General features: G+C 50.2%; 109 protein-coding genes, 2 tRNA genes, 1 other RNA gene, 1 pseudogene and 1 other annotated feature (1 of these 114 running past the window's edge). Of the genes and pseudogenes, 55 read left to right on the top strand and 58 right to left on the bottom strand.

Features of this window, described 5'->3' with window-relative positions; genetic code table 11:
* On the bottom strand, positions 1–3 hold the start of the coding sequence (gene malI, locus ACJHXB_RS05810) for a mal regulon transcriptional regulator MalI (RefSeq protein ID WP_000179509.1). The gene continues 1,026 nt to the left of window position 1, outside the view; only the first 3 of its 1,029 coding nucleotides appear in the window; it begins with the start codon at positions 1–3; the stop codon falls past the left edge of the window.
* 174 nt (positions 4–177) lie between these two features.
* Between malI and malX the strand changes: the two genes are divergently transcribed.
* From malX to add, 3 genes are all read left to right on the top strand, one after another.
* Entirely contained in the window at positions 178–1,770 is a 1,593-nt protein-coding gene (gene malX / locus ACJHXB_RS05805; protein ID WP_000125609.1) for a PTS maltose transporter subunit IICB, read from the top strand.
* A gap of 9 nt (positions 1,771–1,779) precedes the next feature.
* A complete protein-coding gene (gene malY, locus ACJHXB_RS05800) occupies positions 1,780–2,952 on the top strand; it encodes a bifunctional maltose regulon transcriptional repressor/cystathionine beta-lyase MalY (RefSeq protein WP_000459388.1) in 1,173 nt (390 codons plus the stop codon).
* 103 nt (positions 2,953–3,055) lie between these two features.
* Positions 3,056–4,057, top strand: a complete 1,002-nt coding sequence (add, locus tag ACJHXB_RS05795; RefSeq protein ID WP_000567521.1) for an adenosine deaminase — start codon at positions 3,056–3,058, stop codon at positions 4,055–4,057.
* 35 nt (positions 4,058–4,092) lie between these two features.
* On the opposite strand, the gene ACJHXB_RS05790 is transcribed toward add, so the two are convergent.
* A complete protein-coding gene (locus ACJHXB_RS05790; RefSeq protein ID WP_001282546.1) occupies positions 4,093–5,133 on the bottom strand; it encodes an oxidoreductase in 1,041 nt (346 codons plus the stop codon).
* A 242-nt stretch (positions 5,134–5,375) separates the two neighbouring features.
* Between ACJHXB_RS05790 and blr the strand changes: the two genes are divergently transcribed.
* From blr to gstA, 12 genes are all read left to right on the top strand, one after another.
* Positions 5,376–5,501, top strand: coding sequence for a division septum protein Blr (gene blr / locus ACJHXB_RS05785; protein WP_001296096.1), 126 nt, complete (start codon positions 5,376–5,378; stop codon positions 5,499–5,501).
* A gap of 272 nt (positions 5,502–5,773) precedes the next feature.
* The gene (gene ydgT / locus ACJHXB_RS05780) at positions 5,774–5,989 is read left to right on the top strand and encodes a transcription modulator YdgT (RefSeq protein WP_000217950.1); all 216 of its coding nucleotides are present in this window, start codon (positions 5,774–5,776) and stop codon (positions 5,987–5,989) included.
* 85 nt (positions 5,990–6,074) lie between these two features.
* Positions 6,075–6,515, top strand: coding sequence for a DUF2569 domain-containing protein (locus tag ACJHXB_RS05775; protein WP_001306099.1), 441 nt, complete (start codon positions 6,075–6,077; stop codon positions 6,513–6,515).
* Between the two features lie 76 nt (positions 6,516–6,591).
* Entirely contained in the window at positions 6,592–7,173 is a 582-nt protein-coding gene (rsxA, locus tag ACJHXB_RS05770) for an electron transport complex subunit RsxA (protein WP_000133193.1), read from the top strand.
* The gene (gene rsxB, locus ACJHXB_RS05765; protein ID WP_000991809.1) at positions 7,173–7,751 is read left to right on the top strand and encodes an electron transport complex subunit RsxB; all 579 of its coding nucleotides are present in this window, start codon (positions 7,173–7,175) and stop codon (positions 7,749–7,751) included. The genes rsxA and rsxB overlap by 1 nt, the downstream gene beginning before the upstream one ends.
* Complete coding sequence (gene rsxC / locus ACJHXB_RS05760) at positions 7,744–9,870, top strand: electron transport complex subunit RsxC (RefSeq protein WP_000915840.1); 2,127 nt, start codon at positions 7,744–7,746, stop codon at positions 9,868–9,870. The genes rsxB and rsxC overlap by 8 nt, the downstream gene beginning before the upstream one ends.
* Positions 9,871–10,929, top strand: coding sequence for an electron transport complex subunit RsxD (rsxD, locus tag ACJHXB_RS05755; protein ID WP_000231952.1), 1,059 nt, complete (start codon positions 9,871–9,873; stop codon positions 10,927–10,929).
* A 3-nt stretch (positions 10,930–10,932) separates the two neighbouring features.
* Positions 10,933–11,553, top strand: coding sequence for an electron transport complex subunit RsxG (gene rsxG, locus ACJHXB_RS05750; RefSeq protein WP_000920788.1), 621 nt, complete (start codon positions 10,933–10,935; stop codon positions 11,551–11,553).
* Positions 11,554–11,556: 3 nt separating this feature from the next.
* A complete protein-coding gene (rsxE, locus tag ACJHXB_RS05745; RefSeq protein ID WP_001289657.1) occupies positions 11,557–12,252 on the top strand; it encodes an electron transport complex subunit RsxE in 696 nt (231 codons plus the stop codon).
* Entirely contained in the window at positions 12,252–12,887 is a 636-nt protein-coding gene (nth, locus tag ACJHXB_RS05740) for an endonuclease III (protein WP_001030339.1), read from the top strand. Before rsxE ends, nth begins: the two co-directional genes overlap by 1 nt.
* A gap of 610 nt (positions 12,888–13,497) precedes the next feature.
* Entirely contained in the window at positions 13,498–15,000 is a 1,503-nt protein-coding gene (gene dtpA / locus ACJHXB_RS05735) for a dipeptide/tripeptide permease DtpA (RefSeq protein ID WP_000100942.1), read from the top strand.
* A gap of 105 nt (positions 15,001–15,105) precedes the next feature.
* Positions 15,106–15,711, top strand: coding sequence for a glutathione transferase GstA (gene gstA, locus ACJHXB_RS05730; RefSeq protein WP_000765749.1), 606 nt, complete (start codon positions 15,106–15,108; stop codon positions 15,709–15,711).
* 43 nt (positions 15,712–15,754) lie between these two features.
* Here the strand turns inward: gstA and pdxY are convergent, their stop codons facing one another.
* From pdxY to anmK, 5 genes are all read right to left on the bottom strand, one after another.
* Positions 15,755–16,615 (bottom strand): pyridoxal kinase PdxY, encoded by an 861-nt coding sequence (pdxY, locus tag ACJHXB_RS05725; RefSeq protein WP_001302086.1) that lies wholly within the window; start codon positions 16,613–16,615, stop codon positions 15,755–15,757.
* Between the two features lie 61 nt (positions 16,616–16,676).
* Positions 16,677–17,951, bottom strand: coding sequence for a tyrosine--tRNA ligase (tyrS, locus tag ACJHXB_RS05720; protein ID WP_001295400.1), 1,275 nt, complete (start codon positions 17,949–17,951; stop codon positions 16,677–16,679).
* A 128-nt stretch (positions 17,952–18,079) separates the two neighbouring features.
* Positions 18,080–18,736 carry a pyridoxamine 5'-phosphate oxidase gene (gene pdxH / locus ACJHXB_RS05715; protein ID WP_001282319.1) on the bottom strand — a complete coding sequence of 219 codons (657 nt, stop codon included), beginning with the start codon at positions 18,734–18,736 and terminating at the stop codon, positions 18,080–18,082.
* Positions 18,737–18,794: 58 nt separating this feature from the next.
* Complete coding sequence (mliC, locus tag ACJHXB_RS05710) at positions 18,795–19,124, bottom strand: C-type lysozyme inhibitor (protein WP_000061974.1); 330 nt, start codon at positions 19,122–19,124, stop codon at positions 18,795–18,797.
* A 97-nt stretch (positions 19,125–19,221) separates the two neighbouring features.
* Positions 19,222–20,331 carry an anhydro-N-acetylmuramic acid kinase gene (anmK, locus tag ACJHXB_RS05705; RefSeq protein WP_000835077.1) on the bottom strand — a complete coding sequence of 370 codons (1,110 nt, stop codon included), beginning with the start codon at positions 20,329–20,331 and terminating at the stop codon, positions 19,222–19,224.
* 273 nt (positions 20,332–20,604) lie between these two features.
* Here anmK and slyB point away from each other — a divergent pair, with 273 nt between their 5' ends.
* On the top strand, positions 20,605–21,072 hold the full coding sequence (slyB, locus tag ACJHXB_RS05700) for an outer membrane lipoprotein SlyB (RefSeq protein WP_000597196.1): 468 nt from the start codon (positions 20,605–20,607) through the stop codon (positions 21,070–21,072).
* 46 nt (positions 21,073–21,118) lie between these two features.
* On the opposite strand, the gene slyA is transcribed toward slyB, so the two are convergent.
* A complete protein-coding gene (gene slyA / locus ACJHXB_RS05695) occupies positions 21,119–21,553 on the bottom strand; it encodes a transcriptional regulator SlyA (protein ID WP_001559180.1) in 435 nt (144 codons plus the stop codon).
* 200 nt (positions 21,554–21,753) lie between these two features.
* Between slyA and ACJHXB_RS05690 the strand changes: the two genes are divergently transcribed.
* From ACJHXB_RS05690 to ACJHXB_RS05680, 3 genes are read left to right on the top strand one after another with little or no spacing between them, the layout of a single operon-like run.
* Positions 21,754–21,990 (top strand): DUF1656 domain-containing protein, encoded by a 237-nt coding sequence (locus ACJHXB_RS05690; RefSeq protein WP_000670998.1) that lies wholly within the window; start codon positions 21,754–21,756, stop codon positions 21,988–21,990.
* 2 nt (positions 21,991–21,992) lie between these two features.
* Entirely contained in the window at positions 21,993–22,850 is an 858-nt protein-coding gene (locus ACJHXB_RS05685) for an HlyD family secretion protein (protein WP_001300356.1), read from the top strand.
* Positions 22,850–24,862 carry an FUSC family protein gene (locus tag ACJHXB_RS05680; RefSeq protein WP_000994303.1) on the top strand — a complete coding sequence of 671 codons (2,013 nt, stop codon included), beginning with the start codon at positions 22,850–22,852 and terminating at the stop codon, positions 24,860–24,862. Before ACJHXB_RS05685 ends, ACJHXB_RS05680 begins: the two co-directional genes overlap by 1 nt.
* Here ACJHXB_RS05680 and sodC read toward each other — a convergent pair whose 3' ends face one another.
* From sodC to ACJHXB_RS05665, 3 genes are all read right to left on the bottom strand, one after another.
* Positions 24,863–25,384 (bottom strand): superoxide dismutase [Cu-Zn] SodC, encoded by a 522-nt coding sequence (sodC, locus tag ACJHXB_RS05675; RefSeq protein ID WP_001296937.1) that lies wholly within the window; start codon positions 25,382–25,384, stop codon positions 24,863–24,865. It lies immediately after the preceding gene.
* An 80-nt stretch (positions 25,385–25,464) separates the two neighbouring features.
* On the bottom strand, positions 25,465–26,361 hold the full coding sequence (locus ACJHXB_RS05670; RefSeq protein ID WP_000250656.1) for an aldo/keto reductase family oxidoreductase: 897 nt from the start codon (positions 26,359–26,361) through the stop codon (positions 25,465–25,467).
* A gap of 48 nt (positions 26,362–26,409) precedes the next feature.
* Positions 26,410–26,649 carry a DUF1289 domain-containing protein gene (locus ACJHXB_RS05665; protein ID WP_000840481.1) on the bottom strand — a complete coding sequence of 80 codons (240 nt, stop codon included), beginning with the start codon at positions 26,647–26,649 and terminating at the stop codon, positions 26,410–26,412.
* A 102-nt stretch (positions 26,650–26,751) separates the two neighbouring features.
* Here ACJHXB_RS05665 and nemR point away from each other — a divergent pair, with 102 nt between their 5' ends.
* The 5 genes from nemR to ACJHXB_RS05640 all read left to right on the top strand — a co-directional run bounded on the left by nemR (position 26,752) and on the right by ACJHXB_RS05640 (position 34,432).
* Positions 26,752–27,351 (top strand): DNA-binding transcriptional regulator NemR, encoded by a 600-nt coding sequence (gene nemR, locus ACJHXB_RS05660; protein ID WP_001032946.1) that lies wholly within the window; start codon positions 26,752–26,754, stop codon positions 27,349–27,351.
* 36 nt (positions 27,352–27,387) lie between these two features.
* A complete protein-coding gene (gene nemA, locus ACJHXB_RS05655; protein WP_000093589.1) occupies positions 27,388–28,485 on the top strand; it encodes an N-ethylmaleimide reductase in 1,098 nt (365 codons plus the stop codon).
* Positions 28,486–28,565: 80 nt separating this feature from the next.
* The gene (gene gloA / locus ACJHXB_RS05650) at positions 28,566–28,973 is read left to right on the top strand and encodes a lactoylglutathione lyase (protein ID WP_001237796.1); all 408 of its coding nucleotides are present in this window, start codon (positions 28,566–28,568) and stop codon (positions 28,971–28,973) included.
* Positions 28,974–29,075: 102 nt separating this feature from the next.
* Positions 29,076–29,723, top strand: coding sequence for a ribonuclease T (rnt, locus tag ACJHXB_RS05645; RefSeq protein WP_001282281.1), 648 nt, complete (start codon positions 29,076–29,078; stop codon positions 29,721–29,723).
* A gap of 92 nt (positions 29,724–29,815) precedes the next feature.
* Positions 29,816–34,432 (top strand): ATP-dependent helicase, encoded by a 4,617-nt coding sequence (locus ACJHXB_RS05640; RefSeq protein WP_410233469.1) that lies wholly within the window; start codon positions 29,816–29,818, stop codon positions 34,430–34,432.
* A gap of 50 nt (positions 34,433–34,482) precedes the next feature.
* On the opposite strand, the gene grxD is transcribed toward ACJHXB_RS05640, so the two are convergent.
* Positions 34,483–34,830, bottom strand: coding sequence for a monothiol glutaredoxin 4 (grxD, locus tag ACJHXB_RS05635; RefSeq protein WP_000108172.1), 348 nt, complete (start codon positions 34,828–34,830; stop codon positions 34,483–34,485).
* 334 nt (positions 34,831–35,164) lie between these two features.
* Here grxD and mepH point away from each other — a divergent pair, with 334 nt between their 5' ends.
* Together mepH and sodB are read left to right on the top strand one after the other, a co-directional pair.
* Positions 35,165–35,992 (top strand): peptidoglycan DD-endopeptidase MepH, encoded by an 828-nt coding sequence (gene mepH / locus ACJHXB_RS05630; RefSeq protein WP_000101172.1) that lies wholly within the window; start codon positions 35,165–35,167, stop codon positions 35,990–35,992.
* Positions 35,993–36,119: 127 nt separating this feature from the next.
* Positions 36,120–36,701 carry a superoxide dismutase [Fe] gene (gene sodB, locus ACJHXB_RS05625; RefSeq protein WP_000007283.1) on the top strand — a complete coding sequence of 194 codons (582 nt, stop codon included), beginning with the start codon at positions 36,120–36,122 and terminating at the stop codon, positions 36,699–36,701.
* A 145-nt stretch (positions 36,702–36,846) separates the two neighbouring features.
* Here the strand turns inward: sodB and ACJHXB_RS05620 are convergent.
* Positions 36,847–38,015 (bottom strand): annotated as a pseudogene (locus tag ACJHXB_RS05620) (MFS transporter).
* Between the two features lie 165 nt (positions 38,016–38,180).
* Positions 38,181–38,270 (bottom strand): cytochrome bd-I accessory subunit CydH, encoded by a 90-nt coding sequence (cydH, locus tag ACJHXB_RS05615; protein WP_000102278.1) that lies wholly within the window; start codon positions 38,268–38,270, stop codon positions 38,181–38,183.
* Between the two features lie 298 nt (positions 38,271–38,568).
* Between cydH and purR the strand changes: the two genes are divergently transcribed.
* Entirely contained in the window at positions 38,569–39,594 is a 1,026-nt protein-coding gene (gene purR, locus ACJHXB_RS05610; RefSeq protein ID WP_000190982.1) for an HTH-type transcriptional repressor PurR, read from the top strand.
* Here the strand turns inward: purR and punR are convergent.
* Positions 39,591–40,523 (bottom strand): DNA-binding transcriptional activator PunR, encoded by a 933-nt coding sequence (punR, locus tag ACJHXB_RS05605; protein WP_000269493.1) that lies wholly within the window; start codon positions 40,521–40,523, stop codon positions 39,591–39,593. The two genes, purR and punR, sit on opposite strands and share 4 nt — an antisense overlap.
* Before the next feature lie 112 nt (positions 40,524–40,635).
* On the opposite strand from punR, the gene punC reads away from it, so the two are divergent.
* On the top strand, positions 40,636–41,847 hold the full coding sequence (gene punC, locus ACJHXB_RS05600) for a purine nucleoside transporter PunC (RefSeq protein WP_001182352.1): 1,212 nt from the start codon (positions 40,636–40,638) through the stop codon (positions 41,845–41,847).
* A 290-nt stretch (positions 41,848–42,137) separates the two neighbouring features.
* The gene (gene cfa / locus ACJHXB_RS05595) at positions 42,138–43,286 is read left to right on the top strand and encodes a cyclopropane fatty acyl phospholipid synthase (RefSeq protein ID WP_000098896.1); all 1,149 of its coding nucleotides are present in this window, start codon (positions 42,138–42,140) and stop codon (positions 43,284–43,286) included.
* A 39-nt stretch (positions 43,287–43,325) separates the two neighbouring features.
* On the opposite strand, the gene ribE is transcribed toward cfa, so the two are convergent.
* Positions 43,326–43,967 (bottom strand): riboflavin synthase, encoded by a 642-nt coding sequence (gene ribE / locus ACJHXB_RS05590; protein WP_000493947.1) that lies wholly within the window; start codon positions 43,965–43,967, stop codon positions 43,326–43,328.
* Between the two features lie 214 nt (positions 43,968–44,181).
* On the opposite strand from ribE, the gene mdtK reads away from it, so the two are divergent.
* Entirely contained in the window at positions 44,182–45,555 is a 1,374-nt protein-coding gene (gene mdtK, locus ACJHXB_RS05585; protein WP_001174939.1) for a multidrug efflux MATE transporter MdtK, read from the top strand.
* 40 nt (positions 45,556–45,595) lie between these two features.
* Here mdtK and ACJHXB_RS05580 read toward each other — a convergent pair whose 3' ends face one another.
* Positions 45,596–46,852 carry an AIDA repeat-containing protein gene (locus tag ACJHXB_RS05580; RefSeq protein WP_000534309.1) on the bottom strand — a complete coding sequence of 419 codons (1,257 nt, stop codon included), beginning with the start codon at positions 46,850–46,852 and terminating at the stop codon, positions 45,596–45,598.
* A 308-nt stretch (positions 46,853–47,160) separates the two neighbouring features.
* On the opposite strand from ACJHXB_RS05580, the gene ACJHXB_RS05575 reads away from it, so the two are divergent.
* The 4 genes from ACJHXB_RS05575 to ACJHXB_RS05560 all read left to right on the top strand — a co-directional run bounded on the left by ACJHXB_RS05575 (position 47,161) and on the right by ACJHXB_RS05560 (position 49,467).
* A tRNA-Val gene (locus ACJHXB_RS05575) sits at positions 47,161–47,237 on the top strand.
* A gap of 4 nt (positions 47,238–47,241) precedes the next feature.
* Positions 47,242–47,318, top strand: a tRNA-Val gene (locus ACJHXB_RS05570).
* A gap of 107 nt (positions 47,319–47,425) precedes the next feature.
* Positions 47,426–47,731 carry a monooxygenase gene (locus ACJHXB_RS05565; RefSeq protein WP_000212668.1) on the top strand — a complete coding sequence of 102 codons (306 nt, stop codon included), beginning with the start codon at positions 47,426–47,428 and terminating at the stop codon, positions 47,729–47,731.
* Positions 47,732–47,856: 125 nt separating this feature from the next.
* Positions 47,857–49,467 (top strand): FAD-NAD(P)-binding protein, encoded by a 1,611-nt coding sequence (locus tag ACJHXB_RS05560; protein WP_000716944.1) that lies wholly within the window; start codon positions 47,857–47,859, stop codon positions 49,465–49,467.
* Positions 49,468–49,472: 5 nt separating this feature from the next.
* Here the strand turns inward: ACJHXB_RS05560 and ydhT are convergent, their stop codons facing one another.
* From ydhT to fumD, 7 genes are all read right to left on the bottom strand, one after another.
* Positions 49,473–50,285, bottom strand: a complete 813-nt coding sequence (ydhT, locus tag ACJHXB_RS05555; protein WP_000587586.1) for a protein YdhT — start codon at positions 50,283–50,285, stop codon at positions 49,473–49,475.
* Between the two features lie 3 nt (positions 50,286–50,288).
* Positions 50,289–51,074: a thiosulfate reductase cytochrome B subunit gene (phsC, locus tag ACJHXB_RS05550; RefSeq protein WP_001069968.1), complete on the bottom strand. Its 786-nt coding sequence runs from the start codon at positions 51,072–51,074 to the stop codon at positions 50,289–50,291.
* Positions 51,071–51,739, bottom strand: coding sequence for a 4Fe-4S dicluster domain-containing protein (locus tag ACJHXB_RS05545; RefSeq protein WP_001602609.1), 669 nt, complete (start codon positions 51,737–51,739; stop codon positions 51,071–51,073). The genes phsC and ACJHXB_RS05545 overlap by 4 nt, the downstream gene beginning before the upstream one ends.
* A 63-nt stretch (positions 51,740–51,802) precedes the next feature.
* A complete protein-coding gene (locus tag ACJHXB_RS05540) occupies positions 51,803–52,453 on the bottom strand; it encodes a YdhW family putative oxidoreductase system protein (protein WP_001469170.1) in 651 nt (216 codons plus the stop codon).
* A 12-nt stretch (positions 52,454–52,465) separates the two neighbouring features.
* A complete protein-coding gene (locus ACJHXB_RS05535; RefSeq protein ID WP_001273485.1) occupies positions 52,466–54,568 on the bottom strand; it encodes an aldehyde ferredoxin oxidoreductase in 2,103 nt (700 codons plus the stop codon).
* A 20-nt stretch (positions 54,569–54,588) separates the two neighbouring features.
* On the bottom strand, positions 54,589–55,215 hold the full coding sequence (locus tag ACJHXB_RS05530; RefSeq protein WP_001070227.1) for a ferredoxin-like protein: 627 nt from the start codon (positions 55,213–55,215) through the stop codon (positions 54,589–54,591).
* Positions 55,216–55,670: 455 nt separating this feature from the next.
* Positions 55,671–55,880 (bottom strand): fumarate hydratase FumD, encoded by a 210-nt coding sequence (gene fumD / locus ACJHXB_RS05525; RefSeq protein WP_000528342.1) that lies wholly within the window; start codon positions 55,878–55,880, stop codon positions 55,671–55,673.
* Between the two features lie 354 nt (positions 55,881–56,234).
* Here fumD and ACJHXB_RS05520 point away from each other — a divergent pair, with 354 nt between their 5' ends.
* From ACJHXB_RS05520 to lpp, 3 genes are all read left to right on the top strand, one after another.
* Positions 56,235–56,429 carry a protein YnhH gene (locus ACJHXB_RS05520; protein WP_240806354.1) on the top strand — a complete coding sequence of 65 codons (195 nt, stop codon included), beginning with the start codon at positions 56,235–56,237 and terminating at the stop codon, positions 56,427–56,429.
* Between the two features lie 7 nt (positions 56,430–56,436).
* Complete coding sequence (pykF, locus tag ACJHXB_RS05515; RefSeq protein WP_001295403.1) at positions 56,437–57,849, top strand: pyruvate kinase PykF; 1,413 nt, start codon at positions 56,437–56,439, stop codon at positions 57,847–57,849.
* A gap of 310 nt (positions 57,850–58,159) precedes the next feature.
* On the top strand, positions 58,160–58,396 hold the full coding sequence (gene lpp, locus ACJHXB_RS05510; protein WP_000648420.1) for a murein lipoprotein Lpp: 237 nt from the start codon (positions 58,160–58,162) through the stop codon (positions 58,394–58,396).
* Between the two features lie 63 nt (positions 58,397–58,459).
* Here lpp and ldtE read toward each other — a convergent pair whose 3' ends face one another.
* From ldtE to ACJHXB_RS05460, 10 genes are all read right to left on the bottom strand, one after another.
* Positions 58,460–59,464, bottom strand: a complete 1,005-nt coding sequence (gene ldtE / locus ACJHXB_RS05505; RefSeq protein ID WP_000817111.1) for a L,D-transpeptidase LdtE — start codon at positions 59,462–59,464, stop codon at positions 58,460–58,462.
* Positions 59,465–59,612: 148 nt separating this feature from the next.
* A complete protein-coding gene (gene sufE / locus ACJHXB_RS05500) occupies positions 59,613–60,029 on the bottom strand; it encodes a cysteine desulfuration protein SufE (RefSeq protein ID WP_001196520.1) in 417 nt (138 codons plus the stop codon).
* Between the two features lie 12 nt (positions 60,030–60,041).
* Complete coding sequence (gene sufS, locus ACJHXB_RS05495) at positions 60,042–61,262, bottom strand: cysteine desulfurase SufS (protein WP_000144556.1); 1,221 nt, start codon at positions 61,260–61,262, stop codon at positions 60,042–60,044.
* The gene (gene sufD, locus ACJHXB_RS05490) at positions 61,259–62,530 is read right to left on the bottom strand and encodes a Fe-S cluster assembly protein SufD (RefSeq protein WP_000907983.1); all 1,272 of its coding nucleotides are present in this window, start codon (positions 62,528–62,530) and stop codon (positions 61,259–61,261) included. Before sufD ends, sufS begins: the two co-directional genes overlap by 4 nt.
* On the bottom strand, positions 62,505–63,251 hold the full coding sequence (sufC, locus tag ACJHXB_RS05485) for a Fe-S cluster assembly ATPase SufC (RefSeq protein ID WP_000948872.1): 747 nt from the start codon (positions 63,249–63,251) through the stop codon (positions 62,505–62,507). The genes sufD and sufC overlap by 26 nt, the downstream gene beginning before the upstream one ends.
* 9 nt (positions 63,252–63,260) lie before the next feature.
* Entirely contained in the window at positions 63,261–64,748 is a 1,488-nt protein-coding gene (gene sufB / locus ACJHXB_RS05480; RefSeq protein ID WP_001469171.1) for a Fe-S cluster assembly protein SufB, read from the bottom strand.
* An 8-nt stretch (positions 64,749–64,756) separates the two neighbouring features.
* The gene (gene sufA / locus ACJHXB_RS05475; protein WP_000367171.1) at positions 64,757–65,125 is read right to left on the bottom strand and encodes a Fe-S cluster assembly scaffold SufA; all 369 of its coding nucleotides are present in this window, start codon (positions 65,123–65,125) and stop codon (positions 64,757–64,759) included.
* 534 nt (positions 65,126–65,659) lie between these two features.
* The gene (locus ACJHXB_RS05470) at positions 65,660–65,848 is read right to left on the bottom strand and encodes a YdiH family protein (RefSeq protein ID WP_001296104.1); all 189 of its coding nucleotides are present in this window, start codon (positions 65,846–65,848) and stop codon (positions 65,660–65,662) included.
* 99 nt (positions 65,849–65,947) lie between these two features.
* Positions 65,948–66,358 carry a 1,4-dihydroxy-2-naphthoyl-CoA hydrolase gene (gene menI / locus ACJHXB_RS05465; RefSeq protein WP_000637986.1) on the bottom strand — a complete coding sequence of 137 codons (411 nt, stop codon included), beginning with the start codon at positions 66,356–66,358 and terminating at the stop codon, positions 65,948–65,950.
* Entirely contained in the window at positions 66,355–69,411 is a 3,057-nt protein-coding gene (locus ACJHXB_RS05460; RefSeq protein ID WP_000612974.1) for an FAD-binding and (Fe-S)-binding domain-containing protein, read from the bottom strand. The genes menI and ACJHXB_RS05460 overlap by 4 nt, the downstream gene beginning before the upstream one ends.
* Positions 69,412–69,799: 388 nt before the next feature.
* Here ACJHXB_RS05460 and ydiK point away from each other — a divergent pair, with 388 nt between their 5' ends.
* From ydiK to ACJHXB_RS05415, 9 genes are all read left to right on the top strand, one after another.
* Positions 69,800–70,912 (top strand): AI-2E family transporter YdiK, encoded by a 1,113-nt coding sequence (ydiK, locus tag ACJHXB_RS05455; RefSeq protein WP_000248640.1) that lies wholly within the window; start codon positions 69,800–69,802, stop codon positions 70,910–70,912.
* A gap of 185 nt (positions 70,913–71,097) precedes the next feature.
* Positions 71,098–71,205: antisense sRNA RprA (gene rprA, locus ACJHXB_RS05450), an RNA gene on the top strand.
* A gap of 135 nt (positions 71,206–71,340) precedes the next feature.
* Entirely contained in the window at positions 71,341–71,697 is a 357-nt protein-coding gene (locus ACJHXB_RS05445) for a YdiL family protein (RefSeq protein ID WP_001469172.1), read from the top strand.
* Between the two features lie 98 nt (positions 71,698–71,795).
* Positions 71,796–73,010: an MFS transporter gene (locus tag ACJHXB_RS05440; protein WP_000795587.1), complete on the top strand. Its 1,215-nt coding sequence runs from the start codon at positions 71,796–71,798 to the stop codon at positions 73,008–73,010.
* Positions 73,011–73,236: 226 nt separating this feature from the next.
* Positions 73,237–74,502: an MFS transporter gene (locus tag ACJHXB_RS05435; RefSeq protein WP_001469173.1), complete on the top strand. Its 1,266-nt coding sequence runs from the start codon at positions 73,237–73,239 to the stop codon at positions 74,500–74,502.
* Positions 74,503–74,513: 11 nt separating this feature from the next.
* A complete protein-coding gene (ydiB, locus tag ACJHXB_RS05430; RefSeq protein WP_000383471.1) occupies positions 74,514–75,380 on the top strand; it encodes a quinate/shikimate dehydrogenase in 867 nt (288 codons plus the stop codon).
* A gap of 30 nt (positions 75,381–75,410) precedes the next feature.
* Positions 75,411–76,169 carry a type I 3-dehydroquinate dehydratase gene (aroD, locus tag ACJHXB_RS05425; protein WP_000860201.1) on the top strand — a complete coding sequence of 253 codons (759 nt, stop codon included), beginning with the start codon at positions 75,411–75,413 and terminating at the stop codon, positions 76,167–76,169.
* 142 nt (positions 76,170–76,311) lie between these two features.
* A complete protein-coding gene (locus tag ACJHXB_RS05420) occupies positions 76,312–77,907 on the top strand; it encodes an acyl CoA:acetate/3-ketoacid CoA transferase (RefSeq protein ID WP_000805656.1) in 1,596 nt (531 codons plus the stop codon).
* A gap of 13 nt (positions 77,908–77,920) precedes the next feature.
* Positions 77,921–79,072, top strand: coding sequence for an acyl-CoA dehydrogenase (locus tag ACJHXB_RS05415; protein WP_000347836.1), 1,152 nt, complete (start codon positions 77,921–77,923; stop codon positions 79,070–79,072).
* A gap of 42 nt (positions 79,073–79,114) precedes the next feature.
* Here the strand turns inward: ACJHXB_RS05415 and ACJHXB_RS05410 are convergent, their stop codons facing one another.
* On the bottom strand, positions 79,115–80,026 hold the full coding sequence (locus ACJHXB_RS05410; protein WP_000284798.1) for an AraC family transcriptional regulator: 912 nt from the start codon (positions 80,024–80,026) through the stop codon (positions 79,115–79,117).
* A 315-nt stretch (positions 80,027–80,341) separates the two neighbouring features.
* Between ACJHXB_RS05410 and ACJHXB_RS05405 the strand changes: the two genes are divergently transcribed.
* Genes ACJHXB_RS05405 through fadK form a run of 5 tightly spaced genes read left to right on the top strand, consistent with a single transcriptional unit; the run spans position 80,342 to position 85,402 of the window.
* Entirely contained in the window at positions 80,342–81,106 is a 765-nt protein-coding gene (locus ACJHXB_RS05405; RefSeq protein WP_000692117.1) for an electron transfer flavoprotein, read from the top strand.
* 19 nt (positions 81,107–81,125) lie between these two features.
* Complete coding sequence (locus ACJHXB_RS05400; protein WP_000080716.1) at positions 81,126–82,064, top strand: electron transfer flavoprotein subunit alpha; 939 nt, start codon at positions 81,126–81,128, stop codon at positions 82,062–82,064.
* Positions 82,065–82,119: 55 nt separating this feature from the next.
* A complete protein-coding gene (locus tag ACJHXB_RS05395; RefSeq protein WP_001278512.1) occupies positions 82,120–83,409 on the top strand; it encodes an FAD-dependent oxidoreductase in 1,290 nt (429 codons plus the stop codon).
* Positions 83,406–83,699 (top strand): ferredoxin family protein, encoded by a 294-nt coding sequence (locus tag ACJHXB_RS05390; RefSeq protein ID WP_000081071.1) that lies wholly within the window; start codon positions 83,406–83,408, stop codon positions 83,697–83,699. Before ACJHXB_RS05395 ends, ACJHXB_RS05390 begins: the two co-directional genes overlap by 4 nt.
* A 56-nt stretch (positions 83,700–83,755) precedes the next feature.
* Positions 83,756–85,402, top strand: coding sequence for a medium-chain fatty-acid--CoA ligase (gene fadK, locus ACJHXB_RS05385; RefSeq protein ID WP_001469174.1), 1,647 nt, complete (start codon positions 83,756–83,758; stop codon positions 85,400–85,402).
* Positions 85,403–85,458: 56 nt separating this feature from the next.
* Here fadK and ppsA read toward each other — a convergent pair whose 3' ends face one another.
* Positions 85,459–87,837, bottom strand: coding sequence for a phosphoenolpyruvate synthase (gene ppsA / locus ACJHXB_RS05380; protein ID WP_000069370.1), 2,379 nt, complete (start codon positions 87,835–87,837; stop codon positions 85,459–85,461).
* A 332-nt stretch (positions 87,838–88,169) separates the two neighbouring features.
* On the opposite strand from ppsA, the gene ppsR reads away from it, so the two are divergent.
* The 3 genes from ppsR (at position 88,170) to hemP (ending at position 90,528) form a co-directional block, all read left to right on the top strand.
* On the top strand, positions 88,170–89,003 hold the full coding sequence (gene ppsR, locus ACJHXB_RS05375; protein ID WP_000368046.1) for a posphoenolpyruvate synthetase regulatory kinase/phosphorylase PpsR: 834 nt from the start codon (positions 88,170–88,172) through the stop codon (positions 89,001–89,003).
* A gap of 156 nt (positions 89,004–89,159) precedes the next feature.
* Positions 89,160–90,206, top strand: coding sequence for a 3-deoxy-7-phosphoheptulonate synthase AroH (gene aroH / locus ACJHXB_RS05370; protein ID WP_001082226.1), 1,047 nt, complete (start codon positions 89,160–89,162; stop codon positions 90,204–90,206).
* 130 nt (positions 90,207–90,336) lie between these two features.
* A complete protein-coding gene (gene hemP / locus ACJHXB_RS05365) occupies positions 90,337–90,528 on the top strand; it encodes a hemin uptake protein HemP (RefSeq protein WP_001270810.1) in 192 nt (63 codons plus the stop codon).
* Positions 90,529–90,531: 3 nt separating this feature from the next.
* On the opposite strand, the gene selO is transcribed toward hemP, so the two are convergent.
* From selO to thrS, 14 genes are all read right to left on the bottom strand, one after another.
* Positions 90,532–91,968: a protein adenylyltransferase SelO gene (selO, locus tag ACJHXB_RS05360; RefSeq protein ID WP_000175607.1), complete on the bottom strand. Its 1,437-nt coding sequence runs from the start codon at positions 91,966–91,968 to the stop codon at positions 90,532–90,534.
* 62 nt (positions 91,969–92,030) lie between these two features.
* Complete coding sequence (gene ydiV / locus ACJHXB_RS05355) at positions 92,031–92,744, bottom strand: anti-FlhDC factor (RefSeq protein WP_001563444.1); 714 nt, start codon at positions 92,742–92,744, stop codon at positions 92,031–92,033.
* Between the two features lie 246 nt (positions 92,745–92,990).
* Complete coding sequence (locus ACJHXB_RS05350) at positions 92,991–93,455, bottom strand: C40 family peptidase (protein WP_001209785.1); 465 nt, start codon at positions 93,453–93,455, stop codon at positions 92,991–92,993.
* A 77-nt stretch (positions 93,456–93,532) separates the two neighbouring features.
* Complete coding sequence (gene btuD / locus ACJHXB_RS05345; RefSeq protein WP_000029454.1) at positions 93,533–94,282, bottom strand: vitamin B12 ABC transporter ATP-binding protein BtuD; 750 nt, start codon at positions 94,280–94,282, stop codon at positions 93,533–93,535.
* Positions 94,282–94,833: a bifunctional thioredoxin/glutathione peroxidase gene (gene btuE, locus ACJHXB_RS05340; RefSeq protein ID WP_001154187.1), complete on the bottom strand. Its 552-nt coding sequence runs from the start codon at positions 94,831–94,833 to the stop codon at positions 94,282–94,284. The genes btuD and btuE overlap by 1 nt, the downstream gene beginning before the upstream one ends.
* A 62-nt stretch (positions 94,834–94,895) precedes the next feature.
* A complete protein-coding gene (gene btuC, locus ACJHXB_RS05335; RefSeq protein ID WP_000956534.1) occupies positions 94,896–95,876 on the bottom strand; it encodes a vitamin B12 ABC transporter permease BtuC in 981 nt (326 codons plus the stop codon).
* Between the two features lie 100 nt (positions 95,877–95,976).
* Positions 95,977–96,276, bottom strand: coding sequence for an integration host factor subunit alpha (gene ihfA, locus ACJHXB_RS05330; RefSeq protein ID WP_001229265.1), 300 nt, complete (start codon positions 96,274–96,276; stop codon positions 95,977–95,979).
* 4 nt (positions 96,277–96,280) lie between these two features.
* Positions 96,281–98,668, bottom strand: coding sequence for a phenylalanine--tRNA ligase subunit beta (pheT, locus tag ACJHXB_RS05325; RefSeq protein ID WP_000672374.1), 2,388 nt, complete (start codon positions 98,666–98,668; stop codon positions 96,281–96,283).
* 14 nt (positions 98,669–98,682) lie between these two features.
* A complete protein-coding gene (gene pheS, locus ACJHXB_RS05320; protein WP_000018588.1) occupies positions 98,683–99,666 on the bottom strand; it encodes a phenylalanine--tRNA ligase subunit alpha in 984 nt (327 codons plus the stop codon).
* 64 nt (positions 99,667–99,730) lie between these two features.
* Positions 99,731–99,855, bottom strand: a sequence feature (Phe leader region).
* Positions 99,805–99,849, bottom strand: a complete 45-nt coding sequence (gene pheM / locus ACJHXB_RS05315; protein WP_001386830.1) for a pheST operon leader peptide PheM — start codon at positions 99,847–99,849, stop codon at positions 99,805–99,807. It overlaps the preceding feature by 45 nt.
* A 116-nt stretch (positions 99,856–99,971) precedes the next feature.
* Positions 99,972–100,328: a 50S ribosomal protein L20 gene (rplT, locus tag ACJHXB_RS05310; RefSeq protein WP_000124850.1), complete on the bottom strand. Its 357-nt coding sequence runs from the start codon at positions 100,326–100,328 to the stop codon at positions 99,972–99,974.
* A 53-nt stretch (positions 100,329–100,381) separates the two neighbouring features.
* Positions 100,382–100,579, bottom strand: a complete 198-nt coding sequence (gene rpmI, locus ACJHXB_RS05305; protein WP_001124225.1) for a 50S ribosomal protein L35 — start codon at positions 100,577–100,579, stop codon at positions 100,382–100,384.
* A 92-nt stretch (positions 100,580–100,671) separates the two neighbouring features.
* Positions 100,672–101,214 carry a translation initiation factor IF-3 gene (gene infC / locus ACJHXB_RS05300; RefSeq protein ID WP_001700733.1) on the bottom strand — a complete coding sequence of 181 codons (543 nt, stop codon included), beginning with the start codon at positions 101,212–101,214 and terminating at the stop codon, positions 100,672–100,674.
* Positions 101,215–101,217: 3 nt separating this feature from the next.
* Positions 101,218–103,146, bottom strand: coding sequence for a threonine--tRNA ligase (thrS, locus tag ACJHXB_RS05295; RefSeq protein ID WP_001144202.1), 1,929 nt, complete (start codon positions 103,144–103,146; stop codon positions 101,218–101,220).
* 738 nt (positions 103,147–103,884) lie between these two features.
* Between thrS and ACJHXB_RS05290 the strand changes: the two genes are divergently transcribed.
* On the top strand, positions 103,885–105,627 hold the full coding sequence (locus ACJHXB_RS05290) for a P-loop NTPase fold protein (RefSeq protein WP_000877736.1): 1,743 nt from the start codon (positions 103,885–103,887) through the stop codon (positions 105,625–105,627).
* A 481-nt stretch (positions 105,628–106,108) separates the two neighbouring features.
* On the opposite strand, the gene ACJHXB_RS05285 is transcribed toward ACJHXB_RS05290, so the two are convergent.
* From ACJHXB_RS05285 to ACJHXB_RS05250, 8 genes are all read right to left on the bottom strand, one after another.
* Complete coding sequence (locus ACJHXB_RS05285; protein WP_001551179.1) at positions 106,109–106,402, bottom strand: hypothetical protein; 294 nt, start codon at positions 106,400–106,402, stop codon at positions 106,109–106,111.
* A 42-nt stretch (positions 106,403–106,444) separates the two neighbouring features.
* On the bottom strand, positions 106,445–107,485 hold the full coding sequence (locus ACJHXB_RS05280; protein WP_021548987.1) for a tail fiber domain-containing protein: 1,041 nt from the start codon (positions 107,483–107,485) through the stop codon (positions 106,445–106,447).
* Between the two features lie 9 nt (positions 107,486–107,494).
* The gene (locus ACJHXB_RS05275; RefSeq protein ID WP_000654159.1) at positions 107,495–107,776 is read right to left on the bottom strand and encodes a hypothetical protein; all 282 of its coding nucleotides are present in this window, start codon (positions 107,774–107,776) and stop codon (positions 107,495–107,497) included.
* A complete protein-coding gene (locus ACJHXB_RS05270) occupies positions 107,776–110,151 on the bottom strand; it encodes a prophage tail fiber N-terminal domain-containing protein (protein WP_252330857.1) in 2,376 nt (791 codons plus the stop codon). The genes ACJHXB_RS05275 and ACJHXB_RS05270 overlap by 1 nt, the downstream gene beginning before the upstream one ends.
* 64 nt (positions 110,152–110,215) lie before the next feature.
* A complete protein-coding gene (locus ACJHXB_RS05265; protein ID WP_001551182.1) occupies positions 110,216–110,815 on the bottom strand; it encodes an Ail/Lom family outer membrane beta-barrel protein in 600 nt (199 codons plus the stop codon).
* A 67-nt stretch (positions 110,816–110,882) separates the two neighbouring features.
* Positions 110,883–114,281 (bottom strand): host specificity protein J, encoded by a 3,399-nt coding sequence (locus tag ACJHXB_RS05260; RefSeq protein WP_112793805.1) that lies wholly within the window; start codon positions 114,279–114,281, stop codon positions 110,883–110,885.
* A 60-nt stretch (positions 114,282–114,341) separates the two neighbouring features.
* A complete protein-coding gene (locus ACJHXB_RS05255; protein ID WP_001390133.1) occupies positions 114,342–114,914 on the bottom strand; it encodes a tail assembly protein in 573 nt (190 codons plus the stop codon).
* Positions 114,911–115,343 (bottom strand): NlpC/P60 family protein (locus tag ACJHXB_RS05250; protein ID WP_410233468.1); only part of this gene is annotated, 433 nt, incomplete at its 5' end. The genes ACJHXB_RS05255 and ACJHXB_RS05250, both read right to left, overlap by 4 nt.

Raw genomic sequence — 115,343 nt, 5'->3', positions numbered from 1 at the left:
CATGCAGATGACCTACTCCCTGATTATGTGACAGATAAAACGTTTTACCTTTTATTTATCTTATACCCGCTATTATCGTTGCGTAATGTGATTTATGCCTCACTAAAATTTGATAAAACGTTTTATCTTCTCGCGCAATTTACTGAATCCAGATTGTTCTCTACGAGGAGTCGTTTTATGACGGCGAAAACAGCACCGAAAGTCACGCTGTGGGAGTTCTTCCAGCAGCTAGGCAAAACCTTCATGTTACCCGTGGCATTATTGTCGTTCTGCGGCATTATGCTCGGCATTGGTAGTTCTCTTAGCAGCCATGATGTCATCACCCTAATCCCGGTCCTGGGCAACCCCGTGTTGCAGGCTATCTTTACCTGGATGAGTAAGATTGGTTCGTTTGCTTTTAGTTTCCTGCCAGTCATGTTCTGCATCGCCATCCCGCTGGGCCTGGCACGCGAAAACAAAGGCGTAGCGGCATTCGCTGGCTTCGTCGGTTATGCGGTAATGAACCTCGCGGTAAACTTCTGGTTGACCAATAAAGGCATTCTGCCAACCACGGACGCCGCGGTTCTGAAAGCCAATAACATTCAGAGCATTCTTGGGATCCAGTCGATCGACACCGGGATCCTCGGTGCAGTGATCGCCGGTATTATCGTCTGGATGCTGCATGAACGTTTCCATAATATCCGCCTGCCGGATGCGCTGGCATTCTTCGGCGGTACGCGCTTCGTACCAATCATCTCCTCGCTGGTGATGGGCCTTGTCGGCCTGGTGATTCCATTAGTCTGGCCGATTTTCGCCATGGGTATTAGCGGCCTGGGCCATATGATCAACAGCGCGGGTGATTTCGGACCGATGCTGTTTGGTACCGGTGAACGTCTGCTATTGCCGTTTGGTCTGCATCACATTCTGGTGGCATTAATTCGCTTTACCGACGCAGGCGGCACGCAGGAAGTCTGCGGTCAAACCGTCAGCGGCGCACTGACCATCTTCCAGGCGCAATTGAGTTGCCCGACCACTCACGGTTTTTCTGAAAGCGCCACGCGTTTCCTTTCGCAAGGTAAAATGCCTGCGTTTCTCGGCGGTCTGCCAGGTGCAGCGTTAGCTATGTATCACTGCGCGCGCCCGGAAAATCGCCATAAAATTAAAGGTCTGCTGATTTCTGGCCTGATCGCCTGCGTCGTTGGCGGCACGACCGAACCGCTGGAATTCCTGTTCCTGTTCGTAGCGCCAGTTCTGTATGTCATTCACGCGCTGTTAACCGGCCTCGGCTTCACCGTCATGTCTGTGCTCGGCGTCACCATCGGTAATACCGACGGCAATATCATCGACTTCGTGGTGTTCGGTATTTTGCATGGTCTGTCAACCAAGTGGTACATGGTGCCAGTGGTGGCGGCAATCTGGTTTGTCGTTTACTACGTCATCTTCCGTTTCGCTATCACCCGCTTCAATCTGAAAACCCCGGGGCGCGATAGCGAAGTTGCCAGCTCAATCGAAAAAGCCGTTGCCGGTGCGCCGGGTAAATCAGGTTACAACGTTCCGGCAATCCTCGAAGCCTTAGGCGGTGCCGACAATATTGTCAGCCTCGATAACTGCATTACCCGTCTGCGTTTGTCTGTGAAAGATATGTCGCTTGTTAATGTGCAGGCACTGAAGGACAATCGGGCAATTGGCGTAGTACAACTTAATCAACATAACCTGCAGGTTGTTATCGGGCCACAAGTTCAGTCAGTAAAAGATGAAATGGCCGGTCTGATGCATACTGTCCAGGCATAAGGATAAGATATGTTCGATTTTTCAAAGGTCGTGGATCGTCATGGCACATGGTGTACGCAGTGGGATTATGTCGCTGACCGTTTCGGCACTGCTGACCTGTTACCGTTCACGATTTCAGACATGGATTTTGCCACTGCCCCCTGCATTATCGAGGCGCTGAATCAGCGCCTGATGCACGGCGTGTTTGGCTACAGCCGCTGGAAAAACGATGAGTTTCTCGCGGCTATTGCCCACTGGTTTTCCACCCAGCATTACACCGCAATTGATACGCAGTCGGTAGTGTATGGCCCTTCTGTTATCTACATGGTCTCGGAACTGATTCGTCAGTGGTCTGAAAAAGGTGAAGGCGTGGTGATCCACACACCCGCCTATGACGCATTTTACAAGGCCATTGAAGGTAACCAGCGCACAGTAATGCCCGTCGCTTTAGAGAAGCGGGCTGACGGCTGGTTTTGCGATATGGGCAAGCTGGAAGCCGTGTTGGCGAAACCAGAATGTAAAATTATGCTCCTGTGTAGCCCACAGAATCCTACCGGGAAAGTGTGGACGTGCGATGAACTGGAGATCATGGCTGACCTGTGCGAGCGTCATGGTGTGCGGGTTATTTCCGATGAAATCCATATGGATATGGTTTGGGGCGAGCAGCCGCATATTCCCTGGAGTAATGTGGCGCGCGGAGACTGGGCATTGCTAACGTCGGGATCGAAAAGTTTCAATATTCCCGCCCTGACCGGTGCTTACGGGATTATAGAAAATTGCAGCAGCCGTGATGCCTATTTATCGGCACTGAAAGGACGTGATGGCCTTTCTTCCCCTTCAGTACTGGCGTTAACTGCCCATATCGCCGCCTATCAGCAAGGCGCGCCGTGGCTGGATGCCTTACGCGTCTATCTGAAAGATAACCTGACGTATATCGCAGATAAAATGAACGCCGCGTTCCCTGAACTCAACTGGCAGATCCCGCAATCCACTTATCTGGCCTGGCTTGATCTACGTCCGTTGAATATTGACGACAACGCGTTGCAAAAAGCGCTTATCGAGCAAGAGAAGGTCGCGATCATGCCGGGGTATACCTACGGTGAAGAAGGTCGTGGTTTTGTCCGTCTCAATGCCGGCTGCCCACGTTCGAAACTGGAAAAGGGTGTTGCTGGATTAATTAACGCCATCCGCGCTGTTCGTTAACCCCAATTGCGCAACGTAAAAAATCGTTGCGCAATCGTGGATTTTTACCCTGCTTTGTTTTTATAATGGTGCGCACTTTTATATCCAGAAAAAGAGTGCGACCATGATTGATACCACCCTGCCATTAACTGATATCCATCGCCACCTTGATGGCAACATTCGTCCCCAGACCATTCTTGAACTTGGCCGCCAGTATAATATCTCGCTTCCTGCACAATCCCTGGAAACACTGATTCCCCACGTTCAGGTCATTGCCAACGAACCCGATCTGGTGAGCTTTCTGACCAAACTTGACTGGGGCGTTAAAGTTCTCGCCTCTCTTGATGCCTGTCGCCGCGTGGCATTTGAAAACATTGAAGATGCATCCCGTAACGGCCTGCACTATGTCGAGCTGCGTTTTTCACCGGGCTACATGGCAATGGCTCATCAGCTGCCTGTAGCGGGTGTTGTCGAAGCGGTGATCGATGGCGTATGTGAAGGTTGCCGTACCTTTGGTGTGCAGGCGAAGCTTATCGGCATTATGAGCCGGACCTTCGGTGAAGCCGCCTGTCAGCAAGAGCTGGAGGCCTTTTTAGCCCATCGTGACCAGATTACCGCACTTGATTTAGCCGGTGATGAACTTGGTTTCCCGGGAAGTCTGTTCCTTTCTCACTTCAACCGCGCGCGTGATGCGGGCTGGCATATTACCGTCCATGCAGGCGAAGCTGCCGGGCCGGAAAGCATCTGGCAGGCGATTCGTGAACTGGGGGCGGAACGTATTGGACATGGCGTAAAAGCCATTGAAGATCGGGCGCTGATGGATTTTCTCGCCGAGCAGCAAATTGGTATTGAATCCTGTCTGACCTCCAATATTCAGACCAGCACCGTGGCAGAGCTGGCGGCACATCCGCTGAAAACGTTCCTTGAGCATGGCATTCGTGCCAGCATTAACACTGACGATCCCGGCGTACAGGGAGTGGATATCATTCACGAATATACCGTTGCCGCGCCGGCTGCTGGGTTATCCCGCGAGCAAATCCGCCAGGCGCAGATTAATGGTCTGGAAATGGCTTTCCTCAGCGCAGAGGAAAAACGCGCACTGCGAGAAAAAGTCGCTGCGAAGTAACAAAAATGGATGGTGCTAATTGCACCATCCTCTTTTCACGCAAGGCACAGCGTCGCGCGATGTTTGGCGGATTCGATGCCCAGCTCAATCAACTCCATTACCTGGATTGCCTGACTTGCCGGAACCGGATTTTCACCATCGCCATTTAACGCATCACGAATAGCCGCATAGTAAGCCGGATAATTCCCTGGTACTGTCAACAGCGTTTCTTCGACACGTTCCTCACCTTCCACGCGGGTAAGTACGCCATCACGCATATCGTAGCCCCAGTCTTCCTGCGGCAGACGCTCGCCATTTTTCAGACGTTCTTCCTGTGGATCGAGGCCATATTTCACATAACTGCCTCGGGATCCATGCACGATATAACGTGCTGACTCAGCGGCTGCCAGCATGGTGCCGTGTAAAATGACTCGCCGCTGCGGATAGGACAAGATGGCGTGGAAATAATCAGTCGACTGCGCTCCGGGCCGTAACTGTGCCAAATCTACCGTCATGCTAACCGGTAAACCAAATAGCGTAATGGCCTGATCAAGAAGATGCGGTGCTAAATCGTACCAGATACCGCTGCCAGGGCCGCCCTGTTCACGCCAACGATCGCGCACCTGCGGACGGAAGCGGTCAAAATGAGACTCAAAGTAAGCAACTTCACCCAGTACGCCTTCCGCGAGCAAACCTTTTAGCGTCAGGAAATCGCTATCCCAGCGACGGTTATGGAATACAGACAGCACACGCCCCAGGCTTTTTGCCAGCGCTTCCAGCTCTCGCGCTTGTGACAGTGTCACGGTAAAGGGTTTATCAACGACCACATGTTTACCCGCCTCAAGCGCCGCTTTGGCTAACGGGAAATGGGTATCGTTGGGTGTAGGAATGACAATCAGGTCTATGTTGGGATCGTTAAACAGATGCTTCGGCTCAGAGACAACCGTAACCGTTGGCCAGTCGGCTTTTACTTTTGTTTCATTGCTGCTGGAGATTACCGCCAGTTCCAGCCCGGGCGTGCCCGCAATCAGGGGCGCATGGAAGGTTTTGCTCGCATAACCATACCCAATCAACCCAACACGGATGTTGTCGCTCATGTCATTGCCTCTCATTGAAGTATGATGGCTATTTGACACTATCCTTTACCCTCGCTCAACAGTTTAATAACCTGCCAGCAATAAGGGATGTTGTTTAACTTAAGTCAAAAAAATAGCGAATTTTCCAACGACAAAAGCTAAATATCGCAAAAACCTCAGTAAAAATCTTGCTGGAGCTATTATTGCTAAGTAACATTTACCCCCTGAAGTTAATGGATCAATCAACAGAGATGTGGGCTGTAATGAATCGTCTTATTGAATTAACAGGTTGGATCGTTCTTGTCGTTTCAGTCATTCTTCTTGGCGTGGCAAGTCACATTGACAACTATCAGCCACCTGAACAGAGTACTACGGTACAACACAAGTAAGCTCTGCGCTTGTAGAGCGACATGCTGCCCGTCCGGGTGCATGTTTTCACTTGTCGGATATTAAACCAGGAATTTATTATCTTGTTCGATGTTGTTGGTGATTGTCAGAGATAGTAAAGCGCGTTACTCTTTTCAGAGCAGTTTTTCATCCCTGAATATTTGCCATCAGCGCATTCTTATTATTGTAATAACACAAGCGTTCACTTTTGGTGAAATTTTATCATCACTAATAATACCTACCCCTTTGGTATTAATTATTTTATGGACCTTTTATGACTGTTCAGGACTACTTATTAAAATTTCGCAAAATCAGTTCACTCGAAAGTCTGGAAAAACTCTACGACCATCTTAATTACACCCTGACGGACGATCAGGAACTGATCAATATGTATCGTGCTGCCGATCACCGTCGCGCAGAGCTGGTTTCTGGCGGGCGTTTGTTTGACCTCGGCCAGGTACCGAAGTCCGTCTGGCACTATGTCCAATAAAGAAAGTAGCGATCGGTTATAAAAGCCTTATAATAACGCCCCTAAAATTAGATTTGCCTGTTTGCGCCGCTATTCTGGAGAACCTATGACCACCACAACGCCACAACGTATTGGAGGCTGGTTGCTTGGCCCATTGGCCTGGCTTTTAGTCGCTCTGTTAAGTACGACGCTGGCGTTGTTGCTGTATACCGCTGCGTTATCTTCTCCGCAAACATTTCAAACGCTCGGCGAACAAGCACTGACGACACAAATCTTATGGGGCGTTTCTTTTATTACCGCTATCGCCATGTGGTATTACACACTGTGGTTGACCATCGCTTTCTTTAAACGTCGGCGTTGTGTTCCTAAACACTATATTATCTGGCTGCTTATTTCCGTATTGCTGGCAGTAAAAGCGTTCGCTTTTTCACCCGTGGAAGATGGCATAGCCGTTCGCCAGTTACTGTTTACTTTGTTGGCAACCGCATTGATCGTCCCCTATTTTAAACGCTCGTCGCGGGTGAAAGCGACGTTTGTGAATCCGTAATAACCTTACAGTTAACCTGTTGTCGCCTGCTCTGGATTAACGGATAATAGGCGGCTTTTTTATTTCAGGCCGAAAAATGACTGACTACCTGTTACTGTTTGTCGGAACTGTACTGGTCAATAACTTTGTACTGGTCAAGTTTCTCGGTCTCTGTCCGTTTATGGGGGTTTCCAAAAAGCTGGAAACCGCGATGGGCATGGGGCTGGCTACAACGTTTGTGATGACGCTGGCGTCTATTTGCGCCTGGCTTATCGATACGTGGATTTTGATCCCGCTTAATCTGATTTACCTGCGCACCCTGGCGTTTATTCTGGTGATTGCTGTGGTTGTGCAGTTCACCGAGATGGTAGTGCGCAAAACCAGCCCGGTGCTTTACCGTCTGCTGGGGATTTTTTTGCCGCTTATCACCACCAACTGTGCAGTGCTCGGCGTGGCATTGCTGAATATCAATCTCGGGCACAATTTCTTGCAGTCGGCGCTGTACGGTTTTTCCGCCGCTGTCGGTTTCTCGCTGGTGATGGTGCTCTTCGCCGCCATCCGCGAACGCCTTGCTGTGGCTGATGTCCCGGCACCTTTTCGCGGTAATGCCATTGCGTTAATTACCGCAGGTCTTATGTCTCTGGCCTTTATGGGCTTTAGTGGTTTGGTGAAGTTGTAATGAATGCTATCTGGATTGCCGTTGCCGCCGTGAGCCTGCTGGGCCTGGCGTTTGGCGCCATTCTGGGTTATGCCTCCCGCCGTTTTGCGGTGGAAGACGATCCGGTCGTTGAGAAAATTGACGAAATCTTACCGCAGAGCCAGTGTGGTCAGTGCGGTTATCCCGGCTGTCGCCCCTACGCGGAAGCCATCAGCTGTAACGGTGAAAAAATTAACCGCTGCGCCCCAGGGGGCGAAGCTGTGATGCTAAAAATTGCTGAGTTGCTTAATGTCGAGCCACAGCCGCTGGATGGCGAAGCGCAAGAGCTAACGCCTGCGCGGATGGTGGCGGTTATTGATGAAAATAACTGTATTGGCTGCACTAAATGTATTCAGGCGTGTCCGGTAGACGCCATCGTTGGCGCTACCCGCGCCATGCATACGGTAATGAGTGATCTCTGTACGGGCTGCAATTTATGTGTTGACCCGTGCCCGACGCACTGCATCTCGTTGCAACCGGTCGCAGAAACACCTGACTCCTGGAAATGGGATCTGAACACCATTCCCGTGCGTATCATTCCCGTGGAACACCATGCTTAAGTTATTCTCTGCATTCAGAAAAAATAAAATCTGGGATTTCAACGGCGGCATCCATCCACCGGAGATGAAAACCCAGTCCAACGGTACGCCCCTGCGCCAGGTACCACTGGCGCAGCGTTTTGTCATACCACTGAAACAACATATTGGCTCTGAAGGTGAGTTGTGCGTTAGCGTCGGCGATAAAGTACTGCGCGGCCAGCCGCTTACCCGTGGTCGCGGCAAAATGCTGCCAGTTCACGCGCCCACCTCGGGTACCGTTACGGCTATTGCGCCCCACTCTACGGCTCATCCTTCAGCTTTAGCTGAATTAAGCGTGATTATTGATGCCGATGGCGAAGACTGCTGGATCCCGCGCAACGGCTGGGACGATTATCGCTCTCGCAGTCGCGAAGAGTTAATCGAGCGCATTCATCAGTTTGGTGTTGCCGGGCTGGGTGGTGCGGGATTCCCGACAGGCGTTAAATTGCAGGGCGGCGGAGATAAGATTGAAACGTTGATTATCAACGCTGCTGAGTGCGAGCCGTACATTACCGCCGATGACCGTTTGATGCAGGATTGCGCGGCTCAGGTTGTAGAGGGTATTCGCATTCTTGCGCATATTCTGCAGCCACGTGAAATTCTTATTGGCATTGAAGATAACAAACCGCAGGCGATTTCCATGCTGCGCGCGGTGCTGGCGGACTCTCACGATATTTCTCTGCGGGTGATTCCAACCAAATATCCTTCTGGCGGTGCTAAACAATTAACCTACATTCTGACCGGGAAGCAGGTTCCACATGGCGGGCGTTCATCCGATATCGGCGTATTAATGCAAAACGTCGGCACTGCTTATGCAGTGAAACGTGCCGTTATTGATGGCGAACCGATTACCGAGCGTGTCGTGACCCTGACTGGCGAAGCAATCGCACGCCCGGGCAACGTCTGGGCACGGCTGGGGACGCCAGTGCGTCATTTATTGAATGATGCCGGATTCTGCCCCTCTGCCGATCAAATGGTGATTATGGGCGGCCCGCTAATGGGCTTTACCTTGCCATGGCTGGATGTCCCGGTCGTAAAGATTACCAACTGTCTGTTGGCTCCCTCTGCCAATGAGCTTGGCGAACCACAGGAAGAACAAAATTGCATCCGTTGTAGTGCCTGTGCTGACGCCTGCCCTGCGGATCTTTTGCCGCAACAGTTGTACTGGTTCAGCAAAGGCCAACAACACGATAAAGCCACCACGCATAATATTGCCGATTGCATTGAATGTGGGGCTTGCGCGTGGGTTTGCCCGAGCAATATTCCCCTGGTGCAATATTTCCGTCAGGAAAAAGCTGAAATTGCGGCTATTCGTCAGGAAGAAAAGCGCGCCGCAGAAGCCAAAGCGCGTTTCGAAGCGCGCCAGGCTCGTCTGGAGCGTGAAAAAGCGGCTCGCCTTGAACGACATAAGAGCGCAGCCGTTCAACCTGCAGCCAAAGATAAAGATGCGATTGCTGCCGCTCTGGCGCGGGTGAAAGAGAAACAGGCCCAGGCTACACAGCCTATTGTGATTAAAGCGGGCGAACGCCCGGATAACAGCGCAATTATTGCAGCACGGGAAGCCCGTAAAGCGCAAGCCAGAGCGAAACAGGCAGAACTGCAGCAAACTAACGACGCAGCAACCGTTGCTGATCCACGTAAAACCGCAGTCGAAGCCGCTATCGCCCGCGCCAAAGCGCGCAAGCTGGAGCAGCAACAGGCTAATGCGGAGCCAGAAGAACAGGTTGACCCGCGCAAAGCCGCCGTCGAAGCCGCTATTGCCCGAGCCAAAGCACGCAAGCTGGAACAGCAACAGGCTAATGCGGAACCAGAAGAACAAGTCGATCCGCGCAAAGCCGCCGTCGAAGCCGCGATTGCCCGCGCCAAAGCACGCAAGCTGGAACAGCAACAGGCTAATGCGGAACCAGAAGAACAGGTTGACCCGCGCAAAGCCGCCGTCGAAGCCGCGATTGCCCGAGCCAAAGCACGCAAGCTGGAACAGCAACAGGCTAATGCGGAGGCAGAAGAACCTGTCGATCCGCGCAAAGCGGCAGTTGCCGCGGCTATTGCCCGCGTTCAGGCCAAAAAAGCCGCCCAGCAAAAGGTTGTAAACGAGGACTAAATGGTATTCAGAATAGCTAGCTCCCCTTATACCCATAACCAGCGCCAAACATCGCGCATTATGCTGTTGGTGTTGCTCGCAGCCGTGCCAGGAATCGCAGCGCAACTGTGGTTTTTTGGTTGGGGTACTCTCGTTCAGATCCTGTTGGCGTCGGTCAGTGCTCTGTTAGCCGAAGCTCTCGTACTCAAACTACGCAAGCAGTCGGTAGCCGCAACGTTGAGAGATAACTCAGCATTGCTGACAGGCTTATTGCTGGCGGTAAGTATTCCCCCCCTCGCGCCATGGTGGATGGTCGTACTGGGTACGGTGTTTGCGGTGATCATCGCTAAACAGTTGTATGGCGGTCTGGGGCAAAACCCGTTTAATCCGGCAATGATTGGTTATGTGGTCTTACTGATCTCCTTCCCGGTGCAGATGACCAGCTGGTTACCGCCGCATGACATTGCGGTCAACATCCCTGGTTTTATCGACGCCATACAGGTTATTTTCAGCGGTCATACCACCAGTGGTGGTGATATGAACACGCTACGCTTAGGTATTGATGGCATTAGTCAGGCGACACCGCTGGATACATTTAAAACCTCTGTCCGCGCAGGTCATTCGGTTGAACAGATTATGCAATATCCGATCTACAGCGGTATTCTGGCGGGCGCTGGTTGGCAATGGGTAAATCTCGCCTGGCTGGCTGGCGGCGTGTGGTTGCTATGGCAGAAAGCGATTCGCTGGCATATTCCCCTCAGCTTCTTAGTAACGCTGGCGTTATGCGCAACGTTGGGCTGGTTGTTCTCACCAGAAACACTGGCATCACCGCAAATTCATCTGCTGTCTGGTGCGACTATGCTCTGCGCATTCTTTATTTTGACTGACCCGGTTACTGCTTCTACGACCAATCGTGGTCGTCTGATGTTCGGCGCGCTGGCGGGCTTATTAGTCTGGTTGATCCGCAGTTTCGGCGGCTATCCTGACGGCGTGGCTTTTGCCGTCCTGCTGGCGAACATCACGGTTCCTCTGATCGATTACTACACGCGTCCGCGCGTCTACGGACATCGCAAAGGGTAAACCATGCTGAAAACTATCCGAAAACACGGCATTACACTGGCACTATTTGCAGCGGGTTCTACAGGGTTAACTGCGGCCATCAACCAGATGACCAAAACGACAATTGCTGAACAGGCCAGTCTGCAACAAAAGGCGTTATTTGATCAGGTGCTGCCAGCCGAACGCTATAACAATGCGCTGGCACAGAGTTGCTATCTGGTAACTGCGCCAGAGTTAGGTAAAGGTGAGCATCGGGTTTACATCGCCAAACAGGATGACAAACCGGTAGCCGCCGTTCTGGAAGCAACCGCGCCAGATGGCTATTCTGGTGCGATTCAGCTGCTGGTGGGAGCCGATTTTAACGGCACGGTACTAGGCACGCGCGTGACAGAGCACCACGAAACGCCAGGGCTTGGCGATAAAATCGAACTGCGCCTTTCTGACTGGATCACCCATTTTGCGGGTAAAAAAATCAGTGGTGCGGATGATGCGCACTGGGCGGTGAAGAAAGATGGTGGTAATTTCGACCAGTTCACCGGCGCGACGATTACTCCGCGCGCGGTGGTAAATGCGGTAAAACGCGCCGGATTGTACGCTCAGACGTTACCGGCACAACTTTCTCAACTTCCTGCCTGTGGAGAATAAAGCGTGAGCGAAATTAAAGACGTTATTGTTCAGGGGTTGTGGAAAAACAACTCTGCGCTGGTCCAGTTGCTCGGCCTTTGTCCGCTGCTGGCGGTCACGTCCACTGCCACCAACGCCCTGGGTTTAGGACTTGCGACTACGCTGGTACTGACGCTGACCAACCTGACCATTTCGACGCTGCGTCACTGGACGCCAGCCGAGATCCGCATTCCCATTTACGTGATGATCATCGCCTCGGTGGTCAGCGCTGTACAGATGCTGATCAACGCCTACGCCTTTGGCCTGTATCAATCATTAGGGATTTTTATTCCGCTGATTGTCACTAACTGTATCGTTGTGGGCCGCGCTGAAGCCTTCGCCGCCAAAAAAGGTCCGGCGCTTTCGGCACTGGACGGCTTTTCAATTGGTATGGGCGCAACCTGCGCCATGTTCGTGCTGGGTTCACTACGCGAAATAATCGGCAATGGCACGTTGTTTGACGGTGCAGATGCGCTGTTAGGTAGCTGGGCAAAAGTATTACGCGTGGAAATTTTCCACACCGACTCCCCTTTCCTGCTGGCGATGCTGCCACCAGGTGCATTTATTGGCCTGGGACTGATGCTGGCAGGAAAATACCTGATTGATGAAAGAATGAAAAAGCGCCGTACTGAAGCAGCTGCCGAACGTGCATTGCCAAACGGTGAAACAGGGAATGTCTGATGAACAAAGCAAAACGCCTGGAGATCCTCACTCGCCTGCGTGAGAACAATCCTCATCCCACCACCGAGCTTAATTTCAGTTCGCCTTTTGAATTGCTGATTGCCGTACTGCTTTCCGCTCAGGCGACCGATGTCAGTGTTAATAAGGCGACGGCGAAACTCTACCCGGTGGCTAATACACCTGCAGCGATGCTTGAACTGGGCGTCGAAGGGGTGAAAACCTATATCAAAACCATTGGTCTTTATAACAGCAAAGCAGAAAATATCATCAAAACCTGCCGTATCTTACTGGAACAGCATAATGGCGAGGTTCCGGAAGATCGTGCTGCGCTTGAAGCCCTGCCTGGTGTAGGTCGTAAAACAGCCAACGTCGTATTAAACACTGCATTCGGCTGGCCGACTATTGCTGTCGACACGCACATTTTCCGCGTTTGTAATCGTACTCAATTTGCGCCGGGGAAAAACGTCGAACAGGTAGAAGAAAAGCTACTGAAAGTGGTTCCGGCAGAGTTTAAAGTCGACTGCCACCATTGGTTGATCCTGCACGGGCGTTATACCTGTATTGCCCGCAAGCCTCGCTGTGGCTCTTGTATTATTGAAGATCTTTGTGAATACAAAGAGAAAGTTGACATCTGAAGAAAAGGGGTAACACCGATTACCCCATTCATAACCTTTCTTTATCCTCTTTTAAAACATCTTTTTAACGTCAATGATGCCATTGCTTAGCGTTATCATCAGGTAATCCGTTTGCGGATAACCAAAAATGCAGGTTAATTGTTTTTTTAATAGCGAAATTTTCTATTCATTCGTGATCAAGATCACGATGCTGTGGCAATGTAAAAACATTGCAAGAACTAGGTTAAAATCATTTAAATTTACACACGCAACAAATATTGACCTACAAAACATTACACTGGCTATTTTTCAGAAACTGGACTATCTCACTAGGAAAAACGCTAAATAGCAGAACATATCGCCGTTAAGCCATCATCCCCCTCTCAGGGTAGTGAAAAAATCTGCCGTTACGTTTTTTGAAAAATTTAACGCTGGATAACATTTCCCGGAATGGTTGAATTCCCCGCCTCAGTTATATGTAACAGATTATTACAAAGGACTTGTCTGAAAGTGCAAGATAGTGAACATTACCTGCCGTTTCCCCTCCCACTATAACAATTGCGCGTATGTTTTTTAGGCATAACGCGAGAAAGCACCCCCGTTAATATGGGATGTAAAAAAAGAGGTAAAAGTGTCCACTGCAAACCAAAAACCAACTGAAAGCGTCAGTTTGAACGCTTTCAAACAACCGAAGGCGTTCTATCTCATCTTCTCGATTGAGTTATGGGAACGTTTTGGTTATTACGGCCTACAAGGAATTATGGCTGTTTACCTGGTTAAACAACTGGGTATGTCTGAAGCGGATTCAATCACCCTTTTCTCTTCCTTTAGTGCCCTGGTTTATGGTCTGGTCGCTATCGGCGGCTGGTTAGGTGACAAGGTACTGGGTACTAAACGCGTAATTATGCTTGGCGCTATTGTGCTGGCGATTGGTTATGCTCTGGTTGCCTGGTCTGGTCACGACGCCGGTATCGTTTATATGGGTATGGCGGCTATTGCGGTCGGTAACGGCCTGTTTAAAGCTAACCCGTCTTCTCTGCTTTCTACATGCTATGAGAAAAACGACCCGCGTCTGGACGGTGCATTCACCATGTACTACATGTCCGTCAACATCGGCTCTTTCTTCTCTATGATCGCCACCCCGTGGCTGGCCGCGAAATACGGCTGGAGTGTTGCGTTTGCGTTGAGCGTTGTAGGCCTGCTGATCACTATCGTTAACTTCGCCTTCTGCCAACGCTGGGTTAAGCAGTACGGTTCAAAACCAGACTTCGAGCCTATCAACTACCGTAACCTGCTGCTGACCATTATTGGTGTTGTGGCACTGATCGCTATCGCCACCTGGCTGCTGCACAATCAGGAAGTTGCGCGTATGGCGCTGGGCGTTGTTGCCTTTGGTATCGTGGTTATCTTCGGTAAAGAAGCCTTCGCGATGAAAGGTGCTGCGCGTCGTAAAATGATCGTTGCCTTCATCCTGATGCTCGAAGCCATTATCTTCTTCGTGCTGTACAGCCAGATGCCAACGTCACTGAACTTCTTTGCGATTCGTAACGTTGAACACACCATTCTGGGCCTGGCCGTAGAACCTGAGCAGTATCAGGCACTGAACCCGTTCTGGATCATCATTGGTAGCCCGATTCTGGCCGCTATCTATAACAAGATGGGCGATACCCTGCCGATGCCAACTAAGTTTGCAATCGGTATGGTGATGTGTTCTGGTGCGTTCCTGATTCTGCCGCTGGGTGCAAAATTCGCGTCTGACGCAGGTATCGTGTCTGTAAGCTGGCTGGTCGCAAGCTATGGCCTGCAGAGTATCGGGGAACTTATGATCTCTGGTCTGGGTCTGGCAATGGTTGCTCAACTCGTTCCGCAGCGTCTGATGGGCTTCATTATGGGTAGCTGGTTCCTGACCACTGCCGGTGCAAACCTGATTGGTGGTTATGTTGCGGGTATGATGGCTGTGCCGGATAACGTTACCGATCCACTGATGTCACTGGAAGTCTATGGTCGCGTATTCTTGCAGATTGGTGTCGCTACTGCCGTTATTGCAGTACTGATGCTGCTGACCGCGCCGAAACTGCACCGCATGACGCAGGATGACGCTGCAGACAAAGCGGCGAAAGCTGCTGTAGCGTAAAATTCAGGGAAACTCTTTTACAAGCCGCTAACTTTTCGTTAGCGGCTTTTTTTTTGTTCAGCAACGCACTACCATACTTTAAACCACAGACAAAAGGAGTTACCGATGAAATTGTTCTACAAACCGGGCGCCTGCTCTCTCGCTTCCCATATCACCCTGCGTGAGAGCGGAAAGGATTTTACGCTCGTCAGTGTGGATTTAATGAAAAAACGTCTCGAAAACGGTGACGATTACTTTGCCGTTAACCCTAAGGGACAGGTACCTGCATTGCTGCTGGACGATGGTACTTTGCTGACGGAAGGCGTAGCGATTATGCAGTATCTTGCCGACAGCGTCCCCGACCGCCAGTTGCTGGCACCGGTAAACAGTATTTCCCGCTATAAAACCATCGAATGGCTGAATTATATCGCCACCGAGCTGCATAAAGGTTTCACACCTCTGTTTCGCCCTGATACACCGGAAGAGTACAAACCGACAGTTCGCGCGCAGCTGGAGAAGAAGCTGCAATATGTGAACGAGGCACTGAAGGATGAGCACTGGATCTGCGGGCAACGATTCACAATTGCTGATGCCTATCTGTTTACGGTTCTGCGCTGGGCATACGCGGTGAAACTGAATCTGGAAGGGTTAGAGCACATTGCGGCATTTATGCAACGTATGGCTGAACGTCCGGAAGTACAAGACGCGCTGTCAGCGGAAGGCTTAAAGTAATAGCCATCGGCCCACAGGTCGTTGTGGGCCGAAATGAGATATTTCAGAGCTTTGTTGCGCTGAAATAATGTTCTGGTTTGGCAATACGATCCTGAGCAGCAACCACTTGCAGCTCATATTCCTGCATTGCTTTGGTGGTCACCATGATTTCGTATACTGCAGCGGTCACATGTTCCAGGGCCTCCTGCAGCGTTGCCCCCTGAAGCAGTTTCACCAGCAGTAAACCGCTCGTCACATCACCAACACCTACCGGCTGGCGCATACCAAAATCCACCAGCGGACGGCTGATATGCCAGGCTTCATCGGCGGTAACCAGCAGCATTTCAAAACGGTCACGGCTGTAGCCAGCTCGCGCCAGGTGTTTAACCAACACAATTTGTGGCCCTTGCGCAATGAGTTCACGCGCTGCCAGAACCGCTTCTTCGACGTTATTTACCGGATGCTCACAGAGTATTTCCAGCTCAACCAGATTCGGCGCAATGATATCGCTGGCAGGCAAACCGTGCCGCACATGAAACTCTGCGACACCCGGTGCAACGATACAGCCTTTTTCCGGATGACCCATTACCGGATCGCAAAAATATTTCGCCTGCGGATTCGCTGCTTTCACCTGACGAACGATACCGAGGATATGTTCCCCCTGCTCCGCCGAACCCAGATAGCCACTTAATACGGCATCACAGGTGTGTAATTTATCAATGGCGGCAATGCCTTGCACAATTTCGGTTAAATGGCTGGGCGGCATCACGCAGCCAGTCCATTTGCCGTATTGAGTGTGATTAGAAAATTGAACGGTGTTCAGCGGCCAGACGTTCGCGCCCAGGCGGCGCATCGGAAACTCTGCCGCACTGTTACCCGCATGACCATAAACAACGTGAGACTGGATAGCGAGAATATTTTTCATCATGTTCCCTGTATAAAAACCAGGGGGAGTGATTTCTCACTCCCCCTTTCCACTTAATGCATTATTTCCAGCAAATCAGACAGTAATTCTTTTTGCCGCGACGCAGTAAGGTAAAACGACCAAACAGACGATCTTCTTCTTTAAAGAAGTATTCAGGATCGGACTGTTTTTCACCGTTAATGGTGATGGCATTGGAAGCGATAGTTTTACGCGCCTGACCACGAGAAGGTTGCAGTTCAGAATCGACCAGCGCCTGCATCAGGTCTGCGCCCTTTTCCATCTCAACCATCGGTACGCCGTCCTGCGCCAGCTGTTCGAAGTCCGCTTCACTCAGCGCACTCAAGGAACCGCTGAACAGGCATTCGGTAATACGTTTTGCCGCCTGTAAACCTTCTTCACCGTGAACCAGACGAGTCACCTGCTCCGCCAGTACATACTGGGCGCGCGGTGCTTTACCGCTGTTTTTATCTTCTTCTTCCAGGGCGTTGATCTCTTCAATGCTCATAAAGGTGAAGAACTTCAGGAAGCGGTAAACGTCGGCATCCGCAGTGTTGATCCAGAACTGGTAGAATTTGTACGGGCTGGTTTTCTTCGGATCCAACCAGACTGCGCCGCCTTCAGTTTTACCAAATTTGGTGCCGTCTGCTTTGGTGATCAGCGGAACGGTCAGGCCAAACACCTGATTCTGATGCAGACGACGGGTCAGGTCGATACCAGAAGTGATGTTACCCCACTGGTCAGAACCACCAATTTGCAGCACCACACCGTACTGTTTGTTCAGACAGGCGAAGTCATAACCCTGCAACAGGTTGTAGGAAAACTCAGTGAACGAAATCCCCTGATCTTCACGGTTGAGACGCTGCTTAACCGCTTCTTTGTTGATCATCTGGTTAACGGAGAAGTGTTTGCCAATATCGCGCAGGAAGGTCAGCACATTCATATTGCCGAACCAGTCATAGTTGTTCGCCGCGATAGCAGAGTTTTCTCCACAGTCGAAATCGAGGAACGGGGCAACCTGCTTGCGGATTTTGTCCACCCACTCCTGAACAGTTTCTTCGGTGTTCAGCTTACGCTCAGCAGCTTTGAAGCTCGGGTCGCCAATCAGACCCGTCGCGCCGCCTACCAGCGCAACCGGCTTGTGGCCCGCCTGCTGGAAGCGTTTCAGGCATAACAATGGAACAAGATGCCCCAAATGCAAGCTGTCAGCGGTAGGATCGAAGCCGCAATAGAGCGCGATCGGGCCTTGCGCCAGTCGCTCTGCTAACGCTTCCTCGTCCGTCACCTGGGCTACCAGCCCCCGCTCTTGCAATTGTTTAATCAAGTTACTGCTTGCCATCAAAATCTCCATGTATATAACGACTGCACCTTTGCCGGTACACGACTTTTCGCCAGATGCGAAAGAGACATAGAATAAAGTGCCAGAATCAGGAGTACCAGCGATTAAAGCAAGATTTTTGCATCTTTTCAGGGGGCAAGACGATCAATCTTCCACGCATCATTTTCACGCTGGTACAAAAAGCGGTCATGCAGGCGATGCTCACCGCCCTGCCAGAACTCAATCTGTTCAAGGCTGACGCGAAAACCGCCCCAAAAACTCGGCAATGGCACTTCGCCCTGTTGAAACTTCTGCTTCAGCTCCAGGAATTTACTTTCAAGGATACCGCGGGCAGAAATGCGACTGGACTGCTTCGAAACCCATGCACCAATCTGGCTATCACGGGGGCGACTATGAAAATATTTCATCACTTCGAGAGTCGAAAGTCGTTCAGCTTTACCGATCACCATCACCTGGCGCTCAAGGGTATGCCACGGGAACAGCAGGCTAACGCGCGGATTATTTTCGATTTGATGTGCTTTACGGCTGCCGAGGTTGGTGTAAAACACCATGCCTTTTTCGTCGTAATGTTTGAGCAAAACGATGCGCTGATAAGGCTGACCATGTTCATCCACGGTAGCGACCACCATCGCGGTAGGGTCCGCCAGTTTGGCTTCACACGCCTGAGAGAGCCAGCGTTCAAAAAGGGTTAATGGATCGGCGGGAAGATCGCGGCGGCGTAATCCGCCTTTGGTGTATTCACGGCGCAGATGCGCGATTTGCTGCAATTCGTCGTTATCAGACATGGTTTTCTTTACGGATTGTCAGTGGGTGACGCTATTGTGCGCCGCCCCTGGAAAAATCTCAACGCTGTGGATTTTGTAACTGACAGTTATTCAAGACGATGCGGTCGCGTTTATAGACAGTCGCTTCCTCGCCTTTCGACCAGAAAACATAGATCCCGTCGGTGTAACGTGCACCAGACGCAGAAATGCCCTGTTTGAGATGCAGTAGTTGATTATCGTAAACAAAACTGACTTCCTGGCGCGGATTATTCAGTTTGACCGTCAACGGTTTTTCATCACACTGGTATTCCAGCGTATCGGTTTGCATGCGCTCAACCAGTTGATTGAACGCGCTACAGCCGGTGAGAAGCACCGGCAAACAGATCAGTAACAGTTTTTTCATAGACATTTCCCGAAGACTTTCCTGGTCTGGAGGGCAATACGCCCTCCCTAACGTTCCAAGTGTAACGGCAGACGCGGTAAGAAAAATTCAGTTAACTCTGATATCACGGGTTAGCAGGGAAAATAGCCCCCAGTACCGTCTCCTGGCTTGCGCCAGTGACGGAAGGCAGATTTCCTGGTAATCCCGCCAGCGTACGCCAGGCAAGCCAGGCGAAAGCCAATGCTTCCATGTCATCGCCACTAATGCCAACGGCATCGGTGGTGGTGACTTCTGTGCCTGGCAGTAATGCCGCCAGACGCGCCATGAGTAGCGGATTACGACTTCCTCCACCACATACCATCAATCGTTCGCAGCCACCGCTCAACAAAACTTGTTCAGAAATGGTCACGGCGGTGAGTTCTGCCAGTGTCGCCTGTACATCTCGGGGATCAACACCCGGAAAATGGCGCAAATGGCGCTCCAGCCAACCGTAGTTAAAGTATTCGCGTCCGGTGCTTTTCGGTGCAGGTTGCGAGAAATACGGGTCGCTAAGCATATTTTGCAGCAGTGGGAGAATGACTTTACCCGCCCGTGCCCACTCGGCATCTTTATCGTAAGGTTTACCTGCCTGACGCCAGATCCAGGCATCCATCAGCATGTTACCTGGGCCGGTATCGTAGCCCCCTACCGGCTGCCCAGGAATGAGCAGTGACAGATTGGCGATGCCGCCAATATTGAGCACCATTCGTCGCTCGGTTGGGTGAGCCAGCAGCGCATGATGGAACGCAGGTACCAGCGGTGCGCCTTGTCCTCCCAAGGCAATATCGCGACGACGAAAATCACCGACAACCGTAATTCCGGTGCGTGCCACAATTTGATTGTTATCGCCAATCTGTAAAGTGTGTGGTGCCACGCCCGTCGGTTCATGCCAGACGGTTTGACCGTGACAGCCGATCGCAACGATATCTCTCGCCTGCAGGTTTTGTTCCTTAAGCAAGGCATTGACCGCATCAGCAAAAAGTCGCCCGAGTTGAGTATCAAGCTGTCCAAACTGAGAAAGTGTAAGCTGCTGGCCCTGGCAAATATCCAGTACAGCCTGTTTCAGAGACACCGGGATCGGCCAGCTCAAACTTGCCAGCTGTGCGACCCGGTGTTCATCAATTGTCGCCAACACAACATCAACACCATCAAGGCTGGTGCCTGACATAACGCCAATAAAGCGGCCCGATTTCATAGTTCATCCTTTTTCAATCTGACGTTTGCGCACCACTCAAACATAAACTTTTCGTGAATACCATGCGGAATGACCGATTTTTACCGTTGGTAGTAAAACATTATCTTCAAATCAATAATCATCATGAATGTTTTGTTTATAATTGGTTGATCCTACTTTCATTATGATTTGCTCATATTTGGTAGAACATGTAACCATGGATTCACATATGCCATATACTTTGACCATGAGGGATGCTTGCGTGGCGTTTCATGGTGAACAGGAGATTTTTCAATGATTAAACGCGTATTGGTTGTTTCAATGGTAGGTCTGTCTCTTGTCGGTTGTGTTAATAACGACACCCTGTCAGGGGATGTTTATACCGCTTCTGAAGCGAAACAAGTACAGAATGTCAGCTATGGCACCATCGTTAACGTACGTCCGGTACAGATTCAGGGCGGTGATGATTCCAACGTTATCGGCGCAATTGGCGGTGCTGTTCTTGGTGGTTTCCTGGGGAATACTGTTGGTGGCGGAACCGGGCGTTCTCTGGCTACTGCAGCAGGCGCTGTTGCAGGTGGCGTAGCCGGTCAGGGCGTACAGAGTGCAATGAACAAAACGCAGGGTGTCGAGCTGGAAATTCGTAAAGACGATGGTAATACCATCATGGTGGTACAGAAACAAGGCAACACTCGTTTCTCTCCGGGCCAACGTGTCGTACTGGCCAGCAATGGCAGTCAGGTGACCGTTTCCCCGCGCTAAATAAGTTTGCGTGTGGTCAGGTTACTGACCACACGTCCCCTTCATTTCACCCTTTGGCCTGTAACTCAATGATATTATGCTCAAGTTTTGCGATGAGCTTAATCAGTTGTTCCAGTTCCTCTGCGGAGATGCCATATAAAATTTCCGCGCGGGTTTTGTTAATAACAGCTTCCATTTCGCTGATCAGCGGCTCTGCCTTTTCCGTCAGTTTAATACGTTTAGCCCGACGATCGCTGGCACAAGTTTGACGCGAAATTAACCCTTTTTCTTCCAGTTGGTCCAGAGTACGGACCAGTGATGGCTGCTCGATGCCAATCGCTTTTGCCAGTTGAATTTGCGACTGGTCTGGAGGTAACTGATGGATATTGTGTAACGTAACCCAATGGGTTTGTGTTAACTCCAGCGGTTTCAGGCGATGGTCTATCAGAGCACGCCATATGCGCACCAACCGTGCCAGATCAGAACCTAGTGGCGATTCCAATTTCATCTCCTTATAATTAGCTTGCTAAGATATAATGCGGCTTTTAGAATAGTGTGCAGCAATTGTATTGCTAAAACAAATGTATTGCTGCATTTGGTTACCGTCAGACATATTTTTCAGAAATTGCGCGTAAATTTTTCGCACTTAAAGAATATTTATTAATCTAACGCAATATATTCGGTCGTAAAGGAATCTACTTTGTGAAGTTTATGCTCAATGCAACAGGATTGCCCTTACAAGATCTGGTGTTCGGTGCGTCCGTCTACTTTCCTCCGTTTTTCAAAGCCTTCGCGTTTGGATTCGTCATCTGGCTTGTCGTACACCGCCTGCTTCGTGGCTGGATCTACGCCGGTGACATCTGGCATCCCTTGTTAATGGATTTATCGCTGTTTGCGATTTGCGTTTGCCTTGCCCTGGCAATACTGATTGCGTGGTAACTATGTCAATTAAAACAATTAAGTATTTCTCAACAATCATTGTAGCGGTAGTTGCGGTTCTTGCCGGATGGTGGCTGTGGAATTATTACATGCAATCTCCGTGGACACGCGACGGGAAAATACGCGCAGAACAGGTTTCTATCACCCCTCAGGTGTCGGGACGTATTGTTGAGCTGAATATAAAAGACAACCAACTGGTTAACGCGGGGGATCTTCTGCTCACGATCGATAAAACGCCCTTTCAGATCGCCGAGCTGAACGCACAGGCTCAGCTGGCGAAAGCGCAATCTGACCTCGCAAAAGCCAATAACGAAGCGAATCGTCGTCGTCATCTCTCACAAAATTTTATTTCTGCCGAAGAACTCGATACCGCTAACCTCAATGTTAAAGCGATGCAGGCCAGTGTTGATGCCGCACAGGCGACGCTGAAACAGGCACAATGGCAACTGGCGCAAACGGAAATTCGCGCCCCGGTGAGTGGATGGGTGACTAACCTCACTACCCGCATCGGCGATTACGCTGACACCGGGAAACCGCTGTTTGCCCTTGTCGACAGCCACTCGTTTTACGTCATTGGTTATTTTGAAGAAACCAAGTTGCGCCATATCCGCGAAGGTGCACCAGCACAAATTACCCTCTATAGTGATAACAAAACGTTACAGGGTCACGTTTCCAGTATCGGTCGGGCGATTTATGATCAGAGCGTTGAAAGTGACTCAAGCCTTATTCCGGATGTGAAACCTAACGTCCCCTGGGTTCGCCTCGCCCAACGCGTTCCCGTCCGCTTTGCGCTGGATAAAGTCCCAGGCGATGTCACGCTGGTATCGGGCACCACCTGTAGCATTGCCGTAGGTCAATAATGAACGCATCGTCATGGTCCTTGCGCAATTTGCCCTGGTTCAGGGCCACGCTGGCGCAATGGCGTTATGCGTTACGCAATACCATTGCCATGTGTCTGGCGCTGACGGTTGCCTATTATTTAAATCTGGATGAGCCCTATTGGGCGATGACCTCGGCTGCAGTGGTTAGCTTTCCCACCGTTGGCGGTGTCATCAGCAAAAGCCTCGGACGCATCGCTGGCAGTTTGCTGGGAGCCATTGCAGCACTGATTCTTGCCGGACATACGCTCAACGAACCGTGGTTTTTTCTTTTGAGCATGTCGGCGTGGCTTGGCTTTTGTACCTGGGCCTGCGCGCACTTCACGAATAACGTCGCGTATGCATTTCAACTGGCGGGCTACACGGCTGCCATCATCGCCTTTCCGATGGTTAATATTACTGAGGCCAGCCAGCTATGGGATATCGCTCAGGCACGCGTTTGCGAGGTGATAGTCGGTATTTTGTGCGGCGGCATGATGATGATGATCCTGCCGAGCAGTTCCGATGCTACTGCCCTTTTAACCGCATTGAAAAACATGCACGCCCGATTACTGGAACATGCCAGTTTACTCTGGCAGCCTGAAACAACCGATGCCATTCGTGCAGCACATGAGGGGGTGATTGGACAGATACTGACCATGAATTTGCTCCGTATCCAGGCTTTCTGGAGCCACTATCGTTTTCGCCAGCAAAACGCACGCCTTAATGCGCTGCTCCACCAGCAATTACGTATGACCAGTGTCATCTCCAGCCTGCGACGTATGTTGCTCAACTGGCCCTCACCGCCAGGTGCCACACGAGAAATTCTCGAACAGTTGCTGACGGCGCTCGCCAGTTCGCAAACAGATGTTTACACCGTCGCACGTATTATCTCCCCGCTACGCCCGACCAACGTCGCCGACTACCGGCACGTCGCCTTCTGGCAGCGACTACGTTATTTTTGCCGCCTATATCTGCAAAGTAGTCAGGAATTACATCGTCTGCAAAGCGGTGTAGATGATCATGCCAGACTCCCATGGACATCCGGCCTGGCTCGTCATACTGATAACGCCGAAGCTATGTGGAGCGGACTGCGTACATTTTGTACGTTGATGATGATTGGCGTATGGAGTATTGCTTCGCAATGGGATGCCGGTTCCAATGCATTAACGCTGGCAGCAATTAGCTGCGTACTCTACTCCGCCGTCGCAGCACCGTTTAAGTCGTTGTCACTGCTGATGCGCACGCTGGTGTTACTTTCGCTATTCAGCTTTGTGGTCAAATTTGGCCTGATGGTCCAGATTAGCGATCTGTGGCAATTTTTACTGTTTCTCTTTCCACTGCTGGCGACGATGCAGCTTCTTAAATTGCAGATGCCCAAATTTGCCGCACTGTGGGGGCAACTGATTGTTTTTATGGGTTCGTTTATCGCTGTCACTAATCCCCCGGTGTATGATTTTGCTGATTTTCTTAACGATAATTTGGCAAAAATCGTTGGCGTCGCGTTGGCGTGGTTAGCGTTCGCCATTTTGCGTCCAGGGTCGGATGCTCGTAAAAGCCGTCGTCATATTCGCGCGCTGCGCCGGGATTTTGTCGATCAACTAAGCCGCCATCCAACACTGAGTGAAAGCGAATTTGAATCGCTCACTTATCATCACGTCAGTCAGTTGAGTAACAGCCAGGATGCGCTGGCTCGCCGTTGGTTATTACGCTGGGGTGTAGTGCTGCTGAACTGTTCTCATGTTGTCTGGCAATTACGCGACTGGGAATCGCGTTCCGATCCGTTATCACGAGTACGGGATAACTGTATTTCACTGTTGCGCGGAGTGATGAGTGAGCGTGGCGTTCAGCAAAAATCACTGGCGGCCACACTTGAAGAATTACAGCGGATTTGCGACAGCCTTGCCCGCCATCATCAACCTGCCGCCCGTGAGCTGGCGGCAATTGTCTGGCGGCTGTACTGCTCGCTTTCGCAACTTGAGCAAGCACCACCGCAAGGTACGCTGGCCTCTTAATTACTTAATTACACCACAGGCATAGCGTTCACCGCCACCGCCCAGCGGTTTAGGTTGATCGGACATATTATCGCCGCCAACGTGGACCATCAACGCCTTGTCTTTGATTTCATCCAGTGATTTCAGACGAGGCGCGATGACGGCATCGGTGGCTTTGCCGTCATTATTGACGACCAGTGCAGGCAGATCGCCTAAATGCCCGGCACCTTCTGGGCCTTCATGTTTACCGGTATTTTGTGGATCAAGATGCCCGCCTGCGGATTCCGCGGCGCTGGCTTTGCCATCTTTGGTGGCTGGCTGGCAGCTTCCTTTGGCATGAATATGGAAGCCATGTTCACCGGGGGGTAATGCTTTCAGGTCGGGCGAAAACTCCAGACCTTTATCGGTTTCAGTAATGGTGACGCTACCAATTGACTGCCCAACCCCTTGCGACGTGACGAGGTTCATCTCGACTTTTTCACTGGCAGCTTGTGCGCCGGTCGCAACAACCAGCGCCAGAATGGCCAGACTAAAACGTTTCATAGGACCTCCGTTCATTGTGCATTCCTGAATAAGTGTAAACCAGTGACACATTTTTGAACGACGGCTATTCCTAAAAGTGCTTACGGTACGTCGTAACCCAATGCCGCTTTACGGATACGGAACCATTGTTGACGGGTCATTTTCAGTGTTTCAGCTTCGACAGCTGCCCGTACGCGCTCAATTTTACCTGAGCCGATAATTGGCAGCGGCTGCGACGGTAAACGTAATACCCAGGCGTAAACCACCTGTTCAATCGAGCCCGCGTTTAACTCCTCCGCCACCACAGCCAGTTCATCACGCAGCGGCTGGAAATAATCATCATTAAACAGACGACCACCACCAAGGCAGGACCACGCCATCGGACGAACACGCAGTTGTTGCAGTTGGTCGAGCGTACCATCCAGCAGTAACGGCTGATGTACCGGGGATATTTCCACCTGATTAGTGGCAAGGGTAAACGGCAGGCGTGATTGCAAAAGCGCAAATTGCGCAGGCGTAAAGTTGGATACGCCAAAATGGCGCACTTTGCCGCTCTGATGCAGATGTTTAAACGCGTCCGCCACTTCATCGGCATCCATTAACGGGTCTGGTCGGTGGATTAACAGCAGATCCAGATGATCGGTCGCGAGATTAATTAGCGACTGTTCGGCGCTCTTAATGATGTGATCGCGGTCAGTAATGTAATGCCCAATGACGTTTTCTTCACGCGCGGTCGTCGCGATACCGCATTTACTGACGATTTCCATCCGTTCACGCAGGTGAGGAGCCAGTTTCAGCGCCTCGCCAAACGCCGCTTCGCACTGATAGCCACCATAAATATCAGCATGGTCCACGGTGGTCACGCCGAGATCCAGATGCTCTTCAATAAAACTGACCAGCTGGCGGGCGGACATATTCCAGTCCATCAATCGCCAGTAGCCCATCACAAAACGGGAAAACTCCGGGCCTTGCGGCGCAATAGTAATACGCTGAACCATAATCGCTTCCTCTTATCAGATATGAGAGGAGTATACGCAAGATTAGGCTCAAAAGAGTGATGGTTGCTCCGGTTCGTCTGATGACGCTGGCTTATTTGCGCGTAATTTGCGCATTAATCGCTGCCGACAAAGGCGCAGCACCTCTTGTTTTTCGCCATCGCTCATTTTATTCCAGTTAAAACGCTCATCCCGACTACGAAAACAGCCGCGACAAAACCCGCGTTCGTCAGACTGGCAAATTCCCCGGCACGGGCTCTGGACGGGAAAGAACTCTAATTGCTCCGCCACTTCGCCCTCCTCAGATAAGATTATTACCATTATTGAAGCTGTTAATGCCCAAAGTAGCAACTTTGCTTGCACTAGACCGACTGGTCTACTACACTCCAACGCATGAACAAACACACCGAACATGATACTCGCGAACATCTCCTGGCGACGGGCGAGCAACTTTGCCTGCAACGTGGATTCACCGGGATGGGGCTAAGCGAATTACTAAAAACCGCTGAAGTGCCGAAAGGGTCCTTCTATCACTACTTTCGCTCTAAAGAAGCGTTTGGCGTTGCCATGCTTGAGCGCCATTACGCCACATATCACCAACGACTGACTGAGTTGCTGCAATCCGGCGAAGGTAACTACCGCGACCGCATACTGGCTTATTATCAGCAAACACTGAACCAGTTTTGCCAACATGGAACCATCAGCGGTTGCCTGACAGTAAAACTCTCTGCCGAAGTGTGCGATCTGTCAGAAGATATGCGCAGCGCGATGGATAAAGGTGCTCGCGGCGTGATCGCCCTGCTCTCGCAGGCGCTGGAAAATGGCCGTGATAGCCATTGTTTAGCCTTTTGTGGCGAACCGCTGCAACAGGCACAAGTGCTTTACGCACTATGGCTGGGTGCGAATCTGCAGGCCAAAATTTCGCGCAATTCCGAGCCACTGGAAAACGCGCTGGCACATGTAAAAACCATTATTGCGACGCCTGCCGTTTAGCAGGCATTTTTTATCACCAGACCACCGGGAGCCTTTATGTCATCTGAAAAACTGTATTCCCCACTGAAAGTGGGCGCAATAACTGCGGCAAACCGTATTTTTATGGCACCGCTGACGCGTCTGCGCAGTATTGAACCGGGTGACATCCCTACCCCGTTGATGGCGGAATACTATCGCCAACGTGCCAGTGCCGGTTTGATTATTAGCGAAGCCACGCAAATTTCTGCCCAGGCAAAAGGGTATGCTGGTGCACCTGGCATCCATAGTCCGGAACAAATTGCCGCATGGAAAAAAATTACCGCTGGCGTTCATGCTGAAAATGGTCATATGGCCGTACAGCTGTGGCACACCGGACGCATTTCTCACGCCAGCCTGCAACCTGGCGGTCAGGCACCGGTAGCGCCTTCAGCACTTAGCGCGGGAACTCGTACTTCTCTGCGCGATGAAAATGGTCAGGCGATCCGTGTTGAAACATCCATGCCGCGTGCGCTTGAACTGGAAGAGATTCCGGGTATCGTCAATGATTTCCGTCAGGCCATTGCTAACGCGCGTGAAGCTGGATTTGATCTGGTAGAGCTTCACTCTGCTCATGGTTATTTGCTGCATCAGTTCCTTTCTCCTTCTTCAAACCATCGTACCGATCAGTACGGCGGCAGCGTGGAAAATCGCGCACGTCTGGTGCTGGAAGTGGTCGATGCAGGGATTGAAGAATGGGGTGCCGATCGCATTGGCATTCGCGTTTCGCCAATCGGTACTTTCCAGAACACAGATAACGGCCCGAATGAAGAAGCCGATGCACTGTATCTGATTGAACAACTGGGTAAACGCGGCATTGCTTATCTGCATATGTCAGAACCGGATTGGGCGGGAGGTGAACCGTATACTGATGCGTTCCGCGAAAAAGTACGCGCCCGTTTCCACGGTCCGATTATCGGCGCAGGTGCATACACAGTAGAAAAAGCTGAAACGCTGATCGGCAAAGGGTTAATTGATGCGGTGGCATTTGGTCGTGACTGGATTGCGAACCCGGATCTGGTCGCCCGCTTGCAGCGCAAAGCTGAGCTTAACCCACAGCGTGCCGAAAGTTTTTACGGAGGCGGCGCGGAAGGCTACACTGATTACCCGACGCTATAATCCAACATTGCGAGCGGCGCAAAGCCGCCGCTATACTAAAACAACATTTTGAATCTGTTAGCCATTTTGAGGATATAAAGATGCGTCTTCTTCATACCATGCTGCGCGTTGGCGATCTGCAACGCTCCATCGATTTTTATACCAAAGTACTGGGCATGAAACTGCTGCGTACCAGCGAAAACCCGGAATACAAATACTCACTGGCGTTTGTTGGCTACGGCCCGGAAACCGAAGAAGCGGTGATTGAACTGACCTACAACTGGGGCGTGGATAAATACGAACTCGGCACTGCTTATGGTCACATCGCGCTTAGCGTTGATAACGCCGCTGAAGCGTGCGAAAAAATCCGTCAAAACGGGGGTAACGTCACCCGTGAAGCGGGTCCGGTAAAAGGCGGTACTACGGTTATCGCGTTTGTGGAAGATCCGGACGGTTACAAAATTGAATTAATCGAAGAGAAAGACGCCGGTCGCGGTCTGGGCAACTAATCTCCTGCCGGGCGTGAACTCATCGCGCCCGCATCTTTACTGCATCGACAAGTAATATTTGTCATAATGCGCGCTGCAATTTATCCGTATTAAGAGAATCAGATGTCCGATAACGCTCAACTTACCGGTCTGTGCGACCGTTTTCGTGGTTTTTATCCTGTTGTGATCGATGTTGAAACAGCCGGATTTAACGCCAAAACCGATGCGCTGCTTGAGATTGCCGCCATCACCCTGAAAATGGATGAACAAGGCTGGCTGATGCCGGACACCACATTACATTTCCACGTCGAACCATTTGTCGGCGCAAATTTGCAGCCAGAGGCCCTCGCCTTCAACGGCATTGACCCGAACGATCCCGATCGCGGCGCGGTCAGCGAATACGAGGCGCTGCACGAAATTTTTAAAGTTGTGCGTAAAGGTATTAAAGCGAGCGGTTGTAACCGCGCCATTATGGTGGCGCACAACGCCAATTTCGATCACAGCTTTATGATGGCCGCCGCAGAACGCGCCTCACTGAAACGTAACCCGTTCCACCCTTTCGCCACTTTTGACACTGCTGCACTGGCCGGGCTGGCACTCGGACAAACCGTATTGTCAAAGGCTTGCCAGACCGCTGGCATGGACTTCGACAGCACCCAGGCGCACTCCGCGCTGTACGACACCGAACGCACTGCTGTGCTGTTTTGTGAAATCGTCAACCGCTGGAAACGTCTGGGAGGTTGGCCGCTACCTGCCGCCGAAGAGGTGTAATCGAGTCGATGCCTGATGACATGCAATGATTCAGGCATCTATAGTGAGGCTATTCCACGCATCATGCATGATATTCACGGGGAATAGCGTTAATGGCAGATAATCCAAACCTTTCATCGCCCCTGCCGGACGTGTTTTCACCGGCAACCCGCGACTGGTTTCTTCGCGCCTTTAAACAGCCGACCGCTGTCCAGTCGCAAACCTGGCATGTGGCGGCGCGAGGCGAACATGCGCTGGTGATTGCACCGACTGGCTCCGGGAAAACGCTGGCAGCATTTCTCTACGCCCTCGATCAGCTCTTCCGCGAAGGCGGCGAAGATACCCGCGAGGCGCATAAGCGTAAAACCTCACGCATTCTCTATATTTCACCGATAAAAGCTCTGGGCACCGACGTTCAGCGCAACTTGCAGATCCCGTTACAGGGTATTGCCGATGAACGGCGGCGGCGCGGCGAAACGGAAGTCAATCTTCGCGTGGGGATCCGTACTGGCGATACGCCTGCACAGGAACGCAGCAAACTCACCCGTAATCCGCCGGATATTCTGATCACCACACCCGAATCACTCTATCTGATGCTGACCTCCCGCGCGCGCGAAACGCTACGCGGCGTCGAAACGGTAATTATTGATGAAGTCCACGCGGTAGCGGGCAGTAAACGTGGTGCGCATCTGGCGTTAAGTCTGGAGCGGCTCGATGCGCTGCTCCACGCCTCAGCACAGCGAATTGGCCTTTCTGCCACTGTACGCTCAGCCAGCGATGTGGCAGCATTTCTTGGTGGCGATCGCCCGGTTACGGTAGTCAACCCGCCCGCAATGCGCCATCCGCAGATACGGATTGTCGTACCGGTCGCCAATATGGATGATGTCTCATCGGTCGCCAGCGGCACCGGCGAAGACAGCCATGCCGGCCGGGAAGGCTCCATCTGGCCATATATTGAAACGGGTATCCTTGATGAAGTTTTGCGCCATCGCTCGACCATTGTCTTTACTAATTCACGCGGGCTGGCGGAAAAACTGACGGCACGATTGAATGAGCTTTACGCCGCACGCTTACAGCGTTCCCCGTCTATCGCCGTTGATGCGGCCCATTTCGAGTCGACCTCTGGCGCAACCTCTAACCGTGTACAAAGTAGCGACGTTTTTATTGCTCGATCACACCACGGCTCCGTGTCTAAAGAACAACGAGCAATCACCGAACAGGCGCTGAAATCGGGTGAATTACGCTGCGTGGTCGCAACCTCCAGTCTCGAACTGGGGATTGATATGGGCGCGGTGGATCTGGTGATTCAGGTGGCAACGCCGCTTTCTGTTGCCAGTGGGTTACAACGCATTGGACGTGCCGGACACCAGGTAGGTGGTATCTCCAAAGGGCTTTTTTTCCCCCGAACCAGGCGTGACTTAGTCGATTCCGCAGTCATTGTTGAGTGTATGTTCGCAGGCAGGCTGGAAAACCTGACACCACCGCATAATCCACTCGACGTCCTTGCGCAGCAAACCGTTGCCGCCGCGGCGATGGATGCATTACAGGCAGACGAATGGTACTCCCGCGTACGCCGTGCCGCACCGTGGAAAGATCTGCCAAGACGTGTTTTTGACGCCACGCTGGATATGCTTTCCGGGCGCTATCCCTCTGGCGATTTTTCTGCTTTTCGACCAAAACTGGTCTGGAACAGGGAGACCGGGATATTGACCGCCCGACCTGGCGCTCAGCTGTTGGCGGTTACCAGTGGTGGCACCATTCCGGATCGTGGCATGTATAGCGTGTTATTACCCGAAGGTGAAGAACAGGCCGGTTCGCGGCGGGTGGGTGAACTGGATGAGGAGATGGTATATGAGTCGCGGGTGAACGACATTATCACTCTCGGCGCTACCTCATGGCGGATCCAGCAAATCACCCGCGATCAGGTGATTGTGACTCCTGCTCCGGGTCGTTCTGCCCGGCTCCCCTTCTGGCGTGGTGAAGGTAACGGACGTCCGGCAGAATTAGGCGAGATGATCGGCGATTTTCTCCATTTACTGGCGGATGGCGCGTTCTTTTCCGGGACTATTCCCCCGTGGTTGGCAGAAGAAAATACGATCGCCAATATTCAGGGGTTGATTGACGAGCAGCGCAACGCGACGGGCATCGTTCCGGGGAGTCGTCATCTGGTCCTCGAACGGTGCCGTGATGAAATTGGCGACTGGCGTATTATTTTGCACTCTCCCTATGGAAGACGGGTGCATGAACCCTGGGCGCTGGCGATTGCCGGGCGAATACATGCACTATGGGGCGCTGACGCGTCTGTGGTCGCCAGTGATGACGGCATTGTTGCGCGCATTCCTGACACTGATGGTAAATTGCCCGACGCCGCGATTTTTTTGTTTGAACCAGAAAAGTTGCTACAAATTGTCCGCGAGGCGGTAGGCAGTTCGGCACTTTTCGCCGCCCGTTTTCGCGAATGCGCCGCGCGGGCATTATTAATGCCGGGCCGCACGCCGGGCCATCGCACCCCGCTCTGGCAACAACGGCTGCGCGCCAGTCAGTTGCTGGAAATCGCTCAGGGATATCCGGATTTTCCGGTCATTCTCGAAACCCTACGCGAATGTCTGCAAGATGTTTATGATCTTCCCGCGCTGGAACGTTTGATGCGTCGCCTGAACGGTGGCGAAATTCAAATATCCGATGTAACGACCACAACGCCCTCGCCTTTCGCCGCCAGTTTATTGTTCGGCTATGTCGCGGAATTTATGTACCAGAGCGACGCCCCGCTGGCAGAGCGCCGGGCATCCGTACTGTCGCTGGACAGCGAGTTACTGCGCAATCTACTCGGACAGGTCGATCCGGGGGAATTACTCGACCCGCAGGTCATTCGCCAGGTGGAAGAAGAGTTGCAACGACTGGCTCCTGGCAGAAGAGCGAAAGGTGAAGAAGGATTGTTCGACCTGCTGCGCGAACTGGGGCCAATGACCGTTGAAGACCTGGCGCAACGGCATACAGGCAGCAGTGAAGAGATTGCGTCGTATCTGGAAAATCTTCTTGCAGTAAAACGAATCTTCCCGACCATGATTAGCGGGCAGGAGCGTCTTGCCTGTATGGATGATGCCGCCAGGCTGCGCGATGCTCTCGGCGTACGACTACCAGAGTCACTGCCAGAGATTTATTTGCACCGAGTCAGTTACCCGCTTCGCGACCTCTTTCTGCGCTATCTCCGGGCTCATGCTCTGGTCACGTCTGAACAACTGGCTCATGAGTTTAGTCTCGGTATTGCCATTGTCGAAGAGCAACTTCAGCAACTGCGCGAACAGGGGCTGGTGATGAATCTGCAACAAGACATCTGGGTGAGCGATGAAGTATTTCGTCGTCTGCGTTTGCGCTCGCTGCAAGCCGCCAGAGAAGCGACGCGTCCCGTTGCGGCCACGACCTATGCGCGATTGATGCTGGAACGTCAGGGCGTATTACCCGCCACCGATGGTAGCCCGGCACTCTTTGCCTCAACACCGCCAGGCGTTTATGAGGGCGTGGATGGCGTCATGCGGGTGATCGAACAGCTTGCCGGAGTCGGTTTACCCGCCTCACTCTGGGAAAGCCAGATCCTGCCTGCCCGCGTACGCGACTATTCGCCAGAAATGCTCGATGAATTACTGGCAACCGGTGCGGTTATCTGGTCGGGGCAAAAAAAGCTGGGTGAAGATGACGGTCTGGTGGCACTGCATCTACAGGAATATGCCGCAGAATCGTTCACTTCCGCCGAAGCGAATCAGGCGAATCGTTCGGCACTGCAGCAAGCGATAGTCACGGTTCTGGCTGACGGAGGAGCCTGGTTTGCACAACAAATCAGCCAACGGATACGCGATAAAATCGGCGAATCGGTTGATCCCTCAGCCATGCAAGAGGCGTTATGGGCGCTGGTCTGGCAAGGCGTCATCACCAGCGACATTTGGGCACCGTTACGCGCCCTCACCCGCAGCAGTACCAACACACGCACCTCAACTCGCCGCAGTCACCGGGCTCGTCGTGGACGTCCTGTCTATGCGCAACCCGTCTCGCCGCTGCTATCTTACAACACACCAAAGCTTGCTGGACGCTGGTCGTTATTGCAGGTGGAGCCACTAAACGATACCGAAAGGATGCTGGCGCTGGCGGAAAATATGCTCGACCGCTACGGCATCATCAGTCGTCAGGCGGTGATAGCCGAAAATATCCCTGGCGGGTTTCCATCGATGCAAACGCTTTGTCGAAGTATGGAAGACTCCGGGCGAATTATGCGAGGTCGTTTTGTAGAAGGTCTGGGTGGCGCGCAATTCGCTGAACGTCTGACTATTGACCGATTGCGCGATCTGGCGACACAAACCACGCAAACGCGCCACTATACACCAGTGGCGCTCTCTGCCAACGATCCGGCTAATGTGTGGGGAAATCTTCTGCCCTGGCCTGCACATCCGGCAACGCTGATACCAACGCGTCGGGCGGGTGCGCTGGTGGTCGTTTCTGGCGGAAAATTGTTACTCTATCTGGCGCAAGGTGGCAAAAAAATGCTGGTCTGGCAGGAAAAAGAGGAATTACTCGCCCCAGAGGTTTTCCACGCGCTGACTACCGCACTGCGTCGCGAACCACGGCTGCGCTTTACGCTAACAGAAGTGAATGACCTACCGGTCCGGCAAACGCCGATGTTTACGCTGCTGCGTGAGGCGGGATTTTCAAGTTCGCCACAAGGACTGGATTGGGGATAGAGAAAGGACTGACGGATGCCCGTTCGCATCCGTCAGTATTGCTGGACGGATTATTCCGCGTCCGGCTCTTCAGACTTGTATTTAGCGGCAGTTTCTTTGATCAGCTGCTGCAGTTCGCCACGCTGATACATTTCGATCACGATATCACAACCGCCGACCAGCTCGCCGTCAACCCACAGTTGCGGGAAGGTCGGCCAGTTAGCATATTTCGGCAGTTCCGCACGAATGTCCGGATTCTGCAAGATATCAACATAGGCAAAACGTTCGCCACATGCGGCAAGCGCCTGGACTGCCTGGGCAGAGAAACCGCAGCTCGGCAGTTTCGGTGAACCTTTCATGTACAGCAGGATCGGGTTTTCAGCAATCTGGCGTTGGATTTTTTCGATAGTGGTGCTCATTGTCTTGCTTCCTCAAACTTCTTTACGGCAGTAATCTGACATTGTAGCGGGTCAGTGCGGCATCGGAAAATAACATTTTCATCACGCTTTTGCTATTTTATCCCTTTGCTCTATTTGTTGCATTTCAAATATTCGTTTCTTCCCTGACGCACGGCAAACTGGCGTATTTATAACCATTTTTAGCTTTCACTGCTGCATTTTTTTGCGCTCGCCAACGAAACGTATTTTTTAACAATAAAAGCTATTAACTTTCTCTTCTTCTATGCATTAGAATCATCAAGTTTTGTAAATCAGACGCAGGCATGATAGACCTGCCTTAACAGAGGGACGCTCAGTGGCGCGGATAAACCGTATTTCGATCACGCTCTGTGCTTTACTTTTTACCACCCTGCCTTTAACGCCTATGGCCCATGCTTCAAAGCAAGCCAGGGAGAGTTCTGCTACCACTCATATCACCAAAAAAGCAGATAAAAAGAAAAGCACGGCAACCACCAAAAAGCCCCAGAAAGTCAGCCAGAAAACAGCGAAAAAAGCCGCCAGTAAAAGTACGACCAAAAGCAAAACCGCTTCTTCCGTTAAAAAATCTTCCATTACCGCTTCTAAAAACGCCAAAACTCGCAGCAAACACGCCGTCAATAAAACGGCCTCAGCCAGCTTTACCGAAAAGTGTACCAAACGTAAGGGCTATAAATCGCATTGTGTGAAAGTCAAAAATGCCGCTTCAGGAACTCTTGCCGACGCGCACAAAGCGAAGGTGCAAAAAGCTACGAAAGTGGCAATGAATAAACTGATGCAGCAAATTGGTAAGCCATATCGTTGGGGCGGCAGCTCACCGCGTACCGGTTTTGATTGCAGCGGCCTGGTTTATTACGCTTATAAAGATTTGGTGAAAATTCGTATTCCGCGTACGGCGAATGAAATGTATCACCTGCGAGATGCAGCGCCAATCGAACGTAGTGAACTGAAAAACGGCGACCTGGTCTTTTTCCGTACTCAGGGACGCGGTACAGCCGATCATGTCGGCGTATATGTCGGCAACGGCAAATTTATTCAGTCACCGCGTACGGGTCAGGAAATTCAAATCACTTCTCTCAGTGAAGACTACTGGCAGCGCCACTATGTTGGCGCTCGCCGGGTAATGACCCCAAAAACACTTCGCTAAAACTTTACCCTGTTGTTACGGCAACAGGGTAAGTTCATCTTTTGTCTCACCTTTTAATTTGCTACCCTATCCATACGCACAATAAGGCTATTGTACGTATGCAAATTAATAATAAAGGAGAGTAGCAATGTCATTCGAATTACCTGCACTACCATATGCTAAAGATGCTCTGGCACCGCACATTTCTGCGGAAACCATCGAGTATCACTACGGCAAGCATCATCAGACTTATGTGACTAACCTGAACAACCTGATTAAAGGTACCGCGTTTGAAGGTAAATCACTGGAAGAGATTATTCGCAGCTCTGAAGGTGGCGTATTCAACAACGCAGCTCAGGTCTGGAACCATACTTTCTACTGGAACTGCCTGGCACCGAACGCGGGTGGCGAACCGACTGGAAAAGTCGCTGAAGCTATCGCCGCATCTTTTGGCAGCTTTGCCGATTTCAAAGCTCAGTTTACTGATGCAGCGATCAAAAACTTTGGTTCTGGCTGGACCTGGCTGGTGAAAAACAGCGATGGCAAGCTGGCTATCGTTTCAACCTCTAACGCGGGTACTCCACTGACCACCGATGCAACTCCGCTGCTGACCGTTGATGTCTGGGAACACGCTTATTACATCGACTATCGCAATGCACGTCCTGGCTATCTGGAGCACTTCTGGGCGCTGGTGAACTGGGAATTCGTAGCGAAAAATCTCGCTGCATAATAACTGATGGCAAATGCAACATTGCCTGATGCGCTTCGCTTACCATGCCAACTCGGATGAAGCGTTAACACCGCATCCGGCAAGATAAATCGCACGTTGCCAGCAACTGTAACGCAGAAGGTTATCCTTCTGCGTTTTTGTTTAATTAGCTGTTGGCAACGCAAACTGCCTCAGGTTGTTTTCTGGCTGACATAAACACCAGCAATAATGCCAGTCCTGCGACAATCGCCCCCATCACCGGCACAAAGCTGTATCCCAGCCCAGCGGAAATTACCGCACCACCAGCAGCTGCTCCCAGCGCATTTCCAAGATTAAAGGCACCAATATTGACTGATGAAGACAGACCTGGCGCTTCACTGGCGACACGCATCACGCGCATCTGTAACGGCGGTACGACCGCAAAGGTTGCAGCGCCCCACACCACCATGCTAATAGCTGCGCCGAACTCATTGCGGGCCAGGAACGGGATTGCCAGCATAATCACCATCAGCAGCAACAAAAAGCCTTTCAACGTGCCGTTAACTGAACGATCTGCCAGTTTGCCGCCGAGATAGTTACCAATAGAGAATCCGACACCAATCAGCACCAGCATTGCCGTAACGAACACCGGCGTTGCGTGGGTAATACTTTGCAGTACCGGAGAGATATAGGTGTAGAGGGTAAACATTGCACCAGCTCCCAGTACCGTCGTCAGCAATGCAGACAGCACCTGCGGACGCATTAATACCGCCAGCTCTTTTTTCACTTCAGGTCGCGCCCCTGCGCCACCTTTAGGTAATGAGAAGAACAGACTTACCATTGAAATCACGCCCAGCCCCGCAGTTGCCAGAAATGACATCCGCCAGCCGATGGTTTCGCCCAACCAGGTCGCTGCCGGAACGCCACCGATATTTGCCAGGGTTAACCCCATAAACATAGTGGCAACTGCGCTGGCCTGTTTATGTTTTGGCACCACGCTTGCGGCCACGACTGAACCCAAACCAAAAAATGCTCCGTGATTCAGGCTGGTCAAAATGCGTGAAAGCATCAGGGTCATATAATCCGGCGCGATGGCGGAAAGTACGTTGCCGAGCGTGAAAATCGCCATCAGGAAAATCAACGCACTGCGGCGGGCACGATGAGAAAGTAGAAGCGTCATCAGCGGCGCGCCCACCATTACGCCAACTGCATAGGCACTGATTAACATTCCGGCAGCGGGAATCGAGACATCCACACCGCGCGCAATGACGGCAACAAGCCCATTGGCGAGAACTCCGTTGTCCCGATACCAAACGCGCCAATCGCCAGCGCCAGCAACGGATAGTTAATTTTCATGCCTTATCTCCACCTCTTCGCGTCATTACGCGATATTCATTAAAGTGGCGAAAGCATGACAGCAATCACAAAAAAATGAAAATAACAAAAAGAGAAAACACTTTTGCCATTTTGCTAACAAAAAGGAAGGAGATGCGAGGGAGAACGCGCTCCCTCGAGAGGAAATCAGTGCAGCGCGGCTGTCAAACCCACGGCCACGATCAAACCGAGGACGATAATCGTTGTTACCAGTGAAAATTTAAGGTCGGTGCTCATCAAGTTTTCTCCTTTTTTATTACCACACAAAAAGTGATATTACGCATTTTTACACACTGTGATGAAAAAATCTCCCGTCATTTATAATGATAAGTGTTTTTACCACTTCCCCTTTTCGTCAAGATCGGCCAAAATTCCACGCTTACACTATTTGCGTACTGGCCATTGACCCCTTCCTGACGCTCCGTGTCGTTTTTCCGGCGTACCGCAACACTTTTGTTGTGCGTAAGGTGTGTAAAGGCAAACGTTTACCTTGCGATTTTGCAGGAGCTGAAGTTAGGGTCTGGAGTGAAATGGAATGGCAACAATAAAAGATGTAGCGAAACGAGCAAACGTTTCCACTACAACTGTGTCACACGTGATCAACAAAACACGTTTCGTCGCTGAAGAAACGCGCAACGCCGTGTGGGCAGCGATCAAAGAATTACACTACTCCCCTAGCGCGGTGGCGCGTAGCCTGAAGGTTAACCACACCAAGTCTATCGGTTTGCTGGCGACCAGCAGCGAAGCGGCCTATTTTGCCGAGATCATTGAAGCGGTTGAAAAAAATTGCTTCCAGAAAGGTTACACCCTGATTCTGGGCAATGCGTGGAACAATCTTGAGAAACAGCGGGCTTATCTGTCGATGATGGCGCAAAAACGCGTCGATGGTCTGCTGGTGATGTGTTCTGAGTACCCAGAGCCGTTGCTGGCGATGCTGGAAGAGTATCGCCATATCCCAATGGTGGTGATGGACTGGGGTGAAGCAAAAGCTGACTTCACCGATGCGGTCATTGATAACGCGTTCGAAGGCGGTTACATGGCCGGGCGTTATCTGATAGAACGCGGTCACCGCGAAATCGGCGTTATCCCCGGCCCGCTGGAACGTAACACTGGCGCAGGCCGCCTTGCCGGTTTTATGAAGGCGATGGAAGAAGCGATGATCAAGGTGCCGGAAAGCTGGATTGTACAGGGTGATTTTGAACCTGAATCCGGTTATCGCGCCATGCAGCAAATCCTGTCGCAGCCGCATCGCCCTACTGCCGTCTTCTGTGGTGGCGATATCATGGCAATGGGCGCACTTTGTGCTGCTGATGAAATGGGTCTGCGCGTGCCCCAGGATGTTTCGCTGATCGGTTATGATAACGTGCGCAACGCCCGCTATTTTACGCCGGCGCTGACCACGATCCATCAGCCAAAAGATTCGCTGGGCGAAACGGCGTTTAACATGCTGTTGGATCGTATCGTCAATAAACGCGAAGAACCGCAATCCATTGAAGTGCATCCGCGGTTGATTGAACGCCGCTCCGTGGCTGACGGCCCGTTCCGCGACTATCGCCGTTAATCACCTGTTGCGGGAGTCTCTTCCGGCTCCCGCAGCCACTCCTTATTCAGCGTCTCACTATCGCCGAGATACTCAAGCAACCAGGTTAACGCAGGCGACATATCATTTTGCTGCCATGTCAGACAACATGCCGAATCCGGAAAGGGGTTTTCCAGTTCTAATGCTACCCACTTCCCCTCATTAAGCCACGGTTTGGCGAAATGTGTTGGCACCATCCCTATGCATAATCCTGCAGAGATACAGGTTGCCGATGATTCCCAGTCAGGCACGACAAGTCTTTTTTGGTTATCCAGCAACCAGGTAATACGTTTAGGTAGCGTTCGCGAGGTGTCTTCGCGCACCAATGACGGCCAGTTGCGCAACGTATCATCGCTGAACGGGCCATCCATCAACGCCAGCGGGTGATGGCTGGCAACAACGCAACTCCAGCTTAGCATCCCCATATCCCGGAAGGCATAACGACCGCCTACCGGAATCGCGCGTGTTGCGCCAATCGCCAGTTCCACGCGCCCGTCGGAAAGCGCATCCCAGACACCGTTGAACACTTCCTGAAAGACAAGAAGTTCGACATCATCAAAATGGCGATAAAAATCAACGATCATCTGCCGTGTACGTTCTGGCCTGACAATATTATCCACTGCGATAGCTAACTGACCGCGCCAGCCGTTCGCTATCTGCTGACATTGCTGCCGGGTGATCTGCATTTTTTTGACAACAGAGCGCCCTTCTTTGAGAAACCACGCCCCGGCAGCGGTCAGTTCCACATCACGGTGACGTCGTTCAAACAGCGGCACCGCCAGCCACTCTTCCAGCTGACGCACGGTATAGCTGACCGCAGAAGGAACGCGATGCAACTCCTGTGCCGCAGCGCTAAAACTACCATTACGCGCTACCGCATCAACAACTTCGAGTGAATATTCTGACCACATAGTCTGCCTGCAAAATTTTTGAAACCAGTCATCAAATATTACCGTTTCACAACACTAATTTCACTCCCTACACTTTGCGGCGGTGTTTAATTGAGAGATTTAGAGAATATACATGCAACCTGGGAAAAGATTTTTAGTCTGGCTGGCGGGTTTGAGCGTACTCGGTTTTCTGGCAACCGATATGTATCTGCCTGCTTTCGCCGCCATACAGGCCGACCTGCAAACGCCTGCGTCTGCTGTCAGTGCCAGCCTTAGTCTGTTCCTTGCCGGTTTTGCCGCAGCCCAGCTTCTGTGGGGGCCGCTCTCCGACCGTTATGGTCGTAAACCGGTGTTATTAATCGGCCTGACAATTTTTGCGTTAGGTAGTCTGGGGATGCTGTGGGTTGAAAACGCCGCCACGCTGCTGGTATTGCGTTTTGTACAGGCTGTGGGTGTCTGCGCCGCGGCGGTTATCTGGCAAGCGTTAGTGACGGATTATTATCCTTCGCAGAAAGTTAACCGTATTTTTGCGACCATCATGCCGCTGGTGGGTCTATCTCCGGCACTGGCTCCTCTGTTAGGAAGCTGGCTGCTGGTCCATTTTTCCTGGCAGGCGATTTTCGCCACCCTGTTTGCCATTACCGTGGTGCTGATTCTGCCTATTTTCTGGCTCAAACCCACGACGAAGGCCCGTAACAATAGTCAGGATGGTCTGACCTTTACCGACCTGCTACGTTCTAAGATCTATCGCGGCAACGTGCTGATATATGCGGCCTGTTCAGCCAGTTTTTTTGCATGGCTGACCGGCTCACCGTTCATCCTTAGTGAAATGGGCTACAGCCCGGCAGTTATTGGTTTAAGTTATGTCCCGCAAACTATCGCGTTTCTGATTGGTGGTTATGGCTGTCGCGCCGCACTGCAGAAATGGCAAGGCAAGCAGTTATTACCGTGGTTGCTGGTACTGTTTGCTGTCAGCGTCATTGCGACCTGGGCTGTGGGCTTCATTAGCCATGTGTCGCTAGTCGAAATCCTGATCCCATTCTGTGTGATGGCGATTGCCAATGGCGCGATCTACCCGATTGTTGTCGCCCAGGCGCTGCGTCCCTTCCCACATGCAACTGGTCGCGCCGCAGCGTTGCAGAACACTCTACAACTGGGTCTGTGCTTCCTCGCAAGTCTGGTAGTTTCCTGGCTGATCAGTATCAGCACGCCATTGCTCACCACCACCAGCGTGATGTTATCAACAGTAGTGCTGGTCGCTCTGGGTTACATGATGCAACGTTGTGAAGAAGTAGACTGTCAGAATCATGGCAATGCCGAAGTCGCTCATAGCGAATCACACTGATCTATATCGATATACTTATACTTAGGCTGCTAACAAAATTTTGTTGTATGATTGAAATTAGCGGCCTATACTAATTTCGAGTTGTTAAAGCTACGATAAATATTATGTTTTTACGGGGACAGGATCGTTCCCGACTCACTATGGATGGTCATTTCGGCAAGGGTTCCTCCTTTCCCTCTGTTCTACGTCGGATTATAGACTCGCGGTTTTTTCTGCGAGATTTCTCACAAAGCCCAAAAAGCGTCTACGCTGTTTTAAGGTTCTGATCACCGACCAGTGATGGAGAAACTATGAGTTCATCGTGTATAGAAGAAGTCAGTGTACCGGATGACAACTGGTACCGTATCGCCAACGAATTACTTAGCCGTGCCGGTATAGCCATTAACGGTTCTGCCCCGGCGGATATTCGTGTGAAAAACCCCGATTTTTTTAAACGCGTTCTGCAGGAAGGCTCTTTGGGGTTAGGCGAAAGTTATATGGATGGCTGGTGGGAATGTGACCGACTGGATATGTTTTTTAGCAAAGTCTTACGCGCAGGTCTCGAGAACCAACTCCCCCATCATTTCAAAGACACGCTGCGTATTGCCGGCGCTCGTCTCTTCAATCTGCAGAGTAAAAAACGTGCCTGGATAGTCGGCAAAGAGCATTACGATTTGGGTAATGACTTGTTCAGCCGCATGCTTGATCCCTTCATGCAATATTCCTGCGCTTACTGGAAAGATGCCGATAATCTGGAATCTGCCCAGCAGGCGAAGCTCAAAATGATTTGTGAAAAATTGCAGTTAAAACCAGGGATGCGCGTACTGGATATTGGCTGCGGCTGGGGCGGACTGGCGCACTACATGGCATCTAATTATGACGTAAGCGTGGTTGGCGTCACCATTTCTGCCGAACAGCAAAAAATGGCTCAGGAACGCTGTGAAGGCCTGGATGTCACCATTTTGCTGCAAGATTATCGTGACCTGAACGACCAGTTTGATCGTATTGTTTCTGTGGGGATGTTCGAGCACGTCGGACCGAAAAATTACGATACCTATTTTGCGGTGGTGGATCGTAATTTGAAACCGGAAGGCATATTCCTGCTCCATACTATCGGTTCGAAAAAAACCGATCTGAATGTTGATCCCTGGATTAATAAATATATTTTTCCGAACGGTTGCCTGCCCTCTGTACGCCAGATTGCTCAGTCCAGCGAACCCCACTTTGTGATGGAAGACTGGCATAACTTCGGTGCTGATTACGATACTACGTTGATGGCGTGGTATGAACGATTCCTCGCCGCATGGCCAGAAATTGCGGATAACTACAGTGAACGCTTTAAACGGATGTTTACCTATTATCTGAATGCCTGTGCAGGTGCTTTCCGCGCCCGTGATATTCAGCTCTGGCAGGTGGTGTTCTCACGCGGTGTTGAAAACGGCCTTCGAGTGGCTCGCTAAAGGCTATTCTATCGCCCCCTCTCCGGGGGCGATTTCAGATCAGGCTTCTGTACCTGGTTGATTCATGGCATTTTCTCGTGCCGCCAGCACTCGTTCTACCGTATCTACCACTGCCTGAGTTTGTGGATCGATTTCAATGTTGACGCGTGCGCCGAGTTTTTTCTTCCCAAGAGTCGTGCGTTCCAGTGTTTCCGGAATTAAATGGACGCAAAAACGCGTTGGCGTGACTTCGCCGACGGTCAGGCTAATACCGTCGATGCCAATAAATCCTTTGTACAGGATATATTTCATCAACTGACTATCCTGGACTTTAAACCAGATCTGGCGATTATTTTCCGAGGTTAATATTTTCGCGACTTCAGCGGTGGTCATAATATGACCTGACATTAAGTGTCCGCCAATTTCATCGCTGAATTTCGCCGCACGCTCAACGTTTACCCAATCCCCCACTTTTAAATCGCCAAGATTGGTAATGCGTAACGTTTCTTTCATGAGGTCAAAACTGACATGGTTGCCGTTAATTTCCGTTACGGTCAGGCAGCAACCGTTATGTGCCACGGACGCACCGGTTTCCAGGCCGTCCAGCATGTGGTCGGGTAACTCCACCACATGCGTGCGAAAATTTGGTTTCTCGTCAATCGACACCAGTTTTGCGGTGCCCTGTACAATCCCCGTAAACATACTTACAACTCCTGAAATCAGTTAAGACATTCTGTTCAGCACAATAGCAGGTGGAAAACGCCCTTACCAGTGAAGGGGCAAGAATGGCTATTTTTTCACTGGAGAATTAATAAATCCTCGCTACAATAGACTGAATTTCCCCTGCTTCTTCTTTTTGCTGCCCATTCAGGCGGCTTTTTAGTCTCTCATATAACTACAAATAAAAGGTGTTCACGTGCAGAAGTATATCAGTGAAGCGCGTCTGTTATTAGCATTAGCAATCCCGGTGATTCTCGCGCAAATCGCCCAAACTGCGATGGGTTTTGTCGATACCGTGATGGCGGGCGGCTATAGTGCCACCGACATGGCGGCGGTCGCTATCGGTACTTCTATCTGGCTTCCGGCGATCCTCTTTGGTCACGGACTGCTGCTGGCATTAACGCCGGTTATCGCGCAATTAAATGGTTCCGGTCGACGTGAGCGCATTGCGCATCAGGTGCGACAGGGTTTCTGGCTGGCGGGTTTTGTTTCCGTTCTCATTATGCTGGTGCTGTGGAATGCAGGTTACATTATCCGCTCCATGGAAAACATCGATCCGGCTCTGGCGGACAAAGCCGTGGGTTATCTGCGTGCGTTGCTATGGGGCGCGCCGGGCTATCTGTTCTTCCAGGTTGCCCGTAACCAATGTGAAGGTCTGGCAAAAACCAAGCCGGGTATGGTAATGGGCTTTATCGGCCTGCTGGTGAACATTCCGGTGAACTATATCTTTATTTATGGTCATTTCGGTATGCCTGAGCTCGGTGGCGTTGGTTGTGGCGTGGCTACTGCGGCGGTGTATTGGGTCATGTTCCTTGCCATGGTTTCTTACATTAAACGCGCCCGCTCGATGCGCGATATTCGTAACGAAAAAGGCACTGCGAAGCCCGATCCTGCGGTTATGAAACGACTGATTCAACTCGGTTTGCCAATTGCGCTGGCGCTGTTCTTTGAAGTAACGCTGTTTGCCGTCGTGGCTCTGTTAGTGTCTCCGCTCGGTATTGTTGATGTCGCAGGACACCAGATTGCCCTGAACTTTAGTTCACTGATGTTTGTGCTTCCAATGTCGCTGGCGGCAGCGGTAACTATCCGCGTAGGTTATCGTCTGGGTCAGGGCTCAACGCTGGATGCGCAAACCGCTGCGCGGACCGGGCTTATGGTGGGTGTCTGTATGGCAACCCTGACGGCCATTTTCACGGTTTCACTGCGGGAGCAAATCGCCCTGTTGTACAACGACAATCCCGAGGTTGTAACGCTGGCTGCGCATTTGATGTTGCTGGCGGCGGTATATCAGATTTCTGACTCTATCCAGGTGATTGGCAGTGGGATTTTGCGTGGTTATAAAGATACGCGTTCCATTTTCTATATCACCTTTACGGCTTACTGGGTGCTGGGCTTGCCAAGCGGCTATATTCTGGCACTGACCGATCTGGTCGTTGAACCTATGGGGCCAGCAGGCTTCTGGATAGGCTTTATTATTGGCCTGACGTCGGCAGCCATTATGATGATGCTGCGTATGCGGTTCCTGCAACGTCTGCCGTCAGCCATCATTCTGCAACGAGCAGCTCGCTAGTAAAGACAAGGCGCAACCTTCACGGGTTGCGCCTGTGTTTTTACGCAGGCTGGAGCGTTGCGCCAATCCCGTCTTCGTCTGGCTGTAGTTTCAGTGCGTTACACAGAGTTTGCCGACTGGCATCTGTTATCTCAACGTGTATATCACCAGTAACTTCCCCTTTCACATTGATGAAGTCAGGTGAAATTTCTTTCGCACTGGTTTGCAGGCAAATCGCTCCCTCTCCGCGCAGGCGTTTCACTTTCAGTTGCACATGCGTTGCCGCACCAGTGATTAGCCACAGTTTTCCGCCATTTAGATTGATGTTACCAACACTGAAAGTGACACTGTCACCTTTTACCGTACTGCCGTCGAGAATCAATACACCGCCCTGCTGTACAGTAATCGTTGATTGTTGCAGATCTGCGCCATAGCCAATAATCATTGAAGCGCCGTCCAGTAATGCAACACTCCCGGTCAGTTCAACCGGTGCGCGATCTTCCTCTACGACAAAATTTTCGTCCGCGCTGGTGGGTGACAACAAGATCACTGTCCCACCTTGTATTACCGCGTTTTCCAGCGTACCAGCATGCACTTCAGCCCGACCACCTACATTAACGGACAAGTTTTGCGTCTTACCGGAACTGTAGAGCTGAAGACCATCCGTCCCCAGACGATAAGTGGATCCATTCTCAACAATAGTGTCAGAGTCTTCACCACCAAGATTATTCATGGTGCCACCAGCAAGCAACGTATCATTGGCTTTCCCCGCCAGCATAAAAACGCCGCCCTGATTAATCTCACAATTGCTGGCTTCCCCACCTGGATACACCAACAATTCACCACCTTCATCTACCACGACCGCTGAGGTTGTCCCATTGACCAACAGGCCGCCCTCTTGATCGAGAATGATTTTTTCCGCGCGATGGCCTTCCAGTACACGCAGGTTACCGCCATTTTCCAGCAACAAACCGCAGGCATAACCTTTATCAACGCTGAATTCACCTTCGGGATGGCGGCCATTAACCGTAGCGAGCGTAGAGAGACTAATTGCGCCTCCCTCGGACTGAACAATATCTGTGGCAATGGCACCGTCGCTGACCGATAGCGTGCCATTGTTGCCGTACTGTGTGCATTTGGCGATCCCACCGGTTGCCACTTTCAACCAGCCAGCCCCCGTGACCACGGTATTTTCGGCTTTTCCGCCAGCTTCAACAATTAACTCACCTTCAGTAAGTTGCGTCACGCCAATGACCTCGCCGGTCTTAACAATTTGCACGTTCCCGTCGCTCATCAAGTTTTTCGCATCAGATCCCATGATTTATTCCTTTGCTGCATCTGTGTGCCTTTATTGCTACCTAAGTGTAAAGGCTACGGAGGATTTATCCACGACAGATTTTGAGATGGTGGCAAACAACTCTGTTTAAACTCTGATACACAGATTATTGGGTTGTGTCAGATGTAAATGCGATCCTGAATAAAAATCGCCCTTGCAAATCAACAAAATATAGCCAATTTGCTTAAAAGCTCTGCAAACGGTCGAAATAGCGCAGAAAATTACGTTTTGCCTCTTGCCACCTTCCCACTCTGCCGCTAATATTCGTCCCCGTTGTCACCTACAACGTTGCGTTCATAGCTCAGTTGGTTAGAGCACCACCTTGACATGGTGGGGGTCGTTGGTTCGAGTCCAATTGAACGCACCATCCTGCGTCCGTAGCTCAGTTGGTTAGAGCACCACCTTGACATGGTGGGGGTCGGTGGTTCGAGTCCACTCGGACGCACCAGATTTTCTTAATCTGGTCTTCTCCTTTTTCCCTCTGTTTCTTCTCTGTATCCAATACGTTAAAAGATTTACACTGTCTTCGTATGCGTTATCAGAAGGAGAATCGCTATGGCAACTTTGTTACAACTTCATTTTGCTTTTAATGGCCCATTTGGCGACGCAATGGTTGAGCAGCTTGAACCGCTTGCTGAGTCGATTAATCAGGAACCTGGTTTTCTGTGGAAGGTATGGACAGAAAGTGAAAAGAACCACGAAGCCGGTGGGATCTACCTTTTTACTGATGAAAAAAGCGCCCTTGCCTATCTGGAAAAACATACTGCCCGACTGAAAAATCTCGGCGTTGAGGAAGTTGTCGCCAAAGTTTTCGATGTCAATGAGCCACTTAGTCAAATCAATCAGGCAAAACTCGCCTGACAGAATTTAATCAAGGGCGGTTAGCGCCCTTTTCATCCCTGTCTGAAATTTCTCAAATTCTAAAAATCTCAACCAAACTTATCTGATAACACTAAATTCGAAAGAATGCGTACAGGTAAGTAACAATGAAAAAAATTGCTATTGTGGGTGCCGGGCCTACGGGGATCTACACCTTATTCTCGCTTCTACAGCAACAAACTCCACTTTCTATTTCTATCTTCGAGCAGGCTGATGAAGCCGGTGTCGGGATGCCATACAGTGATGAGGAAAACTCAAAAATGATGCTGGCAAATATTGCCAGTATTGAAATACCGCCGATTTATTGTACGTATCTCGAATGGCTACAAAAGCAAGAAGCCAGCCATCTCCAGCGTTATGGCGTTAAAAAAGAAACCTTGCACGATCGTCAGTTTTTACCGCGAATTCTGCTGGGCGAATATTTCCGCGATCAATTTTTACGATTAGTAGACCAGGCACGACAGCAAAAATTTGCAGTGGCTGTTTATGAATCATGCCAGGTTACCGATCTGCAAATTACAAATGCTGGCGTCATGCTCGCTACAAATCAGGATTTACCCAGCGAGACGTTTGATTTAGCGGTGATTGCCACGGGTCACGTCTGGCCTGATGAAGAAGAAGCAACCAGAACGTATTTTCCCAGCCCGTGGTCAGGCCTGATGGAAGCAAAGGTCGATGCGTGTAACGTGGGTATTATGGGAACATCCTTGAGCGGACTGGATGCGGCAATGGCAGTGGCTATTCAGCATGGTTCGTTCATTGAAGATGATAAACAACACGTCATTTTTCACCGCGATAACGCAAGTGAAAAGCTAAATATTACGTTAATGTCGCGCACAGGTATTTTACCCGAAGCCGATTTCTATTGCCCTATTCCCTACGAGCCCTTACACATCGTCACTGATCAAGCATTAAATGCTGAGATTCAAAAAGGCGAAGAGGGCCTTTTGGATCGGGTATTTAGATTGATAGTAGAGGAAATCAAGTTTGCTGATCCAGACTGGAGCCAACGCATAGCCTTAGAAAGCCTGAATGTCGATTCCTTTGCTCAAGCCTGGTTTGCCGAGCGCAAACAACGCGACCCATTTGACTGGGCAGAAAAAAATCTCCAGGAAGTCGAACGCAATAAACGAGAAAAACATACTGTTCCCTGGCGTTATGTCATTCTGCGCCTGCATGAAGCAGTACAGGAAATTGTTCCTCATCTGAATGAACACGACCATAAACGGTTCAGTAAAGGCTTTGCCCGGGTTTTCATCGATAATTATGCGGCAATCCCTTCAGAGTCTATTCGTCGACTACTGGCCTTACGTGAAGCGGGAATCATTCATATTCTCGCCCTCGGTGAAGACTACGAAATGGAAATTAATGAGTCGCGCACCGTCCTGAAAACGGAAGACAATAGCTACTCGTTTGACGTTTTTATTGATGCCCGCGGGCAGCGTCCGCTTAAAGTGAAAGATATTCCTTTCCCTGGACTACGCGAACAATTACAGAAAACAGGGGATGAAATCCCTGATGTTGGCGAAGATTATACGCTACAGCAACCCGAAGAAATTCGTGGGCGCGTAGCGTTCGGCGCGTTGCCCTGGTTGATGCACGACCAGCCATTCGTACAGGGACTTACGGCATGTGCAGAAATTGGTGAGGCGATGGCTCAGGCGGTCGTAAAGCCTGCATCCCGTGCTCGTCGGCGTCTTTCGTTTGATCAAATGTAAAGCTATCAGCACTCAACAAACTGATGCTGTTCATTAAGGCGATAGCGGACTCCGGCTCGAATATTGTTTTCACCTTCAATGGCGACGGCGAAGCGAACTCTTTCGCCGTCATGATATGCCAGTGCGGCGCTTCCCCCTGGCCCGAGAATAATTGAGTCGACCACGCCCGTGCTCACTATTGTCGAATCTTCACCGCTGGCAATGATGTGTACATTGTCGCCGCTATTGGCAATTCTGGCGTTTGCGCCAAAGCTGGCGATTTGCACCAGGTCACCATTACTGGCGACATGACACCGTTCACCCAATGTACAAACGCGTACTCGCATTCCGGTATTTGCAATCCGACTACTATCTCCAGCGCTGCTTATCCGCGAAGAATTACCGGTTACAGCAACCCGTGCGCGTTCACCGGAGCTGCCAATGTGACTGTTAAAGCCGACACTTCCAATCCGCACGCTATAACCCATACTGGCAATTTGCGCGGCATACCCAGCGGTTGCGATTCTGGCATTATCCTCACAACAGCCGATGCGAGCATGATCGTCGCTGCGGGCAAACTGACTGCAAAATGGTCTCTCTCCGGGATCTGTGGCCAGTTTTTGCATAGAGGAAACTTCCTGATGCGCGAAGTTTTCATCCGCCAGCCATTTTTTCCACGCATACTCAACCAGACTCTCCGCCCAGTCCGTATATCCTTCCTCAATCAGTGCATGATGAATATCGGCATAACTACCGCCGCGTGGGAAATGGCGCAGGAACCAGCGATACATCACCGCTCCGATACGCCATTCTCGCAGGTCTGCTCGTGTAATGATCATTCGTTAGTGCCGGTGATAGCCATCGACCATGCTTTTAAAGGTTTCGTGTGGCGTACGCCCCGTGGTGCAAAGATAAAGATGACCGAAGATAAAAAAGAGGCTTATAAATGCCAGAGCAAAATGCGCCTGCAATAACCAGTATCTTACGCCAGGAAACACATCTCCCACGACTTGCGGATAGAGACACAGCAGCCCCGTCAATAGTAACAACGGCAGCAATCCATACATGACACCAACATAGGCGACCTGCTGTAAGGGATTAAATTTAGACTGTGTTGTTGCCGGGAAAGGATGTTCTTCCCCCTGCATAATGCCAAACAAATAAAATCGCGTTTGTTTTGCCGCTCGCTCCAGCCAACCCTGACGACGAATGCGATAGTGGTGACCATTACCCCCAACGGCATTGATCAGAACAAAGCCGAGCCAGCATGCCAGTAACAAAAATCCGCAAACTTCATGCAACGCAACCAGACTTTTAACCGCAGTTGCGCCCACCAGCGCAAAGTGATTTATCAGCCCACTTGCCAGCAACAATACAAAGAGTAACGCATTCGACCAGTGCCATAATCTGACCGCTTTGCTGTAAAGATAAATCTTCTCACCATGATCGGTGGCTGATTTCTTCACGCCACGAGCACGAAACAAGGCATGCAGCCCCAGCACCAACCACATCCCAACCAGCAATAGTCCGGCAATGATCAACCACACCGGCCAAAATTCGGGAGTGAACTGTGGCACATAGTTCGCCAACTGGCTCTGAAACTGTTCAGCATGTTGCGACGGGTTCATACATTTTCCTTTTTAATCAAATGTTGACCGAATCGGCGATACAGATGCGGTTTCCCGGCACCAGGTAGCTGATATTGATAGTATTTATTTTCCTGCAACCACGCCTGAATTTCTGGGCTATCTTCGCGACCAAAGATCAAGGCGTGTTCCGGGCAGGCGCTGACGCAAATGGGCGGAAAGCCTTTTGCCAGTCGGGACTCAGCGCAGAAATCACATTTATCTGCCACTTTAGTGACAGGGTTAAGGTAGCGAACCTGATACGGGCAAGCGCCAATGCAATAACTGCAGCCGATGCACTGCGATTTTTCTACCCGCACGATCCCCTGCTCATCACGCCACGACGCCCCTGTCGGGCAAACGTCGATGCAAGGAGCATCTTCACAGTGCTGGCATGACTGGCGAAAAAAGTGATACTGCGTTTCGTTGTCGTTATCGGTGACTGGAATGTGTGCTATCGATAAACGGCTTCCCTGAGCGGGGACGTGGTTAGTTTTACGGCATGCGCGGGCGCAAATATTACAGCCATTGCACCGTGACTCGTCATGAATCATGGCATACCGAACTTCCTTTTCTTGCCTCGTGTTCGCTAACAGAGAAGACGCAGAACCAGTAAAAAAGATTACTGTTCCCATCCCCAGAACAAATTTGCGTCGAGTGAAGGACATCTGATTATCCCCTAATGCAGTGGCTGCTACTGTCCACCCTATCCATGACATCTCCCTGAAATTTCAGGGGTTCTGAAACTGCTCTACCTCGAACCATTCGCATAAGCCATACGCCTTGCCATAGGTCATAAATCGCTCGCTAAACAAGTACAACACCGCCGTCGATGACTCCACCTGCCGTATATCGGCATATTCAGGTGCAACATCCATCGCGGCGATCGCGGCTTCAATCTGCGCTTCCTGGAAGTAATATGGCGCTTGCATCAGCATGGCGACTTTGTAAGGACGAGGATACGTCTGGCACTCAAAACGAACGGCGTGTGCAATAGCGCGACAAATGTCCTGCTCCACAACTTGCAAAGACATCGCCGCGTAGTTTTCACTCATGGCCTGCGTTGAGTAATAGTAATCATCCTGGCTTCCCGTCATACACGCGATATCCGCGTAGTCTCCGTTCTGCTTAATGTTTTCCAGCAAAACTGACAGTTCCTCTTCGGCAACCGAATAGGGTGGCGAGAGAAACACGGCGCGCGCCACCAGCTGCCCAGCCGCAGAATGCTGGCGAATGAACTCTGCCAGGATTTCAGCAGGTTCTGGTTCTGTGATGTCTTCACTTACCGTATCAACGGGGTGGCGCATCCCCTGCAACCATTGCCGCTTCGCCTCGTCAATTTCGCTGACTTCCGCTAACGGCAATTCATCCTGATGGTTCATCTCACCCATTCCTTACGCAGGCAGTAGATTGTGTGCTGCCAGATCGGCGGCAATATCTTCCAGCCCCAGACGCTGCAATGTTTCGCGGGTCGGACAACCAAGCTGTGGGTCCCAGCCCATTTCTTTGTAGAACATCGTGAGCGAAGCATGCATATCGTCACGATCCATTTTGTCAGTACCTTCAGTAAAGACCGGGATCTGCGGATCCTTGTCGAATACCCAGGAACAGATAAGATCGTGTTCATTACGCATATCTTTGGTTTGCATCAGTTTTATCGTGTAGGCGCGATGCAACGTAAAGATACGCTCTGCAGCTAAATCTAATTTTTCCTGAGTCATATCTTCGCCAGTGATCGCTTTGAAGAATTTGGCTTCAAGCGCCAGATCGCCCCGGTAATTACGGCTTTTCAGCGGCGAAACGGTCATTGGCCAGACCCAGTTGCACAGGGTGACGGCGTTATGCAAACAGACCCGCAACAGCGACCACTTAGCATATTTAATTTTTGCGTCATTGATTGGCGTGTAGTTTTTGGTTTCATCGTAAGCATCTTCAGAACCAAAAAGTTCTTTCGCCACTTCACGTTGCAGTTTCAATGGCAAACCGGAACCAATAAAGTTGATATGGGTATGCGTCATGCAGTCACGGTTGAACATACAGTTAACAATGGAACCGACCTGCGCTGACGCTTCATTGGCATGGTGAACCGGATAGCCAAACGGCGACCAGAGTTTATTTTTCGCGTAGCCCCAGTACTCTTCACCCAAATTCCAGCGTTCTGCGATGGCATATGAACCATCAGCCAGGTGACTCAGCTCACCCACACGATGCGCCAGACGGTAGTAAAAATCTTTAATGAAGTTAACGTCACCCGCTTCCAGTTGATCCCAGCGAATTTCCGCATACTCTTCAGCTGGTAGAACACGCTTGAACACCCCTTTGCTGTAACAATAAGTAAAGTCGCGATGCAGCTGCCCATAGTTACACCATAGGCCGTAGTCATCGAACAGATTCAGACCAACCAGGTTACCAATCACACGACCATCGTCTTTATCTTCAAAATCTTTCGGCCCGTTTGGGAAGATAGTGGTATGGACAAAGTTTGCTACACAAGTGTTACCACCTGTGCTGGGCACGCCAAACTCTTTCACCCGAGGAATATTCATTTGGGTCATACAACGGATCGGGCAAGAGTGGCAGCCGCTCATTTTTACTGTGTATTTCTCTGCCGCCGGACCTAAGTCAAAAACGGATTTATAGGTACGAAAGCCGACCGTGTTCTGATTGCCTGGCGGAATTTCCCCCGTTTCAATCGGACCACCTTCAGCCGCGCCCCAAAATAGCCCTTTACGTGCTGTCCAACGTGACTTGGGATCTGAATACTCTGCCCACGATTGCGGCGTACTTGGCACGACATGGTTGTTATTCGCACCGATAAGTTCAGTCATCATGTAATCGTTGAGACGCTTCATCTCCTGACGATCGGCAATGTTGACCCCTTTCGTCCCCTCAACCGCAATCGCTTTAAGGTTTTTCGAACCCATTATTGCGCCAGTTCCCGCACCACCGCTGTGGTTACGGCTATTCAACATGCCAGAGAGAGGAACAAGGTTTTCCCCAGCCTGACCAATAGCCGCCACACAGGTTTCCGGACTGGTCAAGCGACAAATTTCTTCCGTCGTTGCGCGCGTCCCTTTTCCCCATAAGAAATCGGCTTTTTCCAGGCTAACTTTGTCATCTTTAATATTCAGCCATACCGGTGATTTCGCTTTCCCTTCGATAATAATGACGTCGTATCCAGCGAATTTCATTTGCGCTGCAAAAAAGCCCCCCATATGGGCATCGACGACTAAATTTCCTTTGGTAAAAGTAGAAAGTGAGGTGATATTTACGCGAGAACTACAGGGGGCACCAGATCCAGTTAATGGGCCGGTAGCAAAGACTAATTTATTCGCTTCATCGAAAGGTTTCGTGCCTGGCGGTACTTCGTCATACATAATTTTGTAGCCGAAGCCCATACCACCGACAAAACTTTTAAACTTACTGGAATCTTCGAGGATAATATTTCCTGTCGTGAGATTGACTCTTAATATATTACCTGTCCAACCGTTAGCCATGATTTTTTCCTTTGCAAGATTCACACAGTAATATCTTTCCACTCGATAATTTTTAACGCCCCTGTTGGGCAGGCGTTTGCGCATTCACCGCATAACACACATTTCGAGGATTTTTTACTTTCGGTATTTACGGTCGCCATCATCCACGGGCATGCCGTCGTACAGGCGCTACAGCCAATACAACGTTTATGATCGACGGTAATACAGCCTTCTTCCTGTTGCCAGGTAATCGCACCAATCGGGCAGACATTCATGCATTGCGGTTCTTTGCATTGACGGCAGGTGTCCGCGGTATAGTTGAGATCGCCATACAGGCCGCCACCAGAGCCAACCCCGTTATCGCCAAAGAAATAATTGCGATGGATTTTGATACGGGAGAAGAATGTCCCTACTGAGCCATCGTTGAAGTTGGTACAAGAGATTTCACAGCGGTGGCAACCCGTGCATCGCGCACGTTGGGTCACCAGCACCCCTTTGGGTGTATTTATCAACCCTACTGTGCCGCTATCAATATCTTCCTGTTTGCAACCCAAAAGTGACAGTAACGCAGGGGCAATTGTTAGACCAGCGAGGCCTTTTCCTGATATACGCAAGAATTCTAATCGCGTTAAGCCAATATCTAATAGTGGACGATCAACCGGGTTCATTTATTTCGCATCCTCTTCGCAAACACAGTGCTGACAATTCAGCAGCCTGATATTAAGCATTCAACTAATACGCTGCTGACTCTGTCCCCAACACCAGATATTTTCCCTAACCCGATAGTGTATGAGAAAAGATTTAACGCTGATAAACTAATCCTTTATGGTTAGGAGAAAAAATAATGTGATTATTCTGAGCTCTTAACATTGATCGTTATCAATTAAAATCACAAAGCAAGAAATTATAAGTGAACTGATATTTATTATCATTTGAAATAAATTTAACTTAAACGACAATTATTTGTGACGTTCATTGCAGAAAATAAAAATAACATTATCGTTATAAATTAAAATACATACCGAAATTCGTATAATTTCAGCAGTTGTTATTTAGAATGATTAACTGGACCACAACTAAACTAACAATATCAGGATGAAGCTTACCGCCTCATCCTGAATGGTCATTTTACCAGTGCGTTAATGACGGTTTCCATCGCCTGCTTTTCCAGCTCACTGCGCTGAATGCGTTTATTGGCTAATGCTGTACGTAACACGCCTGCGATAACAATATGCTTTGGTTCCTGCCCCAGATCGCGCATTTCCAACACAACTTTACCGACAACTCTGCACATTTCTCGGTACAGTTCATCCTCTTTTGTCCGATTTCCCATTCTTTATACCTATTTATCATGCCAACTATCAGCATATATCAATCTAACCAATTAGACAAAAATCAAACAAAATCAGACAAATAACGCGATAAATTATTTTAACTGTAGCAATTGAGCGATGATGTATTTATACACCGGATGAACTTTCACTTATCTTCACAGTGACAACCCCGGCACCAGACGTTGCGCAAACAGCGAAGTTTTTGCGTAACCTTTTCCCTGGAACGTTAAATCTTTGATAACAATTTATTGTCTAACAAGTTGTATATTTTTTGAAACGCTGTTTTTGTTTTCCTTTTGGATTAATTTCAGCGTATAATGCGCGCCAATTGACTCTTGAATGGTTTCAGCACTTTGGACTGTAGAACTCAACGACTCAAAAACAGGCACTCACGTTGGGCTGAGACACAAGCACACATTCCTCTGCACGCTTTTTCGATGTCACCTATCCTTAGAGCGAGGCACCACCACTTTCGTAATACCGGATTCGCTTTCCGGCAGTGCGCCCAGAAAGCAAGTTTCTCCCATCCTTCTCAACTTAAAGACTAAGACTGTCATGAAAAAGACCAAAATTGTTTGCACCATCGGACCGAAAACCGAATCTGAAGAGATGTTAGCTAAAATGCTGGACGCTGGCATGAACGTTATGCGTCTGAACTTCTCTCATGGTGACTATGCAGAACACGGTCAGCGCATTCAGAATCTGCGCAACGTGATGAGCAAAACTGGTAAAACCGCCGCTATCCTGCTTGATACCAAAGGTCCGGAAATCCGCACCATGAAACTGGAAGGCGGTAACGACGTTTCTCTGAAAGCGGGTCAGACCTTTACTTTCACCACTGATAAATCTGTTATCGGCAACAGCGAAATGGTTGCGGTAACGTATGAAGGTTTCACTACTGACCTGTCTGTTGGCAACACCGTACTGGTTGACGATGGTCTCATCGGTATGGAAGTTACCGCCATTGAAGGTAACAAAGTTATCTGTAAAGTACTGAACAACGGCGACCTGGGTGAAAACAAAGGTGTGAACCTGCCTGGCGTTTCCATTGCCCTGCCAGCACTGGCTGAAAAAGACAAACAGGACCTGATCTTTGGTTGCGAACAAGGCGTAGACTTTGTTGCTGCTTCCTTTATTCGTAAGCGTTCTGACGTTATCGAAATCCGTGAGCACCTGAAAGCGCACGGCGGCGAAAACATCCACATCATCTCCAAAATCGAAAACCAGGAAGGCCTCAACAACTTCGACGAAATCCTCGAAGCCTCTGACGGCATCATGGTTGCGCGTGGCGACCTGGGTGTAGAAATCCCAGTAGAAGAAGTTATCTTCGCCCAGAAGATGATGATCGAAAAATGTATCCGTGCACGTAAAGTCGTTATCACTGCGACCCAGATGCTGGATTCCATGATCAAAAACCCACGCCCGACTCGCGCAGAAGCCGGTGACGTTGCAAACGCCATTCTCGACGGTACTGACGCAGTGATGCTGTCTGGTGAATCCGCAAAAGGTAAATACCCGCTGGAAGCGGTTTCTATCATGGCGACCATCTGCGAACGTACCGACCGCGTGATGAACAGCCGTCTCGAGTTCAACAATGACAACCGTAAACTGCGCATTACCGAAGCGGTATGCCGTGGTGCCGTTGAAACTGCTGAAAAACTGGATGCTCCGCTGATCGTGGTTGCTACCCAGGGCGGTAAATCTGCTCGCGCAGTACGTAAATACTTCCCGGATGCCACCATCCTGGCACTGACCACCAACGAAAAAACGGCTCATCAGTTGGTACTGAGCAAAGGCGTTGTGCCGCAGCTGGTTAAAGAGATCACTTCTACTGATGATTTCTACCGTCTGGGTAAAGAACTGGCTCTGCAGAGCGGTCTGGCACACAAAGGTGACGTCGTAGTTATGGTTTCTGGTGCACTGGTACCGAGCGGCACTACTAACACCGCATCTGTTCACGTCCTGTAATATTGCTTTTGTGAATTAATTTGTATATCGAAGCGCCCTGATGGGCGCTTTTTTTATTTAATCGATAACCAGAAGCAATAAAAAATCAAATCGGATTTCACTATATAATCTCACTTTATCTAAGATGAATCCGATGGAAGCATCCTGTTTTCTCTCAATTTTTTTATCTAAAACCCAGCGTTCGATGCTTCTTTGAGCGAACGATCAAAAATAAGTGCCTTCCCATCAAAAAAATATTCTCAACATAAAAAACTTTGTGTAATACTTGTAACGCTACATGGAGATTAACTCAATCTAGAGGGTATTAATAATGAAAGCTACTAAACTGGTACTGGGCGCGGTAATCCTGGGTTCTACTCTGCTGGCAGGTTGCTCCAGCAACGCTAAAATCGATCAGCTGTCTTCTGACGTTCAGACTCTGAACGCTAAAGTTGACCAGCTGAGCAACGACGTGAACGCAATGCGTTCCGACGTTCAGGCTGCTAAAGATGACGCAGCTCGTGCTAACCAGCGTCTGGACAACATGGCTACTAAATACCGCAAGTAATAGTACCTGTGAAGTGAAAAATGGCGCACATTGTGCGCCATTTTTTTTGCCTGCCATTTACCGCTACTGAGTCGCGCGTAACATATTCCCTTGCTCTGGTTCACCATTCTGCGCTGACTCTACTGAAGGCGCATTGCTGGCTGCGGGAGTTGCTCCACTGCTCACCGAAACCGGATACCCTGCCCGACGATACAACGCTTTATCGACTAATTTCTGATCTACACCCTTATTGTCTTTAAATTGCGTAAAGCCTGCTGGCAGTGTGTATGGCATTGTCTGAACGTTCTGCTGTTCTTCTGCCGATAGTGGTCGATGTACTTCAACATAACGCATCCCGTTCGGTTCCACGGAATATTTCACCGGTTCGTTGATCACTTTCACCGGCGTTCCCGTCCGCACGCTGGAGAACAAGGCTTTAATATCCGGCGCATTCATGCGAATACAGCCCGAACTGACGCGCAAACCGACGCTGTCCGGCGCACTGGTGCCATGAATGAGGTATTCGCCATTACCATGCGCGAGGCGCAGTGCGTAACGTCCTAGTGGGTTATTTGGCCCGGCAGGAACGACTGGCGGTAATTTAATGCCACGCTCCAGCGAACGCTGACGAATGCCCGCCGTAGGCGTCCAGGTTGGGTTAGGGATTTTCTGCCCCACACGCGTTTCCATCACTGGCGTTTCCAGCCCCTGCAAACCAATACCTATCGGATAGACCTGCACGATATTTTCTCCCGGCGGATAATAATAAAGGCGCAGCTCTGCAAGGTTAACGATAATCCCCTGACGCGGCGCATCAGGTAATAACAGTTGCGAAGGAATAGTTATCGTCGTACCAGGTTTTGGCACCGGGGCGATAGTGTTATTGGCTTCAAGGATCAACATTGCCGCAGTATCAAAACGACGGGCAATAGCCTGAAGGTTTTTATCCCCTTCTTGCACCGTATACGTTTGATTTTGCCCAACCAGTCGGCTTCCGGTTGGAGGTAGCGGATAATCAACCGCCCAGGCAGCCTGGATGGCGCTAAAAGCGCCGATAAGCGTGAGTGTAAGCAAAGACGCGCGTTTCATTGTAAACCTCCTGTATTTGCCGGAGACTCACGCTGAAACGTCGGATGGTACTTATGTTCACCTGAAACCAAAACACTCCTGTGCAGGTCAGTGTAAACATTGACCATCCGGCAATGTGAGCCAACCGGATGAAAGCTGTCCCTTTAGTTTAGCTAAGTGCAGCGGCTTTGGCGCGAATTGCGCGAATCATCGCTTCCAGACCTTGTGAACGAGATGGGGTGAGATGTTGGGTCAGCGCCATTTTTTCAAACCACGGACGCACATCGAAATTGACAATATCCTGCGGCGTCATCTGATCGTAGAGAATAAAGACGACCGCAATAAGCCCTTTCACAATCGCCGCATCGCTGTCGCCCTGCAATTCAATAATTCCCTGCGCATTCTGGCGCATGACAATCCACACCTGACTCTGGCAGCCCTGAATGCTATTTTGTGAGCTTCTGTCTTCGGCGCGTAATTCTGGCAGACGCTGGCCCAGCTCAATAATGTAGAGATATTTCTCTTCCCAGTTGGCGCAGCGTAAAAAATTACGCAGCAATTTTTCTTTATCCGGCAATAAAGCCATAGTGCCTCCCTGTTATCCCAGCAGACGGTGAATACGTTGCAGGCCGGTCACCAGACGATCCACTTCTTCATGGGTGTTATACATGGCCAGCGACGCCCGACACATCGCAGGAACGTTGTAATAGGCCATTAATGGCATAGCGCAGTGATGTCCGGTACGCACAGCAATGCCGTAATTATCGAGAAAACTGCCAACATCATAGGCGTGGTGTTTACCAAGATTAAAAGCAATAACGCCAAGTCTGTTCTGGGGACCATAGAGTGTGAGATCCGGTACAGATTCCAGCTGTGATAGCGCGTAGTGCATCAGATTTTGTTCATACTCGGCTATATTATTAAGCCCCAGCGCCGACACATACTCCAGCGCCGCGCCAAGACCAATGATGCCCCCGGTATTGGGTGTACCGGCTTCAAACCGCCACGGTGCTTTGGTCCAGGTAGTGCCTTCACTCAGGCTGACGGTGGCGATCATAGAACCGCCCCCTTCCCACGGCGGCATCTCCTGCAACAAGGCTTCTTTGACATAAAGAATGCCAATCCCAGTGGGGCCATACAGTTTATGCCCGGAGAACACGTAAAAATCGCAATCCAGCGCCTGAACGTCCACCGGATGATGCATCACCGCCTGAGCGCCATCCACCAGTACTTTTGCGCCATGCTGGTGCGCAAGCGTGATCATTTCCGCCAGCGGATTTTCCGTTCCCAGCACGTTGGAGACATGAGTAATTGCCAGCAGGCGAGTTTTCTCATCGAACAGATTAGGTAGCATCTCCAGTTGCAGCGTACCGTCGGGGTTGAGCGGGATCACACGCAGCTCTGCGCCAACGCGTGCGCAAAGCATCTGCCAGGGGACAATGTTAGCGTGGTGCTCCATCTGACTGATGATGATGTTATCGCCCGCCCGCACATTGCTGTTACCCCAGCTATTGGCGACCAGATTGATCCCTTCCGTCGTGCCGCGGACGAACACCAGCTCTTCCGCCGAACGGGCATTAATAAACAGCGATGCCCGCTTGCGCACGTTCTCCATTTTCTCGGTCGCCTGGGCGCTTAAGGTATGAATACCGCGATGCACCGCGGCGTAGCCGTGACGATAAAACTCGGCCTCGGCGTCAATTACCTGGCTCGGTTTCTGCGCACTGGCGGCGCTGTCGAGATAAGCCAGCGGCAAACCGTTTACCTCACGAGAAAGCACCGGAAAGTCGGCCCGCACTTTGTCGACGGAAAAAGTCATCTTGCACCTCCTGGCAGTCGTTGACCGATTCGGGCCAGCACCTGCTGTTTAAGACCCTCATCACGCAGTGCTTCCGTCAGTTCGGCAGCGAAGGCGTAAATGATCATCTGCTGGGCATCCTGCTGATTGATCCCGCGCGAGCGCAGATAGAACATCTGTTCATCATCAATACGCCCCACCGTCGCGCCGTGGCTGCATTTCACATCATCTGCATAGATCTCCAGCTGCGGTTTCGTATCCACCTCCGCCAGTTTGCCCATCAGCAGATTATTGTTGGTCATCTGACCATCCGTTTTGATGGCGTGCTGCGCGACGTTGATCAGACCGTTAAACACCGCACGGCCTTTGTCGCTGACGATAGTTTTGTGCAACTGTCGGCTGTTACAAAAACCTTTATTGTGTTCCAGCCATGTACGGGTATCACACACCTCGTTTTTCACCGGCATCGCCAGGCTATTGATCCGCAGCGTGCTGTTTTCGCCATTGAGTTGCGTACTGGTGTTGTGTCGTAACACTGCGCCACCCAGCAGGAAACTGTGGCTAAATGCGGTGGCATCGTCAGCCAGCAACAAATCGTTATGGGCAAAGTGGTGACTGAGCGGGTTTTCAAACGCCAGCTTGATATGCTGCAAGTGGGCGTTCGCTGCGATATTGATAGTGAACCGTGCCCCGGTAAAATGACGAGCATCATTAAGGCTGACAAAATGTTCGATCACCGTTGCTTCGGCACCTTCCGCCAGATCCAGATGATGTCGGTAATGGGCAGTGTTGACCTCTTCACCTGCCACGCCCTGGGTAATATGCATTAACAGCAATGGCTTTGCCGGCCGTTGACCGCGCTTCACGGCGATATGCGTCACGCTTTGCGCCAGGCTTTCCGTCAAATGCAGAAACACTTCCGCCTGAATAGCGTCGGGTAACCCCTGGCGGTCATCGTTAATGCTCACTTCATACCCGCTGCCTTCAGTCGCATCGCTCAGTGCTGACACGTAACGTCCATCGACAAATACCAGCCGCACAGCGTCTAACGTTAACGCTAAGGCATCTCGCTGCTGTGGGGATATCTCTCCCGCAATGCAGACAAACTGGCTATTGGTCAGCCCTTCCAGCGGCGTATATTTCCAGTTTTCATGTTTACGTGTCGGCAGTCCGGTACGCAGCAATTGTTGTAAATGCTGCTGTGCTTGCGGTGAGCGTTTTGTCCCTTCAGCTTCAAACAAGTGATGCCACTGTTGCAGCGCGTTACTGCTGTTCGGTAAGCCAGCCATAACCCTGCTCCTCCAGTTGTTTGACCAACGTGAAATCGCCGGATTTCACAATTCGTCCCTGATATAGTACATGGACGTAATCAGGCTTGATGTAGTCGAGAATGCGTTGGTAGTGCGTAACAATGATGAATGAGCGCTTGCCGTCACGCAGCGAGTTCACGCCATCGGCAACCACTTTTAATGCGTCAATATCCAGCCCGGAGTCCGACTCATCAAGAATGCATAACTCCGGTTCCAGCACCGCCATTTGCAAAATATCGTTGCGCTTTTTCTCGCCGCCGGAAAAACCAACGTTTACCGAACGGGTTAATAAATCCTCCGGCATCTTCAGGAGAGCGATTTTCTCTTCCATCAAATCCTGAAAATCAAAGCGGTCGAGCGTTTCCTGGCCGCGATAGCTGCGCACCGCATTAAGTGCCGTTTGCAGGAAAAACTGGTTACTGACGCCGGGAATTTCCACCGGATACTGGAAGGCCATAAAGATGCCTTCACCTGCACGATCTTCCGGCGACAGCGCAAGCAAATCTTTGCCTTTGAACTCAACCGTGCCGCCCGTCACCTCATAATCTTCTCGCCCGGCAAGCGTTGCCGATAAGGTACTTTTGCCAGAACCGTTTGGCCCCATAATGGCGTGAACTTCGCCGGGACGAACGTCGAGGCTTAATCCACGCAGGATAGCTTTATCTTCCACGCTGACGTGTAAATCTTTAATACTTAACATGTTTATTCCTTATCCGACGCTGTGTTCAAGACTGATGGCGAGGAGTTTTTGTGCTTCAACGGCAAATTCCAGCGGCAGTTCTGAGAACACGTCTTTGCAGAAACCGTTAACAATCATCGAGATGGCGTCTTCTTCGCTGATCCCGCGTTGCAGGCAGTAAAACAGTTGATCTTCACCAATACGTGATGTCGTTGCCTCGTGCTCCAGTTGTGCGCTGTTATTGCGACATTCGACATACGGGAAGGTATGCGCCCCACAATTAGCGCCAATCAGCATTGAGTCGCACTGAGTGAAATTGCGCGCATTGGTTGCCGTCGGCATGATTTTCACTAAGCCGCGATAACTGTTCTGACTATGTCCGGCAGAGATCCCTTTCGAGATAATGGTCGATTTGGTGTTTTTACCGATGTGGATCATCTTGGTGCCGGTATCCGCTTGCTGATGACCGCTGGTCAGTGCCACTGAGTAAAACTCACCAATGGAGTTATCGCCGCGCAAAATGCAGCTGGGATATTTCCACGTAATCGCTGACCCGGTTTCTGATTGCGTCCATGACATTTTGCTGTTTTCGCCTTCGCACAAAGCACGCTTGGTGACGAAGTTGAGAATACCGCCGATGTTGTTATCGCCAGGGAACCAGTTTTGTACCGTGGAATATTTCACCTCGGCGTTTTTATGGATGATGACTTCCACCACCGCCGCGTGTAACTGATAGCTGTCACGCACCGGAGCGGAACAGCCTTCAATGTAGCTAACGTAGCTGTCTTCGTCGGCCACCAGAATGGTGCGCTCAAACTGCCCGGTTTTTTCCGCGTTAATACGAAAATAGGTGGAAAGTTCCATCGGGCAGCGCACGCCTTTAGGCACATAAATAAACGTACCGTCAGAGGCTACCGCCGCATTAAGTGCGGCAAAGAAGTTGTCATTCCCCGGCACCACGGTGCCGAGATATTTACGCACCAGTTCCGGGTGATCGTGGATCGCCTCGCCAAAGGAACAGAAAATAATTCCCTGCTCCGCCAGTTTTTCGCGATAAGTGGTGGCAACCGAAACAGAGTCGAAAATGGCATCCACCGCCACCTCTTTGCCTTCCCGCACGGGAACGCCCAACTGCTCAAACGCCGCCTCCACCTCTTTACTTAAAAAGGCGTTCGCGCCAGTTTGCTGCACCGCGCCGGGTTCAGAGGCGCAGCTGTCGTCACAATTACCGCACGATGGTGCCGAATAGTAGCTGTAATCCTGATAATTCAGCTTGTCGTAGTGCGCTTTCAACCAGTGCGGTTCTTCCATCTCCAGCCATGCGCGATAGGCGTTGAGACGAAACTCCAGCATCCACTCCGGCTCATTACGCTTCGCCGAAATTGCGCGCACCACCTCTTCGTTTATCCCCTTTGCCAGCTCATCGGTGGCTAACTGGGTGAAGAATCCTTCTTTATAATTCAGCGGGCCGCCGGTCCAGGTTTTGACATCGTCAGTTGCTTCAGTATTACGAGACATAGTACCGCCTATACCCCAAAGCTTTCGCCACAGCCACATTCATTCTGGGCTTTAGGGTTGTGAAATTTGAATATCTGATTAAGTCCTTCACGAACGAAATCGACTTCCGTGCCATCAATAAACGGCATCGCTTGCAGCGGGACAAACAGCTTCGCGCCATCGTGTTCAAACAGCAGATCGTCTTTGTCCGGCTCGCTAACACTGTCGAGCACATAGCCAAAGCCCGCGCAGCCCGTTTGCTTCACGCCTAAGCGCACGCCGACCATACCCGGCTGCTTTGCCACCAGCTCGCGGATGTGGACAGCGGCTGCGGGTGTCAGCGTTAAGCCCTGCCAGGCGAAATCCTGTGGATTAAAGGTTCCTGAATGCATGTCCATCGATTTACCTCACTTTATCGCTTTCAGCGTATAACAGCATGTTAGTGATAATGATTATCAGTTCAACCCAGCAAACGCAGGGGCTTTACCGTAAAACATGCTTTTTTCCTGCTTTTAATAAGCATAGACCCTGATGTGTGGGTTAACAGGCACGCTAAGAATTAGGTATCTCATTGTTAGATAATGATTATTATCTAAGGAGCATTAAGGCTGTGATGAAAAAGAAAAAGTTGTATTGAAAATGACTATTTAAGAGATAGGTAAAAAAGTGCAGCGTTCAGAAATAAGAAAACCCTAAGTCTGTGCGACACAGGCTTAAGGGTTTCTACCCCATCCGGCGCTTATCTCCGGCACTCTCAGTGGCTTAGCTCTTGAAGGGGCGATAAGAATAATCTCATAAAGCTAACCCGCCGTTTTAACACAAACTGCGATTAGTATTATTTTTGAACAATATCAGGCGGGTAGATAAGCACATCGAACCTGGACGGAGGTTAATCCAGGTCGATTTGGCGAAATTACGGCATTAAGTCAGGATCAATGCACGCCCAGACGCCAGGCAAAGTAGATTTCTTCTTTTAATTCAGCAGAAGAGAGAGTAAGCAGGTCAGCAAATTCAAGTTCTAGTTGTTTCAGACGTTTGAGATATTGGGCAGGTGAAAGATTGCTCTGGTCACGGCGTAAAAATTCAATGGCCAGCTGGGTGGGATCAAGTTGAGTAGACATAGCATCCTCGCTTTTAGACAAGACCTGCACAGTATACCACCGTTTACTGTGCAGATAATGACCAAAAGCAATATGCGTCACACTTTTCTGGTGACAACGTCACAAAATGGCGGTCGTTAATCGTGACGAACAGCACAAACGCCCTTTCTCATCGAAGATTTCAATCTGCCAGACCTGGTGACGCGAACCGAGATGCAACGGTTTGCATACGCCGCGCACCCGCCCTTCTCGTGCCGAGCGGACGTGGTTAGCATTGATTTCCAGACCAACCACCTTTTGCTCACCTTCGGTACATAAATAACCGGCAACGGAACCGATACTTTCGGCCAGTACCACGGATGCCCCTCCATGCAGCAACCCGAAAGGCTGCTTTGTCCGCGAGTCTACTGGCATTGTCGCTTCAAGGGTGTCATCACCAATATGTTCAAAGCGAATATCCAGCAACCCCACCATGTTTCCTTCACCCATGGCATTCAGTGCTTCCAGGGTGATTTTTCGTTTCCATATCATTTAATAATCTCCAGTAAAGCCTGCACAGGATGGCGTACCCCCGTGCCTTCGACCCGTTTTACCTGGCTACGGCAGGAATATCCGGTCGCCAGACAGCGATTACGCGGCAGTCGCTGCATCGCCTGATGCCAGGATAACTCATAGATCCCGAGCGAATTTTTATGGTTTTTCGCTTCATGTCCGTAAGTCCCTGCCATGCCGCAGCAACCCACGCTGACATTTTCCAGTTTCGCGCCAAAACGGGCAAATATCGCGGCCCATTGTGCTGGCGCGCCCGGCAAAGCGGTAACTTCGGTACAGTGACCAAAGAAATACCATGGTTCACCGCTGACTGTAGCCACTGGCTGTGACTCAAGTGCGCTTGCCAGCCATTCATTCGCCAGTAAGACGTTAAACTCGCCGCGTTCCTCGCCCAGCGCCAGTTTATATTCATCGCGATAACAAAGTACCAGCGCCGGATCGACGCCCACCATTGGCATCCCCAGCTTCGCCATACGGTTGAGGAAATCCGCCGTCTTTTTCGCCGTCTTCGCAAAACGATTAAGAAAGCCTTTGATATGCTGGGCTTTGCCATTTGGCGAAAATGGCAGTAACACAGGCTGGAAACCTAATCTTTCGACCAGACGGACAAAATCCGCCACCACTTGCGCATCGTAATAGCTGGTAAAGGGGTCCTGCACCACCAACACCGTGCGCGCTTTCTGCTCTGCATTGAGAGCTTCAAGCTGTTCCAGCGTCATGTTTGCCGAGCGATGCCCCACCATTTGTTGTTGCAGCGAGGGGACCGACAGCAGTGGCAAATCAACCATGCCGATATGTTTTTCCGAGAGTTTGCGCACCAGCGGCTGGTTAATGAAGAAGTTAAAGGTTTTCGGCGCGCGTGCCATCAGCGGCGCGTAGCTCTCGACCGTAGCGACGAGGTGGTCGCGCAGCGGGCGTAAATAACGGGTGTGATAGAGCTGCAGAAAACGAGAGCGAAACTCCGGCACATCAATTTTGATGGGGCACTGGGTCGAACACGCTTTACAGGCCAGACAGCCCGACATTGCCTCTTTGACTTCGTGTGAGAAGTCGTATTCGCCTTTATTCGCATGCCAGCTATTGCGCGTGCGAGCAATTAACGTCCGTAAACTGACGCCGGATTCAGGCAGTTCTTGTTCCAGTTTGAGTGGGTCAACGCCGCGATCCGCCAACAAGCGCAGCCATTCACGCACCAGCGTTGCGCGCCCTTTCGGTGAATGAATCCGGTTCTGGGTAATCTTCATCGACGGACACATCGGACTACGGGCATCAAAGTTGAAGCATAAACCGTTGCCGTTACATTCCATCGCACCGCGCCACTGCTGGCGTACCGCAATGGGGATCTGCCGATCGAATGTACCGCGCTTCACCGCGTCCACTTTCATCATCGGCGCATCGAGACCTTCTGGCGGGCAAATCTTCCCTGGGTTGAGTCGGTTATGCGGGTCAAATGCCGCTTTCACTTTGCGCAGTTCTGCAAAAAGTTCCTCACCGAAAAACGCCGGGCTGTATTCAGCGCGAAAACCTTTGCCGTGCTCGCCCCACAACAAACCACCGTATTTCGCAGTCAGCGCCACCACGTCATCAGAGATTTGCTTCATCAAAATCTCTTGTTGCGGATCGCACATATCCAGCGCAGGACGGACGTGCAAGACACCTGCGTCGACGTGACCGAACATACCGTAGCTTAAGCCGTGGCTGTCGAGCAGCGCGCGAAATTCAGCAATATAATCCGCCAGGTGTTCCGGCGGTACGCAGGTATCCTCAGCAAACGGAATTGGCTTAGCGGCACCTTTGGCATTACCGAGCAGACCAACAGCTTTTTTGCGCATCGCATAAATACGCTCAACACCTGCCAGCTCACTGCATACCTGCCAGCCGATCACACCTGCTTGCTGACTGGCGATAAGTTCATCCAGCCGCGCACAGAGTGCATTTACTCGCTCATCAATCAGCGTCTCATCATCACCAGCAAATTCCACAATGTTCAGCCCGAGCATCTCTTTGTCTGGCACATCGGTAATCAACTCGCTGACGGAATGCCAGACAATATCTTCCCGCGCCAGATTCAGCACTTTTGAGTCAACCGTCTCTACCGAAAGCGCTCGCGCCTCAACCATAAACGGCGCGTTACGCAGCGCAGAGTCAAAAGAGTCATATTTGACGTTCACCAGACGGCGCACTTTAGGCAAGGGCGTAATATCCAGCCGCGCTTCGGTAATAAAGGCCAGCGTCCCTTCTGAACCCGTCAGAATGCGCGTCAGGTCGAACTCGGTCATCTCATCGTTAAAGACATGACGCAGATCGTAACCGGTAAGAAAGCGGTTAAGTTTGGGGAAGTTGTCGATGATTAACTGGCGTTGCTGACGGCAACGTTGATAAACCGTGTTATAAATTCGCCCGATTGTGGTATTGGATTTACCCAGCGTTTCCGCCAGCTCGACGGGTAAAGGTTGCGTATCGAGAATATCGCCCCCCAACAACACCGCGCGTACGCCAAGTACGTGATCTGACGTTTTGCCATAGACCAGCGATCCCTGACCGGATGCATCGGTATTGATCATCCCACCGAGCGTTGCCCGGTTGCTGGTCGAAAGTTCCGGCGCAAAAAAGTAGCCGAACGGTTTCAGGTACTGATTGAGTTGGTCTTTTATCACCCCGGCCTCAACGCGCACCCAGCCCTCTTCAGGGTTAATTTCGATGATGCGGTTCATATGGCGGGACATATCAACAATAATTCCCTGGTTGAGCGCCTGACCGTTAGTGCCGGTGCCGCCGCCGCGGGGGGTAAAGATCAGCGATGAATAGCGTTCCTGCGCGGCAAGACGGGCGATCAGCGCCACATCTGCGGTTGAACGCGGAAATACCACCGCATCGGGGAGAAGTTGGTAAATACTGTTGTCGGTCGACATTGTCAGACGATCGGCATAACTTGTCGCCGTATCGCCGGTAAAACCTTGTTGCTCCAGCTCTTGCAAAAAATTAAGCACCAGTTGAACGACGCCGGGTGCCTGGGAAATCTGTGGAATCATTATATTGACCCTTTCCTGCGGTCTGTGATGTAGGTCGATACACTATTCTTTCAGGCGGCTGCAATAGCGCACTGAAAGGTGATGTTTATTTACTCTATGGATTTCGTGTTGCAGGAAGGCGGCAAGCGAGTGAACTCCAGGAGCTTACAATAGTAAGTGACTGGGGTGAACGAACGTAGCCGCAGCACATGCAACTTGAAATACGACGAGTAAATCGTTTGCGTGTTGCCTGAGTTGTTGTACCACATTTTTTTCTAACACGCCCATCAGAATTAAGGGCAGAATCGGCCTGTTAAAAACCGCTGAAATTGCTCATCATTATGCAGGTGAGTTTCGCGTGTTCACGTCGCGTCGACGATTTGACGCACAAAAAAGGTGAAAAGTAGTTATGGTAAATGTTCGTCAGCCCAGGGATGTCGCACAAATTCTGCTTTCGGTGCTCTTTTTAGCCATCATGATTGTGGCATGTCTGTGGATTGTACAACCCTTTATTCTCGGCTTTGCATGGGCTGGTACGGTGGTTATCGCCACCTGGCCGGTATTGTTACGTTTGCAAAAGATCATGTTTGGTCGCCGCTCTCTCGCCGTTCTGGTGATGACGCTGTTATTAGTGATGGTGTTTATCATCCCTATTGCTTTGCTGGTTAACAGTATCGTCGACGGCAGCGGCCCGCTAATTAAAGCCATTTCCAGCGGTGACATGACGTTACCCGATCTGGCGTGGCTTAATACCATTCCGGTGATTGGCGCGAAGCTATATGCAGGCTGGCACAACTTGCTGGATATGGGGGGGACGGCGATCATGGCGAAAGTCCGCCCTTATATTGGCACCACCACCACCTGGTTCGTTGGGCAAGCGGCGCATATCGGGCGCTTTATGGTGCATTGTGCGCTGATGCTTCTCTTCAGTGCCCTGCTGTACTGGCGCGGTGAACAGGTGGCACAAGGCATTCGCCATTTTGCAACCCGTCTGGCAGGCGTTCGCGGTGATGCCGCCGTGCTGCTGGCGGCACAGGCTATCCGCGCGGTGGCGCTGGGTGTGGTGGTGACGGCGTTAGTACAGGCAGTGCTTGGCGGTATCGGCCTCGCCGTATCCGGCGTACCTTATGCAACGTTGCTAACGGTGTTAATGATCCTCTCCTGCCTTGTCCAGCTTGGACCGTTGCCGGTACTGATTCCGGCGATTATCTGGCTCTACTGGACCGGCGATACCACCTGGGGAACGGTATTATTAGTGTGGAGCGGTGTGGTTGGCACGCTGGATAACGTCATCCGCCCAATGTTAATTCGCATGGGTGCCGATTTACCGCTGATCCTGATCCTCTCTGGCGTTATTGGTGGTTTGATTGCTTTCGGGATGATCGGTCTGTTTATTGGTCCGGTTCTGTTAGCCGTTTCCTGGCGTCTTTTTGCCGCGTGGGTGGAAGAGGTCCCACCGCCGACTGACCAACCGGAAGAAGTTCTCGAAGAACTTGGCGAAATCGAGAAACCGAATAAGTAATTTCTCTTCAGGCGGCTCTGCCGCCTGATTGTTAACCCCTGCTAATTGATATTTGCTTGCTCTTCCCCATATTTTCCTGCTTACCGCCATTCAGCTGGTAGTACCTGTCGCAAATTCTTTACAGTTTTTAAACTAATGAGACGAATCTGATCGACGCAAAAAGTCCGTATGCCTACTATTAGCTCACGGTTATAAATCAACATATTGATTTATAAGCATGGAAATCCCCTGAGTGAAACAACGAATTGCTGTGTGTAGTCTTTGCCCATCTCCCACGATGGGCTTTTTTTTAACATTTTTCCGCTTCGCTACCTCGCCCCTCACGCTTTCCAATAATGTTGCACAAGATACTGTGACTCTCTTCAAGCCGTCAGCAGGCTGATAATGTTATTTATATTTTATTGTTTATTTCATGCAGCCATTACACGATGAACGCTTATGAACTCCAGGCTCTTCGCCATATTTTTGCCATGACTATTGATGAATGCGCGACCTGGATTGCCCAGACCGATGACAGTGAAAGCTGGCGTCAATGGGAAAATGGCAAATGCGCCATTCCTGATTATGTAGTCGAGCAACTGTTGGCTATGCGTCAGCAACGAAAAAAACATCTTCATGCCATCATAGAGAAAATAAATAACCGCATCGGCAACAACACCATGCGTTTTTTCCCCGACTTAACCGCGTTTCAACAAGTCTACCCTGATGGCAATTTTATTGACTGGAAGATCTATCAATCGGTAGCCGCTGAATTATATGCACACGATCTGGAGCGCCTTTGTTAATTTTCCAAAGAAAGGAATTGTCGTTGTTACAACAATAATGAACGGATGCTGACACAACATCGCTTCACTTTTTAAAGCACCTTTGCTAAGTAGAACCTATGAAAAATCCCTATTACCCTACCGCACTGGGGTTGTATTTTAATTACCTGGTGCATGGTATGGGCGTCATTTTGATGAGCCTGAATATGGCCTCGCTGGAGACGCTTTGGCAGACTAATGCCGCGGGCGTCTCGATAGTTATCTCATCACTGGGCATTGGTCGATTAAGTGTCTTGCTTTTTGCAGGATTATTATCCGATCGCTTTGGTCGCCGCCCTTTTATCATGCTCGGGATGTGCTGCTATATGGCCTTCTTTTTTGGCATCCTGCACACCAATAACATCATTATCGCTTATGTTTTTGGCTTTCTGGCGGGAATGGCAAACAGTTTTCTCGATGCAGGCACCTATCCCAGTTTGATGGAAGCTTTTCCACGCTCACCGGGTACAGCCAATATTTTAATTAAAGCATTTGTTTCCAGCGGGCAATTTTTATTACCGCTAATCATTAGCCTGTTAGTGTGGGCTGAACTGTGGTTCGGTTGGTCCTTTATGATTGCCGCAGGCATTATGTTTATTAACGCTCTGTTTTTATACCGTTGTACGTTCCCACCCCATCCGGGTCGTCGCTTACCTGTCATAAAGAAAACCACCAGCTCTACGGAACATCGCTGTTCAATTATCGATTTAGCCAGTTATACCTTATATGGCTATATCTCAATGGCAACGTTTTATCTGGTTAGCCAGTGGCTGGCACAGTACGGACAATTTGTTGCAGGCATGTCATACACTATGTCGATCAAACTACTTAGTATCTACACCGTGGGTTCGCTGCTTTGTGTATTTATTACCGCTCCACTCATTCGTAATACCGTTCGCCCAACAACATTACTGATGCTGTACACCTTTATCTCATTTATTGCTCTGTTTACCGTCTGCCTGCATCCCACATTTTATGTGGTGATAATATTTGCTTTTGTCATTGGTTTTACCTCTGCTGGAGGTGTTGTGCAAATTGGCCTGACGTTAATGGCTGAACGTTTCCCCTATGCTAAAGGTAAAGCTACAGGGATCTATTACAGTGCGGGCAGTATTGCAACATTTACCATTCCGTTGATTACGGCTCATCTGTCCCAAAGAAGTATTGCCGATATTATGTGGTTCGATACCGCCATCGCTGCCATCGGCTTTTTACTGGCACTGTTTATCGGCTTACGCAGCCGCAAAGAAACGCAGCATCACTCGCTAAAGGAAAATGTCGCTCCGGGTGGGTAATGCAATATTATTTTCAGGTCATGCAAGATCTTACGGATAAATAACTCTTTCTGCGCTAACTAAGGAAAATCGCGATCAAAAACAAACTATGACATGCAATATTCCTGGAAACATAAACTTTATGCCATGTACCCAGGGAAAATCATCTTCAGTATAGTAATTATGTAAACCGTCGGAGAACAATACGTACGGTAACGAAATTATCTTTCAGCAAGGAGCTGTGAAAATGTCTCAAAATAAGGCTTTCAGCACGCCATTTATCCTGGCTGTTCTTTGTATTTACTTCAGCTATTTCCTGCACGGCATTAGTGTTATTACGCTTGCCCAAAATATGTCATCTCTGGCAGAAAAGTTTTCCACTGACAACGCGGGCATTGCCTATTTAATTTCCGGTATCGGTTTGGGGCGATTGATCAGTATTTTATTCTTCGGTGTGATCTCCGATAAGTTTGGTCGTCGGGCGGTAATATTAATGGCAGTAATAATGTATCTGCTATTCTTCTTTGGTATCCCTGCTTGCCCGAATTTAACTCTCGCCTACTGTCTGGCAGTGTGCGTAGGTATCGCTAACTCAGCGCTGGATACGGGTGGCTACCCCGCGCTCATGGAATGCTTTCCGAAAGCCTCTGGTTCGGCGGTCATACTGGTTAAAGCGATGGTGTCATTCGGGCAAATGTTCTACCCAATGCTGGTGAGCTATATGTTGCTCAATAACATCTGGTACGGCTATGGGCTGATTATTCCGGGTATTCTGTTTGTACTGATCACACTGATGCTGTTGAAAAGCAAATTCCCCAGCCAGTTGGTGGACGCCAGCGTAGCTCATGAATTACCACAAATGAACAGCAAACCATTAGTCTGGCTGGAGGGTGTTTCATCGGTAATGTTCGGTGTAGCTGCATTCTCGACCTTTTATGTGATTGTGGTGTGGATGCCCAAATATGCGATGGCTTTTGCTGGTATGTCAGAAGCGGAGGCATTAAAAACCATCTCTTATTACAGTATGGGCTCATTAGTCTGTGTCTTTATTTTTGCCGCACTACTGAAAAAAATGGTCCGGCCCATCTGGGCTAATGTATTTAACTCTGCACTGGCAACAATAACAACTGCCATTATCTACCTGTACCCTTCTCCACTGGTGTGCAATGCCGGAGCCTTTGTTATCGGTTTCTCAGCGGCTGGCGGCATTTTACAGCTCGGCGTTTCGGTCATGTCAGAGTTTTTTCCCAAAAGCAAAGCCAAAGTCACCAGTATTTATATGATGATGGGTGGACTGGCTAACTTTGTTATTCCGCTGATTACCGGTTATCTGTCGAACATCGGCCTGCAATATATCATTGTTCTCGATTTTACTTTCGCGCTGCTGGCCCTGATTACCGCAATTATTGTCTTTATCCGCTATTACCGCGTTTTCATTATTCCTGAAAATGATGTGCGGTTTGGCGAGCGTAAATTTAGCACCCGGTTAAACACAATTAAGCATAGAGGTTAAAGGAGTTAATTATGGATGTTACCGCAAAATACGAATTGATTGGGTTGATGGCCTATCCTATCCGCCACAGTTTATCGCCCGAAATGCAGAATAAAGCCTTAGAAAAAGCGGGATTGCCATTTACCTATATGGCCTTCGAAGTGGATAACGATAGCTTTCCCGGAGCAATTGAAGGATTAAAAGCCCTCAAAATGCGCGGAACTGGTGTATCGATGCCGAACAAACAACTGGCGTGTGAATATGTAGATGAATTAACACCAGCTGCCAAACTGGTGGGTGCCATCAACACCATCGTTAATGATGATGGCTATCTGCGTGGCTATAACACCGACGGCACGGGGCATATTCGCGCCATTAAAGAGAGCGGTTTTGATATCAAAGGCAAAACGATGGTGCTGTTAGGGGCCGGTGGTGCCTCAACGGCGATTGGCGCGCAGGGGGCAATTGAAGGTTTAAAAGAAATTAAACTCTTTAACCGTCGGGATGAGTTCTTCGATAAAGCCCTCGCCTTCGCGCAGCGGGTTAACGAAAACACCGATTGCGTCGTCACGGTCACCGATCTCGCCGATCAGCAAGCCTTTGCTGAAGCCCTGGCTTCCGCCGACATTTTAACCAATGGCACAAAAGTGGGTATGAAACCCCTTGAGAATGAGTCATTGGTTAATGATATCAGTCTGTTACATCCTGGACTTCTGGTCACTGAATGCGTGTATAACCCGCATATGACGAAGTTATTGCAGCAGGCGCAACAAGCTGGTTGCAAAACGATTGATGGATACGGCATGTTGTTGTGGCAAGGGGCTGAACAGTTCACGTTATGGACTGGCAAAGATTTCCCTCTGGTATATGTTAAACAGGTCATGGGGTTCGGTGCCTGACAGGCTGACCGCGTGCAGAAAGGGTAAAAAATGAAAACCGTAACTGTAAAAGATCTCGTCATTGGTACGGGCGCACCTAAAATCATCGTCTCGCTGATGGCAAAAGATATCGCCAGCGTAAAATCCGAAGCTCTCGCCTATCGTGAAGCGGACTTTGATATTCTGGAATGGCGTGTGGACCACTATGCCGACCTCTCCAATGTGGAGTCTGTCATGGCGGCGGCAAAAATTCTCCGTGAGACCATGCCAGAAAAACCGCTGCTGTTTACCTTCCGCAGTGCCAAAGAAGGCGGCGAGCAGGCGATTTCCACCGAGGCTTATATTGCACTCAATCGTGCAGCCATCGACAGCGGCCTGGTTGATATGATCGATCTGGAGTTATTTACCGGCGATGATCAGGTTAAAGAAACCGTCGCCTACGCCCACGCGCATGATGTGAAAGTTGTCATGTCCAACCATGACTTCCATAAAACGCCGGAAGCCGAAGAAATCATTGCCCGTCTGCGCAAAATGCAGTCCTTCGACGCCGATATTCCTAAGATTGCGCTGATGCCGCAAAGTACCAGCGATGTGCTGACGTTGCTTGCCGCGACCCTGGAGATGCAGGAGCAGTATGCCGATCGTCCAATTATCACGATGTCGATGGCAAAAACTGGCGTAATTTCTCGTCTGGCTGGTGAAGTATTTGGCTCGGCGGCAACTTTTGGTGCGGTAAAAAAAGCGTCTGCGCCAGGGCAAATCTCGGTAAATGATTTGCGCACGGTATTAACTATTTTACACCAGGCATAAGCAATAATATTTCGGCGGGAACACCCTCCCCGCCGAACTAAAAAATATATTCAACCGTATTTAATAAAAATATTTCGTGAGTCTCTGTGCGCTAATTCTCCATTTGGCGTAGGGAAAATTACATCTGAATCAGGAATTAACAATGAAACCTGTAAAACCACCTCGTATTAATGGACGAGTGCCGGTCCTGTCGGCACAGGAAGCGGTGAATTATATTCCCGACGAAGCAACACTTTGTGTGTTAGGCGCTGGCGGCGGTATTCTGGAAGCCACCACGTTAATTACTGCTCTTGCTGATAAATATAAACAGACTCAAACGCCACGTAATTTATCGATTATTAGTCCAACAGGGCTTGGCGATCGCGCCGACCGCGGTATTAGTCCGCTGGCGCAAGAAGGTCTGGTGAAATGGGCATTATGCGGGCACTGGGGACAATCGCCGCGTATTTCTGATCTCGCAGAACAAAATAAAATTATTGCTTATAACTATCCACAAGGTGTACTTACACAAACCTTACGCGCCGCCGCAGCCCACCAGCCTGGTATTATTAGTGATATTGGTATCGGAACATTTGTCGATCCACGCCAGCAAGGCGGCAAACTGAATGAAGTCACTAAAGAAGACCTGATTAAACTGGTCGAGTTTGATAACAAAGAATATCTCTATTACAAAGCGATTGCGCCAGATATCGCCTTCATTCGCGCTACCACCTGCGACAGCGAAGGCTACGCCACTTTTGAAGATGAGGTGATGTATCTCGACGCATTGGTTATTGCCCAGGCGGTGCACAATAACGGCGGTATTGTGATGATGCAGGTGCAGAAAATGGTTAAGAAAGCCACGCTGCATCCTAAATCTGTCCGTATTCCGGGTTATCTGGTGGATATTGTGGTAGTCGATCCGGATCAAACCCAACTGTACGGCGGTGCGCCGGTTAACCGCTTTATTTCCGGCGACTTTACCCTTGATGACAGCACCAAACTTAGCCTGCCCCTAAACCAACGTAAATTAGTTGCGCGGCGCGCATTATTCGAAATGCGCAAAGGCGCGGTGGGGAATGTCGGTGTCGGTATTGCTGACGGCATTGGCCTGGTCGCCCGGGAAGAAGGTTGTGCTGATGACTTTATTCTGACGGTAGAAACAGGTCCGATTGGCGGTATTACTTCACAGGGGATCGCCTTTGGCGCGAACGTGAATACCCGCGCCATTCTGGATATGACGTCCCAGTTTGATTTTTATCACGGTGGTGGTCTGGATGTTTGTTATTTGAGTTTTGCTGAAGTCGACCAGCACGGTAACGTCGGCGTGCATAAATTCAATGGTAAAATCATGGGCACCGGTGGATTTATTGATATCAGTGCCACTTCGAAGAAAATCATTTTCTGCGGCACATTAACTGCGGGCAGTTTAAAAACAGAAATTACCGACGGCAAATTAAATATCGTCCAGGAAGGACGGGTGAAGAAATTTATTCGGGAACTACCGGAAATAACTTTCAGCGGAAAAATCGCTCTCGAGCGAGGGCTGGATGTTCGTTATATCACTGAGCGCGCCGTATTCACGCTAAAAGAAGACGGCCTGCATTTAATCGAAATCGCTCCTGGCGTCGATTTACAAAAAGATATTCTCGACAAAATGGATTTCACCCCAGTGATTTCGCCAGAACTCAAACTGATGGACGAAAGATTATTTATCGATGCGGCGATGGGTTTTGTCCTGCCTGAAGCGGCTCATTAACAGGAGTATAATGATGGATTTTTCTTTAACTGAAGAACAAGAACTGCTGCTGGCCAGTATTCGCGAGTTGATTACGACCAACTTCCCGGAAGAGTATTTCCGCACCTGCGATCAAAACGGGACATACCCGCGTGAATTTATGCGGGCACTGGCGGATAACGGTATTTCCATGCTTGGCGTGCCGGAAGAATTTGGTGGTATCCCTGCGGATTACGTCACCCAAATGCTGGCGCTGATGGAAGTGTCAAAATGCGGTGCCCCGGCATTTTTGATCACCAACGGTCAATGTATTCACAGTATGCGCCGTTTCGGTTCTGCAGAGCAGCTACGTAAAACGGCGGAAAGCACCCTGGAAACGGGTGATCCCGCCTATGCCCTGGCATTGACGGAACCAGGCGCAGGCTCAGATAACAACAGCGCCACCACCACTTACACGCGTAAAAACGGCAAGGTTTACATCAACGGCCAGAAAACCTTTATTACCGGCGCGAAAGAGTACCCGTATATGCTGGTGCTGGCGCGCGATCCAGAACCGAAAGATCCCAAAAAAGCCTTCACCCTGTGGTGGGTCGACTCCAGTAAGCCCGGCATTAAGATTAACCCGCTGCATAAAATCGGCTGGCATATGCTCAGCACCTGCGAAGTCTATCTCGACAACGTAGAGGTTGAAGAGAGCGACATGGTGGGCGAAGAAGGAATGGGTTTCCTCAATGTGATGTACAACTTTGAGATGGAGCGCCTGATCAACGCCGCGCGCAGCACCGGCTTTGCCGAATGCGCATTCGAAGATGCCGCCCGCTATGCCAACCAACGTATCGCTTTTGGTAAGCCCATTGGTCATAACCAGATGATCCAGGAAAAACTGGCGCTGATGGCGATTAAGATCGACAACATGCGCAACATGGTGTTGAAAGTGGCATGGCAAGCCGATCAGCATCAGTCACTGCGCACCAGCGCGGCGCTGGCAAAACTGTACTGCGCACGTACCGCAATGGAAGTTATTGATGATGCGATTCAAATCATGGGCGGTCTGGGCTATACCGATGAGGCGCGCGTCTCTCGCTTCTGGCGTGATGTCCGTTGTGAACGTATCGGCGGCGGTACAGACGAAATTATGATTTACGTAGCGGGTCGGCAGATCCTGAAAGATTATCAGAACAAATAATCTGCAGGCGGCGCAGCTTCTTAACAAACTGCGCCGCCAGATTTATCCGGCAAGACTTACCGGTTGAGGAAATTCAGATAAGATTTCTTGTTCCGCAAAACAGTTTTTAAATTGCCTGCGGTAATCGCTGGGCGAACAGCCGACATGGCGCAAAAACAGTTTGGCAAAGTGATCGACATTTTCATAACCCACACGCCAGGAGATCTCTGCCTGTGATAATTCAGTATTGGTGAGTGACCATTTCGCTTCCGTCATACGCCGTTGAATAACATAGTTAATAGGGGAAATACGATACTCTTTGGTAAATTCATGGCAAATATAACTGACGCTGGCACGAAACTTTTTCGATAACTGCTCTAAAGTGATTTTTTCGCGATAGTTATTATTCAGATAGAAAAGAATATCTTTTATCAGAACATCTTTTTTAATATATCCCTGCTCCGAACGATAAGCATTTTTAAAGTTTTCATAGTAAAGAATTGCTAACGTATAGGCAAATGCGTCCCATAACGAAGATGTTTGGCTATTTTTACTTTGCGGCAAAATCACACTTAGCTCATTAAATAAGGTTTTAATGACTTCTTTTCCCTGCCCTGCGGCAATTACCGGGCAAGAATGCGGTTGCAGTAGCTGATTTTCCTCAGCCCCCTGAAACTGAAAGCCGTACAGCGCACAGGTACACGTCGTTGCCGGATCGTTAACGTCAGAGGCCACCGCATGCAGCCTGCCGCGTTCTATCACCACAATGTCATCGGCATGCGCGACATATAACGAAGAATCGATGGTAAACCTTGCTACCCCTTTCTTGACGTAAATCAACTCGGTTTCATTGTCATGAACGTGATGTCCGGACTCCCATTTTGGATCATCGCTAAATGCAAAACGTGAAAGCCGTGGCGTTTTACCAGCGACAAACAGCGTTTCGCTGGCGTTATCAAAACAGCGTTGATACATGACAACCTCCCTATTCCATGAGCAAGCAAAAACAATATATGCCGGATAAAATACGGCGTGTATTGCGGTTATACAACCGCGTTTAGCGAGAGCTAAACAAGATTATTTACACTGAATGCAAGATTGTACGGTCATGGAATAACAACATTCCCGCAAATTGCACTTTTGTTTTAGCGATCGCATTTTTTTTGCAAGATTGTTGGCAAGGAAAACAGCTTGCTCCGTCGAAAACCCCGCACCGCTATCGCACACTATTTTCAGGCCATTTTTACCTTCCATCGGAGATGGTTCCGTATGCGACTCACAGGAGAAATCATGAAAATAATAACCTGCTTTAAGCTGGTGCCTGAAGAACAGGACATTGTTGTCACTCCAGAATATACCCTGAATTTCGACAATGCCGACGCCAAAATCAGCCAGTTCGATCTCAATGCCATTGAAGCTGCAAGCCAGATTGCAACAGATGACGATGAGATAGCCGCGCTGACCATTGGCGGCTCATTGTTGCAGAACTCGAAAGTGCGTAAAGACGTGCTATCCCGCGGGCCGCATAGCCTGTATTTGGTGCAGGATGCGCAACTTGAACATGCACTGCCTCTCGATACCGCAAAGGCGCTGGCGGCAGCAGTTGAAAAGATCGGCTTCGATTTACTGATCTTTGGTGAAGGTTCCGGCGACCTTTATGCCCAGCAGGTTGGCTTGCTGGTCGGAGAAATTCTGCAACTTCCGGTGATTAATGCAGTGAGTGCTATTCAGCGTCAGGGCAATACACTGGTGATTGAACGCACGCTTGAAGATGATGTTGAAGTTATTGAGCTCTCTGTTCCAGCCGTGCTCTGCGTCACCTCCGATATTAATATGCCACGCATTCCTTCGATGAAAGCCATTCTCGGCGCGGGTAAAAAACCGGTAAATCAGTGGCAGGCAAGTGACATTGGCTGGAGCCAGAGCGCGCCGCTTGCTGAACTGACCGGCATTCGCGTACCGCCGCAAACAGAACGTAAGCACATCATTCTCGATAACGATTCGCCGGAGGCCATTGCCGAGCTGGCGGAACATCTGAAGAAAGCCCTGAACTGAAGCCTACGGAGAAGAAACGATGAGTCAATTAAACAGCGTCTGGGTCTTTAGCGATAATCCTGAACGTTATGCTGAACTGTTTGGCGGCGCGCAGCAATGGGGCCAACAGGTGTATGCCATTGTACAAAATACCGACCAGGCGCAGGCAGTTATGCCTTATGGTCCAAAATGTATTTATGTTCTTGAGCAAAACGACGCGCTGCAACGCACTGAAAATTACGCCGAAAGCATTGCTGCCCTGCTGAAAGATAAGAACCCCGCTATGTTGCTACTGGCCGCGACGAAACGTGGTAAAGCTCTGGCAGCACGGTTAAGTGTGCAACTGAATGCGGCGCTGGTGAACGATGCCACGGCGGTGGATATTGTCGATGGTCACATTTGCGCCGAACACCGGATGTATGGCGGGTTAGCGTTCGCACAGGAAAAGATCAACAGCCCGCTGGCGATCATTACCCTTGCACCCGGTGTTCAGGAACCGTGCACCAGTGATACCGCTCATCAGTGCCCGACAGAAACGGTACCTTATGTTGCCCCGCGTCATGAAATTCTCTGTCGCGAACGCCGTGCGAAAGCGGCAAGCAGCGTGGACCTGAGCAAAGCAAAACGTGTGGTTGGCGTCGGTCGTGGTCTGGCAGCGCAGGATGACCTGAAAATGGTCCACGAACTGGCGGCGGTGCTGAATGCTGAAGTCGGCTGTTCACGTCCAATTGCCGAAGGCGAGAACTGGATGGAGCGTGAACGTTATATCGGTGTCTCCGGCGTGTTGCTGAAATCCGATCTCTACCTGACGCTGGGGATCTCCGGGCAGATCCAGCATATGGTTGGCGGCAACGGCGCAAAAGTGATTGTCGCCATCAATAAAGATAAAAATGCGCCAATCTTCAACTATGCCGACTACGGTCTGGTGGGCGATATCTACAAAGTCGTCCCTGCCCTGATTAGCCAGTTGAGCCGCTAATTCCCCTTTCAACCACATCTCCCGCTGTAAACGCAGCGGGAAGGGAGCATAACGCATGTCGGATGACAAATTTGATGCCATTGTGGTCGGTGCGGGCGTTGCCGGTAGCGTTGCCGCACTGGTCATGGCGCGAGCCGGGCTGGATGTCCTGGTGATAGAACGCGGCGACAGTGCCGGATGTAAAAACATGACCGGCGGGCGTCTTTATGCCCACACACTTGAAGCGATTATTCCAGGCTTTGCAGCATCAGCGCCGGTAGAACGCAAGGTCACACGCGAGAAAATCTCCTTCTTAACCGAAGAAAGCGCCGTTACCCTCGACTTTCACCGCGAGCAACCAGATGTTCCGCAACACGCGTCTTATACCGTATTGCGTAATCGTCTGGACCCGTGGTTGATGGAACAAGCCGAGCAGGCGGGCGCGCAGTTTATCCCGGGCGTACGCGTCGATGCGCTGGTTCGTGAAGGAAACAAGGTCACTGGCGTGCAGGCCGGGGATGATGTTCTTGAAGCGAATGTGGTGATTCTGGCTGATGGCGTTAACTCGATGCTTGGCCGCTCGCTGGGAATGGTTCCCGCTTCCGATCCGCATCATTACGCTGTTGGTGTTAAAGAGGTTATTGGCCTCACACCAGAACAGATCAACGATCGCTTTAATATTACGGGCGAGGAAGGTGCCGCCTGGCTGTTTGCCGGTTCCCCTTCTGACGGCCTGATGGGTGGCGGATTCCTCTATACCAACAAGGATTCCGTATCGTTGGGGCTGGTTTGTGGATTGGGTGATATCGCCCATGCGCAAAAAAGCGTGCCGCAAATGCTGGAAGATTTTAAACAACACCCCGCCATTCGCCCGCTGATCAGCGGCGGCAAACTGCTTGAATATTCCGCGCATATGGTGCCGGAAGGCGGTCTGGCAATGGTGCCGCAACTGGTTAACGAGGGCGTGATGATCGTTGGTGACGCCGCAGGCTTCTGCCTGAATTTGGGTTTTACAGTCCGCGGCATGGATTTAGCCATTGCATCGGCTCAGGCTGCCGCCACAACGGTGATCGCCGCCAAAGAACGCGCGGATTTCTCCGCCAGCAGTCTGGCGCAATACAAACGTGAGCTGGAACAAAGTTGTGTTATGCGCGATATGCAGCATTTCCGCAAGATCCCGGCGCTGATGGAAAACCCGCGTCTGTTTAGCCAATACCCACGAATGGTCGCCGACATCATGAACGAGATGTTCACCATCGACGGCAAACCTAACCAACCGGTACGCAAAATGATCATGGGACACGCGAAGAAAATTGGACTGATCAACTTGCTGAAAGATGGCATTAAGGGAGCAACCGCGCTATGAGCCAGAACGCTACGGTTAACGTCGACATCAAATTAGGCGTCAATAAATTCCATGTTGATGAGGGCCACCCGCATATCATTTTGGCGGCAAATCCCGATATCAATGAATTCCGTAAATTAATGAAAGCTTGCCCTGCCGGACTTTATAAGCAGGATGACGCAGGAAACATTCATTTCGATTCCGCCGGTTGTCTGGAGTGCGGCACCTGTCGGGTGCTGTGCGGCAACACTATTCTCGAACAGTGGCAATATCCCGCAGGCACCTTCGGTATTGATTTTCGCTACGGCTAATCATGCATCCCACAGGCCCGCATCTCGGGCCTGATGTTCTGTCTCGAGAGTCCAAAATGAAAGTGACATTAACGTTTAACGAACAACGTCGTGCGGCGTATCGTCAGCAAGGGCTATGGGGCGATGCTTCGCTGGCCGATTACTGGCAGCAGACCGCTCGTGCGATGCCAGACAAAATTGCCGTGGTCGATAATCATGGTGCATCGTACACCTATAGCGCGCTCGATCACGCCGCGAGCTGTCTGGCAAACTGGATGTTAGCGAAGGGTATTGAATCAGGCGATCGTATCGCATTTCAACTGCCTGGCTGGTGTGAATTTACCGTTATCTATCTTGCCTGCCTGAAAATCGGTGCGGTTTCCGTACCGCTGTTGCCTTCCTGGCGGGAAGCAGAACTGGTATGGGTACTCAATAAGTGTCAGGCAAAAATGTTCTTTGCACCGACGTTGTTTAAACAAACGCGTCCGGTAGATTTAATCCTGCCGCTGCAAAATCAGCTTCTACAACTACAACAAATTGTCGGCGTGGACAAACTGGCTCCCGCCACCTCTTCCCTCTCATTAAGTCAGATTATCGCCTACAATACTCCTCTGACCACGGCGATAACGGTCCACGGCGATGAATTAGCCGCGGTGCTGTTTACCTCCGGAACCGAGGGTCTGCCAAAGGGCGTGATGCTAACGCATAACAATATTCTCGCCAGTGAGCGGGCTTATTGCGCGCGGTTGAATCTGACCTGGCAGGATGTCTTTATGATGCCTGCGCCACTTGGTCATGCAACGGGCTTTCTGCATGGCGTAACGGCACCATTCTTAATTGGCGCTCGCAGCGTGTTGTTAGATATTTTCACTCCTGATGCGTGTCTCGCGTTGCTTGAGCAGCAGCGTTGCACCTGTATGCTCGGCGCAACGCCGTTTGTCTATGATCTTTTGAATTTACTGGAGAAACAACCCGCTGACCTTTCAGCGCTGCGCTTCTTTCTTTGCGGCGGGACCACAATCCCCAAAAAAGTGGCGCGTGAATGCCAACAGCGCGGCATTAAATTATTAAGTGTTTATGGTTCCACAGAAAGTTCGCCGCACGCAGTGGTGAATCTCGACGATCCTTTGTCGCGCTTTATGCACACCGATGGTTACGCTGCCGCAGGAGTTGAGATTAAAGTGGTCGATGACGCACGCAAGACCTTACCGCCAGGTTGCGAAGGTGAAGAAGCCTCGCGTGGCCCCAATGTGTTTATGGGGTATTTTGATGAACCTGAATTAACCGCCCGTGCGCTGGATGAAGAAGGCTGGTATTACAGCGGCGATCTCTGCCGCATGGATGAGGCTGGCTATATAAAAATAACCGGGCGCAAGAAAGATATTATTGTCCGCGGCGGCGAAAATATTAGCAGCCGTGAAGTGGAAGATATTTTATTACAGCATCCTAAAATTCACGATGCCTGTGTGATTGCAATGCCCGATGAACGCTTAGGTGAACGATCATGCGCTTATGTCGTGCTGAAAGCGCCGCATCATTCATTATCGCTGGAAGATGTAGTGGCATTTTTTAGCCGTAAACGGGTCGCGAAATATAAATATCCTGAACATATCGTGGTAATCGAAAAACTACCGCGCACAGCCTCAGGTAAAATACAAAAGTTTTTGTTAAGGAAAGATATTATGCGGCGATTAACTCAGGATGTCTGTGAAGAGATTGAATAAGTTTCATCTTCGGGGATCACATAAACCCGGCGACAAAACGCCGCCGGGGATTTATTTTATTTCTTCAGTTCAGCCAGGCTTAACCAGGTTTGCACCACGGTGTCCGGGTTCAGAGACAGGCTATCGATCCCCTCTTCCATCAACCATGCGGCAAAGTCTTCGTGGTCGGACGGACCCTGACCGCAAATCCCGACATATTTGCCCTGTTTCTTCGCGGCACGAATCGCCATCGACAGCAGTGCTTTCACCGCATCGTTGCGCTCATCGAACAGTTCAGACACCACGCCGGAGTCACGATCCAGACCGAGCGCCAGCTGTGTCATGTCGTTTGAGCCAATTGAGAAGCCGTCGAAATATTCGAGGAACTGCTCTGCCAGCAAGGCGTTGGACGGAATTTCACACATCATGATGATTTTCAGCCCGTTCTCACCACGTTTCAGCCCCTGACGCGCCAGTTCGTCAACCACCGCTTTCGCCTGATCTACGGTACGCACGAACGGGATCATGATCTCAACGTTGGTCAGCCCCATATCGTTGCGCACACGTTTCACTGCTTCACACTCCAGCGCGAAGCAGTCGCGGAAGCTGTCGGAAACATAGCGGCCCGCGCCACGGAAGCCGAGCATCGGGTTCTCTTCATCTGGCTCGTAACGCTCACCACCGACCAGGTTGGCATATTCGTTCGATTTAAAATCAGAGAGACGGACAATGACGCGCTTCGGATAAAACGCGGCACCCAGCGTCGCGATCCCTTCAGTCAAACGCCCAACGTAAAATTCACGCGGAGAATCAAAACCTTTCATCATCTCGCGGATTTCGTTTTGCAACTGCGGTTCCTGATCGTCAAACTCAAGCAGTGCGCGTGGGTGGACGCCAATCATACGGTTGATGATAAATTCCAGACGCGCAAGGCCCACGCCTTCGTTCGGCAGGCAGGCGAAGTCGAAAGCACGGTCCGGGTTACCGACGTTCATCATCACCTTCAACGGCAGATCCGGCATCGTTTCTACGCTGGAGCTTTTCACGCTAAATTCCAGCAACTCCGCATAGACATAACCGGTATCACCTTCGGCACAAGAAACAGTGACGTTCTCACCGTCTTTCATCCGTTCTGTTGCATCACCACAGCCCACTACCGCCGGAATGCCGAGTTCACGAGCGATGATCGCCGCGTGACAGGTACGCCCCCCACGGTTGGTGACGATGGCAGATGCTTTCTTCATGATCGGTTCCCAGTCCGGGTCGGTCATGTCAGTAACCAGCACGTCGCCAGGTTCGATGCGGTTCATTTCGCTGATGTCATGGATGACTTTCACCGGACCCGCGCCGATGCGATGACCGATAGCACGGCCTTCGGCGATAATCTTACCCTGTGAATGCAGCGTATAACGCTCCATGACCTGACCGCGTGAGCGCACGGTTTCCGGACGCGCCTGCACAATGAACAGTTTGCCGGTGTGGCCATCTTTCGCCCACTCAATATCCATTGGGCGACCGTAGTGTTTCTCAATTTGTACGGCCTGTTTTGCCAGTTCCTGCACTTCTTCGTTGGTCAGCGAGAAGATGTCACGCTGTTCCTGCGGTACGTCTTCGATTTTAACCTGCTTGCCGTGCTCCTGGGTCGGCGCGTAAACCATGCGGATTTTTTTCGACCCCATGGTGCGGCGCACGATAGCCGGGCGATTCGCCGCCAGTGTCGGTTTGTGCACGTAAAACTCATCCGGGTTAACCGCACCCTGCACGACCATTTCACCAAGGCCCCATGCGGAAGTGATAAACACCACCTGGTCAAAGCCGGATTCGGTATCAATGGAGAACATCACGCCAGAAGATGCGAGGTCGGAGCGCACCATCCGCTGAACACCGGCGGAGAGCGCCACGCCACGGTGATCGTAACCCTGGTGCACACGATAAGAGATGGCGCGATCGTTAAACAGAGAAGCAAATACATGTTTCACTGCCACGAGAACGGCGTCAAAACCCTGAACGTTGAGGAAAGTTTCCTGCTGACCGGCAAAAGAAGCGTCCGGCATATCTTCTGCAGTAGCGGAGGAACGCACCGCAAACGAGGCGTTTTCGTCATCGGCGGAAAGCTGTGCATAGGCTTCGCGGATGGCGTTTTCCAGCTCAGGCTGGAAGGGAGTGTCGATAATCCACTGGCGGATTTGCGCGCCCGCTTTCGCAAGCTGGGTAACATCGTCAATATCCGTTTTATCCAGCAGTTCATAAATGCGCTGGTTTACGCCGCTTTGGTCCAGAAACTGGTTAAACGCGTCGGCGGTTGTGGCGAAACCATTCGGAACGGAAACACCCATTCCGGAAAGGTTAGTAATCATTTCACCCAGGGAGGCATTTTTGCCCCCAACCCTGTCTACATCATTCATGCCGAGTTGGTTATACCAAAGCACCAGCGGTGACGAGCCATTGTTGGACATCGAACAATCCTTTTGTGATAAATGAACGGTTTGAGAAACACATTTCTGCGCATTTATCTTTGCATATTTAACCGGATGAAAAAAACGGTGAATCGTTCAAGCAAATATATTTTTTTACTTTTTAAGACTGATCCCAGCGTTGCGCAAATCTGCTCTCTTCGACAATTTCCACATAAACCATCGGTATAAACGAAACCGTAAAAATGAAATGCTGTTTTCATAAAAAATAAAATTGAAGGTTCATTTTATAAACCAGACATAACGTTCTACGCTTCTGTGCGTTTTTAATTTATGCTTTCATAGAATTATGTCTGCATCACGGGAAGAACAAAATGGATAATGCTGTTGATCGCCACGTTTTTTATATTTCTGATGGTACGGCAATAACTGCGGAGGTATTAGGACACGCAGTAATGTCACAATTTCCCGTCACTATCAGCAGCATTACGCTGCCGTTTGTCGAAAATGAGAGCCGTGCACGGGCAGTGAAGGATCAGATTGACGCAATTTATCACCAGACAGGTGTGCGCCCGCTGGTCTTCTACTCCATCGTGTTGCCGGAGATTCGCGCCATCATCTTGCAAAGTGAGGGCTTTTGCCAGGATATCGTTCAGGCGCTGGTTGCCCCGCTACAACAAGAGATGAAACTGGATCCCACGCCGATTGCTCATCGTACCCATGGCCTTAACCCTAATAATCTCAATAAATATGATGCGCGCATTGCTGCGATTGATTACACCCTCGCCCACGATGATGGCATTTCGTTACGCAATCTGGACCAGGCTCAGGTGATCCTGCTCGGCGTTTCTCGCTGTGGTAAAACCCCCACCAGTCTGTATCTGGCAATGCAATTTGGTATCCGCGCGGCAAACTACCCCTTTATTGCCGACGATATGGATAATCTTGTGCTACCCGCGTCGCTCAAACCGCTTCAGCATAAATTGTTCGGCCTGACTATCGACCCGGAACGTCTGGCGGCGATTCGCGAGGAACGTCGGGAGAACAGTCGCTATGCCTCGCTTCGTCAGTGCAGGATGGAAGTCGCGGAAGTGGAAGCGTTGTACCGTAAAAATCAGATCCCGTGGATTAACAGTACCAATTATTCGGTAGAAGAGATTGCCACCAAGATCCTCGATATCATGGGCCTTAGCCGCCGAATGTACTAGAGAACTAGTGCATTAGCTTATTTTTTTGTTATCATGCTAACCACCCGGCGAGGTGTGACACACCTCGCACTTGAAATCAGCTGCGATTGGTTTATCGTGATGCGCATCACTTCCCGGTAGTCCTGCCGTAGAAGCAACAAATTTCTGAGACTTGTAATGAACAGAACTGACGAACTCCGTACTGCGCGTATTGAGAGCCTGGTAACGCCCGCCGAACTCGCGCTACGGTATCCCGTAACGCCTGGCGTCGCCACCCATGTCACCGACTCCCGCCGCAGAATTGAAAAAATACTGAATGGTGAAGATAAGCGACTGTTGGTCATTATTGGCCCCTGCTCGATCCACGATCTCACCGCTGCAATGGAGTACGCCACCCGTCTGCAGTCGCTGCGCAACCAGTACCAGTCACGGCTGGAAATCGTAATGCGCACCTATTTTGAAAAACCACGAACTGTTGTCGGCTGGAAAGGGCTAATCTCCGATCCGGATTTAAACGGCAGCTATCGGGTAAATCACGGTCTGGAGCTGGCGCGCAAATTACTTTTACAGGTAAATGAGCTGGGCGTCCCCACCGCGACTGAGTTCCTCGATATGGTGACCGGTCAGTTTATTGCTGATTTAATCAGTTGGGGCGCGATTGGCGCACGTACTACCGAAAGTCAGATCCACCGTGAAATGGCTTCGGCACTCTCCTGTCCGGTAGGTTTTAAAAATGGTACCGATGGCAACACGCGGATTGCTGTGGATGCTATCCGCGCAGCCCGCGCCAGCCATATGTTCCTCTCGCCAGACAAAAATGGTCAGATGACCATCTATCAGACCAGCGGCAACCCGTATGGCCACATTATTATGCGTGGCGGCAAAAAACCGAATTATCATGCCGATGATATCGCCGCAGCCTGCGATACGCTGCACGAGTTTGATTTACCTGAACATCTGGTGGTGGATTTCAGCCACGGTAACTGCCAGAAGCAGCACCGTCGCCAGTTAGAAGTTTGTGAGGATATTTGTCAGCAAATCCGCAATGGCTCTACGGCGATTGCTGGAATTATGGCGGAAAGTTTCCTGCGCGAAGGAACGCAAAAAATCGTCGGCGGTCAGCCGCTCACTTACGGTCAATCGATTACCGACCCGTGTCTGGGCTGGGAAGATACCGAACGCCTGGTCGAAAAACTCGCCTCTGCGGTTGATACCCGCTTCTGAATGCGTGCCCATTCCTGACGGAATGGGCATTTCTGCGCAACTTGTTGTCTTCTCAACAAATTACTGCTTGCTCTGGCCGCCATAATATTGATAATAAGAATCATTGTTATATCAATTATTATTAATTTTTATGCGTTATACGGATAGCAGAAAACTCACGCCTGAAACGGATGCCAATCACAAGACCGCTTCCCCGCAGCCCATCCGGCGAATTACCAGCCAGACACTGTTAGGTCCGGATGGCAAACTGATTATCGATCATGACGGGCAAGAATATCTGCTCCGTAAAACTCAGGCTGGCAAGCTGCTGTTGACCAAGTAGCCTTTAACTCGAGCAGCTGACTTCCAGCCGTTTACCCCAGTCAGGTGGACGACTGACGTAGTCATCATCTCTGTCGCTGAAAGGATTTCGCAACGCCTCATGCAGGCGGTGCAATTCCGTCATATCACCCTTTTCTGCCGCTTCAATCGCCCGTTGCGCCAACCAGTTGCGCAACACCAGAGCTGGGTTAACGCTTTGCATCAGCTGCTGACGCTCACTATCGGTAACCTCGTCTTGTTGCAAACGTACCCGATAACGGGCAAACCAGTCATCAAATGCCGCACGATCGATAAACTCATCACGTAGCGGTGACGCCGCGCTGTGCTGCTCGGTCAGACTCAGCATGCGGAATGTGCGGGTATAATCGCTGCGCTCTCGCGCCATCAGACTGAATAATTCATTCAGTAGCGCGTTATCCTCTTTTTGCTCCGTCATGAAGCCCAGTTTCTGCCGCATCCGTTGTCCATAATGCGTCAACAAAACTTGCTGATAGCTGTCCAGGGCCTCATTCAGGGCATCTACGGCAACAAATGGTGACAATGTCTGCGCCAGACGCTGTAAATTCCACAACGCGACAGCAGGTTGATTATCAAAGCTATAACGCCCTTGATGATCCGAGTGATTACAAATAAAACCGGGTTCGTAATCATCAAGAAAACCAAACGGCCCGTAATCAAGCGTCAGCCCCAGCAGCGACATGTTGTCGGTATTCATCACCCCATGAGCAAAGCCGACCGTCTGCCATTGGGCAATTAGCGATGCGGTACGTGCGACAACATCGCTAAACCAGAGACGGTATTTGTCCTCATCATCTTCAAGATGTGACCAGTAATGACGAATGGCAAAGTCAGCCAACTGACGAACCTTTTCCGGCTCGCGGCGATAGTAAAAATGTTCGAAATGACCAAAGCGCAGATGACTTGGTGCCACACGCATCAGCATCGCGCCTGGCTCCACCGTTTCCCGATACACTGGCGAATCGCTGGTGACGATACTTAACGCGCGGGTCGTCGGAATGCCCAGATAATGCATCGCCTCACTGGCGAGACTTTCTCGTATCGTCGAACGTAAAACCGCCCGTCCATCACCCATTCGCGAATAAGGCGTCAGGCCAGCACCTTTCAGATGCCAGTCCATTGTAGTGCCATCAGCAAGCCGTTGTTCGCCAAGTAAAATGCCGCGCCCATCACCCAGTTGGCCCGCCCAGACGCCGAACTGATGACCACTGTAAACCTGCGCCAGTGGTGACATACCAGGCAGTAGGGTTTCGCCACCCCAGACACCTGCGCCATTTTTAAACAGTGACGATGGAATACCCAGCGTGTTAGCCAGTTCGGCATTATGCCAAATCAGCCGGGCATTATTTAAAGGCGTAGGAGAAAGTGTTGTATAGGTTGCTGGCAATTCATCGCGCCAACGGGTAATAAAAGACAGGGTCATAGATCCTCCTGTTTGATAGTGTAGACGGTTACTCTCGTCTTAAACACCAGCAAACAGGAGGGTTATCGCTGAACCAACGTCGTTATCTGATTTACAGGAACGGCAGGCCACAGACATCCCTGGAGAGCATGGAAATCAAAGGGGGTAATCTGTGCCATTATTTCTGGCGTATCAATGCCCCCCGCGATGATGCAATTGCAACATGGGGAAATTTGCGCCTGGATCGCACGAATAAACGGTTCGAAGGAGCGATGCGTAATTTGTTGCTGAATAAAACTTTTATCCAGCATGACGCGGGTGAAAAGACCATCAAAAACCGCTTTCATTGTGCTATTGCCTGCGCCCAAATTACCTAACACAAGGGGATACATTTGCGATAAGGACAAAAGATCGCGATTATCTTTTCCTTCATCGAGATGCGGGTAATTCTCATTAATCAACAGTTCAATAAACGGATATTTTAATAGTTCGCCTGCGTAATTATCCCTGTCTAATAATAATGTAGCCACTTGTGGGGTTAAATTAAGCCAGGCAAAGAGTTTATGTTGAATAAAAAAGTGTTGGCATGATTTTAGTAATTCCAACTGCTCTGAAAATAATTGCCAATGTTGCTCCTCGGTAAGTTGCGCTATAACCCGACTCGTCGGGATACGAACCGTACCATCTTCACTGGAGAAATGGGTAATTAACTCAACGCCGACAAGGTCTTGCTGGTTATCTCTTATCGGCAGGAAATAGCAATCAGAATGATAAAGATTCTCCAAAAAAATCTTCATGGTAACCGTCCCTCTCGAAGGATGTTTTTCAGTATCCGGCTAAAAGGGATGAGGCCATAAGACATAACAATTACAGAAGGAGTAACTTTCATTTGTTCCATGTTAACCACTTTTTCAGGGGTCCTTTTATTAGATTATCCTGATTATAAACGAATAATCCATTTACGGAATTTTTGTCTGTAAAATACTACTGTATTCAGGAGTAAATGGACGGAGATGTATCATCGCCGTCAATTTTTCGACATACTAGATTCGTCTCGCCTGCCAGAAATTTTTCTGCCAATAGACATTATCAAGTGAGGAACGCATCACTCCCTTGCTGGTAGAGGCGTGGATAAATTGGTTGTTGGTATCGTAAATACCTACATGCAAACCATTTTGTCCGGAGCCCGTTTTGAAAAAGACCAGGTCACCAGGCAGCAACTCGTCTTTATCAATTTGCGTGCCGATAGAGGCTTGTTGTTTGGTTTCACGGGGCAGCTGCAAATCGAAACGATCGCGCATCGTCACAACCACAAACCCCGAACAGTCCACACCGCGCCGCGTCATGCCACCATAACGATACGGCGTGCCATGCCAGCTCTGTAGCTGGTCGTTCAAACCGGCAATAACGGTAATCGAATCAGAAAGTCTGGCATTTGGCGGCGGTGCTTTATGGTGGCTACACCCGGCCAGAAACAGTGCTGTGATCAAAATAAGGCAGAAACGCATTCCGTACGGTTCCTCTGTTTTTTATTCTTGCATTAATTTAGCGTCGTAATTACCCGATTTTCAAGATACTAATGAAATCAGATGGTCGAAATCAGCATTCTGTGACCTTCGATATCCAGACGGCGAAAATTCATCCCATAGGCCTGCGCCAGATTTGGCGGCGTGAGCACCTCTTCCCTGCGTCCACTGGCCAGCATTTTTCCACCTTTTAGCAACCACGCCCGATGCGCATGACGCAATGTATGGTTGAGATCGTGACTGCTCATCACAATCGCCAGTCCTTGCTGACACAGCGCGCTCAGAATTTTGTCTAATGCACTTTGTTGCGCAACATCAAGACTGTTCATCGGCTCATCAAGAAGCAGCAATTGGCCTGCGGGATTGGCTTGTGGTGTGATTTGCAGCACCACCGCAGCAAGACGTACGCGTTGCCATTCGCCGCCGGAAAGTTGATTGGTGCTACGTCCGAGTTTGTCATCAAGAGCCAGCGCCCCTGCGACATCATTCAGTAGTTCGGTACGCGTTTTATCGTGCTGATGCAGTGTCAGGTAGTGCCAGACCAGCATTGCAAACGGCGGCGTCTGCTGTTGTGAAAGATAGGCGCGATGCAGCGCGAGTTTTGTTGCGGACCATGCTTCCAGTGGTTGCCCCGCGAACTGAATGCTTCCCTTACCGCTGGTCATTCCGGCCATTCGCGCCAGTAAGGTACTCTTACCCGCGCCATTCGGCCCCACCAGATGCAGGATCTCCCCAGCCCGAACCTCGCCAGAAAGCGGCCCAAGGCGGGTAGATTCCGCAACATCCTGTAACTGCATCACAATAGACATTATTTCGCCAACGCCAGTTTAATGCTTTCCATCACAATGGGATCTTCCGGCGTCATATCCGGGGAAAAACGCTGGATGACCAATCCGTCCCTGCCAACTAAAAATTTCTCAAAATTCCATAAAATATCATCAGGGTACAGCGGTGCACGACCTTTGCTGACCATACGGGCATAGAATCCGCTCTCTTCCGGCGCGACTGCGGTCGGCGCTGCGGCAATCAATTTTTGATACAGCGGATGGCGTCCTTCGCCATTAACTTCAATCTTACTGAACATCGGGAACGTCACCCCCCATGTAGTGGTGCAGTAAGTTTTAATCTCTTCATCGCTGCCCGGTTCTTGCTCCAGAAACTGGTTGCACGGGAATCCCAGCACCACAAAACCTCGATCGGCCCAGGCTTTCTGAATATTCTCCAACTGCTCATATTGCGGCGTTAAGCCACACTTTGAGGCGACATTGACAATCAACAGCACATTACCGGCGTACTTCTCCAGCGTGGTCACTTCACCGTCGATATCTTTCACTACGGTCGTCAGAATGGAATCTTGCATCGTTTCTCCTGGGTGTGGTCAGTAAAAATCTTAGCTTTTAATCATAGACCGTCTTTTTGCGGCTAACGTCCTGCTTTTAACAATAACCAGATAAACACCGGCGCACCCAACGTTGCGGTGACCACGCCAATAGGCAGCTCTGCGGCAGCTAATGCCAGGCGCGCTACAACATCAGCCAGCAGCAATGCGCTCGCCCCTGCCAGCGCGCAGCCGGGAAGTAATACGCGATGATCGGTTAAACCACATAACCGGAGAATATGGGGGATCACCAGACCAATAAAGCCGATAGCACCCGCCAGCGCCACACTGACGCCAACCATCCAGCCGGTCGCTGCCACCAGCACATTGCGCCAGAACCACAGGGGTAAACCCAGTTGCCGCGCCGAGATCTCGCCAAGTGCTAACATATTCATCGATCTGGACTGACAACAGATCCACAACAACACGGGGATCAATGCCAGCATCAGCCAGCTTTGCCGCCAGTCTACGCCGCCAAAACCGCCCATCATCCAGTACATCAGCTGACGTAAATCAACAGAGGTGGAAAAGTAGATAGCCCACGTCATTAGTGCGCTACAGATAATCCCTAATGCAACGCCAGCCAGCAATAACCGACTGGTCGAAAGATGACGACGGGCGAAACGTAAGAGTATTAAAGTGATGATAAGCGCGCCAGCAATCGCACACAGCCCCAGCGCCCAGTTGGGGAGTTGCCCTTGCCCAAGCAATACCGCGGCGATAAGCCCCACGCCTGCGCCATTAGAGACGCCAAGTAGTCCAGGTTCTGCCAGAGGATTTTCAAATAACGCCTGCATTACAGCGCCGGATATAGCCAACGCCGCACCAACCAGCAATACAGCCAGCGTACGTGGCAGGCGAATTTGCCAGACGAACAGTTCGCCACGAGGAGTAAACCAGTCACCTGGCGAGATCCATTGTTCACCGGCGCAAAGGCTTAAGAGAAGCGCCAGCAGCATCAAAACTGACAGACATAATAACCAGCGAATATTTTGTCGCTGTTGTTGGCGGGCAAGTGTCAGCATGGTATCCGTTCTGCTGAAGTGTCATGGCGTTGATTTTACGGTGACTCTTCGACAGTGAAAAGAAAAAAGGCCGCAGAGCGGCCTTTTTAGTTAGATCAGATTACTCGTCTTTGGGCGAAGCGTTTTCGACCCGGCTTTTTAACTTCTGCCCGGGTCTGAAGGTCACCACGCGCCGTGCTGTAATGGGAATATCCTCGCCCGTTTTCGGGTTACGTCCCGGGCGTTGATTCTTATCACGCAGATCGAAGTTACCAAAACCAGAGAGTTTCACCTGTTCGCCGTTTTCCAGAGCGCGACGGATCTCTTCGAAAAACAGTTCAACCAGTTCTTTGGCATCCCGCTTGCTAAGCCCAAGCTTATCAAACAGATATTCTGACATTTCAGCTTTTGTAAGCGCCATAGGTTCAATCCCTCAATGATGCCTGGAATCGCTCTTTTAATGCCTCTACACATTTGGCGACGGTAGCGGCAATCTCCTCTTCTTCGAGTGTACGGCTGGTATCTTGCAGGATCAGGCTTATGGCGAGGCTCTTATACCCCTCCGCAACACCCTTACCGCGGTACACGTCAAATAAGTTTACGCCAACTACCTGATTTACGCCAACTTTCTTACATTCGGATAAAATATCCGCTGCGGGAACGTTTTCTGCGACCACCACCGCGATGTCACGACGGTTCGCCGGGAAGCGAGAAATCTCGCGCGCCTGAGGCACCACGCGGTCTGCGAGCTTGTTCCACTCCAGTTCGAACACCAGAGTGCGACCGTTAAGATCCAGTTTACGTTCCAGTTCAGGATGAACAACCCCAACAAAACCAATACGTTCACCTTTCAGATAAATCGCTGCGGATTGCCCCGGATGCAGTGCCGGATTCGCTTCTGCACGGAACTCAACCTCATTCAGTTTACCGGTCAGGTCGAGAACGGACTCCAGATCGCCTTTCAAATCATAGAAATCAACGGTCTCTTTTGCCAGGTTCCAGTGCTCTTCGTAACGGTTACCGCAAATCACACCGGCTAACATCAGATCCTGACGAATGCCCAACGGTGCCTGAGTATCTGGTACGAAACGCAGACCACTTTCGAAAATGCGCACACGGTTCTGCTGACGGTTCTGGTTGTACACCACGGTTGCCAGCAGGCCGGTCCACAGGGAAAGACGCATTGCTGACATTTCAACGGAAATCGGGCTTGGCAGCAGTAAGGCTTCAACGCCTGGATGGATCATCTGCTGCACTTTCGGATCAACGAAGCTGTAGGTGATCACTTCCTGATAGCCTTTGTCGTTGAGCAGCGTTTTCACGCGCTTGAGCGACAGATCTGCTTCGCGGTGAGTACCCATAATCAGGCTTGCCTGCACCGGCTCATCAGGGATGTTGTTGTAGCCGTAAACACGCGCGACTTCTTCGACCAGATCTTCTTCAATCTCCATGTCGAAACGCCAGCTCGGCGCAACTGCCTGCCATTCGTCTTTGCCTTCGGTCACTTCGCAGCCGAGACGACGCAGAATATCAGTTACCTGCTCATCGGCAATATGATGGCCGATCAGGCGATCCAGTTTGCTGCGACGTAAAGTAATGGTGGCTCGCTTCGGCAGCGTTGCTTCGTTGGTGATATCAATTACCGGGCCAGCCTCACCGCCGCAGATGTCGATCAGCAGACGGGTCGCACGTTCCATCGCTTTGTGCTGCAGTGCCGGATCAACGCCACGCTCATAACGGTGAGAAGCATCAGTATGCAGGCCATGACGACGAGCACGACCGGTGATAGATAGCGGGCTGAAGAAAGCACATTCCAACAGGACGTTTTGCGTTTCTTCATTTACGCCAGAGTGTTCGCCACCAAAGATGCCGCCCATCGCCAGCGCCTTGTTGTGGTCGGCGATGACCAGGGTGTCAGCATTCAGCTTCGCTTCAGTGCCATCAAGCAGCACCAGCGTTTCGCCCTCTTTCGCCATCCGCACCACAATGCCGCCTTCAATGCGATCTTTATCGAAAGCGTGCATCGGCTGGCCCAGTTCGAGCAGCACATAGTTGGTGACGTCAACAACTGCATCGATAGAACGGATCCCGCAACGACGCAGTTTTTCTTTCATCCACAGCGGAGTTGGCGCTTTAACGTTAATGCCTTTTACCACACGGCCAAGATAGCGCGGGCAGGCTTCCGGCGCTTCGACTGTAATCGGCAGCGTGTCGTCGATGGTCGCACCAACCGGAACGATTTCCGGTTCAACCAGCGGCAGCTGGTTCAGCACGGCAACATCACGCGCCACGCCGATAATGCCTAAGCAATCGGCACGGTTTGGCGTTACGCTGATTTCGATGGTGTTGTCATCGAGTTTCAGGTATTCGCGGATGTCTGTGCCAATCGGCGCATCTGCAGGCAGTTCGATAATGCCGCTGTGATCGTCAGAAATTCCCAGCTCAGAAAAGGAGCACAGCATCCCTTCAGACGGTTCGCCACGCAGTTTCGCCGCTTTAATTTTGAAATCGCCCGGCAGAACAGCACCAATGGTCGCTACCGCCACACGCAGGCCCTGACGGCAGTTTGGCGCACCGCAGACGATGTCCAGCAGGCGATCGCCGCCGACATTCACTTTTGTCACACGCAGTTTGTCAGCGTTCGGATGCTGCGCACACTCAACCACTTCACCAACGACCACGCCGTGGAAGCTACCGGCAACCGGTTCTACACCGTCAACTTCCAGGCCCGCCATAGTGATTTGATTTGCCAGCGCATCGCTATCAATCGCCGGGTTCACCCATTCGCGTAACCACAGTTCACTGAATTTCATAATCTATTCCTGCCTTATTTAAACTGTTTGAGGAAACGCAGATCGTTTTCGAAGAATGAACGCAGGTCGGTGACGCCGTAACGCAACATGGTCAGACGCTCCATCCCCATTCCGAAGGCGAAACCAGAGTAAACTTCCGGGTCGATGCCAACATTACGCAGCACGTTCGGATGCACCATCCCGCAGCCCAGTACTTCCAGCCATTTACCGTTTTTACCCATGACGTCCACTTCTGCAGAAGGTTCGGTAAACGGGAAGTAGGAAGGACGGAAGCGGATCTGCAAATCTTCCTCAAAGAAGTTACGCAGGAAGTCGTGCAGCGTGCCTTTCAGGTTGGTAAAGCTGATGTTGGTATCAACAATCAGACCTTCCATCTGATGGAACATCGGCGTGTGAGTCTGGTCGTAGTCGTTACGATAAACACGGCCAGGCGCGATGATACGAATCGGTGGCTGCTGGGCTTTCATGGTGCGGATCTGTACGCCAGAGGTCTGGGTACGCAGCAGGCGGGTAGCGTCAAACCAGAAAGTGTCGTGGTCAGCGCGCGCCGGGTGGTGACCAGGAATGTTCAGAGCATCGAAGTTATGATAATCGTCTTCGATTTCCGGCCCGGTTGCCACGGTAAAGCCAAGCTCACCGAAGAAACTTTCGATACGGTCGATGGTACGGGTCACCGGATGCAGACCGCCGTTTTCAATACGACGACCCGGCAGGGAGACATCAATCGTTTCCGCCGCCAGACGCGCATTCAGCGCTGCGCTTTCCAGTTCCGCTTTACGTGCATTCAGCGCCTGCTGAACCTGCTCTTTCGCTTCGTTGATAACCGCACCGGCTGCCGGGCGTTCTTCTGGCGGCAGCTCACGCAGGGTCGTCATCTGAAGGGTTAAGTGCCCTTTTTTACCCAAATATTCGACGCGCACATTGTCTAACGCGGCAACATCTGACGCCTGGCTAATGGCCGCCTTCGCACTGGCAACCAGTTCTGCGAGATGTGACATGGTTTTCCTCATTGTGTCAGTGGTGACACTGGTTCGTTGGACTTAATTTTTTCAAAACGCGCATACAAAAAAAGCCTCCACTGGGAGGCTTTCAGGCGCTGTTTTCCGTTTCTCTTCTCACGCGCTAGCCTCCTGGAGTCAGGTGCTAAAGTAAAAAAAGAAGCGGAAAATAGCAGCATTCATTGCTTGCGTTACCTTTTGGTACTTTTCAAAAGACCTTTATTGAAAAGGCTACGGCGATAAAAGTCAATGTTTTGATGGCGTTGAAACGAAAAGAGGGAGACTAGCTCCCTCTTTCAACTGGCTTATGCCAGAGCTGCTTTCGCTTTTTCAACCAGAGCGGTGAACGCTACTTTGTCGAATACTGCGATATCAGCCAGGATCTTACGGTCGATTTCAACAGAGGCTTTTTTCAGGCCATTGATGAATTTGCTGTAAGAAATACCGTTCTGACGTGCTGCTGCGTTGATACGCGCAATCCACAGTTGACGGAACTGACGCTTACGTTGACGACGGTCACGGTAAGCATACTGACCAGCTTTGATAACAGCCTGGAAGGCAACGCGGTATACGCGAGAACGCGCACCGTAGTAGCCTTTAGCTTGTTTCAAAATTTTCTTGTGACGTGCGCGTGCAATAACACCACGTTTTACGCGAGCCATATGTGCTCTCCTGTATCTATATTCTAATTAAAAAGTTAAAAAACGTTAACGGCTTATGCGTACGGCAGGCACGCGATTACCAGGCCCAGATCGCCTTTGGAAACCATGGCTTTCGGACGCAGGTGACGTTTACGTTTGGTCGCTTTTTTGGTCAGAATGTGACGCAGGTTAGCGTGCTTGTGCTTAAAACCACCTTTACCGGTTTTTTTGAAGCGCTTAGCAGCACCGCGTACGGTCTTAATTTTTGGCATTTTAATAACTTCCACTTCGCATTGTTAATAAACAGAAACAAAGGCGAATCACCCTGTGAGCCAAGGCCCACAGGAATGATTACTTGAAGGCCTTACTGTTTCTTCTTAGGAGCGAGCACCATGATCATCTGGCGGCCTTCGATCTTCGTTGGGAAGGATTCGACCACTGCCAGTTCTTGCAAATCGTCTTTCACGCGATTAAGCACTTCCATACCGATTTGCTGGTGCGCCATCTCACGACCACGGAAACGCAGCGTGATTTTGGCTTTATCACCCTCTTCGAGAAAGCGAATCAGGCTGCGGAGTTTTACCTGATAGTCGCCTTCATCTGTACCAGGACGGAATTTAATTTCCTTAACCTGGATAACTTTTTGCTTTTTCTTCTGTTCCTTAGAAGACTTGCTCTTTTCATAGAGGAATTTGCCGTAATCCATTATACGACAAACCGGCGGCTCGGCGTTAGGGCTGATCTCGACTAAGTCTACTCCGGCTTCTTCTGCTTTCTCCAGAGCTTCTCTCAGACTCACAATACCAAGCTGCTCGCCTTCCAGACCTGTTAAGCGAACTTCCTGGGCGCGAATTTCGCCATTGATACGGTTAGGGCGCGCCGTTTGAACTCGTTTTCCGCCTTTAATACCTTATTCCTCCAATTGTTTAAGACTGCGGCTGCGAATCTCTTGTTGCAGCTTCTCGATCACTTCATTTACGTCCATGCTTCCCAGGTCTTTACCACGGCGGGTGCGAACGGCAACTTTGCCTGATTCCACCTCTTTATCACCACAGACCAGCATATACGGGACGCGACGCAAAGTGTGCTCGCGGATTTTAAAGCCAATCTTCTCATTTCTCAAGTCTGCTTTAACACGAATGCCCGCATTTGATAGTTTTTGCGTCAATTCGTTAACGTATTCAGACTGAGAATCGGTAATGTTCATGATAACAACCTGAACCGGCGCAAGCCAGGTCGGGAAGAAACCAGCGAATTCTTCGGTCAGGATACCGATGAAACGTTCCATCGACCCCAGAATTGCGCGGTGAATCATTACCGGTACCTTACGCTCGTTGTCTTCGCCCACATAGGAGGCGCTCAGACGAGACGGCAAGGAGAAGTCCAGCTGTACTGTACCGCACTGCCATGCACGATCGAGGCAGTCATACAGGGTAAATTCAATTTTCGGACCGTAGAAAGCGCCTTCACCCAGTTGATATTCAAACGGGATGTTGTTTTCTTCCAGCGCAACCGCCAGGTCCGCCTCAGCACGATCCCACATTTCGTCGCTGCCAATACGTTTTTCAGGACGAGTGGAGAGTTTGACGACGATCTTCTCGAAGCCAAAAGTGCTGTACATATCATAGACTAAACGGATACATCCGTTAACTTCATCGCGAATTTGTTCTTCAGTACAGAATATATGCGCGTCATCCTGGGTAAATCCACGTACGCGCATCAGGCCATGCAGCGAACCTGACGGCTCGTTACGGTGGCAGCTACCAAACTCGGCCATACGCAGCGGCAAATCGCGATACGACTTCAGCCCCTGGTTGAAAATTTGTACGTGACCCGGGCAGTTCATCGGCTTAATGCAGTATTCACGGTTCTCAGAAGACGTGGTGAACATTGCATCTTTGTAGTTGTCCCAGTGACCGGTTTTTTCCCACAGGACACGGTCCATCATGAACGGACCTTTAACTTCCTGATACTGGTACTCTTTCAGTTTAGAACGAACAAACACTTCCAGTTCACGGAAGATGGTCCAGCCGTCGTTGTGCCAGAATACCATCCCCGGCGCTTCTTCCTGCATATGGTACAGGTCGAGCTGTTTACCGATTTTACGGTGGTCGCGTTTCGCGGCTTCTTCCAGGCGCTGCAGGTAAGCGTTAAGTGCTTTTTTGTCTGCCCACGCCGTACCGTAAATACGTTGCAACATTTTGTTGTTGCTGTCGCCACGCCAGTAAGCCCCTGCCGTTTTCATTAGTTTGAAATGATGGCAGAAACGCATGTTCGGTACGTGCGGACCGCGGCACATATCGACATATTCTTCATGGAAGTACAGACCTGGCTTGTCATCATGGGCGATGTTTTCGTCAAGAATGGAGACTTTGTAGCTCTCCCCACGGTTGGCGAAAGTTTCACGCGCTTCGTGCCAGCTGACTTTCTTCTTAATGACGTCGTAGTTTTTCTCAGCAAGCTCATGCATCCGCTTCTCGAGTGCTTCGACATCTTCCTGGGTTAACGTGCGGTCAAGATCAACGTCGTAATAAAAACCGTTGTCAATAACCGGGCCGATTGCCATTTTGGTATGCGGCCAAAGTTGTTTAATCGCGTGCCCTAACAGGTGCGCACAGGAGTGACGAATGATCTCCAGACCTTCTTCGTCTTTGGCGGTAATGATCGACAGTTGTGCGTCGTTTTCAATCAGATCGCAAGCATCAACCAGTTCACCATTAACGCGCCCTGCGATACAGGCTTTCGCCAGACCTGGACCAATGTCCAGCGCAACATCCATGGGGCTTACAGCGTGGTCGTAATGGCGTTGGCTGCCATCAGGAAGAGTTATAACAGGCATTTTATATCCTTATTTGCAGTGGTGACCCACACGAAAGATCACATACAAAGAGAAAATTTGTTTGTTTTCAATTCATTGCGCATCCATCTAGCCAACAGTCGCTAAATTGGTACACAATTTGGTACACAAATGAAAAATCGACACAGCAAGTTTTTCACCCAGTAAAATCATGGTAACACTAAAAAAGTAGTGATTGCACTATCTCTGTTTGACATTGACTAACATTGTCATCGCTTCAATGAAGTACATCGTCTAACCAGGCTGTTTTAGTTGATAATTGTGACTTTATATCGCTGATTGTTGGTACAAACGGAAAAGGAAGGAGACAAAAAATAACACTATTTATTCATCGAATTAATGGTAACCACAAATTAATACAGATGGACACCATCCGAACCTAAAGAAAGATAAGCGGAAGGTTTCCTGATAGTGACGCCAGCAACTGACAATGATCTAGTTAATTCTCACGACTAGCGACTACTAGCACTGTCGGCATATAAAGCTCACTAGGGTATGAGGTCAGATGATGGAGAAAAGAGGCTGAGGTGATAGTTGCCGATGATACAATACCGACAAGTAAGTTTATCTGGCACGATGTGTCTCGCACTGTACGGATGATTAAAAATCAAGTAGGGAGCCTTGTGTCTGCTGTTTGAGATGGATTATCATTTTTTATAAGATTACAGGAAAATTATTTTCATATACTGTTTTATTTTTAACAGCGAGCCAGAAAACTTGATGAAATACTCTAACAGCAATCTTATTATAAAAATAATACATCTACTTTCACAAAAAAGAGATGGTCTGATTTTGCTTGATGGGAGCTGGGGCACAGGAAAGACTCACTTTATCAGAAAAAAATTCCCCAAGTACTATGATAAAAACATTTTCTATTATATTTCTTTACTAGGTATTAAATCCTTATCAGATTTCAAAGCTAAAATTATAGATTGTTACTACCTGCAAGATATACAAACATTTAAATCCGGGCTCGAAAGTCTATCAGGGATAGGTAGCATTGCCAGCGGCTCACCTGCAAGTGCCAATATTATTAACAGCATGTTTAATTCTATTGGTGCAAGTGTTAGAGAAAACATTTTATCAAAACTGGATGGTATTTTTATATTGGATGATATAGAGAGAATATCCGAAAAATCATTAGTTAGTGAAATTTTGACATATTGCCATTCTCTTTATATGTCCGAGATGAACTCAAATTTAGACTTTATTATTATTACCAATACATCAACTGAGTCTGGTTTAAAAATAGAACACAAGGAAAAACTCATTGCAGAAACACTTCATTATAATCCGCATCCAGAGGAAATATTGGATATAGATATAATAAATGGAAAGCTTTCCCAATTCCCACAGGAAGATAAAATTCTCTTTGAGGATATAGTAAAAAATAACAACATAGTTAACATCCGTATTTTGATGCGTATTTTGGACACAGTTACGCCATTATATGAATACGTTAAATCATATCCTCATCTTTCTTGGCGAATACCATCAACAATTCTTTTAAACTCAATATGCTCTTTCTTCATTTTATTATTTTTGCATAATCACTCTCTTGAGGATCTTCTCAAGGACAAAGATCCAACTTTTTTATTAAACACCGAGAAATCAAGTGATAGTGAGAGAGTGCTATGGTTAGCATTGAATAATTACAAAATAAAACCTGAGATTAAAAGGTATTATAGCGGACAAGCTTCATTAAATGACATATTGGATGTTTTGTTTTATGAAGCAAAACGGCTTACTATGAGAGAAATTGCAATATCAGCACGTCCAGAATTACATGAGATAAATGAAAAGGAACTTTCAAATACACTTGTCGACTTAATTTGCCGTAAGATTGACTGTAATTTCTATGAATGGATAAAAGCGTTTCAGAATTATGAGTATTTAACCACACATAAATACCTACCAAAATCACCAATTATAACTCTAAAGTTTGTCACTTCGATTCTGAACGGATTCACTGACAATGAAGTTGCAGAATGCTTTGAGCTATACTCACTTGATAGAAAAAATAGCTTAAATAGTGGTTTTGAAGATAGCAAATTGCTGTACTCAATTTCATTTTACCGTTATGAAAGCACGATCAAAATGCGTGAACTCAACACTATTAAGTTGCAATTAGAATTGAATGGCTGGGCATCATTCAATGCTAACCAATTAACCACTTTAGATCCATTCGGAAATTATAAGCCGCTTGAAGTACTAGGTGTATCATTTGTAACAAAATGCGTTTTAAAGAATTGGGCAGTTAATGATATTGAGCAATTTAGTTCTTTCTTGCGTAGCAACTATCAAATCAGCAACATAAAACAATTCGCCACTAATGAAAAAAACAAACTTATTTATCTTAGTCAAAAACTTGATATTTTTTGCCTTTCCTATAAAGAAAGCTTTAAATTTGGAGCCATATACGATCTAAACAGAACAGTTAAAATTGCCATTAACAAATTATGAGAACATCCACTTTACCAAAAAATCATTTTTTTGGTGGGGTAATACCTGGCGATTAACAAATCTGAAACAAAGCTCTAATACAGCGGCGAAAGCATGATTTACTTGTGTATATTTAGTTCAAGACGTGCTTCGCCGTGCATCTCTCACTATTTCCCTCCAGAGCAACATTAAAATACTTCATATAATATATGATATAAGTATCATCTAGCCAAAAACCATTTGAATCCACATGCATTCCAGCTTTTATTGATACTCTATCTGATATATCATCCCACCAATTCAGCCATTAATGCTATGACAGGAATTCTAGTTATTCATCATTTTGAGCTGATGATGCAATAACGCAATTCATTAATATATAATATTTTTTCACTCACCCCTATTACTTCTGTGGCGCTTGCAAAAAATCATTCAGTCTGAAGCAGGTAATTAATCTCGCCACTTACTATCAGTTTCGGGAAAGTACACTAAACATGCTTTTTCACCCACGATTAACTAACCGCCAGACCAGCAGACACGCCACCACCGGCACAGCAAAATCCATCATGCTTGCCACATCCCACGCGCGTGGATCAAAACCGCCCCACCACGGCATATTCATACGCTTGCCATGCCCGAACATTTCAATCCAGCGATATTCTGCCTGGGTGTGTTCACGCGCAATGAAGAACGTACAACCGGCTATCGCTCCGTAAGCCCAGTTCCCGGTAAAAAGACCAATCAGTAGCTGCGCAGCCACAGCACAAAGAGCATGAAGGAAAGGTGTTATATCCATTTTCATCCTACCCAATAAAACGGGGCGCTCGGCCCCTTAATATTATTTAGACGCAAGCGCCGCCTCAATTGCAGATAATCTTTGTCTTAATTCTGCGTTTTCTTCTTCCAGTGCTGTTATCCTGTCGTCTGACTCTCTGGCTACCTGAACAAGCAAGCCAGTAACACCAGAATAATCTACAGTGTAATACCGTTCACCTTCTTCTCCATCTAATCCACTCCCGCCGTCTGGATATTTCATCATAGACCCTACGGCTTCGGGGATGGCTTCCAGGGTTTCTTGTGCAATAACACCAGCGTAAGGCATACCGTTTTCTTTAAGCGTGTATGTATAGCCGTTCATTTTACGAATGCGGTCGATTGCATTATCGATCACCTGAATATTGTCTTTCAGATCCCGGTCAGAGCCTTGATTAAATGCACTTGCATTGCACGCGCCGTTAACCGTTAATTCGTAGGTATTGCTGGTAGTTTTCTGTGCGTAGAACATATACAGAGCCTCATCTACGCCAACTTCATAAACAACCGGACGGCTAGAATTACCCCATAGTCTAGTTGTTACGCCAGCGTGAGCGGTTCCCTGTGTGTTTAATGTCATGGTTGACCCATGATTAGCATATTTGATCTGTAATGTGTCGGTGTAATCAAATTTAATAAGCGCGTTACTTCCACGCTTGCTGTATGACATAAGGCAGTTACCCATTTTGAGGTATCCGCTGTCACCGGGAAAAATCATCGTACCGCCATAAAGGTTGGTAAAGTCCCAGCAAATGTTTGTCCCGTTATCGTTCAGGTTAAGGCGCGCCATTGCGTTACCTGGACTGTCTATCCATTTTTTGAGGTATAGTTCGCAATACGCATCCTCAACACCTGCCGTCCTGTGAGTTGAGCGGAGTTTTCTCCCAAATATAGCTCCGCTAGTTGGCAATACCTGCTGATACCATGAAGCAGACCAGTCACCAACGGTTTCATCTTTGCTGTCTACATATGATTTTGTTGCGTAGCTTCCTTGATCGTTTTTTAGTTTACTAACATCGGATTTTAGCGTTTTGATGTCATCAGGAATTACTGTCGATGTAGCCATTATTCTTCCTCACATCCAGCCACGAAGTTGATGCTCAACAGCAACCACGTATTCATCGAATATTGACGGTGTTTTCACATCATTAATGATGCGCACGTTTACAAAATATCCGTCTTCCTTAACACATACCGGTTCGCCATCTTCATTCAGTTCTCCGGTTTCTTTGTACACGTTACCTATCACGTCAATAAGAATATCATCCTGCATCGACTCGTCATCATAATAGCCAGTACTCTCCATAAAGGCCGAAAAGTCGGCCCTGTCGGCAAATTTGAGTGTTAAATCTTTCATTAGATTGACTCCCCCACCTGAGCATCAGTCAATGCCTTGTGCCATATTCTGAAATTCCTGACATGACCAAATAAATGACGTAACCCGGCTGTAGTTTGGCCTCCAATACGGATAATTGCGGTGTTCTGAATATAGGACCATGTGGTTTTTGTTTGGCTGGATATACGCCCGTTACTTACTGAGCACGTAGACTGATCTGACTTTACACGCATCCCCATAACCATTTTTTCAAGCAATGCGTTTTCGTTTACCCGTCTGTTAGCTCCTCCAATATCGCAATAAGGAAATCCGTCGTAATCTGCTGAAGAACCGAATCCAAGAATAATTGCCGCTCCGGTTTGATGACCGCCGGTGTCAAAAACACGCGGCGCTGCATTTGGCGTTTTATACCAGTTCTTATGTACCTCACAAAGAACCGTAAAAGGAAGATTATAAAGATTATTCTTAATGGGAACTGTAACTATATCGCTTGCGCGGGTCGCCGCCGTCGTTCCTGATATAATAAAAGATGATACACAAGGCCCATTTTCTACTTGTGGGGTGGCCAGATAAATATAGTCACCAGATACGGTTGCCCCGCCCTGCTTAGGAGAATACTGTATCTGAGAACCTATTTTTAACTCCCCATCAATTGCCTGAATTGTTGCCTCTGCAAAAATCCATCCGGTAGCTTCGTCCTTTCTGACTCTCGCTGTAATCCTTGAGGCAGCGCCGCCTGTCATATTAATTTCAAGCGTTTGTGTATCAATATACGCATCACCAAGAAAAGTTGTTGCGCTACCGTCATATTTATCAAACCGGATACGCAACCTTACCTGCAGTTCTGTTTTAAAACGACATGAGGTTGTCACGTATTTATTATCGCCTGAGACATCAACTGACTTTGTTGCAGCAATTGATGCCATATTAATGGCTGAGGTTTGCCCAATCAGAGAATCGTTACAGACAAACTTTCCATAGGTAAAACCAAAACTATCCTTCCCGGTTTCGGGAACATCCATATTTGACGATCGCCCCCAACTGGCAGGGTTTTCCGAATTGAGCATGTAGTTTGTTCTTTGCCCCTCAATAAGCAGGCCATCACGTTCAAATCGTGGCTCGTCAATGGCAGCCTCTGTCAGCACACCAGATTTATTAATATAGGTTGCTTTCGATGCGCGTTTAAACTTTACAACCTTATCGCCAGGCATCGTTATTTCATCATCACCAATAACAATCTTTTTATATGACGGCGAAAAGCCCGTAATCATATCCAGTGAATCGTTAAACGGTATCCACACATCGGGAAGCGGCTGCAAAACTTGTTTATACGGCTCCGCAGCCTGGCTTGCATACTCTCTGGCTGCGTCTTCACTTGCTTTTGCAGCCGTCTGGCTTGCAGCGGATGCTTTCGCCGAGTTAGCCGCCGCAGTCTCGCTCGCCTTTGCGTTGGTTTCACTGGTTTTTGCAGCTTTTTGACTGTTGGCTGATGCAGTGGCAGAAGAAGCCGCCGCACTTGCAGAACCAGCTGCGGCACTCTCGCTTTGGGCCGCTGCATCCTGACTGTTTTTCGCCGCAGTTTCGCTGGCTTTGGCATTCGTTTCGCTGGTCTTCGCTGCCGTCTGGCTGGACTTTGCGTTAGTTTCGCTCGTCTTCGCTGCTTTCTGGCTGTTAGCCGCAGCAGTTGCTGATCCAGCTGCTGAAGTCGCAGAACCGGCTGCAGCACTCTCGCTTTCGGCTGCTGCAGCCTGACTGCTTTTCGCCGCAGTTTCACTGGTTTTGGCATTCGTTTCGCTTGTTTTCGCTGCCGTCTGGCTGGACTTTGCGTTGGTTTCGCTCGTCTTTGCGGCTGTTTCGCTATTTTTCGCGTTGGTTTCTGATTTTTGGGCTGCTGTCGCGGAGTTTGCCGATGCAGTCTGTGAGGCCGCTGCCGCCTGTGCGCTGTTAGCTGCATTCGTTTCTGAGCTTTTCGCCGCGTTCTTCGATGATGCCGCAGCAGCTTCGGATTTCTTTGCCGCCGCTGCGCTCTGAGAGGCGGCTTCAGCGTTGTGTGCCGCTTCTTCCACCATTGCCTCAAAACGACGCAATGCCTCCGGCATGACATCATCTTCCGTCATGGCACCGAGAAAATCATTCAGCGTACCTGGTCTGGAACCTTCATAGACGGTAATGGTTCCGGCATGTGAAGGCGGAAAACCTTCAACCAGCAGGATAACGCTGTACTGGCCATACTCAACGTCCATGCTGTAACGCCCGGCTTCATCCGGATTTTCAGAGGCCACCGTGTTCACCAGTACCGTGGTGCTGTTACGCTTTGCCTTCAGTTGAATAGTGCAGTTCTGTATTGGTTTTCCCGCACCATCTTTCAGCACACCTGAGATTTTTACTGCTGCCATATCCACTCCACAAAAAAGCCCGCCTGAACCGACGGGCTGTCATAACACTGTGTTACCTGGCTAATCAGAATTTATAACCGACACCCACGATGAAACCGTCAGTGCGCCAGTCGCCACTGCCGGAACCTTCATAAGCAAGGTCAATGGCCACGGATTCGGTCGGGTTAAACTGCACGCCAGCCCCCCACGCCAGAGACGTGTTGCTGTGGCGACCGCCATCACTTCCGGTCAGCACATCGTGCGTTTTCCCCTTGTTGTCAGTTACGCGGAGATAATCCCCGGAGAACGTCGAAACACGGCTGTAAGCCACACCCGTCATCGCATAAGCACTGAACCATTCATTCACGCGTACAGACGGCCCCGCCATCACGCTGAACCAGCGGTTACGCACTGAATCTTCATGCCAGCGGGTATCGCTGTAACGGGTAATCTGGCGATTCTTGTCTCCTGCATAGCTGAATGACGTCACCAGCCCCAGCGTGTCCGTAAATTCATAACGGTATTTCACGTTAATGCCCTTCAGGTCATCGTTGCCGGGCATATCAGTATGGGACTGAAGATACCCGCCGCTTAGTGTGGACTGATGCTCTGCTGCACTCGCTGGCGTACCAGCGGCGACCAGCCAGACTACTGCAGACAGAATAACAGCACATAATTTACGCATAATTACCTCTCGCTTTTCTGCAATAAAAAAGGCGCCATTTCTGGCGCCCGTATTTGGGTTATAAAATTCAACTGATACTGATACCGGCTGTTGATTTCTTCATCACGACAACAAGAAGGTCGCTGATACTGGTCGTTGGCGTCCAGTTATTAGCACCATATGAAGAAACATTGAAAGTCAGGGTGACATGACCGTGTCCGGCAGGCATATCAATGACGGATGAAAATACCCTGCTGACATCCGTCGCGGGTTGCTGAAAGATTTCCTGTCCGTTCTTCAGCACCTGCAGCTTACAGGTTGAATACCAGTATGACTGTTGGTTGTTGCTGTTGAAGTTTTCATGCTTACCACCGCGAAACAGAACGGGTGGGATTACTATCTGACGGTCAAAAGCCTGATCATCGTACACAGTGACCGTTATTGTACCGCTGGCATAACTGCCATTTCTCGGAAAGGCTTTTCCCACCGTTTTGACAATATCACCTTCAATCTGGTTGGCAGACAGTTTTCCCAGAATCCGACAGTTCTGGTTAATCGTGACATTATTGAGCGTCCCGGAGTTCGCATTCACGTTACCGCTGATATCGGCATTTTTCGCCGTCAGCCGCCCGTCCGGTGTCAGGGAAAATACCGGAGGATTGCCGCCGCTGGTAATGGTGGGAGCCGTCAGATACTTCAGGAACACTTCGTTCATGAATATCTGGTTGCCCTGCGCCACAAACATCGGCGTTTCATTCCCGTTTGCCGGGTCAATAAACGCGATACGGTTAGCGGCAACCAGGAACTGGCTCAGTTTGCCTTCCTCTGTATCCTCCATGCTGAGGCCAAGCCCCGCGACATAATGCCTGCCGTCTTCGGTCTGCTCAATTTTGACGCCCCACATGGCATTCCATTTATCGTTGGCGTCTTTCCACTCTTTCGAAAACTCCTCCAGTTTGCTGGCGTTATCCTCCGTCAGCTCGACTTTTTCCAGCAGCTCCTTGCCGAGATGGGATTCGGTTATCTGACCTTTGAAAAAATCCAGGTAACCTTCCGCATCATCGCTCGCCCGACCGACAGCCTCCACGAATGCCGATTTGCCAACGGTGTTCACACTGCGAACGTAAAAATAATAATCATGACCCGGCTTAATATTGATACTGGCAGCTATCCAGTACAGCGCCGTGCCAAGATAGCGGGCTGTGGTTTCAACCTGCCTGATATCCGCAATCCGCTTTTCCGAGAACCAGAACTCAAACTGTACCGTCGGATCATAAACGGCAAGATGCGGCGTGGCGGTTATCTGAAAATAGCCCGGCGTCAGCTCAATCCTCGACGGCGCTGCCGGTGCGGCAATCCGGAACGATACCGATGCCGGATCGCCCTGCTGCCCCCAGGCATTTGCCGCCCGGACTGTCAGTCTGTAGTTCCCCAGCGCCAGTTGCGTGAAACGGTATGTGGTTTCCGTCGTCCTGGCCGTGCTGACCAGCCGCTCACTGCCGTCATCCGCTGCCACGGTCAGGCGAAGCATAAAGCTCACGCCCTTCACCACCTTCGGTGTGTCCCAGCGCGCCAGCACCTGATATTCCCCGCTGTCTGCGGTGACTTCGGCGGTCAGGTGCTGCACTGCTGGCGGCGTGACACCGTTCACCGTTCCGCTCTGGTCGCCGTCAAAGTGCGCCCCGTTATCCACAATGGCTTCTTTTTCCGGTACATGCTGCACGGCAGTGATGGCATACGTGCCGTCGTCGTTCTCACGGATACTCACACAGCGGAACAGGCGCTGGCGCAGCGTCGGCAGCTTCAGCCCCCACACGCTGTATTCGGCAACGCCGTCAGGAACCCGGCTCACTTTCACCTTCACGCCGTCGGTGACGGACTGGACCTCCACGCTGACCGGATTGCCATTTCCGTCAACCAGGCTTATCAGCGTGGTGCCGGAGGATGGCAGCATGATTTCACGGTCGAGCGTCAGTGTCCGCGTCTGGCTGTTCACCGCCAGCACGCGCCCGCCGATGCTGATACCCGCATAGTCATCATCACAGATTTCAATGACATCACCCGGGACATGGCGAAGCCCTTCTGCACCCACGCTGAAGTCCACGGTCTGCGTTTCCAGCAGTTCCGTTTTAATCAGCCACAGCCCGGCGCGGTGTGCCTGCCCCCGGCTGGTACAGCCAAAGGCATCCATCTTCGTGACGTTACGACCGTAACGGGCAATGGCCTGCGTGTCCTCCACAAGCTCTGTTGCCGTTTCCCAGCCGTTATTCGGGTCAATCCAGTTCACCTCAACGGCATTATGGCGGTCCTTCAGGGCGCTGAAGCTGTAGCGGAACGGCGCGCCATCATCCGGCATCACCACATTACTGCGGTTATAGGTCCACACCTTATCCGACGGTCGGTCCTGCACGAACGTCAGCGTCTGCCCGTTCCATACCGGCATACAGCGCATCGCCGAGCAGAAATCACTGAGCACATCCCACGCCTTACGCTGTGTGGTCAGGTAAGCGTTACAGGTGATGCGCGGCTCCGTGCCACCAAAACCATCCGGCACCGACTGGTCGCAATACTGTCCGATGACATACAGCGCCCATTTGTCCACATCCGCCGCACCAAGACGTTTCCCCATGCCGTAGCGCGGATGGGTCAGCATATCCCACAGACACCATGCCATGTTGTTGCTGTATGCCGGTTTAAACGTTCCGTCCCAGATACCGCTGTATTGCCGCCTCTGCGGGTTATAGTTCGACGGCACCTGCAGAATGCGCCCGCGAAGATGATAATTACGACTCACCTGCTGGCTGCCGAACTGTTCCGAGTCCACCTGCACGCCGACCAGTGCCGTGTTCGGGTAGCACTGTTTCACATCGATGATTTCGGTGTATGACGACCAGAGCGTTTTGTTCTGCAGCTGGTCTGTGGTGCTGTCCGGTGTCATCCTGCGCATCCGGATATTGAACGGGCGCGGAGGCAGATTATCCACCACCACCGAGGCCAGATACTGCGAGGTGGTTTTGCCCTTAATGGTGATGTCTTTTTCCGTCACCCAGCCACCGTTACGTTGTATCTGAACCAGCAGGCGAACTTCCGACGGATTCCGGTCCCCCTTTGAAGTGGTTTCCACCAGAGCCTGCACACCGAAGGTAAAGCGCAGACGGTCGATGTTTGCAGACGTGATGGTCCGGGTGATCGGCGTGTCATATTTCACTTCCGTACCCAGCACCGTCTCGGATCCGGAGGATTCAAAACCCTCCGGCGGTGTCTGCTCCTGCTCACCTGCCCGGAACACCACCGTGACGCCGGCGATGTTGGTATTCCCTTCACTGTCCAGCACCGGCGTACTGTTCAGCAGCACGCTTTTTAATCCATCCACCGGACCTTCTATCGGTCCTTCGCTGATGGCATCGATCACACTCAGTAACTGCGTGGATTTCAGGTTGTCCTTCGCTTCGCGCGGGGTATGCCCCTTACTGCTGCCTTTACCCATTCGTCATGCTCCATAAACGACAAAACCGCCCGCAGGCGGTTTCACATAAAACATTTTGCATCAGCGACCAATCACCACAACCTGACCACCATCCCCTTCGTCTGCCGTGCTGATCTCCTGAGAAACCACCCGCGACCCCACACGCATTTCACCGTACAGAACAGGCAGAACATTGCCCTGGGCAACCATGTTATCCAGTGAGGAGAAATAGGTGTTCTGCTTACCGTTATCCGTTGTCTGTGTGCGGGGAGTTCTGGCTTTAGGTGCCAGCATCTGAGCCACACCGCCGAGCACCATACTGGCACCGAGAGAAAACAGAATGCCGGTCATACCACCGGCCCCAATGGCTGTTCCCCATGCTGCAAGGGTGGCTCCGGCGGTAAAGAATGATCCGGCAATGGCGGCTGCCCCCAGGACAATCTGGAATACGCCACCTGACTTGGCCCCGGCGACTCTGGGAACGATATGAATCACAGCGCCGTCAGGCAGAGCCTCATGTAACTGCGCCGTTAATCCGGACGTGCTGACATCCTGCCCGGCAATACGTACCTGATACCAGCCGTCGCTCAGTTTCTGACGAAACGCAGGGAGCTGTGTGGCCAGCGCCCGGATGGCTTCGGCCCCCGTTTTCACACGAAGGTCGATGCGGCGGCCAAATCGTTGTAAATCCCCGTAAAGGCAGATGCGTGCCATGCCCGGTGACGCCAGAGGGAGTGTGTGCGTCGCTGCCATTTGTCGGTATACCTCTCTCGTTTGCTCAGTTGTTCAGGAATATGGTGCAGCAGCTCGCCGTCACCACAGTAAATGGCGGCATGATTCGGCACAGATGAACCAAAACAGCACAGCAGCACATCGCCCGGCTGCGCCGCTGACAGCGGCACCTGATACAGCCCTGCGGCCTCCAGATTATCCAGATAGAGATTCTGACCGTTACGCCACCAGTCATCCTCACGATGAAAATCCGGCATCTCAATCCCCGCCAGATGATAAGCATCCCGGAACAGCGTGTAACAGTCCGTCACCCCGTGCTCAAAGCGCCGTCCGGTGAGATGCGGCACACAG

The organism is Escherichia sp. WS3227_2 (assembly GCF_046486495.1).
In the GTDB taxonomy this organism is placed as follows: domain Bacteria; phylum Pseudomonadota; class Gammaproteobacteria; order Enterobacterales; family Enterobacteriaceae; genus Escherichia; species Escherichia coli.
Note: the sequence above shows the minus strand (reverse complement) of the source record. Positions and strands in the feature narration are given on the sequence as shown.

What these genes read in the sequence shown, in the direction of transcription:
- sufD (WP_000907983.1), bottom strand. Translation starts at nt 62,530, where the DNA reads ATGGCTGGCTTACCGAACAGCAGTAACGCGCTGCAACAGTGGCATCAC.
- gstA (WP_000765749.1), top strand. Translation starts at nt 15,106, where the DNA reads ATGAAATTGTTCTACAAACCGGGCGCCTGCTCTCTCGCTTCCCATATC.
- punR (WP_000269493.1), bottom strand. Translation starts at nt 40,523, where the DNA reads ATGTGGTCAGAATATTCACTCGAAGTTGTTGATGCGGTAGCGCGTAAT.
- ACJHXB_RS05265 (WP_001551182.1), bottom strand. Translation starts at nt 110,815, where the DNA reads ATGCGTAAATTATGTGCTGTTATTCTGTCTGCAGTAGTCTGGCTGGTC.
- ACJHXB_RS05410 (WP_000284798.1), bottom strand. Translation starts at nt 80,026, where the DNA reads ATGTATCAACGCTGTTTTGATAACGCCAGCGAAACGCTGTTTGTCGCT.
- pdxY (WP_001302086.1), bottom strand. Translation starts at nt 16,615, where the DNA reads ATGAAAAATATTCTCGCTATCCAGTCTCACGTTGTTTATGGTCATGCG.
- malY (WP_000459388.1), top strand. Translation starts at nt 1,780, where the DNA reads ATGTTCGATTTTTCAAAGGTCGTGGATCGTCATGGCACATGGTGTACG.
- pdxH (WP_001282319.1), bottom strand. Translation starts at nt 18,736, where the DNA reads ATGTCTGATAACGACGAATTGCAGCAAATCGCGCATCTGCGCCGTGAA.
- ACJHXB_RS05435 (WP_001469173.1), top strand. Translation starts at nt 73,237, where the DNA reads ATGTCTCAAAATAAGGCTTTCAGCACGCCATTTATCCTGGCTGTTCTT.
- ACJHXB_RS05680 (WP_000994303.1), top strand. Translation starts at nt 22,850, where the DNA reads ATGAACGCATCGTCATGGTCCTTGCGCAATTTGCCCTGGTTCAGGGCC.
- ACJHXB_RS05470 (WP_001296104.1), bottom strand. Translation starts at nt 65,848, where the DNA reads ATGTCTACTCAACTTGATCCCACCCAGCTGGCCATTGAATTTTTACGC.
- ACJHXB_RS05560 (WP_000716944.1), top strand. Translation starts at nt 47,857, where the DNA reads ATGAAAAAAATTGCTATTGTGGGTGCCGGGCCTACGGGGATCTACACC.
- purR (WP_000190982.1), top strand. Translation starts at nt 38,569, where the DNA reads ATGGCAACAATAAAAGATGTAGCGAAACGAGCAAACGTTTCCACTACA.
- rpmI (WP_001124225.1), bottom strand. Translation starts at nt 100,579, where the DNA reads ATGCCAAAAATTAAGACCGTACGCGGTGCTGCTAAGCGCTTCAAAAAA.
- ydgT (WP_000217950.1), top strand. Translation starts at nt 5,774, where the DNA reads ATGACTGTTCAGGACTACTTATTAAAATTTCGCAAAATCAGTTCACTC.
- hemP (WP_001270810.1), top strand. Translation starts at nt 90,337, where the DNA reads ATGCGTTATACGGATAGCAGAAAACTCACGCCTGAAACGGATGCCAAT.
- rsxB (WP_000991809.1), top strand. Translation starts at nt 7,173, where the DNA reads ATGAATGCTATCTGGATTGCCGTTGCCGCCGTGAGCCTGCTGGGCCTG.
- ACJHXB_RS05420 (WP_000805656.1), top strand. Translation starts at nt 76,312, where the DNA reads ATGAAACCTGTAAAACCACCTCGTATTAATGGACGAGTGCCGGTCCTG.
- cfa (WP_000098896.1), top strand. Translation starts at nt 42,138, where the DNA reads ATGAGTTCATCGTGTATAGAAGAAGTCAGTGTACCGGATGACAACTGG.
- pheT (WP_000672374.1), bottom strand. Translation starts at nt 98,668, where the DNA reads ATGAAATTCAGTGAACTGTGGTTACGCGAATGGGTGAACCCGGCGATT.
- ACJHXB_RS05530 (WP_001070227.1), bottom strand. Translation starts at nt 55,215, where the DNA reads ATGAACCCGGTTGATCGTCCACTATTAGATATTGGCTTAACGCGATTA.
- ACJHXB_RS05280 (WP_021548987.1), bottom strand. Translation starts at nt 107,485, where the DNA reads ATGGCTACATCGACAGTAATTCCTGATGACATCAAAACGCTAAAATCC.
- ACJHXB_RS05580 (WP_000534309.1), bottom strand. Translation starts at nt 46,852, where the DNA reads ATGGGATCTGATGCGAAAAACTTGATGAGCGACGGGAACGTGCAAATT.
- ydiK (WP_000248640.1), top strand. Translation starts at nt 69,800, where the DNA reads ATGGTAAATGTTCGTCAGCCCAGGGATGTCGCACAAATTCTGCTTTCG.
- sufS (WP_000144556.1), bottom strand. Translation starts at nt 61,262, where the DNA reads ATGACTTTTTCCGTCGACAAAGTGCGGGCCGACTTTCCGGTGCTTTCT.
- ACJHXB_RS05405 (WP_000692117.1), top strand. Translation starts at nt 80,342, where the DNA reads ATGAAAATAATAACCTGCTTTAAGCTGGTGCCTGAAGAACAGGACATT.
- ppsA (WP_000069370.1), bottom strand. Translation starts at nt 87,837, where the DNA reads ATGTCCAACAATGGCTCGTCACCGCTGGTGCTTTGGTATAACCAACTC.
- ribE (WP_000493947.1), bottom strand. Translation starts at nt 43,967, where the DNA reads ATGTTTACGGGGATTGTACAGGGCACCGCAAAACTGGTGTCGATTGAC.
- cydH (WP_000102278.1), bottom strand. Translation starts at nt 38,270, where the DNA reads ATGAGCACCGACCTTAAATTTTCACTGGTAACAACGATTATCGTCCTC.
- pheS (WP_000018588.1), bottom strand. Translation starts at nt 99,666, where the DNA reads ATGTCACATCTCGCAGAACTGGTTGCCAGTGCGAAGGCGGCCATTAGC.
- malX (WP_000125609.1), top strand. Translation starts at nt 178, where the DNA reads ATGACGGCGAAAACAGCACCGAAAGTCACGCTGTGGGAGTTCTTCCAG.
- ACJHXB_RS05270 (WP_252330857.1), bottom strand. Translation starts at nt 110,151, where the DNA reads ATGGCAGCAGTAAAAATCTCAGGTGTGCTGAAAGATGGTGCGGGAAAA.
- ACJHXB_RS05445 (WP_001469172.1), top strand. Translation starts at nt 71,341, where the DNA reads ATGAACGCTTATGAACTCCAGGCTCTTCGCCATATTTTTGCCATGACT.
- ACJHXB_RS05565 (WP_000212668.1), top strand. Translation starts at nt 47,426, where the DNA reads ATGGCAACTTTGTTACAACTTCATTTTGCTTTTAATGGCCCATTTGGC.
- ACJHXB_RS05415 (WP_000347836.1), top strand. Translation starts at nt 77,921, where the DNA reads ATGGATTTTTCTTTAACTGAAGAACAAGAACTGCTGCTGGCCAGTATT.
- ppsR (WP_000368046.1), top strand. Translation starts at nt 88,170, where the DNA reads ATGGATAATGCTGTTGATCGCCACGTTTTTTATATTTCTGATGGTACG.
- aroD (WP_000860201.1), top strand. Translation starts at nt 75,411, where the DNA reads ATGAAAACCGTAACTGTAAAAGATCTCGTCATTGGTACGGGCGCACCT.
- rplT (WP_000124850.1), bottom strand. Translation starts at nt 100,328, where the DNA reads ATGGCTCGCGTAAAACGTGGTGTTATTGCACGCGCACGTCACAAGAAA.
- nth (WP_001030339.1), top strand. Translation starts at nt 12,252, where the DNA reads ATGAACAAAGCAAAACGCCTGGAGATCCTCACTCGCCTGCGTGAGAAC.
- ACJHXB_RS05790 (WP_001282546.1), bottom strand. Translation starts at nt 5,133, where the DNA reads ATGAGCGACAACATCCGTGTTGGGTTGATTGGGTATGGTTATGCGAGC.
- ACJHXB_RS05350 (WP_001209785.1), bottom strand. Translation starts at nt 93,455, where the DNA reads ATGCGTTTCTGCCTTATTTTGATCACAGCACTGTTTCTGGCCGGGTGT.
- tyrS (WP_001295400.1), bottom strand. Translation starts at nt 17,951, where the DNA reads ATGGCAAGCAGTAACTTGATTAAACAATTGCAAGAGCGGGGGCTGGTA.
- ACJHXB_RS05275 (WP_000654159.1), bottom strand. Translation starts at nt 107,776, where the DNA reads ATGAAAGATTTAACACTCAAATTTGCCGACAGGGCCGACTTTTCGGCC.
- rsxA (WP_000133193.1), top strand. Translation starts at nt 6,592, where the DNA reads ATGACTGACTACCTGTTACTGTTTGTCGGAACTGTACTGGTCAATAAC.
- grxD (WP_000108172.1), bottom strand. Translation starts at nt 34,830, where the DNA reads ATGAGCACCACTATCGAAAAAATCCAACGCCAGATTGCTGAAAACCCG.
- fadK (WP_001469174.1), top strand. Translation starts at nt 83,756, where the DNA reads ATGAAAGTGACATTAACGTTTAACGAACAACGTCGTGCGGCGTATCGT.
- sufA (WP_000367171.1), bottom strand. Translation starts at nt 65,125, where the DNA reads ATGGACATGCATTCAGGAACCTTTAATCCACAGGATTTCGCCTGGCAG.
- lpp (WP_000648420.1), top strand. Translation starts at nt 58,160, where the DNA reads ATGAAAGCTACTAAACTGGTACTGGGCGCGGTAATCCTGGGTTCTACT.
- pykF (WP_001295403.1), top strand. Translation starts at nt 56,437, where the DNA reads ATGAAAAAGACCAAAATTGTTTGCACCATCGGACCGAAAACCGAATCT.
- ACJHXB_RS05260 (WP_112793805.1), bottom strand. Translation starts at nt 114,281, where the DNA reads ATGGGTAAAGGCAGCAGTAAGGGGCATACCCCGCGCGAAGCGAAGGAC.
- sufB (WP_001469171.1), bottom strand. Translation starts at nt 64,748, where the DNA reads ATGTCTCGTAATACTGAAGCAACTGACGATGTCAAAACCTGGACCGGC.
- ACJHXB_RS05390 (WP_000081071.1), top strand. Translation starts at nt 83,406, where the DNA reads ATGAGCCAGAACGCTACGGTTAACGTCGACATCAAATTAGGCGTCAAT.
- nemA (WP_000093589.1), top strand. Translation starts at nt 27,388, where the DNA reads ATGTCATCTGAAAAACTGTATTCCCCACTGAAAGTGGGCGCAATAACT.
- ACJHXB_RS05285 (WP_001551179.1), bottom strand. Translation starts at nt 106,402, where the DNA reads ATGGATATAACACCTTTCCTTCATGCTCTTTGTGCTGTGGCTGCGCAG.
- rsxC (WP_000915840.1), top strand. Translation starts at nt 7,744, where the DNA reads ATGCTTAAGTTATTCTCTGCATTCAGAAAAAATAAAATCTGGGATTTC.
- btuD (WP_000029454.1), bottom strand. Translation starts at nt 94,282, where the DNA reads ATGTCTATTGTGATGCAGTTACAGGATGTTGCGGAATCTACCCGCCTT.
- anmK (WP_000835077.1), bottom strand. Translation starts at nt 20,331, where the DNA reads ATGAAATCGGGCCGCTTTATTGGCGTTATGTCAGGCACCAGCCTTGAT.
- menI (WP_000637986.1), bottom strand. Translation starts at nt 66,358, where the DNA reads ATGATATGGAAACGAAAAATCACCCTGGAAGCACTGAATGCCATGGGT.
- ACJHXB_RS05540 (WP_001469170.1), bottom strand. Translation starts at nt 52,453, where the DNA reads ATGAACCATCAGGATGAATTGCCGTTAGCGGAAGTCAGCGAAATTGAC.
- aroH (WP_001082226.1), top strand. Translation starts at nt 89,160, where the DNA reads ATGAACAGAACTGACGAACTCCGTACTGCGCGTATTGAGAGCCTGGTA.
- slyB (WP_000597196.1), top strand. Translation starts at nt 20,605, where the DNA reads ATGATTAAACGCGTATTGGTTGTTTCAATGGTAGGTCTGTCTCTTGTC.
- gloA (WP_001237796.1), top strand. Translation starts at nt 28,566, where the DNA reads ATGCGTCTTCTTCATACCATGCTGCGCGTTGGCGATCTGCAACGCTCC.
- nemR (WP_001032946.1), top strand. Translation starts at nt 26,752, where the DNA reads ATGAACAAACACACCGAACATGATACTCGCGAACATCTCCTGGCGACG.
- thrS (WP_001144202.1), bottom strand. Translation starts at nt 103,146, where the DNA reads ATGCCTGTTATAACTCTTCCTGATGGCAGCCAACGCCATTACGACCAC.
- ACJHXB_RS05670 (WP_000250656.1), bottom strand. Translation starts at nt 26,361, where the DNA reads ATGGTTCAGCGTATTACTATTGCGCCGCAAGGCCCGGAGTTTTCCCGT.
- rsxD (WP_000231952.1), top strand. Translation starts at nt 9,871, where the DNA reads ATGGTATTCAGAATAGCTAGCTCCCCTTATACCCATAACCAGCGCCAA.
- mliC (WP_000061974.1), bottom strand. Translation starts at nt 19,124, where the DNA reads ATGTCTATGAAAAAACTGTTACTGATCTGTTTGCCGGTGCTTCTCACC.
- sodC (WP_001296937.1), bottom strand. Translation starts at nt 25,384, where the DNA reads ATGAAACGTTTTAGTCTGGCCATTCTGGCGCTGGTTGTTGCGACCGGC.
- ydhT (WP_000587586.1), bottom strand. Translation starts at nt 50,285, where the DNA reads ATGATCATTACACGAGCAGACCTGCGAGAATGGCGTATCGGAGCGGTG.
- ydiV (WP_001563444.1), bottom strand. Translation starts at nt 92,744, where the DNA reads ATGAAGATTTTTTTGGAGAATCTTTATCATTCTGATTGCTATTTCCTG.
- sufC (WP_000948872.1), bottom strand. Translation starts at nt 63,251, where the DNA reads ATGTTAAGTATTAAAGATTTACACGTCAGCGTGGAAGATAAAGCTATC.
- sodB (WP_000007283.1), top strand. Translation starts at nt 36,120, where the DNA reads ATGTCATTCGAATTACCTGCACTACCATATGCTAAAGATGCTCTGGCA.
- fumD (WP_000528342.1), bottom strand. Translation starts at nt 55,880, where the DNA reads ATGGGAAATCGGACAAAAGAGGATGAACTGTACCGAGAAATGTGCAGA.
- ACJHXB_RS05395 (WP_001278512.1), top strand. Translation starts at nt 82,120, where the DNA reads ATGTCGGATGACAAATTTGATGCCATTGTGGTCGGTGCGGGCGTTGCC.
- blr (WP_001296096.1), top strand. Translation starts at nt 5,376, where the DNA reads ATGAATCGTCTTATTGAATTAACAGGTTGGATCGTTCTTGTCGTTTCA.
- sufE (WP_001196520.1), bottom strand. Translation starts at nt 60,029, where the DNA reads ATGGCTTTATTGCCGGATAAAGAAAAATTGCTGCGTAATTTTTTACGC.
- ACJHXB_RS05640 (WP_410233469.1), top strand. Translation starts at nt 29,816, where the DNA reads ATGGCAGATAATCCAAACCTTTCATCGCCCCTGCCGGACGTGTTTTCA.
- rsxG (WP_000920788.1), top strand. Translation starts at nt 10,933, where the DNA reads ATGCTGAAAACTATCCGAAAACACGGCATTACACTGGCACTATTTGCA.
- ACJHXB_RS05440 (WP_000795587.1), top strand. Translation starts at nt 71,796, where the DNA reads ATGAAAAATCCCTATTACCCTACCGCACTGGGGTTGTATTTTAATTAC.
- btuC (WP_000956534.1), bottom strand. Translation starts at nt 95,876, where the DNA reads ATGCTGACACTTGCCCGCCAACAACAGCGACAAAATATTCGCTGGTTA.
- btuE (WP_001154187.1), bottom strand. Translation starts at nt 94,833, where the DNA reads ATGCAAGATTCCATTCTGACGACCGTAGTGAAAGATATCGACGGTGAA.
- ACJHXB_RS05535 (WP_001273485.1), bottom strand. Translation starts at nt 54,568, where the DNA reads ATGGCTAACGGTTGGACAGGTAATATATTAAGAGTCAATCTCACGACA.
- ldtE (WP_000817111.1), bottom strand. Translation starts at nt 59,464, where the DNA reads ATGAAACGCGCGTCTTTGCTTACACTCACGCTTATCGGCGCTTTTAGC.
- punC (WP_001182352.1), top strand. Translation starts at nt 40,636, where the DNA reads ATGCAACCTGGGAAAAGATTTTTAGTCTGGCTGGCGGGTTTGAGCGTA.
- selO (WP_000175607.1), bottom strand. Translation starts at nt 91,968, where the DNA reads ATGACCCTGTCTTTTATTACCCGTTGGCGCGATGAATTGCCAGCAACC.
- ACJHXB_RS05400 (WP_000080716.1), top strand. Translation starts at nt 81,126, where the DNA reads ATGAGTCAATTAAACAGCGTCTGGGTCTTTAGCGATAATCCTGAACGT.
- add (WP_000567521.1), top strand. Translation starts at nt 3,056, where the DNA reads ATGATTGATACCACCCTGCCATTAACTGATATCCATCGCCACCTTGAT.
- rnt (WP_001282281.1), top strand. Translation starts at nt 29,076, where the DNA reads ATGTCCGATAACGCTCAACTTACCGGTCTGTGCGACCGTTTTCGTGGT.
- ACJHXB_RS05290 (WP_000877736.1), top strand. Translation starts at nt 103,885, where the DNA reads ATGAAATACTCTAACAGCAATCTTATTATAAAAATAATACATCTACTT.
- ACJHXB_RS05775 (WP_001306099.1), top strand. Translation starts at nt 6,075, where the DNA reads ATGACCACCACAACGCCACAACGTATTGGAGGCTGGTTGCTTGGCCCA.
- ACJHXB_RS05460 (WP_000612974.1), bottom strand. Translation starts at nt 69,411, where the DNA reads ATGATTCCACAGATTTCCCAGGCACCCGGCGTCGTTCAACTGGTGCTT.
- ihfA (WP_001229265.1), bottom strand. Translation starts at nt 96,276, where the DNA reads ATGGCGCTTACAAAAGCTGAAATGTCAGAATATCTGTTTGATAAGCTT.
- ydiB (WP_000383471.1), top strand. Translation starts at nt 74,514, where the DNA reads ATGGATGTTACCGCAAAATACGAATTGATTGGGTTGATGGCCTATCCT.
- ACJHXB_RS05545 (WP_001602609.1), bottom strand. Translation starts at nt 51,739, where the DNA reads ATGTCCTTCACTCGACGCAAATTTGTTCTGGGGATGGGAACAGTAATC.
- phsC (WP_001069968.1), bottom strand. Translation starts at nt 51,074, where the DNA reads ATGAACCCGTCGCAACATGCTGAACAGTTTCAGAGCCAGTTGGCGAAC.
- ACJHXB_RS05685 (WP_001300356.1), top strand. Translation starts at nt 21,993, where the DNA reads ATGTCAATTAAAACAATTAAGTATTTCTCAACAATCATTGTAGCGGTA.